The sequence below is a fragment of the Xanthomonas sp. WHRI 8393 genome, assembly GCF_040203315.1.
GTDB classification, from domain to species: Bacteria; Pseudomonadota; Gammaproteobacteria; order Xanthomonadales; family Xanthomonadaceae; genus Xanthomonas; species Xanthomonas arboricola.
This window is the reverse complement of record NZ_JBEGGL010000001.1, coordinates 1,212,096-1,308,802: the sequence shown is the minus strand read 5'-3', so window position 1 is coordinate 1,308,802 and position 96,707 is coordinate 1,212,096. Positions and strand designations below refer to the sequence as shown.

At 64.4% G+C, this 96,707-nt stretch carries 90 protein-coding genes, 6 tRNA genes and 2 pseudogenes; 22 read left to right on the top strand and 76 right to left on the bottom strand.

The genetic code is table 11. The features are described 5' to 3' along the window. Positions 1–41: 41 nt before the first annotated feature. The 7 genes from ABQ137_RS05690 to ABQ137_RS05660 form a co-directional block, all read right to left on the bottom strand. A tRNA-Val gene (locus ABQ137_RS05690) sits at positions 42–116 on the bottom strand. 11 nt (positions 117–127) lie between these two features. After that, entirely contained in the window at positions 128–400 is a 273-nt protein-coding gene (gene hbs, locus ABQ137_RS05685) for a non-specific DNA-binding protein Hbs (protein WP_024938423.1), read from the bottom strand. A gap of 214 nt (positions 401–614) precedes the next feature. Next, positions 615–3,086: an endopeptidase La gene (gene lon, locus ABQ137_RS05680; protein ID WP_016904733.1), complete on the bottom strand. Its 2,472-nt coding sequence runs from the start codon at positions 3,084–3,086 to the stop codon at positions 615–617. Positions 3,087–3,231: 145 nt separating this feature from the next. Continuing rightward, entirely contained in the window at positions 3,232–4,518 is a 1,287-nt protein-coding gene (clpX, locus tag ABQ137_RS05675) for an ATP-dependent Clp protease ATP-binding subunit ClpX (RefSeq protein WP_003483788.1), read from the bottom strand. Between the two features lie 125 nt (positions 4,519–4,643). Continuing rightward, positions 4,644–5,270 carry an ATP-dependent Clp endopeptidase proteolytic subunit ClpP gene (gene clpP / locus ABQ137_RS05670; RefSeq protein WP_002806026.1) on the bottom strand — a complete coding sequence of 209 codons (627 nt, stop codon included), beginning with the start codon at positions 5,268–5,270 and terminating at the stop codon, positions 4,644–4,646. A 98-nt stretch (positions 5,271–5,368) separates the two neighbouring features. After that, complete coding sequence (tig, locus tag ABQ137_RS05665; RefSeq protein ID WP_024938422.1) at positions 5,369–6,661, bottom strand: trigger factor; 1,293 nt, start codon at positions 6,659–6,661, stop codon at positions 5,369–5,371. A gap of 201 nt (positions 6,662–6,862) precedes the next feature. Then, positions 6,863–6,947, bottom strand: a tRNA-Leu gene (locus ABQ137_RS05660). 266 nt (positions 6,948–7,213) lie between these two features. Here ABQ137_RS05660 and ABQ137_RS05655 point away from each other — a divergent pair. Beyond that, entirely contained in the window at positions 7,214–8,509 is a 1,296-nt protein-coding gene (locus ABQ137_RS05655; RefSeq protein WP_054590825.1) for a sensor histidine kinase, read from the top strand. A 127-nt stretch (positions 8,510–8,636) separates the two neighbouring features. Here the strand turns inward: ABQ137_RS05655 and ABQ137_RS05650 are convergent, their stop codons facing one another. The 5 genes from ABQ137_RS05650 to ABQ137_RS05630 all read right to left on the bottom strand — a co-directional run bounded on the left by ABQ137_RS05650 (position 8,637) and on the right by ABQ137_RS05630 (position 9,760). Then, on the bottom strand, positions 8,637–9,095 hold the full coding sequence (locus tag ABQ137_RS05650; protein ID WP_260301005.1) for a hypothetical protein: 459 nt from the start codon (positions 9,093–9,095) through the stop codon (positions 8,637–8,639). A gap of 201 nt (positions 9,096–9,296) precedes the next feature. After that, a tRNA-Lys gene (locus ABQ137_RS05645) sits at positions 9,297–9,372 on the bottom strand. An 84-nt stretch (positions 9,373–9,456) separates the two neighbouring features. After that, positions 9,457–9,533: transfer RNA gene (locus tag ABQ137_RS05640), tRNA-His, on the bottom strand. 31 nt (positions 9,534–9,564) lie between these two features. Beyond that, positions 9,565–9,641, bottom strand: a tRNA-Arg gene (locus tag ABQ137_RS05635). A gap of 42 nt (positions 9,642–9,683) precedes the next feature. Continuing rightward, positions 9,684–9,760 (bottom strand) — tRNA-Pro (locus ABQ137_RS05630). A gap of 152 nt (positions 9,761–9,912) precedes the next feature. Between ABQ137_RS05630 and ABQ137_RS05625 the strand changes: the two genes are divergently transcribed. Further along, on the top strand, positions 9,913–10,674 hold the full coding sequence (locus ABQ137_RS05625) for a Bax inhibitor-1/YccA family protein (RefSeq protein WP_349781445.1): 762 nt from the start codon (positions 9,913–9,915) through the stop codon (positions 10,672–10,674). A 112-nt stretch (positions 10,675–10,786) separates the two neighbouring features. Here ABQ137_RS05625 and ABQ137_RS05620 read toward each other — a convergent pair whose 3' ends face one another. From ABQ137_RS05620 to grxC, 3 genes are all read right to left on the bottom strand, one after another. Beyond that, a complete protein-coding gene (locus tag ABQ137_RS05620; RefSeq protein WP_005998180.1) occupies positions 10,787–11,794 on the bottom strand; it encodes an isocitrate dehydrogenase in 1,008 nt (335 codons plus the stop codon). 348 nt (positions 11,795–12,142) lie between these two features. Then, positions 12,143–12,538, bottom strand: coding sequence for a carboxymuconolactone decarboxylase family protein (locus tag ABQ137_RS05615; protein ID WP_046345833.1), 396 nt, complete (start codon positions 12,536–12,538; stop codon positions 12,143–12,145). Next, positions 12,535–12,843, bottom strand: a complete 309-nt coding sequence (grxC, locus tag ABQ137_RS05610) for a glutaredoxin 3 (RefSeq protein ID WP_016902239.1) — start codon at positions 12,841–12,843, stop codon at positions 12,535–12,537. Before grxC ends, ABQ137_RS05615 begins: the two co-directional genes overlap by 4 nt. A gap of 148 nt (positions 12,844–12,991) precedes the next feature. Here grxC and ABQ137_RS05605 point away from each other — a divergent pair, with 148 nt between their 5' ends. The 8 genes from ABQ137_RS05605 to lpxH all read left to right on the top strand — a co-directional run bounded on the left by ABQ137_RS05605 (position 12,992) and on the right by lpxH (position 23,492). Next, positions 12,992–14,638 (top strand): M48 family metalloprotease, encoded by a 1,647-nt coding sequence (locus ABQ137_RS05605; RefSeq protein ID WP_054590957.1) that lies wholly within the window; start codon positions 12,992–12,994, stop codon positions 14,636–14,638. A gap of 173 nt (positions 14,639–14,811) precedes the next feature. Continuing rightward, positions 14,812–15,501, top strand: a complete 690-nt coding sequence (gene phoB, locus ABQ137_RS05600) for a phosphate regulon transcriptional regulator PhoB (protein ID WP_002806631.1) — start codon at positions 14,812–14,814, stop codon at positions 15,499–15,501. A gap of 77 nt (positions 15,502–15,578) precedes the next feature. After that, positions 15,579–16,907, top strand: coding sequence for a phosphate regulon sensor histidine kinase PhoR (gene phoR, locus ABQ137_RS05595; protein ID WP_039523856.1), 1,329 nt, complete (start codon positions 15,579–15,581; stop codon positions 16,905–16,907). 122 nt (positions 16,908–17,029) lie between these two features. After that, the gene (ppk1, locus tag ABQ137_RS05590) at positions 17,030–19,132 is read left to right on the top strand and encodes a polyphosphate kinase 1 (RefSeq protein WP_349781442.1); all 2,103 of its coding nucleotides are present in this window, start codon (positions 17,030–17,032) and stop codon (positions 19,130–19,132) included. Between the two features lie 63 nt (positions 19,133–19,195). Then, positions 19,196–20,716: an exopolyphosphatase gene (gene ppx, locus ABQ137_RS05585; protein WP_024938415.1), complete on the top strand. Its 1,521-nt coding sequence runs from the start codon at positions 19,196–19,198 to the stop codon at positions 20,714–20,716. A gap of 216 nt (positions 20,717–20,932) precedes the next feature. Beyond that, entirely contained in the window at positions 20,933–22,069 is a 1,137-nt protein-coding gene (locus ABQ137_RS05580; RefSeq protein ID WP_349781440.1) for a glycosyltransferase family 4 protein, read from the top strand. Further along, on the top strand, positions 22,050–22,592 hold the full coding sequence (locus tag ABQ137_RS05575) for a phosphatase PAP2 family protein (RefSeq protein WP_024938413.1): 543 nt from the start codon (positions 22,050–22,052) through the stop codon (positions 22,590–22,592). The genes ABQ137_RS05580 and ABQ137_RS05575 overlap by 20 nt, the downstream gene beginning before the upstream one ends. A 156-nt stretch (positions 22,593–22,748) precedes the next feature. Beyond that, entirely contained in the window at positions 22,749–23,492 is a 744-nt protein-coding gene (gene lpxH, locus ABQ137_RS05570; protein WP_016902232.1) for a UDP-2,3-diacylglucosamine diphosphatase, read from the top strand. A gap of 252 nt (positions 23,493–23,744) precedes the next feature. Here the strand turns inward: lpxH and ABQ137_RS05565 are convergent, their stop codons facing one another. The 11 genes and pseudogenes from ABQ137_RS05565 to ABQ137_RS05515 all read right to left on the bottom strand — a co-directional run bounded on the left by ABQ137_RS05565 (position 23,745) and on the right by ABQ137_RS05515 (position 35,734). After that, the gene (locus tag ABQ137_RS05565; RefSeq protein ID WP_349781438.1) at positions 23,745–24,164 is read right to left on the bottom strand and encodes a hypothetical protein; all 420 of its coding nucleotides are present in this window, start codon (positions 24,162–24,164) and stop codon (positions 23,745–23,747) included. A 135-nt stretch (positions 24,165–24,299) separates the two neighbouring features. Further along, the gene (locus ABQ137_RS05560; RefSeq protein WP_349781436.1) at positions 24,300–25,553 is read right to left on the bottom strand and encodes a zinc-dependent metalloprotease; all 1,254 of its coding nucleotides are present in this window, start codon (positions 25,551–25,553) and stop codon (positions 24,300–24,302) included. A gap of 458 nt (positions 25,554–26,011) precedes the next feature. Beyond that, positions 26,012–26,815 (bottom strand): ferritin-like domain-containing protein, encoded by an 804-nt coding sequence (locus ABQ137_RS05555; protein WP_503021189.1) that lies wholly within the window; start codon positions 26,813–26,815, stop codon positions 26,012–26,014. A 265-nt stretch (positions 26,816–27,080) separates the two neighbouring features. Next, on the bottom strand, positions 27,081–28,547 hold the full coding sequence (purF, locus tag ABQ137_RS05550) for an amidophosphoribosyltransferase (protein ID WP_016902228.1): 1,467 nt from the start codon (positions 28,545–28,547) through the stop codon (positions 27,081–27,083). A 30-nt stretch (positions 28,548–28,577) separates the two neighbouring features. Further along, the gene (locus ABQ137_RS05545) at positions 28,578–29,324 is read right to left on the bottom strand and encodes a CvpA family protein (protein ID WP_016902227.1); all 747 of its coding nucleotides are present in this window, start codon (positions 29,322–29,324) and stop codon (positions 28,578–28,580) included. A 224-nt stretch (positions 29,325–29,548) separates the two neighbouring features. After that, positions 29,549–30,610, bottom strand: coding sequence for an SPOR domain-containing protein (locus ABQ137_RS05540; protein WP_349781433.1), 1,062 nt, complete (start codon positions 30,608–30,610; stop codon positions 29,549–29,551). Between the two features lie 59 nt (positions 30,611–30,669). Then, entirely contained in the window at positions 30,670–31,962 is a 1,293-nt protein-coding gene (folC, locus tag ABQ137_RS05535) for a bifunctional tetrahydrofolate synthase/dihydrofolate synthase (RefSeq protein WP_184516331.1), read from the bottom strand. Between the two features lie 150 nt (positions 31,963–32,112). Further along, positions 32,113–32,613 (bottom strand): hypothetical protein, encoded by a 501-nt coding sequence (locus ABQ137_RS05530; protein WP_104553638.1) that lies wholly within the window; start codon positions 32,611–32,613, stop codon positions 32,113–32,115. Between the two features lie 98 nt (positions 32,614–32,711). Beyond that, a complete protein-coding gene (locus ABQ137_RS05525; protein WP_016902223.1) occupies positions 32,712–33,356 on the bottom strand; it encodes a histidine phosphatase family protein in 645 nt (214 codons plus the stop codon). A gap of 98 nt (positions 33,357–33,454) precedes the next feature. Continuing rightward, positions 33,455–33,649 (bottom strand): annotated as a pseudogene (locus ABQ137_RS05520) (S46 family peptidase); the annotation flags it as partial. Between the two features lie 3 nt (positions 33,650–33,652). Next, positions 33,653–35,734: a phosphocholine-specific phospholipase C gene (locus ABQ137_RS05515; protein ID WP_184516327.1), complete on the bottom strand. Its 2,082-nt coding sequence runs from the start codon at positions 35,732–35,734 to the stop codon at positions 33,653–33,655. Between the two features lie 194 nt (positions 35,735–35,928). Between ABQ137_RS05515 and ABQ137_RS05510 the strand changes: the two genes are divergently transcribed. Next, a complete protein-coding gene (locus ABQ137_RS05510; RefSeq protein WP_184516324.1) occupies positions 35,929–38,274 on the top strand; it encodes a TonB-dependent receptor in 2,346 nt (781 codons plus the stop codon). 357 nt (positions 38,275–38,631) lie between these two features. Continuing rightward, positions 38,632–39,666 carry an L-threonine 3-dehydrogenase gene (gene tdh / locus ABQ137_RS05505; protein ID WP_172641694.1) on the top strand — a complete coding sequence of 345 codons (1,035 nt, stop codon included), beginning with the start codon at positions 38,632–38,634 and terminating at the stop codon, positions 39,664–39,666. 653 nt (positions 39,667–40,319) lie between these two features. On the opposite strand, the gene ABQ137_RS05500 is transcribed toward tdh, so the two are convergent. The 5 genes from ABQ137_RS05500 to ABQ137_RS05480 all read right to left on the bottom strand — a co-directional run bounded on the left by ABQ137_RS05500 (position 40,320) and on the right by ABQ137_RS05480 (position 45,264). Further along, positions 40,320–41,036 (bottom strand): TorF family putative porin, encoded by a 717-nt coding sequence (locus ABQ137_RS05500; protein ID WP_024938543.1) that lies wholly within the window; start codon positions 41,034–41,036, stop codon positions 40,320–40,322. 274 nt (positions 41,037–41,310) lie between these two features. Further along, positions 41,311–42,342 (bottom strand): sulfate/molybdate ABC transporter ATP-binding protein, encoded by a 1,032-nt coding sequence (locus ABQ137_RS05495; protein WP_016902217.1) that lies wholly within the window; start codon positions 42,340–42,342, stop codon positions 41,311–41,313. Between the two features lie 7 nt (positions 42,343–42,349). Next, positions 42,350–43,303 (bottom strand): sulfate ABC transporter permease subunit CysW, encoded by a 954-nt coding sequence (gene cysW, locus ABQ137_RS05490; RefSeq protein ID WP_024938545.1) that lies wholly within the window; start codon positions 43,301–43,303, stop codon positions 42,350–42,352. Beyond that, a complete protein-coding gene (gene cysT / locus ABQ137_RS05485; RefSeq protein WP_039513378.1) occupies positions 43,300–44,160 on the bottom strand; it encodes a sulfate ABC transporter permease subunit CysT in 861 nt (286 codons plus the stop codon). Before cysT ends, cysW begins: the two co-directional genes overlap by 4 nt. A gap of 3 nt (positions 44,161–44,163) precedes the next feature. Continuing rightward, positions 44,164–45,264, bottom strand: coding sequence for a sulfate ABC transporter substrate-binding protein (locus tag ABQ137_RS05480; protein WP_184551501.1), 1,101 nt, complete (start codon positions 45,262–45,264; stop codon positions 44,164–44,166). Positions 45,265–45,353: 89 nt separating this feature from the next. On the opposite strand from ABQ137_RS05480, the gene kbl reads away from it, so the two are divergent. Next, a complete protein-coding gene (gene kbl, locus ABQ137_RS05475; RefSeq protein ID WP_024938548.1) occupies positions 45,354–46,562 on the top strand; it encodes a glycine C-acetyltransferase in 1,209 nt (402 codons plus the stop codon). Then, the gene (locus ABQ137_RS05470) at positions 46,562–46,951 is read left to right on the top strand and encodes an HNH endonuclease (RefSeq protein ID WP_349781428.1); all 390 of its coding nucleotides are present in this window, start codon (positions 46,562–46,564) and stop codon (positions 46,949–46,951) included. The genes kbl and ABQ137_RS05470 overlap by 1 nt, the downstream gene beginning before the upstream one ends. On the opposite strand, the gene ABQ137_RS05465 is transcribed toward ABQ137_RS05470, so the two are convergent. The 3 genes from ABQ137_RS05465 to ABQ137_RS05455 all read right to left on the bottom strand — a co-directional run bounded on the left by ABQ137_RS05465 (position 46,905) and on the right by ABQ137_RS05455 (position 49,580). Further along, positions 46,905–47,756 (bottom strand): pseudouridine synthase, encoded by an 852-nt coding sequence (locus tag ABQ137_RS05465; protein ID WP_349781426.1) that lies wholly within the window; start codon positions 47,754–47,756, stop codon positions 46,905–46,907. The two genes, ABQ137_RS05470 and ABQ137_RS05465, sit on opposite strands and share 47 nt — an antisense overlap. Before the next feature lie 19 nt (positions 47,757–47,775). Next, positions 47,776–48,291: a hypothetical protein gene (locus ABQ137_RS05460; RefSeq protein WP_349781424.1), complete on the bottom strand. Its 516-nt coding sequence runs from the start codon at positions 48,289–48,291 to the stop codon at positions 47,776–47,778. Positions 48,292–48,482: 191 nt separating this feature from the next. Next, complete coding sequence (locus ABQ137_RS05455; protein WP_024938552.1) at positions 48,483–49,580, bottom strand: OmpA family protein; 1,098 nt, start codon at positions 49,578–49,580, stop codon at positions 48,483–48,485. Between the two features lie 416 nt (positions 49,581–49,996). On the opposite strand from ABQ137_RS05455, the gene ABQ137_RS05450 reads away from it, so the two are divergent. The 5 genes and pseudogenes from ABQ137_RS05450 (at position 49,997) to ABQ137_RS05430 (ending at position 56,580) form a co-directional block, all read left to right on the top strand. Beyond that, a complete protein-coding gene (locus tag ABQ137_RS05450) occupies positions 49,997–51,019 on the top strand; it encodes a zinc-binding alcohol dehydrogenase family protein (protein WP_349781422.1) in 1,023 nt (340 codons plus the stop codon). A gap of 545 nt (positions 51,020–51,564) precedes the next feature. Beyond that, positions 51,565–53,604 carry an oxidoreductase gene (locus ABQ137_RS05445; RefSeq protein WP_349781420.1) on the top strand — a complete coding sequence of 680 codons (2,040 nt, stop codon included), beginning with the start codon at positions 51,565–51,567 and terminating at the stop codon, positions 53,602–53,604. Positions 53,605–53,929: 325 nt separating this feature from the next. After that, positions 53,930–54,396: pseudogene (locus ABQ137_RS05440) on the top strand (MFS transporter); the annotation flags it as partial. 1,044 nt (positions 54,397–55,440) lie between these two features. Further along, on the top strand, positions 55,441–55,902 hold the full coding sequence (locus ABQ137_RS05435) for a cell wall hydrolase (protein WP_016905076.1): 462 nt from the start codon (positions 55,441–55,443) through the stop codon (positions 55,900–55,902). A gap of 63 nt (positions 55,903–55,965) precedes the next feature. Next, entirely contained in the window at positions 55,966–56,580 is a 615-nt protein-coding gene (locus ABQ137_RS05430) for a glutathione S-transferase family protein (RefSeq protein ID WP_349781417.1), read from the top strand. Positions 56,581–56,660: 80 nt separating this feature from the next. Here ABQ137_RS05430 and ABQ137_RS05425 read toward each other — a convergent pair whose 3' ends face one another. Beyond that, positions 56,661–57,647 (bottom strand): malate dehydrogenase, encoded by a 987-nt coding sequence (locus ABQ137_RS05425; protein WP_024938556.1) that lies wholly within the window; start codon positions 57,645–57,647, stop codon positions 56,661–56,663. A 117-nt stretch (positions 57,648–57,764) separates the two neighbouring features. Then, the gene (locus ABQ137_RS05420; protein ID WP_016904578.1) at positions 57,765–58,259 is read right to left on the bottom strand and encodes a peptidylprolyl isomerase; all 495 of its coding nucleotides are present in this window, start codon (positions 58,257–58,259) and stop codon (positions 57,765–57,767) included. A gap of 218 nt (positions 58,260–58,477) precedes the next feature. Between ABQ137_RS05420 and typA the strand changes: the two genes are divergently transcribed. The 3 genes from typA (at position 58,478) to ABQ137_RS05405 (ending at position 62,507) form a co-directional block, all read left to right on the top strand. Beyond that, the gene (gene typA / locus ABQ137_RS05415; protein WP_016904579.1) at positions 58,478–60,307 is read left to right on the top strand and encodes a translational GTPase TypA; all 1,830 of its coding nucleotides are present in this window, start codon (positions 58,478–58,480) and stop codon (positions 60,305–60,307) included. A gap of 70 nt (positions 60,308–60,377) precedes the next feature. Beyond that, entirely contained in the window at positions 60,378–60,797 is a 420-nt protein-coding gene (locus ABQ137_RS05410) for a DUF2127 domain-containing protein (RefSeq protein ID WP_184380449.1), read from the top strand. A 105-nt stretch (positions 60,798–60,902) separates the two neighbouring features. Continuing rightward, positions 60,903–62,507 carry an amidase gene (locus ABQ137_RS05405; protein ID WP_349781534.1) on the top strand — a complete coding sequence of 535 codons (1,605 nt, stop codon included), beginning with the start codon at positions 60,903–60,905 and terminating at the stop codon, positions 62,505–62,507. Here ABQ137_RS05405 and ABQ137_RS05400 read toward each other — a convergent pair. The 40 genes from ABQ137_RS05400 to rplK all read right to left on the bottom strand — a co-directional run bounded on the left by ABQ137_RS05400 (position 62,497) and on the right by rplK (position 96,646). Then, positions 62,497–63,624: a mechanosensitive ion channel family protein gene (locus ABQ137_RS05400; protein ID WP_349781415.1), complete on the bottom strand. Its 1,128-nt coding sequence runs from the start codon at positions 63,622–63,624 to the stop codon at positions 62,497–62,499. The genes ABQ137_RS05405 and ABQ137_RS05400 overlap by 11 nt on opposite strands. 84 nt (positions 63,625–63,708) lie before the next feature. Beyond that, positions 63,709–65,100 (bottom strand): class II 3-deoxy-7-phosphoheptulonate synthase, encoded by a 1,392-nt coding sequence (locus tag ABQ137_RS05395; protein WP_046345812.1) that lies wholly within the window; start codon positions 65,098–65,100, stop codon positions 63,709–63,711. A 48-nt stretch (positions 65,101–65,148) separates the two neighbouring features. Further along, positions 65,149–65,667 carry a disulfide bond formation protein B gene (locus ABQ137_RS05390; RefSeq protein WP_024938561.1) on the bottom strand — a complete coding sequence of 173 codons (519 nt, stop codon included), beginning with the start codon at positions 65,665–65,667 and terminating at the stop codon, positions 65,149–65,151. Between the two features lie 323 nt (positions 65,668–65,990). Further along, positions 65,991–66,374: a 50S ribosomal protein L17 gene (gene rplQ / locus ABQ137_RS05385; RefSeq protein ID WP_003486665.1), complete on the bottom strand. Its 384-nt coding sequence runs from the start codon at positions 66,372–66,374 to the stop codon at positions 65,991–65,993. A gap of 180 nt (positions 66,375–66,554) precedes the next feature. Next, complete coding sequence (locus tag ABQ137_RS05380; RefSeq protein WP_002811635.1) at positions 66,555–67,553, bottom strand: DNA-directed RNA polymerase subunit alpha; 999 nt, start codon at positions 67,551–67,553, stop codon at positions 66,555–66,557. 53 nt (positions 67,554–67,606) lie between these two features. Further along, complete coding sequence (gene rpsD, locus ABQ137_RS05375) at positions 67,607–68,233, bottom strand: 30S ribosomal protein S4 (protein WP_024938562.1); 627 nt, start codon at positions 68,231–68,233, stop codon at positions 67,607–67,609. Positions 68,234–68,248: 15 nt separating this feature from the next. Next, entirely contained in the window at positions 68,249–68,641 is a 393-nt protein-coding gene (rpsK, locus tag ABQ137_RS05370) for a 30S ribosomal protein S11 (RefSeq protein ID WP_003486671.1), read from the bottom strand. Between the two features lie 10 nt (positions 68,642–68,651). Beyond that, positions 68,652–69,008, bottom strand: a complete 357-nt coding sequence (gene rpsM, locus ABQ137_RS05365) for a 30S ribosomal protein S13 (RefSeq protein ID WP_003486672.1) — start codon at positions 69,006–69,008, stop codon at positions 68,652–68,654. 332 nt (positions 69,009–69,340) lie between these two features. Beyond that, on the bottom strand, positions 69,341–70,708 hold the full coding sequence (gene secY / locus ABQ137_RS05360) for a preprotein translocase subunit SecY (RefSeq protein ID WP_016900648.1): 1,368 nt from the start codon (positions 70,706–70,708) through the stop codon (positions 69,341–69,343). 7 nt (positions 70,709–70,715) lie between these two features. Beyond that, positions 70,716–71,159 carry a 50S ribosomal protein L15 gene (gene rplO, locus ABQ137_RS05355; RefSeq protein ID WP_016900650.1) on the bottom strand — a complete coding sequence of 148 codons (444 nt, stop codon included), beginning with the start codon at positions 71,157–71,159 and terminating at the stop codon, positions 70,716–70,718. Positions 71,160–71,163: 4 nt separating this feature from the next. Further along, complete coding sequence (gene rpmD / locus ABQ137_RS05350) at positions 71,164–71,355, bottom strand: 50S ribosomal protein L30 (RefSeq protein WP_024938563.1); 192 nt, start codon at positions 71,353–71,355, stop codon at positions 71,164–71,166. Beyond that, positions 71,348–71,890 (bottom strand): 30S ribosomal protein S5, encoded by a 543-nt coding sequence (gene rpsE / locus ABQ137_RS05345; protein WP_003486682.1) that lies wholly within the window; start codon positions 71,888–71,890, stop codon positions 71,348–71,350. The genes rpmD and rpsE overlap by 8 nt, the downstream gene beginning before the upstream one ends. 159 nt (positions 71,891–72,049) lie before the next feature. Beyond that, positions 72,050–72,409 (bottom strand): 50S ribosomal protein L18, encoded by a 360-nt coding sequence (rplR, locus tag ABQ137_RS05340; RefSeq protein WP_016900655.1) that lies wholly within the window; start codon positions 72,407–72,409, stop codon positions 72,050–72,052. Between the two features lie 88 nt (positions 72,410–72,497). Further along, a complete protein-coding gene (gene rplF, locus ABQ137_RS05335) occupies positions 72,498–73,025 on the bottom strand; it encodes a 50S ribosomal protein L6 (RefSeq protein WP_024938564.1) in 528 nt (175 codons plus the stop codon). A 15-nt stretch (positions 73,026–73,040) separates the two neighbouring features. Further along, on the bottom strand, positions 73,041–73,439 hold the full coding sequence (gene rpsH / locus ABQ137_RS05330; protein ID WP_010371096.1) for a 30S ribosomal protein S8: 399 nt from the start codon (positions 73,437–73,439) through the stop codon (positions 73,041–73,043). A 205-nt stretch (positions 73,440–73,644) separates the two neighbouring features. Then, positions 73,645–73,950 carry a 30S ribosomal protein S14 gene (rpsN, locus tag ABQ137_RS05325; protein ID WP_005917137.1) on the bottom strand — a complete coding sequence of 102 codons (306 nt, stop codon included), beginning with the start codon at positions 73,948–73,950 and terminating at the stop codon, positions 73,645–73,647. Between the two features lie 18 nt (positions 73,951–73,968). Further along, positions 73,969–74,511, bottom strand: a complete 543-nt coding sequence (rplE, locus tag ABQ137_RS05320) for a 50S ribosomal protein L5 (protein ID WP_010371090.1) — start codon at positions 74,509–74,511, stop codon at positions 73,969–73,971. Positions 74,512–74,522: 11 nt separating this feature from the next. Further along, the gene (gene rplX / locus ABQ137_RS05315) at positions 74,523–74,840 is read right to left on the bottom strand and encodes a 50S ribosomal protein L24 (RefSeq protein WP_104539840.1); all 318 of its coding nucleotides are present in this window, start codon (positions 74,838–74,840) and stop codon (positions 74,523–74,525) included. 15 nt (positions 74,841–74,855) lie between these two features. Beyond that, complete coding sequence (rplN, locus tag ABQ137_RS05310; RefSeq protein ID WP_003486699.1) at positions 74,856–75,224, bottom strand: 50S ribosomal protein L14; 369 nt, start codon at positions 75,222–75,224, stop codon at positions 74,856–74,858. A gap of 14 nt (positions 75,225–75,238) precedes the next feature. Continuing rightward, positions 75,239–75,508 carry a 30S ribosomal protein S17 gene (rpsQ, locus tag ABQ137_RS05305; protein WP_016900663.1) on the bottom strand — a complete coding sequence of 90 codons (270 nt, stop codon included), beginning with the start codon at positions 75,506–75,508 and terminating at the stop codon, positions 75,239–75,241. 11 nt (positions 75,509–75,519) lie between these two features. Next, on the bottom strand, positions 75,520–75,705 hold the full coding sequence (gene rpmC, locus ABQ137_RS05300; protein ID WP_006450638.1) for a 50S ribosomal protein L29: 186 nt from the start codon (positions 75,703–75,705) through the stop codon (positions 75,520–75,522). Further along, positions 75,705–76,118, bottom strand: coding sequence for a 50S ribosomal protein L16 (rplP, locus tag ABQ137_RS05295; RefSeq protein WP_011036127.1), 414 nt, complete (start codon positions 76,116–76,118; stop codon positions 75,705–75,707). The genes rpmC and rplP overlap by 1 nt, the downstream gene beginning before the upstream one ends. A gap of 5 nt (positions 76,119–76,123) precedes the next feature. Beyond that, positions 76,124–76,858: a 30S ribosomal protein S3 gene (gene rpsC / locus ABQ137_RS05290; RefSeq protein WP_024938565.1), complete on the bottom strand. Its 735-nt coding sequence runs from the start codon at positions 76,856–76,858 to the stop codon at positions 76,124–76,126. 17 nt (positions 76,859–76,875) lie between these two features. Next, positions 76,876–77,211 carry a 50S ribosomal protein L22 gene (rplV, locus tag ABQ137_RS05285; RefSeq protein WP_002811686.1) on the bottom strand — a complete coding sequence of 112 codons (336 nt, stop codon included), beginning with the start codon at positions 77,209–77,211 and terminating at the stop codon, positions 76,876–76,878. A gap of 12 nt (positions 77,212–77,223) precedes the next feature. Then, on the bottom strand, positions 77,224–77,493 hold the full coding sequence (rpsS, locus tag ABQ137_RS05280) for a 30S ribosomal protein S19 (protein WP_005993369.1): 270 nt from the start codon (positions 77,491–77,493) through the stop codon (positions 77,224–77,226). Between the two features lie 6 nt (positions 77,494–77,499). Next, positions 77,500–78,327, bottom strand: coding sequence for a 50S ribosomal protein L2 (gene rplB, locus ABQ137_RS05275; RefSeq protein WP_003486715.1), 828 nt, complete (start codon positions 78,325–78,327; stop codon positions 77,500–77,502). Between the two features lie 10 nt (positions 78,328–78,337). Further along, the gene (gene rplW, locus ABQ137_RS05270; RefSeq protein ID WP_002811694.1) at positions 78,338–78,637 is read right to left on the bottom strand and encodes a 50S ribosomal protein L23; all 300 of its coding nucleotides are present in this window, start codon (positions 78,635–78,637) and stop codon (positions 78,338–78,340) included. Next, on the bottom strand, positions 78,634–79,239 hold the full coding sequence (gene rplD / locus ABQ137_RS05265) for a 50S ribosomal protein L4 (protein ID WP_024938567.1): 606 nt from the start codon (positions 79,237–79,239) through the stop codon (positions 78,634–78,636). Before rplD ends, rplW begins: the two co-directional genes overlap by 4 nt. A gap of 12 nt (positions 79,240–79,251) precedes the next feature. Beyond that, a complete protein-coding gene (gene rplC / locus ABQ137_RS05260; protein ID WP_005993363.1) occupies positions 79,252–79,902 on the bottom strand; it encodes a 50S ribosomal protein L3 in 651 nt (216 codons plus the stop codon). A gap of 11 nt (positions 79,903–79,913) precedes the next feature. After that, positions 79,914–80,225: a 30S ribosomal protein S10 gene (rpsJ, locus tag ABQ137_RS05255; RefSeq protein ID WP_003486723.1), complete on the bottom strand. Its 312-nt coding sequence runs from the start codon at positions 80,223–80,225 to the stop codon at positions 79,914–79,916. 456 nt (positions 80,226–80,681) lie between these two features. Continuing rightward, the gene (gene tuf / locus ABQ137_RS05250; protein ID WP_003486726.1) at positions 80,682–81,872 is read right to left on the bottom strand and encodes an elongation factor Tu; all 1,191 of its coding nucleotides are present in this window, start codon (positions 81,870–81,872) and stop codon (positions 80,682–80,684) included. 48 nt (positions 81,873–81,920) lie between these two features. Next, a complete protein-coding gene (fusA, locus tag ABQ137_RS05245; RefSeq protein WP_024938568.1) occupies positions 81,921–84,038 on the bottom strand; it encodes an elongation factor G in 2,118 nt (705 codons plus the stop codon). Positions 84,039–84,175: 137 nt separating this feature from the next. After that, positions 84,176–84,643 (bottom strand): 30S ribosomal protein S7, encoded by a 468-nt coding sequence (gene rpsG, locus ABQ137_RS05240; protein ID WP_005993356.1) that lies wholly within the window; start codon positions 84,641–84,643, stop codon positions 84,176–84,178. A 12-nt stretch (positions 84,644–84,655) separates the two neighbouring features. After that, a complete protein-coding gene (gene rpsL / locus ABQ137_RS05235; protein WP_002811712.1) occupies positions 84,656–85,030 on the bottom strand; it encodes a 30S ribosomal protein S12 in 375 nt (124 codons plus the stop codon). A gap of 221 nt (positions 85,031–85,251) precedes the next feature. Continuing rightward, positions 85,252–89,466: a DNA-directed RNA polymerase subunit beta' gene (gene rpoC, locus ABQ137_RS05230; protein ID WP_024938569.1), complete on the bottom strand. Its 4,215-nt coding sequence runs from the start codon at positions 89,464–89,466 to the stop codon at positions 85,252–85,254. 100 nt (positions 89,467–89,566) lie between these two features. Beyond that, the gene (rpoB, locus tag ABQ137_RS05225; protein WP_184516311.1) at positions 89,567–93,718 is read right to left on the bottom strand and encodes a DNA-directed RNA polymerase subunit beta; all 4,152 of its coding nucleotides are present in this window, start codon (positions 93,716–93,718) and stop codon (positions 89,567–89,569) included. 294 nt (positions 93,719–94,012) lie between these two features. Continuing rightward, the gene (gene rplL / locus ABQ137_RS05220; RefSeq protein ID WP_008574194.1) at positions 94,013–94,378 is read right to left on the bottom strand and encodes a 50S ribosomal protein L7/L12; all 366 of its coding nucleotides are present in this window, start codon (positions 94,376–94,378) and stop codon (positions 94,013–94,015) included. 54 nt (positions 94,379–94,432) lie between these two features. Further along, entirely contained in the window at positions 94,433–94,966 is a 534-nt protein-coding gene (gene rplJ / locus ABQ137_RS05215) for a 50S ribosomal protein L10 (protein WP_016900680.1), read from the bottom strand. Between the two features lie 549 nt (positions 94,967–95,515). After that, positions 95,516–96,214: a 50S ribosomal protein L1 gene (gene rplA / locus ABQ137_RS05210; RefSeq protein WP_016900681.1), complete on the bottom strand. Its 699-nt coding sequence runs from the start codon at positions 96,212–96,214 to the stop codon at positions 95,516–95,518. Between the two features lie 3 nt (positions 96,215–96,217). Next, positions 96,218–96,646: a 50S ribosomal protein L11 gene (rplK, locus tag ABQ137_RS05205; RefSeq protein WP_046345810.1), complete on the bottom strand. Its 429-nt coding sequence runs from the start codon at positions 96,644–96,646 to the stop codon at positions 96,218–96,220. Positions 96,647–96,707: the final 61 nt, after the last annotated feature.

Sequence of the window (96,707 nt, the reverse complement as noted above, 5' to 3'; positions counted from 1 at the left end):
GAACGACCGCTCCGCGCTTGAAACATTTGCCTGGTGCTTAATGGTGGGTGCTGAGGGTTTCGAACCCCCGACCCTCTCCGTGTAAGGGAGACGCTCTACCGCTGAGCTAAGCACCCTAGCGAGTCGATTAGTTTACTGCATCCTTCAGGGCTTTGCCAGCCTTGAATGCAGGATTCTTCGAAGCAGCGATCTTGATGCTGTCGCCGGTCTTCGGATTGCGGCCGGTACGCTCAGCGCGCGCGCGGACCTGGAAGGTGCCGAAGCCGACGAGGGTGACGGCATCGCCCTTCTTCAGCGCCTTGGTGATTTCGCTCACAACCGCGTCAACAGCACGGCCGGCCTCAGCCTTGGAGATGTCAGCGGCAGCGGCAACGCCATCGATCAATTCGGTTTTATTCATTCTTGAAACTCCCTTTGCGGCAGATGCCGCGGAATCGACAATCGGCGCTCTTGCCGTTAGCGAAGAACCCGACACAAGTGGTATCGCATGACGCATCACAATTTGCCGCGCCCACGAGTCGTGCATTTATACCAGCGCCCCCAACCGCACGCAAGCCAAAACCCAATAACGACGCGGGTTTTGGCTTGTTTTGCCTGGGTTTAGACAAGCGGTTTTAGTGCTTGACGCGGGTACCGGGAGTAGTACGCGATTTGCCGCGGACCGCAACCCGCGAAGCCGTCTTGCGGGCCTTTTCCTTGCCCGCCTTCTTCGGTGCCAACGGACGTTCCAACGCGAGATCCAGCACTTCGTCGATCCACTTGACCGGCACGATCTTCAGATCGCGCGTGACGTTGGCCGGGATGTCAGCAAGATCCTTGCGGTTCTCGTCGGGGATCAGCACGGTGCGGATGCCACCGCGCAACGCTGCCAACAACTTTTCTTTCAGGCCGCCGATCGCCGACACGCGACCACGCAAGGTGATCTCGCCGGTCATCGCCACATCGGCGCGGATCGGCACCTTGGTCAACACCGACACCAGCGAGGTCACCATCGCGATACCGGCGCTCGGGCCATCCTTCGGTGTCGCGCCATCGGGCACATGCACGTGCACGTCCTGCTTCTGCAGGAAATCCACGTCGATGCCGAGTCGCTCGGCGCGCGAACGCACCACCGACAAGGCGGCCGATGCCGATTCCTTCATGACGTTGCCGAGCTGACCGGTCAGGATCAGGTTGCCCTTGCCCGGCACCAGCGTGGACTCGACCTGCAGCAGCTCGCCGCCGACTTCGGTCCAGGCCAAGCCGGTGACCAGGCCGATTTCGTTCTCTTCTTCGGCACGGCCGAAATCGAAGCGACGCACGCCCAGATACTTGTCGAGGTTCTTCGCGTTGACCGTGACCAGGGCCTTGGGCTTGCCCTTCTTGGCGACCACCTTCTTGGCATCCGGCTGCGGGCCGGCAAGCGCGATTTCCTTGACCACCTTGCGGCAGATCTTGGCGACTTCGCGCTCGAGGTTACGCACGCCCGATTCGCGCGTGTAGTAACGCACGATGTCCTGGATCGCATCGCTGCCGATCTCGATCTCTTCCGGCTTCAGGCCGTTGGCCTTGATCTGCTTGGGCACCAGGTAACGCATGGCGATGTTGAGCTTCTCATCCTCGGTGTAGCCGGGGATGCGGATGACTTCCATGCGGTCCAGCAACGGACCGGGAATGTTGAGCGAGTTGGAGGTAGCGACGAACATCACCTCCGACAGGTCCAGGTCCACTTCCAGGTAGTGGTCGTTGAAGGAGTTGTTCTGCTCCGGATCGAGCACCTCCAGCAGCGCCGAGGACGGGTCGCCACGGAAGTCCATCGACATCTTGTCGATCTCGTCCAACAGGAACAGCGGATTCTTGCTGCCGACCTTGTTGAGGTTCTGCACCAGGCGGCCGGGCATCGAACCGACATAGGTCCGGCGATGGCCACGGATCTCGGCCTCGTCGCGGATACCGCCCAGGCTCATGCGCACGAACTTGCGGTTGGTCGCCTTGGCGATCGACTGCCCGAGCGAGGTCTTGCCCACGCCCGGCGGCCCGACCAGGCACAGGATCGGGCCCTTCATCTGCTTCACGCGCGACTGCACCGCCAGATACTCGAGGATGCGTTCCTTGACCTTGTCCAGGCCGTAGTGATCGGCGTCCAGGGTGTCCTCTGCGACCTTCAGGTCCTTGCGGACCTTGGTGCGCTTCTTCCACGGCACGCCCAGCAGCCAGTCCAGATAGTTGCGCACCACGGCCGCTTCGGCCGACATCGGCGACATCTGCTTGAGCTTGTTGAGCTCGGCCTTGGCCTTGGTCTCGACCGGCTTGGGCATGCCCGCCTCGGCGATCTTGCGCGCCAGTTCCTCCAGCTCGCCCGGCGCATCATCCAGATCGCCCAGCTCCTTCTGGATCGCCTTCATCTGCTCGTTGAGGTAGTACTCGCGCTGGCTCTTTTCCATCTGCGACTTGACGCGGCCGCGGATGCGCTTTTCCAGCTGCTGCACATCGATCTCGCCGTCCACCAGCCCGACCAGCAGCTCCAGCCGCTCGCCGATCTCGGTGATTTCCAGCAGGCGCTGCTTGTCGGCCAGGCGCACGCCAATGTGCGCGGCGATGGTGTCGGCCAGACGGCCCGGCTCGTCGATGCCGGCCAGGGTCTGCAGCAGCTCCGGCGGCAGCTTGCGGTTGGTCTTGACGTACTGCTCGAACAGCGACATCAGCGAACGCGCGATGGCCTCCACTTCGCGCGGCTCGCGCGCGTCGCTGGCTTCGATCTCGATGCCCTGGCCCTGCAGTGCGCCATCCAGCTCGACGACCTTGTCGACGGTGACCCGCGACAGACCTTCGACCAGCACCTTGATGGTGCCGTCGGGCAACTTGAGCAGCTGCAGCACCTGCGCGAGCGTGCCGACGGTATAGAGGTCGCTGGCGGTCGGGTCGTCGGTTTCGGCCGACTTCTGCGCAACCAGCAGGATGCGCTTGTCCGCCTCCATGGCTTTTTCCAGCGCGCGCATCGACTTGTCACGGCCGACGAACAGTGGAATCACCATGTGCGGAAACACCACCACGTCGCGCAGCGGCAACACCGGCAGATCGAGAACTTCTGGTTGGGACTGGGCCATGGGGCGCTCCGCAGGAATGGGGGTTTTGGGGCGTAAAAAAAGCCGATGGCCCCGTTATGGGGCCATCGGCCAGGTGTTGCAAGTAGCGTTCGGAAACCCTTTATCCGCGAGCGAGGCCGGGGCCCGGCGCGACGGCATCCAGGCCTCAGTCGCCGGACGCGGCCTTGGCCGGCGCCGGTTGCGCCTGGTAGATCAGATACGGCTCGGATTTGTGCTCGATCACCGACTCGTCCACTACCACCTTGCTGACATTTTCCTGCGAGGGCAGCTCGTACATCGTGTCCAGCAGCACCGATTCGACGATGGTGCGCAGACCACGCGCGCCGGTCTTGCGCTTGAGCGCCTTCTTGGCGATCGCCGACAGCGCATCGGGGCGGAACTCCAGCTCCACGCCTTCCATGTCGAACAGCTTCTTGAACTGCTTGGTGATGGCGTTCTTGGGCTCGGTCAGGATCTTGATCAGCGCCGGCTCGTCCAGTTCCTCGAGCGTGGCGACCACCGGCAGGCGGCCGACGAACTCGGGGATCAGGCCAAACTTGATCAGATCTTCCGGCTCGACCTCGGCCAGGATCTTGCCGACTTCCTGCTTGCGCTCACTGCTCTTGACCTTGGCACCGAAGCCGATGCCGCCAGCGTCGTTGGAACGCTGCTGGATCACCTTGTCCAGCCCGGCGAACGCGCCGCCGCAGATGAACAGGATGTTCTTGGTGTCGACCTGCAGGAATTCCTGCTGCGGATGCTTGCGACCGCCCTGCGGCGGCACCGAAGCCACCGTGCCTTCGATCAGCTTCAGCAGCGCCTGCTGAACGCCTTCGCCGGACACGTCGCGGGTAATCGACGGGTTCTCGCTCTTGCGCGAGATCTTGTCGATTTCGTCGATATAGACGATGCCCTGCTGGGCCTTCTCGACGTCGTAATCGCACTTCTGCAGCAGCTTCTGGATGATGTTTTCCACGTCCTCGCCGACATAGCCGGCTTCGGTCAGCGTGGTGGCATCGGCGATCGTGAACGGCACATTGAGCAGGCGCGCCAGCGTTTCGGCCAGCAGCGTCTTGCCCGAGCCGGTCGGGCCGACCAGCAGGATGTTGGATTTCGCCAGCTCGACGTCATCGTTCTTGCTGCGGCTCTCGATACGCTTGTAGTGGTTGTACACCGCCACGGCGAGCGTGCGCTTGGCGCGCAACTGCCCGATCACGTATTGATCCAGCACCTCGAGAATCTCGCGCGGCTTGGGCAGACTGGAGCGTGCCGACTGCGCCTTCTCTTCGAGTTCCTCGCGGATGATGTCGTTGCACAGCTCAACGCACTCATCGCAGATGAATACGCTGGGACCGGCAATCAGCTTGCGGACTTCATGCTGACTCTTACCGCAGAACGAGCAGTAGAGAATCTTGTTGCTGTCGCCGGAACGACCTTGGCGGTCTTCGCTCATGCTTCTGTTACCCAGTTACCCCACCCGATGCACGGGGGTTCGATTTCGAGAATAGCACAGGGTCGGGAGGACATCCGCCCAGCCCGACCCTGCCGGTTTTTCCTGCAATTTCAGCAATCTGGCGATCAAGACGGCTGGATCGACTCTTCCGGACGGCGTTCCAGCACCTGGTCGACCAGGCCATAGGCCTGCGCATCGACCGCACTCTTGAAGTTGTCGCGCTCGGTGTCGCGCGCGATCGTCTCCAGGGATTGACCAGTGTGCTTGGCCAGGATCTCGTTCAGACGCGAACGCAGGGTCAGGATCTCGCGCGCATGGATGTCGATATCGGTGGCCTGGCCCTGGAAGCCACCCAGCGGCTGGTGGATCATCACGCGCGAGTTCGGCAGCGCATAGCGCTTGCCGGCCGCGCCCGATGCCAGCAACAGCGCGCCCATCGAGGCAGCCTGGCCGACGCAGATGGTGCTCACGTCCGGCTTGATGTACTGCATGGTGTCGTAGATCGCCATGCCGGCGGTGACCACGCCGCCCGGCGAATTGATGTAGATGCTGATGTCCTTTTCCGGGTTGTCCGCTTCCAGGAACAGCAGCTGGGCCACGATCACGTTGGCCATGTGGTCGTCGATCGGACCGACCAGGAAGATCAGACGCTCCTTCAGCAGACGCGAGTAGATGTCATACGCACGCTCGCCGCGGCTGGTCTGTTCGACCACCATCGGCACCAGGTTCAGGGCTTTGGTCACAATGCTCATCAGTCTTCCTGTAGTGGCAGCGGCTTGCGCCGATGCCCGGGTTTGACATCCGCATCCCAGCCATCGGGATGCGGGTTGGTGTCACGCGGTCGCTTACCTTAGACCCGAATGGCGTCCTGGAACGACAGCGACTGCTCGGTGTGCTGGGCGCGCTCGGCGATCCAGTCGATCACCTGCTCTTCCATGACACGGCTCTGCAGTCCACTCATCAATTGGGGGTCGTTGCGGTACATCTCAATGACCTGCTCCGGCTCTTCGTAGGTCGAGGCGATCAGACGCAGCGTTTCGCTGACGCGCTTGGATTCCAGGCGCAGCTCGTTGCGACGTGCCACCTCGCCCACCAGCAGACCGACCAGCACGCGCTTGGCAGCCGCGTCCATGAAACCCTGGTGGGCATCGGCCGGGATCTCGCCCGGGTTGCGGCCGCTGCGACGGACCTGCTCGACCTGCTGCGCCAGCATCGAACGGGCTTCGTTCTCGACCAGACGCGGCGGCATTTCCACGTGCGCATAGGCGGCGATCAGCTGCTCGCCCACTTCGCGACGCAGGCGGTTCATCAGCGCGCCCTTGAGCTCGCGCTCCAGGTTGGTGCGGATGTCGGCGCGGAACTGCTCGGCATCGCCACTCTTCACGCCGAAGCTCTTGATGAATTCCTTGTCCACCACCGGCAGCACCGGCTCGGAGACCTCGACCGCCTTGACGTGCACCTGCACGGTCTTGCCGGCCAGCTGCGGCACGCGCCACTCGGCCGGGAAGTCGATGGTCAGGGTCTTGTCCTCGCCCTTGGCCAGGCCTTCCAGGCCCTTTTCGATCTGGTCGAACATCACGCCCGAGCCCAGCACGCTGCTGCCGGTCTCCACGCCTTCGGCGGGCAGACGCTCGTCGCCGGCCTGCGACCAGGTCTCCAGTGCCACCAGGTCACCGACCTGCGCGCCGCGCTCGACCGGGTTCCAGGTGCGGCGCTGCAAACGCAGGTTCTCGATCATCTGATCGATGTCGGCATCGGTCACTTCGGCGGTATGACGCACCACCGACAGCTTGGCCACGTCGATATCGCCGAAATCCGGCACCACTTCGAAGGTGGCGACGAAGTCGAAATCGCTCTCGCCCTGGTCGATACGCGGGTTGCCGGCCAGACGCAGCGAATGCTCGCGCACTGCCGAATCGAAGGTCTCACGCAGCAGGCCTTCCATCGCCTCGGCACGCACCTGCTGACCGAAGCGCTGCTCGATGACCTTGGTGGGTACCTTGCCCGGGCGGAAACCCTTGATGCGCGTGGTCCGCGCAAGTTCGCGCAGGCGGCCACCGACATGCGTCTCCAGGCGCTCCTGCGGCAGGGTGAAGGTCAGGCGGCGTTCCAGATTGCCGGTGGATTCGATCGATGCTTGCATGTTGACTCCTGCCACCGACTGCACAAGCGTCGGCACGAGATGGAAGATGCGGGTTGACGGATGGCGAGAAAGCCGCCGAGCCTTGTAGTTTCGCCGATAACGGCGGCCGCTGCCAGCGGAATACGCGTCACTGCGCCGCGCAATGGAAAGCCCCCAGGCCTGCGGCGGGAAGCGGCCGGAACACGCACGGCCGCACTGCATTGGTGCGAAAGGGGGGACTCGAACCCCCACGCCTTGCGGCGTCAGAACCTAAATCTGGTGCGTCTACCAATTCCGCCACTTTCGCGATGCTGCCAGCCCGGCCATTGTTGCAGGGATGCCGGGAAAGAAAAAGCATCGCGAGGGCGATGCGGCTGGTAGAAACAGGAGCCGGCTTGCGTGCCTGCCGCCCGCACGGGCAGCACGATGCAAGGCGGCCCTGAATCCGACACACTAAAGGTAAATGCATTCATCATGCCACCCGGCCTAGCGGCGTACCTTCCGCCCCGCTAGCGCTGGGTAAAGCCTAGGTTCGCTAAAATTCCGTTAACACCAGTAGAGGCAGTCATCGCGATGAGAGATCGGTATCGGCAGATCGTGGCCCTGTCCCGCGACTGCATCAAGGAGATCGACCTCGATGGGCGGATTACGGCCATCAACGTCAATGGCCTGACCGAGCTTGGCGCCAGTCATCAGGATCAACTGATCGCGCGGAAGTGGCGCGACCTGTGGCCAGCGGAGGCAGCCGGGCTGGTGGATGCGGCCATCGCCGGCTCCCGTGCCGGTTCGATCCAGGAATTCGAGGCCGCCGGCGTGAACTTCGCCGGCGTGCGCCAGATCTGGCAGGTCGTCACCAGCCCGCTGTTCGATGCGCTTGGCAAGGTCGAAGCAATCCTGGCGGTGAGCAGGAACATTTCCGACCGCCGCGCGCTGGAGACCGCGTTTCGCACACTGGATTCGACCCTGGCCGCAGAGCGCGCGTTTTCCAGCGGCGTGCTGCGCCTGGCGCGCGCGCGCGAACATTCGCTGTCGAGCGAACTGCACAGCCTGCGCGACCTGCAAGAGCGCATCGAAGGCGACCTGGACATTGCGCGCGCCGCACAGAGCGCTGCCGAAAAGATTTCCGAGCAGGCGCAAAAGGGCGAAGCGGTAGGACAACTGCTGGCCGGCGTGGTGCACGATTTGAACAACGTGCTGCAGGCGGCAACCTCGGCCATCGAACTGGTGGTACAGCGCGCCAGGATCGATGCGCACGATGCCAAGCTGTTGAGCGTGGCCGACGCGGCGCTTCAACATGGCTCGGTCATGGCACAGCGCCTGGTCGGGTTTTCGCGGCAATATCCGTACAGCCCGGAATCGGTGGACCTGGCGGCCTTGACCGAACAGCTCGGCCCCCTGCTCGAACAGGTGGTCGGCGCGGATCTGCAATTGCAGCTGCGCACCACCGAAGGTGGATGCTGCGCAATGGTCGATCGCCATACGGTGGAACGCGCCATCTTGAACCTGGTGATCAACTCCCGCGATGCCTGCCAGGGCGGCGGCGTCATTCGCGTGGAGACCGGCGACGCCGTGGTCGCTGAAGAACAGGCCAGCCTGGCCAGGCCGGCCGGGCGCTACGTCACCATCGCCGTGGCCGACAACGGGCATGGCATGGATGCGCACGTGCAGGCGCACCTGTTCGAAGCGTATTTCACCACCAAGGATGCCGACAAAGGCGCGGGCCTGGGGCTGGCGCAGGTGTACAGCTCGGTCCGTCAGGCAGGTGGCTTTGTCGAAGTGACATCGGCGCCCGGCCAGGGTGCATGCTTTACGCTGGCGTTCCCACGCATGCAGCAGAGCGCGGCGCCCGCGCCCGCCGCAGCGCCGTAAGCGGCCACGGCTGCAGTTGCCCATCGCCGATCCGGCGTAGCGCATCGCTTCGGGGCCGTCAGCGCTGTCCAGTGCAGCAAAGAACCTCTTCCTGCGCGTGCCGATGGACGTTGCCTGGCGGCCCCCGTCACCTCGCGCGAGGCGACACTGCCAGGCGCGACCACATCAGCCAGACAAGCACGGCGCAGGCGCCACCTGCCGCCAGACCACACTGCAGCAGCGTCAGCATGACCGTGCGGTCGGACATCATCGACCAGCCGCCGATGATCGCCAGCAGCAGCACGATCACCCCGGTCGAGAGCAGACCGCTCAACGCACCGATGCCAACGTGGACCAGCAGGTTGGGCCGGCGCCCACGGTACCGCCAGGCACAGATGCGCGCACACAGCCATCCCGCCGCAGCGCAGGCAGTCACCGGCAACACCAGGCCGTAGGACCAGGCAACGATCAACAACGCGGTCTGCAGATCGAAACGGGTCAACAGCACCAGGCCCAGCAGCCCGCCGAGCGGAGGACCGACGATCGCGAAGACGCCAACCTGGCCCAGGATCGAATGCCGCAATGCTCCGGACACAGCAGGCCTCATGTGCGCTCGCTCGACCGGGCAGCGACGACCGGTGGCGATTGCGCACCTGACACAAGCCAGACATCGTGCCCGGCCGAGATCGGCACTGCGTTGCCGCGGCCGCCGACCGAGACGACAGCGAAGCTGCAGCCGATTCCTTGCGTCATCTTTTCCTCAGCACAAAAAGAAAAGCACCTAGGCAGATGCCTAAGTGCTTTTGTTTGGTGGGCCGTCAAGGATTCGAACCTTGGACCTATTGATTAAGAGTCAACTGCTCTACCAACTGAGCTAACGGCCCTGAAACTGGTCGCACATTGTATGCGCGTTTTTGCGTCGTTGCAACACCCCGCGATGCATCGGGTCCAACTTTTCCTGCAATCAGTGGGGTGGCTGAGGGGACTCGAACCCCCGACATCTGGAATCACAATCCAGTACTCTAACCAGCTGAGCTACAGCCACCACTGAAACCTACTTCCTACCGCACCGCCGATGGCGCGCCCGACAGGACTCGAACCTGTAACCGCCGGCTTAGAAGGCCGGTGCTCTATCCGGTTGAGCTACGGGCGCCCGGACCGAACTTCGCATTCCCACGCCGTCAAGAGCTCGGAATGGTCGGGGTAGAGGGATTCGAACCCCCGACATCCTGCTCCCAAAGCAGGCGCGCTACCAGACTGCGCTATACCCCGGCGGGACCTTTCAATCCCGAAGGCTGGAAAGGTCGGCTATTTTGGGAATGATTGGGCTTGCTGTCAATCACTCTGTGTAAATCGGACGATCCGGTATCCTCGCGGCATCGCTCGCCAAGTCGGCAGGCATCTACATTTCATGGAGAACACGCATGCGTAGCGGCAATCCCGCCCTTCGGGAATCCACCTTCCTCGACCTCGGTTCCGGCTCGGTAGTCACCCGCGGTGGTCAGGCGATGACGCTCAACGGCACCGTCAACAAGACCGGCCTGCTGTTGCTGATGGCAGTGGTCACCGCCGCCTTCGCCTGGTCGCAGTCGATCGGGGCCGATGGCGCTCCGTTGCCTGCCGCGCGGCTGTACATGATCGCCGGCGCGATCGGCGGGCTGGTGTTCGCGCTGGCGACCAGCTTCAAGCCGACCTGGGCGCCGGTCACCGCGCCGTTGTACGCACTGGTGGAAGGCTTCTTCCTGGGCGCGATCTCGGCAGTCTACGAGGCGCGTTTCAACGGCATCGTGTTCCAGGCGGTCCTGCTGACCTTCGGCACCATGTTCGCGCTGCTGTTTGCCTATCGCAGCGGCATGATCAAGGCCACCGAGAACTTCAAGCTGGGCGTGGTGGCAGCCACCGGCGGCATTGCGCTGGTGTATCTGGCGACCATCGTGCTGGGCCTGTTCGGCGTGCGCATCCCTTTCATCCACGACTCGGGCCTGATCGGCATCGGCTTCAGCCTGTTCGTGGTGGTGGTGGCTGCACTGAACCTGGTGCTGGACTTCGACTTCATCGAAAGCGGTGTCGAACAGGGCGCTCCCAAGCACATGGAGTGGTATGGCGCGTTCGGCCTGATGGTGACGCTGGTGTGGCTGTACATCGAGTTCCTGCGCTTGCTGTCGAAGCTGCAGTCGCGGAATTGAGCGGGGAATCGAGCGTCGGGATTGGGGATTCGTAAGAGCGACTCCCCAAACCCCTGGACTCAACGCAAAAAAGGGCGCCTGGGCGCCCTTTTTTTTGCTGTCGCCGTGTCGCTCAGAGGCGGCTGGCGATGGCCTTGGCGAAGCCCATGGTGTTGCCGGTGCCGCCCAGGTCGGGGGTCAGCGAATCCTTGGCTTCCAGGGTGGCCACGATCGCTTCGCGCAGGCGCTCGGCGTTCTGCGGCTGACCGATGTGGTCCAGCATCTGCGCAGCACCCAGCAGCAGCGCGCATGGGTTGGCCTTGCCCTGCCCTGCGATGTCCGGCGCCGAGCCATGCACGGCCTCGAAGATCGCCGCGTCCACACCGATGTTGGCGCCCGGGGCCAGGCCCAGGCCGCCGACCAGACCGGCGCACAGGTCGGAGATGATGTCGCCGAACAGGTTGGTGGTCACGATGATGTCGAACTGCTCAGGACGCATCACCAGCTGCATGCAGGTGTTGTCGACGATCATTTCCTGGAATTCGATTTCCGGGTACTGCGTGGCCACATCGCGTGCCACCTTCAGGAACAGGCCCGAGGTCGACTTGATGATGTTGGCCTTGTGCACCGCGGTGACCTTCTTGCGGCCGGTGGCGCGCGCCAGGTCGAAGGCGTAGCGCACGATGCGCTCGGAGCCCTTGCGGGTGACGCGGGCGCCGGAGAACGCGGTCTCGCCGTCCTCGGACACGGTCTGGCCTTCGCTCAGGTAGGCGCCTTCGGTGTTCTCACGCACCGTGATCAGGTCCACGCCATCGGCGAAACGCGACTTGGTGTTGGGGAACGACTTGGCCGGACGCACGTTGGCGTACAGGTCGAACTTGCGACGCATGGCGACGTTGATCGAGCTGAAGCCCTCGCCGACCGGGGTGGTCAGCGGGCTTTTCAAGGCCACCTTGTTCTTGGTGATCGAGGCCAGGGTGGACTCGGGCAGCAGATCGCCGTGCTTTTCCAGCGCGACCAGGCCAGCGTCGGCGTACTCGTAGGTCAGGCCAGCCTGCAGCGCGTCGAGCACGAACAGCGTGGCATCCATGATCTCCGGGCCGATACCGTCGCCGCGGATGACCGTGATTGTCTGCGTCATAACGTTGGGTTTCCGAACTTGAAGGGGGGAGCGCCAGCCGCAATACCCGGCAGAGCGGCGCAAGGAGGTTTCACAGGCAATTATGCCCGATGCCGGTGAAGGCGCCCAAACCGACCTTGGTCTAAGAGCCCCCGGATGCGCACGGCAGCCATTCGGTGCAGCGAACGGCCGCGCGTACCACCGCCTGCAGGCACAACTTCGGTGCAGCTGCCTGAAAGCACCTGCCGTCCCAGCCAGCGGCCGGTGCCCAAATCGGACCACCCCAACGCAAAGCCGCCAACAACAGGCGGCACGCGCCCTCGCCCGCCGTTACGAATCCCGAATTACCACTCCCCACTCCCGCCCCACTCACCCGTGCGCGTGCTGCTCCGGTGCCGGGGCGCCGCCGTCGAGCTGGTCGAGGAAGTCCACCGCGCGGCGCAGATGCGGGATGACGATGGAGCCGCCGACCACCAGGCCAACCGAGAAGGTTTCGAAGAATTCCTCACGGGTCACGCCGGCCTCCTTGCACTGGGCGACGTGGTAGCTGATGCAGTCGTCGCAGCGCAGCACCATCGAGGCGACCAGGCCGAGCAGTTCCTTGGTCTTCACGTCCAGCGCGCCCGCCTGGTAGGTCTGGGTGTCCAGCGCGAAGAACCGGCGCACCACCTGGTTAGGCTCGGCCAGGATGCGCTGGTTCATGCGCTGGCGGAATTCGGTGAACTCGCGCAGCCGGTCGTCGCTGCCGCTGCCGGTCTCGCTCATGCCTGGCCGCCTGTGTTGCCGGCCAGCAAGGGCTCGAGCTTGCCGGCCCGGTGCATCGCCATCATGTCGTCGTAGCCGCCCACATGGACGTCGCCGACGAAGATCTGCGGCACGCTGGTGCGCTTGGCCAGCGCAACCATCTTGTTGCGCTCGGCCGGGTCCAGATCGATGCGCACCTCGGTCCAGGTCCGGCCCTTGCTCTTGAGGAAGTTCTTGGCCGCCACGCAGTACGGGCAGATCGCGGAGGAATACAGGGTGATCTGCGGGCCGCTGGCCGCATCCTGGACGTTGGTATCTTGGCTCACGGGAAACTCCGTGGTTGGTCTGAGGTCTGACAATGGTACCGGGCGACTGGAATTTCCATGTCGTCACCGCAACACTGTGGATTAACCGATGATTCACGCCATCGCGCCGTGCTGCCCGCATGCTCCGCGCACCACCTGGGAGTTCCACTTGCGCCTGCTACCGCTCGCCACCGCCCTCACGCTGGCCGTTGCCATCGGGGTGGCACCCGCGCAGGAAAACCGCCTGCCCGACATCGGCTCCTCTGCCGGCGAGCTGCTGACCCCGGCGCGCCAGGCCGAGTACGGCAAGATGATGCTGGCCGAGTTGCGCAACTACGACTACGTGCTGGACGACCCGCTGATCACCGACTGGCTGCAGACCATGGGCACCCGGCTCGGCGCCAACAGCGACCAGCCGCAGCAGCCGTTTACGTTTTTCATGCTGCGCGACCGCCAGATCAATGCCTTCGCCACGTTGGGCGGCTATATCGCGGTCAATGCCGGGCTGGTATTGACCGCCGAGCGCGAGGACGAGGTGGCCGCGGTGCTGTCGCACGAAATCGCCCACGTCACCCAGCAGCATGTGCTGCGCGGGGTGGAACGGGCGCAGCGCGACCAGATCCCGATCCTGCTCGGCATGCTGGCAGCGGTGGTCGCCGCGCAACAGGCCGGCGGCAATTCCAAGGGCGATGCCACCATGGCCGGCATCACCAGTGCGATGGGGCTGATGCAGCAGCGCCAGATCGACTACACCCGCTCCAACGAATCCGAGGCCGACCGGCTGGGCATCCGCACGCTGGTGCGCAGCGGCTACGACGTGGATGCGATGGCCGGCTTCTTCGAGCGCATGTCGGTGGCGATGCGCGCCAACGAAGGCGGCTACAGCGCGCCGGACTTTCTGCAGACCCACCCGGTCACGGTCACCCGCATCAGCGAGGCCAAGGCGCGCGCCGAGCAGATGAAGAAGAACACCGTGGTGCTGACCACCTCGGTGCCGGGCGGCACGCGCCAGGAACGGGTGGACCCGGCCGACCCGTCGCTGTCCGAACCGTTGAGCCGCAACGGCAATGCGCTGCTGCCGTATGCGCTGCGGCTGCCGGTGGATGCGCTGAGCCGCAGCGGCGACCAGCAGAACTTCGACTGGGCCAAGGAACGCCTGCGCGTGCTCAGTGCCACCACGCCGGATGCGGCCATCCGCGAATACGAGACCCTACGCCGCAGTGCCAAGCACGGCTTGACCGATGCGCAGCGCTACGGGCTGGCGCTGGCACGCCTGCGCAACAGCGGCGGCCGGCCCAGTGAACCGGTGGCCGAACTGACCAGCCTGCTGGAAACGCACCCGGACAACCTGTGGCTGACGCTGGGGCTGAGCGAGGCGCAGGCGCGGGTGGGCCAGCGCGAGGTGGCCAATGCGCGTTTCGACGCGCTGCTCAAGCAACTGCCGAACAACCGCGCGGTGGCGCTGACCTATGCCGGCGCGCTCAACGAGCAGGCCAGCAAGGAGTCCGGCCAGCGCGCGCGCCAGGTGCTGGAGCCGCTCCTGCATCGCAGCAGCGAAGATCCCCTGTTGCAACAGACCTACGCGCGCGCCTGCGAGCTGTCCGGCGACCATCTGCGCGCCAGCGAGGCCTATGCCGAAGCTGCGTACTTGAACGGACGCCCGGAACAGGCGCTGATCCAGCTGGAAGCGCTGAAGAAGAAAGATCTCGACTATGTGACACGGGCGCGGGTGGATGCACGCATCGCAGCGATCACGCCGACCGTGCTGGAGCTGCGCCGGCAAGGCATCCGCGACCCGGATCTGTCGACGCGCTAGCGCATGTGACGGTTGGCGCAATGGTCATTCAGGCGTGTGTCGACGGGTTCAACACCGCGCCTGCCAGCGGCACAGGCCGCTTTGGCCGCGGCGGCTGTCGTCAGGCATGTCACATTAGAGTCACAAAACCGTAGTCTACTGGCGATCAACCAAAGCCAGACGGTAAGCCCCGCGTGCAAAAACGCATTCTGATCGTCGACGACGAACCCGCGATCCGCGACATGGTGGCGTTCGCGCTGCGCAAAGGCGAGTTCGAACCCATCCATGCCGGCGATGCCCGCGAGGCGCAGACCGCCATCGCCGACCGCGTGCCGGACCTGATCCTGCTGGACTGGATGTTGCCAGGCACCAGCGGGCTGGATCTGGCACGGCGCTGGCGCAAGGAACAGCTGACCCGTGAGATTCCGATCATCATGCTGACCGCACGCGGCGAAGAGAACGACCGCGTCGGTGGCCTGGAAGCCGGGGTCGACGATTACGTGGTCAAGCCGTTCTCGGCGCGCGAGTTGCTGGCGCGCATCCGCGCGGTGATGCGCCGCACCCGCGAGGACGACGAGGACGGCAGCGTGGCCGTGGGCCGCCTGCGTATCGATGGCGCCGCGCACCGGGTGTTCGCCGGCGATGCGCCGGTGCCGATCGGCCCGACCGAATACCGCCTGCTGCACTTTTTCATGACACACCCCGAGCGCGTGTATACCCGCACCCAGCTGCTGGATCATGTCTGGGGCGGCAGCGTGTATGTGGAAGAGCGCACCATCGACGTGCACATCCGCCGCCTGCGCAAGACGCTGGAACCGTTCGGCCTGGAAAACATGGTGCAGACCGTGCGTGGCTCGGGCTACCGTTTCTCTTCGGCAACCTAGTGCTTGCCGCACAGCCGGTCGGCCCTGCCGCTGGGCTGGCTCGCACGCCCACCTGACGCTCCGTGGTAACGCCTTCCATGCCTCAACATATCCGTTCCGCCTGGCTCAAGACGCTCGGCACTCTCGCGCTGTTGCTGGGCGCTGCCGTGCTGGTCGGCGTGCTGATCGAGCATGTGTGGATGGCGTTGACGCTGACCGCGCTGGGGGTGCTGGCCTGGCATTACTGGCGGCTGCGCCAGGTGCTGCAGCGCCTGACCGCGCGCCAGCGTGCCGAGCCCGCCGCCGGGATCGGCGCCTGGAACGAGCTGGATCGCCTGCTCTATCGCAGCCAGGCCGAAATGCGCGCGCGCAAGCGTCGCCTGATCGAGATGCTGCGCACCTACCGCGCCGCCGCGCAGGCGCTGCCGGATGCGGTGGTGGTGGTGGATCGCAACAGCCAGCGCGTGCAGTGGTTCAACCGGGCCGCGGGCGGACTGCTGGGGCTGCATCATCCGGGCGACATGGGCGTGTCGGTGGTGGAGCGGTTGCAGCCGTTGCCGCTGGCGCACTGGCTGGCCGCCGGCCGCAACGCCGAGCCCATGCTCGACGCCGCCTCGCCGGTGGATCCGGATCTGCGCCTGAATCTGCGCCTGATCCCCTACTCGGACGATTACTGGCTGCTGGTGGCGCGCGATGTCAGCAAGCTGCTGCGGCTGGAGCAGGTGCGCCGCGACTTCGTGGCCAACGTCTCGCACGAGCTGCGTACGCCATTGACGGTGGTGCACGGCTATCTGGACATGCTCGACCCGGAAGACTTTCCCGATTCGGGCCCGATGCTGGCCGAGATGCGCAAGCAGTCGCAGCGCATGGCGCAGCTGGTCGAAGACCTGCTGACGCTGTCGCGGCTGGAATCGCAGGAAGAACTCGGCGAGGAACACGTGGCGATGGCGCCGATGCTGTCGACGCTGCGGCGCGAGGCCGAAGCGCACAGCCAGGGCCGCCACACCGTGGAAGTGTTCGACGAGGCCGGCGTGGACCTGCTCGGCTCCAACAAGGAGCTGCATAGCGCCTTCTCCAACCTGGTCACCAATGCGGTGCGCTACACGCCCGGCGGCGGCACGGTGACGATCCGCTTCGTGCGCGAAGGCGATGGCGCGGCCCTGGCGGTGCGCGACACCGGCTACGGCATTCCCGCCTCGCATCTGCCGCGCATCACCGAGCGCTTCTATCGCGTCTCCAGCAGCCGCTCGCGCGAGAGCGGCGGCACCGGGCTGGGGCTGTCGATCGTCAAGCACATCCTGGGACTGCACCAGGCGCGTCTGGAAATCGAAAGCGAAGTCGGACGCGGGAGCGAATTCTCATGCCATTTTGTCGCTGCGCGCGTCGTGCAGCGCGATCAGTCCCTGCCACTGTCACGTTCGGCGTGATATGTAAGAGGTGCGCGCCGCACCGCGGTGCGATGCACGCGCGCATGACGCGCTACATCGCCTGCGCTGCCTCTGGCGCGCTGCCACGCCGCACACCATCTCCGTCTTGATGACCGATTCCAATGGGCCACGCCAAAGAACTGCACGACGTCACACCTTCCGAGGACATCGCCACCGATCCGTTGCGCGATCCGGCGCTGTACATCAACCGGGAACTGTCGCAGCTGGACTTCAATTTCCGGGTGCTGGCACAGGCGTTGGACGAGCAGGTGCCATTGCTGGAACGGCTGCGGTTCCTGTGCATTTCCTGCACCAACCTGGATGAATTCTTCGAGATCCGCGCCGCCACCGTGCGGCATGCGCAGGAGTTCGGCCTGCCGCCGGCACCGGATGGCCTGAGCCCGACCGCCATCCTCAACGCGGTGCACGACCGCGCCGCCAAGCTGGTCGAACAGCAGTACCACGCGTGGAATGAAGTGCTGCGCCCGGCGATGGAAGATGCCGGCGTGGCCGTGCTCAGCCGCACGGCCTGGACCTCGCGTCAGAAGCGCTGGCTGCGGGCGTACTTCCGCAACGAGATCATGCCGGTGCTGTCGCCGCTGGGGCTGGACCCGGCGCATCCGTTTCCGAAGATCCTCAACAAGACCTTGAACATCGTGGTGGTGCTGGAGGGCCAGGACGCATTCGGGCGCGCCGGTCATCTGGCCATCGTGCGTGCGCCGCGCTCGTTGCCGCGCATCATCCAGCTGCCGGCGAGCCTGTCGCCGGAGGGCGCGCAGAGCTTCGTGTTCCTGTCCTCGGTGCTGTCCGAGTTCGTCGACGAGCTGTTCCCCGGCATGCAGGTCAAGGGCTCGTATCAGTTCCGCGTCACCCGCAACTCCGAGCTGGTGGTGGACGAGGAAGAAGTCGAGAACCTGGCGCTGGCCTTGCGCGACGAGCTGGTCACCCGTGGCTATCGCCCGGCGGTGCGCCTGGAGATCGCGCACGACTGCCCGGCGCCGATCATGCGCACCCTGCTGCAGAACTTCGGCCTGAACGAAAACGCGGTGTACCGCATCGTCGGGCCGGTCAACCTGAGCCGCGTCACCCAGGTCTACGATCTGGTGCAGCGCCCCGAACTGAAGTATCCGTTGTTCAATCCGCGCACCCTGCGCGACAACGACGGCATCTTCGAGATCGTCAGCAAGGGCGATGTGCTGCTGCATCACCCCTTCGATGCGTTCACCGCGGTGCTGGACGTGATCCGCCAGGCTGCGGTCGACCCGAACGTGCTGGCGATCAAGCAGACGCTGTACCGCACCGGCAAGGACTCGCTGATCGTCGATGCGCTGATCCAGGCCGCGCGCAACGGCAAGGACGTCACCGTGGTGGTGGAGCTGCGCGCGCGCTTCGACGAAGAGGCCAACCTGGGCCTGGCCGACAAGCTGCAGGAAGCCGGCGTGCAGGTGGTGTACGGCGTGGTCGGCTTCAAGACGCACGCCAAGATGCTGCTGATCGTGCGCCGCGAGGGACGCAAGCTCAAACGCTATGTGCATCTGGGCACCGGCAATTACCACAGCGGCACCGCGCGCCTGTACACCGACATCAGCCTGATCACCGCGGATGTGGAAATCGGCAACGATGTGCACATGCTGTTCCAGCAGTTGTCCGGGCTGGCCCCGCGCATGAAGCTGGAGCAGTTGCTGCAGTCGCCCTTCACCCTGCACGCCGGCGTGTTGAAGCGGATCGAGCGCGAAACGCGGCTGGCCCGCAACGGCCGCCCGGGCCGCATCATCGCCAAAATGAATGCCCTCAACGAGCCGCAGGTCGTGCGTGCGCTGTATACCGCCTCGCAAGCCGGTGTGCAGATCGACCTGATCGTGCGCGGCGCCTGCACGCTGCGCCCGGGCGTTCCTGGCGTGTCCGACAATATCCGCGTGCGCTCAATCGTGGGGCGTTTTCTGGAACATAGCCGCGTGTACTGGTTCGGCAACGATGGCGCGGCAGAGTTGTATTGCGCCAGCGCCGATTGGCTGGAGCGCAACCTGCTGCGGCGCGTGGAGACCTGCTTCCCGATCCTGGACCCGGATCTGGCCAAGCGCGTCTACCGCGAAGTGCTGCAGAACTACCTGGACGACAACGTCAACGCCTGGGAGCTGGATGCCGACGGCGTCTATCACAAACGCCTACCAGGCCCTGGCGAGCCGGCCCATTCGGCGCAGATGACCTTGCTCGAGCGGATCTGAAAGCGGCGCGGGCGTGGCCCCTCACGGGGCCAACGGCCCATCAGCTACCATGCGCCCATGCCAATGCCCTCCCCCACGATCCCGCCCCTGCGCGATGGCGATTTCCTCGCCGCCATCGACTTAGGATCCAACAGCTTCCACATGGTCATTGCGCGCTACCTGATGGGTCAGCTGCGCGTGGTCGATCGCCTGCGCGAAACCGTGCGCATGGCCGACGGCCTGGATGGCAAGGGTGGCCTCTCCAACGAAGCGCGCCAGCGCGCGCTCGAATGCCTGGCGCGCTTCGGCCAGCGCATCCGGGAAGTGCCGTCGTTGCGCGTGCGCGCGCTGGCCACCAACACGGTGCGTCAGCTGCGCTCGCCGCAGGCGTTCCTGATGCCGGCCGAAACCGCGCTCGGGCATGCGATCGAAGTCGTCAGCGGACGCGAGGAAGCGCGCCTGATCTATCTCGGGGTTGCGCATGCGCAACCGCCCAAGCCCGATCAACGCCGGCTGGTGATCGACATCGGCGGCGGCTCGACCGAGTTCATCATCGGCCGCGGATTCCAGACCCTGGAACGCGAATCGCTGCAGGCCGGCTGCATCGCCAGCACGCGCCGCTTCTTTCCCGGCGGCAAGCTGTCGAAGAAGAAATGGAAGGATGCGCTGACCGAGATCGGCACCGAATTCCAGCAGTTCGCCAATCAGTACAAGGCGCTGGGCTGGCACGAGGCGATCGGCTCGTCCGGCACGCACAAGGCCATCGGCGAGATCTGTGCGGCGATGAAGCTCACCAAGGGCGCAATCACCGCCGAGGCGCTGCCGGCGCTGCGCGATGAACTGCTCAAGGCCAAGCGCATCGAGGATATCCAGTTGCCCGGCCTGGCCGCCGAGCGGCGGCCAATCATCGCCGGCGGCATCCTGGTGCTGGAAGCGGCGTTCCAGGCCCTGGGGCTGGAGAAGCTGATGGTCAGCAAGGCGGCGATGCGCGAAGGCATCCTCTACGACATGCTCGGCCGCGGCGGCGAGAACGACCCGCGCGACAGCTCGGTGGCTTCGCTGGTGCAGCGCTACGGCATCGACGAAGTGCAGGCGCAGCGCGTGGAAGCCACTGCCTGCCGGCTGTTCGACCAGGTCTGCGAATCCTGGCAGCTGGATGGCGACGACGCGCAGGTGTTGCGCCGCGCTGCGCGCCTGCACGAGCTGGGCCTGATCATCGCGCACAGCCAGTATCACGTGCACGGCAGCTACATCCTGGAGCACTCGGACATCGCCGGTTTCTCGCGGCAGGAGCAGCAGGTGCTGGCATCGCTGGTGCGCACGCACCGGCGCAACGTGCCCAAGACCGCGTTCGATGCGCTGCCGGACCGCCTGCTGCTGCCCACCCGACGCAAGGCCGCGCTGCTGCGGCTGGCGGTGCTGCTCCATCGCGCCCACGAATCGGACCCGATTCCGACCCTGGAACTCACCGCCGATGACACCCGCCTGTCGTTGATCCTGTCGCAAAGCTGGATCGACTCGCGCCCGCTGCTGCGCGCCGACCTGATCGGCGAAGTCGAGAGCATGGCCGGGCTGGGGATCGCGTTCAAACCGTTTGTGACCTGAGGCCTGCGGCCTCAGGCGGGATTTGGGATTTGGGATTCGGGATTCGTTGACCGCGGCACGTAATGTATTGCGTGTTCGCCCAGATGCGCAAAAGCCGCTTTTGCGAATCTCCAATCCCGAATTCCTAATCCCGTCGCACTTGTCACCGCCGCGACTTATCCGCGCAACATCCATGCCATCGCCCTCCCGGAAGCTAGCGAAAACCGGAGGACGGGCATGCGCTACGCGATCGTTACCGAAACCTATCCCCCCGAAGTCAACGGTGTTGCGCTGACCGTGCACGGGCTGGAAATCGGCCTGCGCGCACGCGGACACCAGGTGGACGTGGTGCGTCCACGGCAGAGCGGCGATACCGATGCGGCCACCGCCCTGCTGGTGCGCGGCGCGGCGCTGCCGCGCTACCCGGGACTGAAATTCGGATTGCCGGCAACCCAACGCCTCGTTCGTCATTGGCAAATCACGCAACCGGATGCGGTCTATGTGGCCACGGAAGGCCCCCTGGGCTGGTCGGCGATGCGTGCGGCACGCCGGCTCGGCATTCCGGTCGCCACCGGCTTCCATACCCGCTTTGACGAATACCTGCCCGACTACGGTGCCGCTTGGCTGCAGGGTACTGCGCTGCGCTGGATGCGCCGCTTCCACAATCAGGCCGAGGCCACCCTGGTGCCCACGCGCGAGCTGCAGCAGTTCCTGCGCGACGGCGGCTTCGAGCGCGTGCAGTTGCTGGCACGCGCGGTGGACAGCCAGCAGTTCGATCCGGCCCGGCGCGATCCGGCCTTGCGTGCCGAATGGGGCATCGAGGGCGAAGGCTTCGCCGCGATCTATGTCGGACGCATCGCCAACGAAAAGAATCTGCCGCTGGCGATTCGCGCCTTCCGCAAGCTGCAGCAGATCCGCCCGAAGGCGCGCTTCGTCTGGGTGGGCGATGGCCCGGCACGCGAAAAAATCGCGCACGAGAATCCGGACTTCATCTTCTGCGGCATCCAGCGCGGCGAGGCGCTGGCGCGCCACTTCGCCAGCGGCGATCTGTTCCTGTTCCCCAGCCGCAGCGAGACCTTCGGCAATGTGACCCTGGAGGCGATGGCCAGTGGTGTGGCCACCGTGGCCTTCGACTACGGCGCCGCACGCGAGTATCTGCGCAGCGGCCACAGCGGTGCGGCAGTGGAGAACGACGAGGCGTTCATCCAGGCGGCCGTCGCACTCACCGACGACGATGCGATGCGCCAGCGCCTGGGTGCGGCGGCCGCACAGGCGATGAAGAAACTGCATCCGGACAACGTGGTCTCCGACTTCGAGGCCTTGCTGATGGGCATCACTGCGGCACGGGGGCGTTATGTCGGCAACGCGGCTTGAACTTCTGCGCGGTCACGAAGCGCGCTGGTGCCGGCGCGCCAACCACTGGTGCCGGCGCCACCCGGTGCGGCGCGCATTCGCCACCATCAGCCGGCTCGGCGATGGGGTGTTCTGGTACAGCCTGATGGGCTTGCTGGTGCTGCTCGACGGCATGGACGGCGTGCGCGCATCTGCGCACATGGCCGCCACCGGCGTGCTCGCGCTGACCTTGTACAAATCACTCAAGCGCTGGACGCGTCGGCCACGCCCGTATGCGGCCGATGTGCGCATCCGCGCCTGGGTGGCGCCGCTGGACGAGTTCAGTTTTCCGTCCGGCCACACCTTGCACGCGGTGTCCTTCAGCATCGTGGCACTGGCCTACTACCCGTGGCTGGCGCCCCTGCTGGTGCCGTTTTCGGCCGGCGTGGCGCTGTCGCGCGTGGTGCTGGGCCTGCACTATCCCAGCGATGTCCTCGCTGCCACCGCGATCGGCGTGCTGCTGGCCAGCCTGTCGCTGTGGGGATTGCCGGTGTTGTTGGGGTAAGGAGCAAGCCCTGTCATCGCTGCGTTGGCCCGACCAGGCCAGCGATCCTCTCGTTGCCGCAGCCAGCCGTTCACCCGGCACTCGCTCCGCGATGCAACGCTCCCCCGATTCCCGATTCCCGATTCCCGTGCCGCGCTCCCGCCGTACAATGGCGCGATGACGACCCTGTTCATTTCCGACCTGCATCTGGATCCGGCCCGGCCGGCGATCACCGAGCTGTTTCTGGACTTCCTGCGCACGCAGGTGCCCGGTAGCGACGCGCTCTACATCCTTGGCGATCTGTTCGAAGCCTGGATCGGCGATGACACGCCATCGACCGCTGCCGATGCGGTGGCCGTGGCGCTGCATGCGGTGGCCGATAGCGGAGTGCCGGTGTTCTTCATGCCGGGCAACCGCGACTTCCTGGTTGGCGAGGCGTATGCGCAACGCGCGGGCTTCCGCATCCTGCCCGACCCCACCGTGGTCGATCTGTACGGGCATCCGACCTTGCTGATGCATGGCGATTTGCTGTGCACCGACGACACCGCCTACCAGGCGTTCCGTGCGCAAACGCGCGATCCGGTCTTTCAGGCGCAGTTCCTGGCGCAGCCGCTGGCCGCGCGGGTGGCCTTCGCGCAGCAGGCGCGCGCTGCCAGCCAGGCGCGTCATGCAGAACTCAAGCAGGGCGACCAATCGCGCTTCGAGACCGTCACCGATGTCACCCCGGCCGAGGTGGAGGCCACCTTCGTGCGGTATGGCCTGGACCGCCTGATCCATGGTCACACCCATCGCCCTGCAATCCACACCCTGCAGGCCGGCGGCCAGACCTGCACGCGCATCGTGCTGGGCGACTGGTACGAACAAGGCTCGGTATTGCATGTGGATGCCGACGGCGTGTCGCTGGAGCAGTTGCCGCTTTAACGTGGCTGTCAGCAGCTAGCGAGCGGCCAGCTCGGCGCAGGCCGCTCGCCCGGACCCCGTTTGCAAGCGACAGACCGCGATGGGCACGTGCCGCTCCGTCTGCAGGTGAGCGCCGTGGTTTCGAGATCATGCCTGCGCGCCCTCGGTGTGCTGTTCACCCGTGCTGGAATGCAGCTTGACGCGTTGTCGGCACGCCTGATCGCGCCAGCCTGCTGATACGCAACCGCACGGTCCCTGCAGTCTCCAGAAGCCTCACTGCATGCTGCGCGCATGTTCGGCGTAGTCGACAAAGTCGGCGTTGACTATGTCGTACCAGAGCACCGTACCATCGGCCTGCACGCGGAACCGATCGCGCACCGGGTTGGTCTGCGGATCGCCCGGGCACTCGTTGCCATGCCGCTCGCGCACTGCGAAGTCGAACGCATCCGCTGCGGGCTCAGCGTCGTCTTCGTCGACGATGCTGATGCAGTTGTCCGCATAGAAATGGTCGTTCTGCAGGCGGGTTTCCAGCACATCCAGCGCGCGGGCGCGGGCATCGTTGGCGGTCGTGGCTGCCGGCGCGGACACCGCCGGTTTGGGTGGCGCAGGGGCCGGGTCGGCAGGTTGCTGTTTGCAGCCGGCAACTGCCAGCGCGACCAGGCACAGCGCCGCATAACGCAGGGACTTGGACATGGGTGCTCCGCTCCGCAGGACACGCCGGCAGCTGCCGGCAGTGCCTCTAGTCTGCGCGATCGCTGCGCCTGCGTGTAGCGGCAAAGGCCCGGCACCTGCGTGCCGGGCCCGACGACGGAACGATCGGCTTGGTCCTCAGCGGAAGCCGGCGATGGTGGCCTTGGTGTTGACCAGCACGCGCTGGTTGTCGGCGGTGCTGGCGTTGCCCATGGGCACGCCGTTGTAGCTGATGTTGGGGTTGGACCAGTAGTTCAGGCGCGGGCAGCTGCTGCTGCAGTCGTAGGCCATGATGGTGCGCCAGCTGTTGCCGTAGCGATAACCGTGCCCGTACGCATATGGCGAGGTGCTCGGGTCGTTGGTGGCGTCGTGCCGGGCGCTCTGCAGATGGCCGATTTCATGCGCGAAGCTGTAATAGCCGGTGGCGCAATCCCAGTACACCGAGGCAAACGCGGTCGCCGCGGTGGAGCCGATGCCCGATGCCAGGCCGCAGTAACTGCTGTTGTTCAACACGATCACGCCCACATCGGCGGTATAGGTGTTGCGGCTGGTGTGGATGCTGTCCATGTAACCGTCGTTGGTTACGCGGAAGCGCTGCAGGTCGGTAGTGAAATTGCCGGTTTCGCTGTAGCTGGTGGTCTCGTAACGCGCCAGCTGCAAGGTGATGCCGACATTGCTGTTGATGTAGCCCTGGTTGGCCTCGGCCACTGCCAGTTGCACCAGCGACTGCATGTTGCCGCCGTAGGCGGTCACCGCCTGATTGGTGGCCACTACCAGCACGCGGATGGTCGCCGGGCTGCCCGACGATGCGGCGGCCGCAGTGAAGCGCCCGTCGCTGGGCATGTCGATCTTCGGCAGCAGGCTGTATTCGGCCGGGTGTTCCTGCGGCAGGCGGCTTTCTTCCACCTGCACCAGCACGTGGCGGCCATCGGCGAGCGGCCGCAGCCGATACAGCTTGCCGGCGTAGCGGATGGTGCCGGTGACGGTATCGCCGCTGCGTACCAGGATGGCCGAGTTCAGCGGATCCACACCCGACAGCGTGCGGGCACGGGTGCCGGCGCCCGTGCCGAGATTGCCGTACCACACGCTATCGCCGCCTTCCAACGCATCGACCTTGGCCTGGGTGGCGGTGATGGTCTGGCCGTCCAGCTGCAATTCCAGCAGCTTTTCCGAAGCGGTGACGGCACCTGCATCAAGCTGGACCACCTGCGCGTTGGCGGTGGACGGTGCGCTGAGCAGGCGCTGCAACGAGGGTTCGGCAGTGGCGGTGGCGCTCGCGCTGCGGCTCAGCGCAGGGCCGGATTGATACAGCGGCTTGCCGGCAGCGGCGGCCGAACCGGCCAGACACATGGCGATCAGACCCGCCGTGGTGCACATCGACTTCGACTTCATCGTCTCTCTCTCCTTAGACATGGAAGTAACGGATGTGAAACACCGGGCCCCTGCCCCCGGGACGCCATTAAGGCGCGTCGGTCCGTGCCGATTGCAAGTTGTTACAAAAGAAAATTACGGTTTTGTGATGTCTGCCGTTGAATGGATGCGATTCCGGCAGCTGTGCGGGAGGACCCAGCGCACAGTCCGGTGATCGAACGCGCGTTGCCGCGCAGATGGCCTGTCGCGTTTGGCGTTAGCTAGGCGTGGGGCACGATGTCATGACGAAGGGATGCGATGCGCATTGCCCCAGTGCGCTGCGATCGTTCTGCCGCGCAATGCGCTCGGTACTTCATGAGCGAGGCTGCAAGGCGCCTCACCCAGCGTGGCGTCGGTGCGAGCCAACTCGATATCTGCTCCGCAAATGGCGATCGACAGATCGCGCACTGCAGCCCGCCCACACATTCACCACCGGCGGCTCAGCCGGCCTGCTCCACCAGATCGGCCAGTTCATCCTCATCGAAGCCGGCAAGCAGCCGCGCCTGCAGATTGAACGGCCCATGCAGGTAACCGCCGGCGTACTCGTGCAGCAGCGCCTTGAAGCGCGCGCGCGGCTCGATGCCGGCCTGCGCGCAATACCAGCGGTACCAGCGCGAGCCGGCCGCCACATGCGCCACCTCTTCGCGCAGGATGGTGTCCAGCACCTCGGCAGTGGCGGTATCGCCGAGCGAGCGCAGCTTGACGATCATCGCCGGTGTCACATCCAGCCCGCGCGCTTCCAGCACGCGCGGCACCAGCGCCATGCGTGCCAGGCCGTCATGTGCGGTTTTCTCGCACATTTCCCACAGGCCGTTGTGCGCGGCGAAGTCGCCGTAGTCGTGGTCGTGCGCATGCAATCGCGCGCGCAGCAGCATGAAGTGGCGCGATTCGTCGTCGGCCACGCCAACCCAGTCGGCATAGAACGCCGCCGGCAACCCACGGAAGCGATACACCGCATCCCAGGCCAGGTCGATGGCGTTGAGCTCGATATGCGCGATGGCGTGGATAAAGGCGGCGCGGCCTTCCGGGTTGCCCAGCCCGCGCCGCGGCACCTCGCGCGGATGCACCAGCACCGGCCTTGCAGGTCGGCCAGGCATGCGGATCGGCTCCGGATGCGCCGCCTGCGGCGGTGGCAACGGCAACGCACCGGCGCGGAACGCGGCCGCATGTCGCTGCGTCAACGCGACCTTCTCCAGCGGATCGGCCGCTTGCAGGCAGGCATGTGCGGCTTGCAGAAGATCCATCGTGTCCATCACTCCGTCGTTGCGGTAGCCGCCAGATCGACAACTGGCGCTTCGATCTGCAGCGGCGATCGAGATCCCTACGCAGCCGTCGCAGGTGCGATCTGCGTACAACCAGCGGCTGGCGCCACTATCGAACCAGCGCAGCGCACCCGCCTGTCGATCGGCAGCAATCAAATCGCGCGATCGCCACGCAGGTACTCCTGCGTGGCACTGCGGCTCTAGGCCACGTCTGGGTAGCGCCGAGCTGCAGCGCTACCGCACTGCCTCACGCGCGGCGACGCTTCTTGGCATCGTCCGAGCGCAATTGCTGGATGCGTTCGAAATAGCCCGGTTCGATGCCGGTGATGTACTCGCCGTTGAAGCACGAGGAATCGAACTGCTGGATGTCCGGGTTGCCTTCGCGCACGGCCACTTCCAGGTCTTCCAGATCCTGGTAGATCAGCCAGTCGCAGCCCAAAAATTCCTGGATTTCCAGCTCGCTGCGGCCATGCGCGATGAGTTCTTCGGCCGCCGGCATGTCGATGCCGTAGATATTGGGGTAACGCACCGGCGGCGCGGCCGAGGCCAGATACACCTTGCGCGCACCGGCATCGCGCGCCATCTGCACGATCTGCCGGCTGGTGGTGCCGCGCACGATCGAATCGTCGACCAGCAGCACCACGCGGTTGCGGAACTCCAGGTGGATCGGATTGAGCTTGCGCCGCACCGATTTCTGCCGCTCGCCCTGCCCCGGCATGATGAAGGTCCGGCCCACGTAGCGATTCTTGACGAAGCCCTCGCGGTACTTCACCCCGAGCACGTTGGACATCTCCAGCGCCACATCGCGCGAGGTGTCCGGGATCGGGATGATGGTGTCGATATCGTGGTCCGGGCGCAGCCGCAGGATCTTCTCGCCCAGCTTCAGGCCCATGCGCATGCGCGCCTTGTGCACCGAGATGTTGTCGATCATCGAGTCGGGACGCGCGAAGTACACGTACTCGAAGATGCACGGCGCGTTGACGGTTGGCGCAGCGCAGACTTCCGAAAACAGCTCGCCGCGCGCGGTGATCACCATCGCCTCGCCGGGGCGCACGTCGCGCACGCGCTGGTAGCCGAGGATGTCCAGCGCGGCCGATTCGGAGGAAACGATGTATTCGGTGCCTTCGGCATGCTCGCGCTTGCCCAGCACCAGCGGACGGATGCCATGCGGGTCGCGGAAGGCCACCAGGCCCAGGCCCAGCACCACGCTGACCACCGCATAGCCGCCCTTGCAACGGCGATGCACGCCGGCCACCGCGCGGATCGCCGCTTCCGGGGTCAGCATGCGCTGCGCGTCCAGCTCGTAGGCGAACACGTTCAGCAGCACTTCGCTGTCCGAATCGGTGTTGATGTTGCGGCGGTCGGCTTCGAACACCTGCTGGCGCAAGGCCTCGGTGTTGATCAGGTTGCCGTTGTGCGCCAGCGCGATGCCGTAGGGCGAGTTGACGTAGAACGGCTGCGCCTCGTCCATGCCTTCCGAGCCTGCGGTCGGGTAGCGGCAATGCGCGATGCCGACCCGGCCTTCCAGCACCGCCATCTTCTTTTCGTCGAAGACGTCGCGTACCAGCCCGTTGGCCTTTTGCACACGCAGGCGCGTGCCGTCTGCGGTGGCGATGCCTGCGGCGTCCTGCCCACGATGCTGCAGGACGGTCAGGCCGTCATAGAGCTGCCCGGCGACGTTCTGGTTGCCGACAATACCGACGATGCCACACATGGTGCGCGTTCTCCGCTACGGCTTGCGCCGTTACTGTGAAGGGGGCCGTGCCTGGCCTTGGGACTCAACCCGAGCCGGGTCGCTTTCTCCGCCGCGAACCTGCGCCGGATCGATATTGGCCGGCATCGCCTGCGCCGGATCGCGTCCGTCGCTGGCGGCTTTGCCGGGTTGCCCGAGCGCACGCGTGATGGTGTCGCTCAGACCGGACCCGGACAGCGCCTTGCCCAGGTCCGTATTATCGCCTGCCGAAGGCAACTTCCCCAACTCCGTTGGCAAGTTGCCGAGTTCCATTGATGGCATGTCCATCGACGGCATCCGCCAGGCCGGCAGTTGCGCCCGCATCCAGCTCGCGCCCGGCGACAGCATCGGCATCAGCATCGACTGGCGCCAGGACGGCTCGCGCGGCAGCGGCGTGAAGCTCATCAGCAGCACCAGCACGCTGGCCAGAAAACCGCCGCGCACCAGGCCCAGGCCGAACCCGAGCATGCGGTCCATCCCGCCCAGGCGCACCGCATCCACGCCGGCACGGATCACCATACCGATCACCGCCACGGTGATCAGCACGCCGACGAACACCATCGCGTAGCCGCCGAACGATTCGGTGGCCGACGGATGCTTGCCGTCGGCGATCCAGCGCGCGGCCGGGCCGCCGAACTGGAACGTCGCCCAGCCGGCCAGCAACCACGACAGCGTGCCGACCACGATGGCGACAAATCCGCGCAGCAGGCCCAACAGGGCCGACACCAGGATGATGACGCCCAGCACCATGTCGATCATTGCCCACTTCTCCGCGCGGCGCGTGCGCCGCTGGTCCAACCTGGCTCGGTGTTCATTGCGCTCCCCTCCATGGGTGTGAGGCGATCAGGAAATCCGCTCGCCGCTGGCGATACCACGCAAGCGGCGATCGGGCGGGCTGCGGACGAGCCGCACTGCGCGTAGCGAACCAACCGTCATGCCGATCTCCGGCATGTACCGCGCCCGCCGGTTGGCGGCGCAGTCGTTTACGGATGCGGACGCACCATGCCGGAAATGCCGACCTTGGCCGCCACCTGCGCACGCAACTGTTCGGCATCGCCACGGTTGGCCACCGGGCCGACCCGCACGCGGTTGAGCGCGCCCTTGTCGGTCCGCACCTGTTCGACGAAGGCACTGAAACCGGCGGCGCGCACGCGGTCGCGCAAGGCGTCGGCGTCTTCGGCGCGCCCGAAGGCGCCCAGCTGCACCGCAAAGCCGACCGAACTGGCCGCAGGGGCTGCCGGCGCGGCGGGCGCCGCGACGACCGGCTTGGTCGGCTCGGGCTTGGCCGGCTCCGTTTTCGCCACCTCCGGCTTGGCCGGAGCGGGCTTGGGCGCGGCGGCCACCGGCTTGGCCGGCTCTGGCGGCAGGCTTTCGGTCTTGGTCGGTGCGGCGGTGCTGGCGGCGGCCACGCTGCTGCTGGGTTTTGCGGCCGGGGTCGGGGCCGGTGCCGGCGTCGGTGTGCTGGCTGCAGGCGCTGGCGCGGCGGCGTTGGCATCCAGCGTCACCACCTGGGCGTTGACGTCGCTGCGCACCTTTACCGCCTGCAGGCGCGCCGATTCGGCCTGCGCCTGGTCGACATACGGCCCCACGCGCACGCGCCAGGCCGGGCGGCCGTTGATCTGGGTCCTTTCGCTGAAGCCGGGCAGCTGCGCCTGCTTGAGCCGCGCCAGCACCGCGTCGGCGTCGGCGCTGGTGGCGTAGGCGCCGAAGTTGACCGCGTAGTTGCCGGCCGCCACCTCAGGCGCCGACGGCGCGCTGGACGGGTTGGCCAGATCGGCCGCGTCCGGGTTGTCCTGCACCGCAGCCGGCGCCGAGGCGGCGCCGCGCATGCCCAGCGCGCCACCGGCCGGCGCATCGCCCGGGGTGACCAGCGGCAATTCGCGGGTTTCGAACTCGCCATTGGCCGGTGCGGCAGGCGCCTCCAGCGGCACATCGGCCACGCCGCTCGACGGCGCAGGGCCCTTGACCAGCATCGGCAGGAAGATCACGGCAAGCGCCACCAGAACGATGGCGCCAATCAGTCGCTGTTTCAGAGCAGTATCCACGTAGAGAGACGAGAGGCGGCGTGGCGGGGTGCCGCGGCGATTATAAGGCCGCAGCCGGGCTACCGACCCGGGTGGACTGAACGAAGTGCGCTTAGGGCGTCGGCAACGGTATGAAACGAGCCGAACACCAGCACCCGATCGCCCGGTGAGGCCTGCGCCAGCACCGCGCGCAGTGCGCCCGCCACATCGCCATGGCAGGCCGCCTGCGCTGCGGCACTGCCCTGCAGACGGGCCTGCAAGGCCTGCGCCGACTGCCCCCGCGCACCGTCCAGCCCGGCCAGGGCCCAATGGTCGACCTGCGCGCCCACCGCCTCCACCACGCCCAGCACATCCTTGTCCGCCAATGCGGCGTAGATCGCATGGGTACTGCCGGTGTGCGCCTGCGCGCCCAGCGCATCGGCCAGCGCGCGCGCGGCCTGCGGGTTGTGGCCGACATCCAGCAGCACCTGCACGCCATCGATGTCGCTGCGCTGCAGGCGCCCGGCCACCCGTGCATTGGCAATGCCCTGCGCCCAGGCGGCATCGGGCAGTTCCACCGGCAAGGCCTGCAACACGGCGATCGCCGCGGCGGCGTTGGCCAGTTGCACCGGCGCCTGCAAGGCCGGCATCGGCAGCTCCAGGGTCACCGCAACATCGCGCCAGCGCCACTGCGGCGCGTCCGGGTGCTGCGCCTCGATCGGCTCGAAGAAATAGTCGCTGCCGGCGCGGATCGCATTGGCGCCCAACTGGTAGGCCCGCCGCAACACGCTCGACGGCGGGTCGATTTCGCCCAGCACCACCGGCTTCCAGGCGCGGATGATGCCGGCCTTCTCGGTGCCGATCGCCTCGCGGTCTTCGCCCAGCCAATCGGTGTGGTCGATATCCACGGTGGTGATCACCGCCACATCCGAATCAATGATGTTGACCGCGTCCAGGCGCCCGCCCAGGCCGATTTCCAGCACCGCCAGGTCCAGCCCGGAGCGCTGCAGCAGCCACAGCGCCGCCAGCGTGCCGTATTCGAAATACGTCAGTGCGGTCTGGCCACGTGCCGCTTCGACGGCGGCAAAGGCGTCCACCAGTTGCGCGTCGCCGGCCTCGTTGCCGTCGATGCGCACGCGCTCGTTGTAGCGCAGCAGATGCGGCGAGGTGTAGCTGCCCACCTTCCAGCCGGCGGCCTGCGCGATCGCCTCGATAAAGGCCACGGTGGAGCCTTTGCCATTGGTGCCGCCTACGACAATGACATGCCTGGCTGGCGCTTCAATCTGCAACCGCGCAGCGACCTCGCGCACGCGCTCCAGGCCCATGGCGATGTTCTGCGGATGCTGCTGCTCGATGTAGGCGAGCCAGTCGGAGAGGGAGTCGGTTGCGTTCACGGTCAGGGCTGCGCGAGAAGAAGCGCATTATCGCCGTTTGCCGGCGCGCAGCGCATATCACCAGGCACGCCGGCAGATCGCGCACCGTCGCATGGGCCGACAGGGTGCGCGCGCCTCAGCCAGCAACTGGAGGAGCGCTGTCGCCCGCAGTCAGGGGACATCGGAAATGGACGCAATGCGCATGCCCAACACGGAGCGTTGACCGCGCAACAGCACCGAAACGCGCTGCTCGGGATGACGCCGATATTGCGCTTCGTCGATGCACAGATGGCCCGGAAAACGATGCGCGAGCGGCCCGCCACTCAACCGGTATTTGCACGCTCGCGCGCCGGGCATGGCGGCGGTCTGCATGACATGCGTCTCTTCGAAATCGACACCGGCGATGCGGGTGTAGACCCAGGGCCCACCTCTGGCCAGCACCAGCCAGCACAGCAATCCCAAGAGCGGCGGCGCCAGGCAGAGCGCCATCACGGTGTTGAACAGCTGCTTGCCAACGACCGCCTTCCACCCGCCGATGCGATAGGCCGGCGCGACGATCGATACCGTCAGACCGCTTCCCAGCAGCAACATCGGCGCTATCCAGGCCCGACCGGACAGGAAAGGCGCAGGAATGAAGTCGGAGAACGCCCCCAGCGCCAGCAGGCCGGACACGCTGCCAAAAACAGCGTAGCGAAGCGCCCTGGGCCACCTGGCAATTGTGCCGATATCACAGGCCACGGTCTCATCCAGCGTCCGTGCCGGGCGTTGTCTTACAGCGCCCGATGCTTGGCTTCACCGAAAAACGGCGTGTGGTGCGCGCAGTCGTTGAGCCGCACCACTTCCAGGTGATCCACGTCCTCGCCTTCGAGCAGGTTGAGCGTGGTCGGTGCCTGGCGGAAGGTCCACAGCCGGGACAGCGGCAGGCCCAGGATCTTGCACAGGATCACGCGGTTGACCGCATCGTGCGCGACCACCAGCAAGGTATCGGCCGCGCCCAGGCCTTCGGCCGCGCGCGCCAGGCCGCGCCAGCTGCGGTCCAGCACCTGCCGCAGGGACTCGCCGCCGGGCATCAGCACGGTATCGGGCTCGTCGCGCCAGGCGCGCAGACGTGCCGGATCCTTGTCGTTGATCTCGCTGGCCAGCAGGCCTTCCCATTCGCCGTGGGCGATTTCCTGCAGGTCCGCATCGGTCTGCAGCAGGCTTTCGCGGTTGCTGCCCAGCGCCAGCCTGGCGGTGGCCTGCGCACGCGACAGCGGCGATGCCACCGCGCGGGTGATCTCCAACGATTGCAGACGCGCGCCGAGGGCAGCGGCCTGGCCTTCGCCGACCGGCGACAGCGGGATATCGATCTGGCCCTGGTAACGGCCTTCGGCGTTCCACGGCGTCTCGCCGTGACGGGCAAGCAGGATGCGCATGCGCGAGGGATTCCTTGGGGGAAGGGGCCGGCTCGCCGCAGCGAAACGGGAGCGCATGATAACCCCTCCCGCTGCGGTGCCGGCCGCCCGCGTCGGCACACGCCGAATTCCGGCAACAGCTGCGATGCCGGGCGACTCCGGCATGACCCAGCGCAAATACCGGCTATCCACGGCGACCGTGCGGGTCATCGCCGGATCGAAGATCCCGTTGTAGCCCACCGACGCTGGGTTGCCGTCGAGGCCAGAACAACCCGCCTGCCCTGCGCGTCCATCACCGGTGCGCCCCCGGCGCCGGCTCAGGCGCGCCCGAATGCCGGATCGCTGCGGCTGGGCCTGCCGGTCTCCAGATGCCCGGCCAGGCGGCGGCGGAATGCCGCGCCCGGTTGTTCCAGCACCACGTCGTACCAGTGATCGCTGGCAGCAAGCGCCAGACGCACGGTCTGGCGCTGACCTGCAGCCAGGTGCAGCGAGCGCGCGGTCGGGTCTGCGTAGTCCAGCGCGCGCAGTTGCAGCGTGCACGGCTGCTGCCCGGCATTGCCGATGTCCAGCACCAGCGCCTCGCCGTCCTGCCGCGCCTCCAACCATGGCGCAGCCGATTGCGTCCCGGCCGCAGCGAGGTCGCCGGCGAATTCGCGCAAGAAGCCATTGGGTCCATGCACGCTCAGCGCATAGGCATCGTTGTGCGCAGCGCCGACCGGCACATCGTCGAGGCGGGTGCCGGGCAACACGGTGTAGTACCACGGGCCCCCACTCGCAGCGCTGGTGTAGACGTTGAACGCGGCTGCCGCAGCGCCGCTGTTGACGAACTGCAGCTGCACGCCGCCGTCGCCCTGCTCGCGCGCATGCACCTGCAAGGCATACGGCAACGCGCGCGCCGGACGTTGTCCCGGCTCCTGCCGCGGCATGCTGGCCTGGGCCGGCGGCACCGGTAGCGGCTTGTTGCGCACCGCGGCGGTGCGCGCGCGGTAGTCGTCGACCGACGGCAATGCGCTCAGTGCCGAATCGTCCGGCTTGCGGAAATCGAACACGCTGGTCAGATCGCCACTGACCGCGCGACGCCACGGGCTGATGTTGGGTTCGGCCACACCGAAGCGGCGTTCCAGCAAGCGCAGCACCGAGGTGTGATCGAACACCTGCGAATTGACCCAGCCGCCACGCGTCCAGGGCGAGATCACCAGCATCGGCACGCGGATGCCCAGCCCCATCGGCACACCTTCGTAGACCTCCCCGCGCGTATCGACATTGCTGCGCCCCATGCGCGCATCCAGTGCCGGCAGCGCTGCGGGAACGTGATCGAAGAAGCCATCGTTCTCGTCGTAGTTGATGATCAGCGCGGTCTTCGCCCACACCTGCGGATTGGCGGTGAGCGCATCGATCAGGCGCGCCACCAGCGATTCGCCATAGGCCGGCGGCGCTTCCGGATGCTCGCAGTACGCGGTGGGCGGCACGATCCAGGACACCTGCGGCAAGCGATCGGCCTGCACGTCGGCGGCGATTGCGGCGATCAGATGATCAGCCTGCGTGGTGGCGGCATTGTCTGCAGTGGACCCGGGCACGCAGGCACGTGCGCGTCGATAGCGTTCGTCGCCGGGGTGCAGATCGCGGTAGTGCGAAAAATACGCCAGCGAGTTGCAGCCGAAGTTGTCGTACTCCTGGTACACGCGCCAGTCCACGCCTGCGGCCTGCAGGCGCTGCGCATAGGTGGTCCAGTCCATCGCCGCATAACCGGGCTTGTCGCGCGCCATGTCGGCAGTCCAGTTTCCGTCGTCGGCATTGGTCACCGCCTGCGCGCCGAGATTGCCCACGCTCGGGCCGCTGGTGCCGGTGAACAGGTACATGCGATTGGGATTGGTCGGCCCATGCAACGAACAGAAATAGCCATCGCAAATGGTGAACGCATCGGCCAGTGCGTGGTAGTACGGGATGTCGTGACGCTGGAAATATCCCATCGTCAATTCGCCCTTGTACGGCACCCAGGCGTCGTACTCGGCCCAGCGCGCCGGGTCCTGGCCGTGACCGGCTTTCCACGAATGATCCAGGCTCTTGATCAACGGCGCACAGGAGTCTTGCGAATCGAAGGCGAACGGCAGCAGGCGACGACCATCGGCGGCCGGCTGGCTCCATACCGGGTGACCGTCGCGCAGCTGCAACGGGCGCGGATCGCCGAAGCCGCGCACGCCGCGCAGCGCACCGAAGTAATGATCGAAGGAGCGGTTTTCCTGCATCAGGATCACCACGTGTTCGATGTCGCGCAGCGTGCCGGTGCGCGAGTTGGCCGGCAGCGCGAGTGCGCGGCCGATCGAGGACGGCATGACGCCGGCGGCGGTCAGCGCGGCGACGCGCTTGAGGAAATCGCGGCGCGAGGGGGAGGACGTCATGGCTACGGAACCTGCAGGAAATACGTGTACGTCGCCGCGCAGTGCGGCCGGGTACGACACGTATAGCGGTCAAGCACGACAGTTTTGCGACAGCCACCGTCATCAATGTTTCATACGTCGTTGACACCCTGCGTCGCGAAACGCCGGTCCTGCACCGCGCGTTGCCCTCAGCCGTGCTCGAACAGGATTCCCCCATGACTTCCGCTCGCCGTTTTCATGTCACTCCGCTGGCGCTTGCCCTGGCCGCGCTGCTCCCCGCCATCGCCTCTGCTGCCACACCGGCGGCCGATCCGATTGCCGGTGCAGATGCGCCGGTAGCCGATGCCCCGGCCAGCGTTGCCGATGCCGCCACCAACGCCACCCAGCTGGATGCGATCAACGTGGTGTCGCAAGGCAGCACCCGCCAGGTCCAGCGCATCAGCCGGCAGGACATCGAGCAGCTGACCCCGGGCAGCAGCGCCTTCAAGGCAGTGGAAAAACTGCCGGGCGTGCAGTTCCAGTCGGCCGATCCGTTCGGCACCTACGAGTGGTCCTCGCAGGTCACCCTGCACGGCTTCGATCAGAGCCGGCTGGGTTACACGCTCGATGGCATTCCGCTCGGCAACATGAGCTACGGCGTCACCAACGGCCTGCACATCACCCGCGCCATCATTTCGGAAAACCTCGGCTCGGTGGAAATCGCGCAAGGCGCCGGTGCGCTGGGCACTGCGTCCAACACCAACCTTGGCGGCACCATGCAGTTCTACTCCGCCGACCCGCAGAGCACGCCGGGCCTGCGCCTGGTGCAAACGGTCGGCAGCGATGCCACGCGCCGCACCTTCGTGCGCGGCGACACCGGCGACCGCAACGGCTTGTCGGCGTACCTGTCCTATGCCAATGCCAGCACCGACAAGTGGAAAGGCTTCGGCGACCAGCAGTCCGAGCAGGCCAACCTCAAGACCGTCTACCAGTGGGGCGACGGCAACCGTCTGAGCCTGTTCGTGGACACCTCGCGGCGCAAGGAATACGACTACATGGACCTGTCGTTGACCAGCCAGCGCGCACTGGGCTGGGACTACGACTACCTGCAGCCGGATTGGGCCACCGCCGTGCAGATGGCGCGTGCGTATCAGAACACCGGGGCCACCAGCGGCGTGGCCAACGGCTATCCGCAATCGCTGGCCGGGCTGCCGGACGATTACAGCTGGCTCGATGCCAGCTACTACGCCGGCGGCGGCCTGCGCCGCGACAACCTGGCCGGGCTGTCGGGCACGTTCGTGTTCGGCGGCGCCACCCTGGATGCCACCGGCTACTACCACGGCAATCGTGGCGAAGGTCAGTGGGTGACGCCGTATGTACGCACCTCTGCGCAGGTGCCGCTGTCAATGCGCACCACCGACTACGGGCTGGATCGTTTCGGCGGCACCAGCGCCTTGAAATGGGCGTGGGGCAACCACGATCTGGAAGTGGGCCTGTGGGCGGAAAACGCACGCACCACGCAGCAGCGCAACTACTTCGCGCTCGGCAATGAAGGCTATACCTCGCTGTACAACGTGTATGAAGCGCAGACCCCATTCCGTCGCGATTTCCTGCAGCGCTACACCACCCAGACCCGCATGCTGTACCTGCAGGACACCGTGCGCCTGCTCGACGATCGGCTGACCCTCAACTACGGCGCGAAGGCGCTCAGCACCACCACACGCGCGCAATCGCTGGTGCCGACCACCGCACTGGCACAGGGCCGCATCCGCGCCGAAGACAACTTCCTGCCGCAGGTCGGCGTGAACTACAAGCTGGACGAGCGCCAGGACCTGTACGCCTCCTACAGCAAGAACATCGCCGCGTTCGGCTTCACTCCGTTCGGCACCTCGCAGGCGGCGTTCGACCGCAGCCGTTCCACGCTGGAACCGGAGGAATCACAGACCGTGCAGGTGGGTTACCGCGTGCAGGATGCGCAGTTCCAGCTGTCGGCCGATGCCTACTTCACCAAGTTCTCCAACCGCTTGTTGACCACCTCGCCGTGTACCGCCGTGCAGACCTGCGCGGCGATCCTGAGCAACGTCGGCGCCGTGCATAGCGCGGGTGCCGATCTGGCCTTGATGTGGCGCCCGGTGGAGGGCCTGAGCTGGTTGAACTCGCTGTCGTGGAACCGCTCGCGCTACCAGGACGATTACCTCAACAACGGCGTGGTCGCCACCTCCGGCAAGGACGTGGTCGGTATCCCCGCGTTGATGTTCTCCTCCAGCGCCAGCTACCAGCTCGGCAACCTGCGCCTGGATCTGGACGGCAAGTACGTCGACAAGCGCTACATCACCTTCCTCAACGATTCGCAGGTGCCCTCGTACTGGCTGTTCAATGCCGGCGCGCGCTACGACTTTGGTCGCGTGGGCGGGGTGGCCGATGTGGCGTTGGCGCTCAACATCACCAACCTCACCGACAAGCGCTATTTCGCCAGCACCGGCACCAACGGCTATGTCGCCTCCGATCCGGATGGCTACAACCAGACCATGGTGGTCGGCGCACCGCGGCAGTACTTCATGAGTCTGGATGTGAAGTTCTGAGTCTTCTCGCCCTTCCCCTCGGGCGAGAAGACACGGCTTGCGCACCCAGGCGCGCGTGCTTTGGAGCGTCCCGCCGCGGGTGCGGGCAGGGGCGCGGAGCTGGAGCGTTGAGGGTGAGGGTGACGCCGATCATTCACCCTGGCGACGCGCCTGCCATCGCAGGCGGCGACAGATCTCTGAGGCGCCCCTTAATCCGGCGCTGCGCGCCACCTTCTCCCGAGGGGAAACGGACGGCACCGGCCCTACCCCGCCATGAACCGGGTCAGCCGACATCACTCACTTCCCGCACCGCCGCATGGCCCCGACCTCGCGCCGCATATAATCGCCGTCTTACTTTCACTCAGCAGGTCCCGCCAGATGGCGCAGACGATGAAGGCGCTGGTCAAGCGCGAAGCAAACAAGGGCATCTGGCTGGAACAGGTCGCCGTTCCCAGCCCCGGCCCCAACGAGGTGCTGATCAAGCTGGAAAAGACCGCGATCTGCGGCACCGACCTGCATATCTACCTGTGGGACGAGTGGAGCCAGCGCACCATCAAGCCCGGCCTGACCATCGGCCATGAGTTCGTCGGCCGCGTGGCCGAGCTCGGTTCGGCGGTGACCGGCTACCAGGTCGGCCAACGCGTGTCGGCCGAAGGCCACATCGTCTGCGGGCATTGCCGCAACTGCCGTGGCGGCCGCCCGCACCTGTGCCCCAACACGGTCGGCATCGGCGTCAACGTCAACGGCGCCTTCGCCGAGTACATGGTGATGCCGGCCAGCAACCTGTGGCCGATCCCCGACCAGATTCCCTCGGAGCTGGCCGCGTTCTTCGACCCTTACGGCAACGCCGCGCACTGCGCGCTGGAATTCGACGTGATCGGCGAGGACGTGCTGATCACCGGCGCCGGACCGATCGGCATCATTGCCGCCGGCATCTGCAAGCACATCGGTGCGCGCAACGTGGTGGTCACCGACGTCAACGACTTCCGCCTCAAGCTGGCGGCCGACATGGGCGCCACGCGCGTGGTCAACGTGTCCAAGACCTCGCTCAAGGAGGTCATGGCCGACCTGCACATGGAAGGCTTCGACGTGGGCCTGGAAATGAGCGGCAACCCGCGCGCCTTCAACGACATGCTCGACTGCATGTACCACGGCGGCAAGATCGCCATGCTCGGCATCATGCCGCGCGGCGCCGGTTGCGACTGGGACAAGATCATCTTCAAGGGCCTCACCGTGCAGGGCATCTACGGCCGCAAGATGTACGAGACCTGGTACAAGATGACGCAACTGGTGTTGTCGGGTTTCCCGCTGCACAAGGTACTGACCCACCAATTGCCGATCGACGATTTCCAGAAGGGCTTCGACCTGATGGAAGAAGGCAAGGCCGGCAAGGTCGTGTTGAGCTGGAACTGATCGGCCAATACGCTTCAACGCAAAAGGCGCCGCAAGGCGCCTTTTGCATGTCCATCTTCAGAGCACTGGCAACGCAGCAGGCAAAACTCACTGGTTGAGGGCGCGGCGCCCTTGCCGCTCGCGGGAAACGCGGTGAATCCATCCCTGCAGGCGCCTTGGCGGCATCCATCCATGCCGCCAAGGGTTCCGCAACCGGCAAGGACACCGCACCAGAGAAATAGTCTGTGACCGCATAAGAAAACGCTTCGCCCAACCTACATTGGATATTGAGCCTGCATACCATTGTCGAACAGCGCGCATCAAGCACTGCTCCTACCGTGCACACCGACCATCTCGACTAGTCCTTGCCCGCTCACCATCGCGGGACCTTACGCGGCATGGATGCCGCGTAAGAGCCTACATGGACGTCCTTGCGGCGTGTCCCGCGACGGTGGGTGGGCAAGGGCCCTGCAGCCAGGCAGCAGATCAGCCGCTCCGCAAGTGATCTATCCGCACGATGCATCACTCAAAGACAAAACCAACGAGACTTGAGCCTCGGTGTCCTTCAAATGTAGACACTGAAGAACCCGGGCATCAACTCTTGTTACCGCCTCACCACTACCACTGCACGGCCGAGTCGTTAGAGCCGCTGTTCAAGCGATTGCCATCACGCATCACGGCCAGGTGACCGTGGCAGTCGCGACCAGATGGTTCTGCGAATTCTGCCGACCGAAGCCGAATTCCGCCGCCTCGCTGGTGTCGTAATAGCCAACGCTCAGGCCCAGCGGACCGAAGGCCTTGCCGACATTCACGCCGAAGTCGTTGTAGTCGTGATCCACCTGGCTCAGCGACGAGGTATAGACACTGTGCCCCGCATGCGCGCCGAAGGTGAAGTCGTAGGGCAGCGACCAGTTGGCATCCAGCGCGTAGTAATAGCCATCGGTCTTGGTGCCGTAAAGATCGTTGGTGTAGGCAACGGTGAGGCTATAGGTTTTCAGGAACGTGGTCTTGGTGATCAACTCGGCGTAATTGGACGCGCCTGCTCCCAGATACTGGTAGCGATTGACCATCACATCGAAATTGAAATTGGTGCCCAGATCGGTGTTGTAGCCGACAAAGCCATCCACTTCCCAATCCGGATCGCCGGCACCGTAGTCGACGTTGGACGTCCAGGTGCCGATGTACAGGCCGAACGGCGTCTTGTAGGTGAGTCCGGCCTGGAAGGCGGGCTCTTCATTGGTCTGCGAAATACCGCGGAACAGATAGTCGCTGGTCACCGCAAAGGTGCCGCTGAAGGGAGAAGCGGGGGCTTGTTCGTCCTGCGCCTGTGCCAACGGCACCACACCGAGCAGCAGCAACGACAGACAACACGCGAGCGAGGACGGCTTCATGGACATCTCCTGGAACGATGGGCGGTCGGATTGCGCAAGGCGGGACTGCCATGACTTCTTAGTCCAACCGTCATTGCAGCGCAACATACACGTCGCGCTCGCTTGACCCAGCGCACACGCTCAAGCGCAGATGACGCCGGTTAGCGTTCTGTCTCATCGACCGCCGGCGCGGAATCTTGATGGGCCGGGAGTGGAGATTGGGGATTCGGGATTGGCAGGGATTCGCTTCGCTTCTGCGAATCCCCCAATCCCCAATCCCGAATCCCGGCTTAGATCAGACCGGAAACACGCCGTAATGCCGCGCGGCCAGCCGCAACTGCTGCCCGGGCTGAAAGCTGCCCGCCGATGCCGGCAGCTCCACCTCCACCTCATTGCCTGCTGGCTCCAGCGTTGCACGCAGGCGCAGACGCGCCCCGCTACGCTGCGACCAGGCCACCGTGGCCGGCCAGCCAGCGTCGTCCGGCACCAGATCTTCCGGCCGCACGTAAACCTCGACCGGGCCGGCCGCCAGCGCAGCATTGGCTGCCGGCAAGGCATGCCCGGCAACCTGGATCTGGCCTTGCGCCAGCACGCCGGGAATACGGTTCACCGCCCCCACGAACGAATACACGAACGGCGAAGCCGGCTTGTCGTAGATCATCGCCGGCGTGTCGAGCTGCTCGATGCGGCCACGGTTGAGGATCGCCACCCGGTCGGCCAGCTCCAGCGCTTCTTCCTGGTCATGGGTGACGAACACCGTGGTCAGGCCGGTCCGCTCGTGCAGTTCGCGCAGCCAGCGGCGCAGATCGCGGCGCACCTGCGCATCCAGCGCACCAAACGGCTCGTCCAGCAGCAGTACGCGCGGCTCGATCGCCAACGCACGCGCCAAGGCCACACGCTGCCGCTGGCCACCGGACAGCTGGGTGGGATAGCGCTGCTCCAGGCCCTGCAACTGCACCAGCGCCAGCAGCTCCTCCACCCGTGCGCGGATACGCGCTTCGGCCCAGCGCTCGTTGCCGCGTCGCACCCGCAGGCCGAACGCGATGTTCTCGAACACGTCCATATGCTTGAACAGCGCGTAGTGCTGGAACACGAAGCCGACCCGGCGCGACTGCACGCTCATGCGGGTGGCGTCTTCGTCGCCAAACAGCACCTGCCCGCCATCGGCATGCTCCAGCCCGGCCATGATCCGCAGCAGGGTGGTCTTGCCCGAACCGGACGGCCCCAGCAAGGCCAGCAACTCGCCCTGACGCACGTCCAGGGTAATGTCGTCCAGCGCGGTGAACGTATCGAACTGCTTGCGCAGGCGGTGGATGCGGATGCCCATGTTCACCTCAATGTCGGTGGTTGGCGGCGAGCGAATCGCCGTGCCGCCATTCCAGGTACGTCTTCAGCGCCAGCGTCAGCAGCGCGGTCAGTGCCAGCAACGAGGCACACGCAAACGCGGCGCTATAGGCGTATTCGTTGTAGAGAATTTCCACATGCAGGGGCAGTGTATTGGTGCGCCCGCGGATATGCCCGGACACCACCGACACCGCACCGAACTCGCCCATCGCACGCGCTGCGCACAGCAACACGCCGTACAGCAGGCCCCAGCGGATGTTCGGCAGGGTCACCCGCCAGAACATCTGCCAGCCGTTCGCGCCCAGGCTCAAGGCGGCCAGTTCTTCATCGCTGCCCTGCTGCTCCATCAACGGCATCAGCTCGCGCGCGATGAAAGGAAAGGTGACGAAGGTCGTCGCCAGCACGATGCCGGGCAACGCAAACACGATGCGCGGCAACTGGATCAGCAACTCGCCAAAAAACGGCAACTGCAGTCGCCAGCCTTCGTCGATCAACGGCCACGCCCAGCCGCTGCGGCCGAAGATCAGCACGAAGATCAGGCCCGCCACCACCGGCGACACCGAGAACGGCAGGTCGATCAGGCTGATCAGCAAGCGCTTGCCGGGGAATTGGTGCTTGCTGACCGCCCACGCCGCCGCCACGCCAAACACCAGGTTCAGCGGCAGCACGATGGCAGTGACGATCAGGGTCAGCTTGATCGCCGACAATGCATCCGGGTCGACGATCGCGCGCAGAAAGGTTTCCCAGCCGCCGCGCAGCGCCTCGGCAAACACCAGCACCAGCGGCAGCAGCAGGAACGCCAGCAGGAACAGCAGCGCCCCCGCAATCATCAACCACTGCACCCAACGCGGCTCGTTGGTGGCCGAGTCGGTGATGCGGCGGGCCTGTTCGGTCATCTGGCGGGTGTGCAACATGGCAGGCAGCGGCGAAACAGCATCGTTCATGCAGTCCTCCGTTGATAGCGCAGCAGGCGTGCCTGCAGCGTATTGACCACCAGCAGGATCACGAACGACAGCAGCAGCATCGCCGCGGCAATCGCGGTGGCGCCGGCATAGTCGAATTCCTCCAGCCGGATGGTGATCAGCAGCGGCGCGATCTCGGTCGAATTGGGCAGGTTGCCGGCGATGAAGATCACCGAGCCGTACTCACCCACACCACGCGCGAAGGCCAGCGCAAACCCGGTCAGGACTGCCGGCCAGAGCCCAGGCAGCACCACTCGCCACACTGTCTGCCAGCGCGATGCGCCCAGCGTGGCCGCGGCCGCTTCCAGCTCGCGCTCGCTCTCGGCCAGCACCGGCTGCACCACCCGTACCACGAACGGCAACCCGACGAACACCAGCGCCAGCACGATGCCCAACTGCGTGTAGGCCACCTTGATGCCGATCGCCTCCAGCCAGCGCCCGACCCAGCCGTTGCCGCCGTACAACGCGGTCAGCGCGATGCCGGCCACCGCGGTCGGCAATGCGAACGGCAGGTCGATCACCGCATCGAAGAAACGTTTGCCGGGGAAGCTGTAGCGCACGAACACCCAGGCCACCCAGGTGCCCATCACCGCATTGAAGGCGCCGGCCGCGAACGCGGTGCCGAAGCTCACCCGCAACGCCGACAGCACGCGCGGCTCGCTCCACACCCGCCACAGCCCATCCCAGCCCAGCCCGCTGGTCTTGATGAAGATGCCCAGCAGCGGGATCAGCACGATCAGTCCCAGCCAGGTCAGCGTGATTCCAAGACTCAAGCCCAGCCCCGGCATCACGCGTCGGCGCGGTGACGGCGCTGGGTGGGGTGCAACCGACATCGGCATCGCCTACTTTTTTGCCTGGATCTGATCGAACACGCCACCGTCGGCGAAGTGTTCCTGCTGCGCCTTGTCCCACGATCCGAACGCGTCCTGGATGGTCACCAGCTTGATGTCCGGGAACCGTGCCAGGTCGGCAGGGTCGGCAAATTCCGGATGGCGCGGCCGATAGAAATGCTTGGCCGCCAACTTCTGACCTTCCGGCGCATACAGGTAACGCAGATAGGCCTCGGCCACCTCGCGGGTGCCGTGCTTGTCGACATTCTTGTCGACCAGCGCCACCGACGGCTCGGCCAGGATCGACAGCTTGGGCACCACGATCTCGAACTTGTCCTTGCCCAGCTCTTCGCGCGCCAGCAGCGCCTCGTTTTCCCAGGCCAGCAGCACATCCCCGATGCCACGCTGCACGAACGTGGTGGTGGCGCCGCGCGCACCGGTATCGAGCACCGGCACGTTGCGGAACAGCGCCTGCATGTAGCGCAAGATGCGCTCGCGGTCGCCCTTGAAGATATGGTCGGCGTAGGCCCAGGCGGCCAGGTAATTCCAGCGCGCGCCACCGGAGGTCTTGGGGTTGGGCGTCACCACCGCCACGCCGGAGCGCAGCAGGTCCGGCCAATCGTGGATGTTCTTCGGGTTGCCCTTGCGCACCAGGAATACGATGGTCGAGGTGTACGGCGCGCTGTTGTCGGGCAGGCGCTCTTCCCAGTCGCTGTCGATCAGCTTGGCCTTCTCGGCGATCGCATCGACGTCGTAGGCCAGCGCCAAAGTGACCACATCGGCTTCGATGCCGTCGATCACCGCACGTGCCTGTTTGCCGGAGCCGCCATGCGAGGTCTCCACCGTGACGGTGTCCTGCGGATGCTGCTGCTTCCAGTTCGCGGCGAAGGCGCTGTTGTAGTCGCGATAGAACTCGCGGGTGGGGTCGTAACTGACATTGAGCAGGCCGATATCGCGCGCGCCTGCCGGGCCGGCCAGGACCAGCAGGCTGCACAACACGGTCGATACAAGACGGAAGCGGGGGTGGGTCACAGCAATCTCCAAACCGTTGGGGCGCAGCTGAACAGCAAGCATGCCATGCTGCGCAGCGGCACGCAGGCGGTGAAATGACATCAAGGCCGCACCTTATGTCGATTTTGCATGACGTAGTGGTATGCCACCGTGATCGTTAAAATCATGCGTCTCTTGCCACTGCGACCGCCATGACCAACGCTCCCGCTGCGCTGACTGCCCATTACGCCGCCGAACTGGAAACCATCCAGTCCCAGGGCCTGTTCAAGTCCGAGCGCATCATCACCGGCCCGCAGTCGGCGCGGATCACCCTGGCCGATGGCCGCAGCGTGCTCAACTTCTGCGCCAACAACTATCTGGGCCTGGCCGACCACCCGGACATCATCCAGGCCGCCAAGGACGCGCTGGATACGCACGGCTTCGGCATGGCCTCGGTGCGCTTCATCTGTGGCACCCAGGACCTGCACAAGCAGCTCGAGCGCACCATCGCCGATTTCTTCGGCACCGAGGACACCATCCTCTACGCGGCCTGTTTCGATGCCAACGGCGGCCTGTTCGAACCGCTGCTCGGCGAAGCGGACGCGATCATTTCCGATGCGCTCAACCACGCCTCCATCATCGACGGCGTGCGCCTGTGCAAGGCCAAGCGCTTCCGCTACGCCAACTGCGACATGGCCGATCTGGAAGCGCAGCTGCAGGCCGCCGATGCGGCCGGCTGCAAGACCAAGCTGATCACCAGCGACGGCGTGTTCTCGATGGACGGCTTCATCGCCCCGCTGGACGAGATCACCGCCCTCGCCCGCAAATACAACGCGCTGGTGCATATCGACGAATGCCATGCCACCGGCTTTCTCGGCGCCAGCGGCCGCGGCTCGGCCGAGGTCAAGGGCGTGCTGGACCGGATCGACATCATCACCGGCACGCTGGGCAAGGCGATGGGCGGTGCCCTGGGCGGCTTCACCACCGCCAAGCGCGAAGTCATCGAACTGCTGCGCCAGCGCTCGCGCCCCTACCTGTTTTCCAACTCGCTGCCGCCGCATGTGGTGGCCGCCGGCATCAAGGCCTTCCAGATGCTGGAAGCCGCCGGCGAGCTGCGCACGCAACTGGTCGACAACACCCGCTACTTCCGCGAGCGCATGACCGCTGCCGGCTTCGACCTCAAGCCCGGCGTGCACCCGATCAGCCCGGTAATGCTCTACGACGCGCCGCTGGCGCAAAAATTCGCCGAGCGGCTGCTGGAAGAAGGCATCTACGCGATCGGCTTCTTCTTCCCGGTGGTGCCCAAGGGCCAGGCGCGTATCCGCACCCAGATCAGCGCCGCGCACACCCGCGAGCAGCTGGATCAGGCGATCGACGCGTTCATCAAGATCGGCCGCGAACTGGACGTCATCCAGCACTGATGCGCTCGGTGCTGCGCCAACGGCTGCTGCTCGCGGCGCAGACCGATACCCAGGCGCAGCTGTTGGATAGCAACTGGGAAACCCGCTGCCTGCATTGCCGTCGGCGCCTGCAACTGCGCGCCGATGGCGAACCGCTCGGGCACACCACGCTGGAACACGTGGTCCCGCAGGCCTGGTTCGGCCGTCGCGCGGCGGCGGCCCTGTGTGCGCTGGTCGGCAACGATGCCAATGCAGCGCGCAATCTCGCCCTGGCCTGTGCCGGCTGCAATCACGCCAAGGGCCGACGCCACGATGCCAACGGTGCCGGCGACGCCCGCGCCGTCGAGGTGGTGAGCGCCTTGCTCAGCGCGCGTCTGGCGCGCTGGCGGGAGCCGCCGTCAGCGCACTGACTTCCGCTGGGCTGAGCATCCGCCACGCACCCTTGCCCAGCTCGCCCATCGCCAGCGAGCCGATCGCCACCCGCACCAACCGCAGCACGCCGATCTCCACCGCAGCCAACAAGCGGCGGATCTGCCGATTGCGGCCTTCGTCCAGCACGATCTCCAGCCACGCATTGCGCTCGCCTTCGCGCAGCACGCCGACCCGCTTGGCGCGCAGCAGTACGCCCTCGCCGTCCGGATCGGGATCGACCACACCGGCCTGCAGCTGCGCCAGTTGCGCAGCGCTCGGGCGGCAATCGATCTGCACGTGATAGGTCTTGTCCGGCCCGGTCATCGGGTCGGTCACCGTGGCGGCCCATTGCGGATCGTTGCTGAAGAGCAGCAGGCCTTCGCTGGCCTTGTCCAGGCGCCCGACCGGGGCGATCCACGGCAAGCCGGCACCATCAAAGCAGCGATACACCGTGTCCCTGCCCTGCTCGTCGCGCGCGGTGGTGACCACGCCACGCGGCTTGTTGAGCATCAGATAGCAACGCGCCGGGCCGGCCAATGGCTGTGCGTCGACACGGATGGTGGAGTGCTGATCGGCGCGGATCGGATATTCGGGATCGCGTATTACGCGCGCGGCCACGCTGACCCGCCCATCGGCGATCCAGCGCGCCGCTTCGGTACGCGAACACACGCCCAGTTTGGACAGCACGCGCGCCAGCCCGTGGCGTGGCGCGCTGGTCGCCGCGGTCGTACCGGAGGCGCGCGACGCGCCCGCCGAACCACGCGTGCGCTGCCGGGACGTCGCCGGCGCAGGCCGCCGGGTCATGCCGTCCCGACCGCGTTGCTTACTTGCTTTCGACCGACTTGGCGTCGGCCGCAGGCGTTGCGGTTGCGGCAGCAGCCGGAGCCGGCGCAGCCACCGGGCGTGCCTTGACCACGCGCACACCGCGCGCCTTCATCCAGGCATCGAATTCTTCGGCGGTCATGCGCTTGCCGTTCTGGCTCATGTCAAAGCGCCACGGCGTGTTGTCGAACGCGGTGGTGGCCTTGTAGGCGGCCGGATCGTTCGGATTGACGGTGCCGCCAGGCGGAATGACCTTGGCCAGATCCTGGCAGCCTTCCACGCGCAGACGCAGCAGCACGCGGTCCACCGACTGCTCGGTGGTGTAAGGCTGTGCCAGCACGCCGGTGGGCATGCCCAGCTGCACGCTACGGGTGTAGAACTCGGCGGCCGCCGGCGCAATGACGGTGGCGGGCAACGGCAGCGGCTGGGACACCGTGCTGCCGGCGCAGTTCGGAGCGGCGTAGGCGGCGGGAATCAAGGCGAGACAGAGCAATCCAGCCGTAGCGGTACGCAGCATCGGGTTCTTCCAATTATGAGTGTGGTGTTGACGCGGCGAGTGTAGGCAGCGATGAACGCCGTTTCAACCGGAAACGTGCCTGGATGGCAACGCAGACAGGATTCGCACCGTCCAGGCGCAGGTTTTGCGGTCCCCACAAAGACAAAACCCGGCGCAAGGCCGGGTTTTGTATGCAACAGCTAGCGGTCCAATTAGTTCTGGACGTTCAGCTCGGTACGACGGTTCTTCGCACGGCCTTCCGGATTGTCGGAACCATCCGGGTTGGTGTTCGGAGCAATCGGACGGCTCTCGCCGTAGCCGATCGGACCAACCAGACGCGACGCATCGACGCCGTTCTTGGTCAGGTAGTCGTACACGGTGGTCGCACGACGCTCGGACAGCTTCTGGTTGTACTCGTCGGTACCCTTCGAGTCGGTGTGACCAGCAACCTCAACCTTCAGGTCGGGGTAACGCTTCAGGATCTCGGTCGCTTCGCTCAGGATCGAGACGGCGTCCGGACGCAGGGTCGACTTGTTGAAGTCGAAGTTCACGCCCTTCAGATCGATCGACACAGGCACCGGGCAACCGTCCGGACCGATGGTCTGGCCAGGCTGCGAAGCCGGGCACTTGTCGTCGCAGTTGTTGACGCCGTCACCGTCGTCATCCAGGTCTGCGCAGCTCGGAGCAACCGGAGCCGGAGCCGGCGGCGGAGCGGTCGACGGAGCCGGTCCCAACGGGATCACGACGCCGACCGAAGCCAGCACGTCGCCGAACCAGTCTTCCTGCGGAGCAGCAACGCTCTGGTCGTTGAAGTCAGCGCGGTAGGCCAACTCGGCACGCACGGCGACGCGCTTGTCGAAGGTGGTCTGCAGACCGACACCAGCCTTGGCGGCAAAGTTGCCGTCCTTCTGCTGGCCCGGCGAAACCGGGTTCGGGGTCGCGTCGAATTCTTCTTCCGAACGCTGGTAGCCCAGACCGAACAGCAGGTAGGGGTTCCAGCCGCGGCCTTCCTGGATGAAGTGGCGACGCAGGTCGAACGAGATGCCGTACTGGCTCCAGTTCTGATCCTGGTTGGCATCGAAGTTCGGGTTCTGATAGTTCAGCTCGCCGTCGATCGACCAGTTCGGGCTGACGAACTTGCCCAGACCCAGGGTGACGAACGGGGCATCATTGGTCAGACGATCGCTGTCCTGGAAGTTGAAGCCAGCGCTACCGGTCAGGTACCAACGGTCATCGAACTCCTGCGCGGAAGCAGCCTGGGCAACCGCCAGACCGCCGAGCAACGCGGCAGTGAGAATTTTCTTGTTCATGTGTATACAGCTCCTTCTTTGGGAGATAAAACCGATAGAGGCGTTGTTCTTGGTAAAGATGCTCGTCACATCCAGAGCCATCGGGGCGCAGATTAAGCCGGCTTCAGTGAAGATCGCGTTAACGGTCATATAACATGTGAAAGCAATCACCAGGGCCGGCGATCCCTTTCAATACTACGTATACAGTTTCATGAAGGGAAGGACCGCGCACTCAGTTTGCACATCTGACCTGCATGAACCGCAGCCCAATTTAGCCAGTTGAATACGCTGGCGGATCTACCGCGCCGGCGGGCTGCACAGTGATGCGAAAACCACATTGGTGAACGCCAGGCCCCGTCCGAGCTGAATTGTGGGGTCAGTGGTTGCGGCGCGACAGCTTCACAACGCACCCTGAACTCCCCACATGGAGCGCCCCGATGAAAGCTGTCGTCATCACCCGTCATCTTCCGATCGACGATCCCGCCGCACTGCTTGACATGGAACTTCCGGCCCCGTCGGGCCCTTCGGGGTATGACTTATTGGTTCGCGTCGAGGCGATCTCGGTCAATCCGGTCGACACCAAGGTGCGTGCACCCAAGCCACAGACGCTGGATGCGCCGAAGATCCTGGGCTACGACGCGGCTGGCGTCGTCGAAGCGGTAGGCCCCGACGTCACCGCGTTCGCGGTCGGCGACGAGGTGTATTACGCGGGCGATATCGGCCGCCCGGGCAGCAACGCGCAATACCAATTGGTCGATGCGCGCATCGCCGGCTGCAAGCCCACCTCACTCAGCTTTGCCCAGGCCGCGGCCCTGCCGCTGACCACGTTGACCGCCTGGGAGCTGCTGTTCCAGCGCATGCCGTTCTCTTTCGACGGCGCGCGCAATCGCGGCAAGCACGTGCTGATCATCGGCGGTGCGGGCGGCGTGGGCTCGATCGCCATCCAGCTGGCGCGGCATGCCGGCTTCAGCGTGATCGCCACCGCCTCGCGACCGGAAACCATCGAATGGGTGCGGCAGATGGGCGCCCAGCATGTGATCGACCATCACCAGCCGCTGCAGCCGCAGTTGCAGGCCTTGGGAATGCAGAGCGTGGACGCCGCACTCAACCTGGCCGACACCGACCGCTACTGGGAGCAACTGGGCGAGATCCTGGCACCGCAGGGGCATGTGGGCTTGATCGTGGAGCCGCGCGGCCCGCTGTCGATCGGCGATCCCTACAAAGCCAAATGCATCGGCATCCACTGGGAGCTGATGTTCACCCGTGCCCGCTACGCAACCGAGGATATGGTCGAGCAACACCGCATCCTCAACCGTGCCGCCAGCTTGATCGATGCGGGCGAGCTGCGCACCACCCATACTGAAACGCTGTCGCCGATCAATGCGCAGCAATTGCGCGAGGCGCACCGACGGCTGGAAAGCGGCAGCACGATCGGCAAGCTGGTACTGGCGGGTTGGTGAGGTGATCGCCGTTACCGCTTGAGTCCGGCTGCCGCATCGGGCACGGGCCGTTGGCTCGCAGAGGAAGAAGGCAGCACGGCCCCAGCGCGCGCACGTGACCCAGCGGCAAGGCGGGAGGGGCACCCTGATCGTGCGGTCCGCCTCGCTGCTGGGGCGCAGGCCCGATCGCAGAGGCGTTTCCTGTAATGCGAGGCGATCTGTTCCGCGGCAGCGGCGCGGGCGGGGCGGCCCCGCTCGACAGAGACTCGCCCCCGCGACCCGCGCAGCGCTGGAGCGCGGCCGCCCAGCTGACAGCACTGATCAAGAAGTCGGCAAGTGCGGCTCGAGCCTCAGCCAGCCAGCGGGCCAGCAGGGACGTCTTCTTCGCGCCATTGGTTGCGCTTGGCAGACATGGGCACCTCCACTGAGATACGGCCCGATGTGCAGGCCAACCGTACCGCCCTCCCCCCCGAAACTCCCGATTGCGCCGTATGAGCGGGTCAAGACTTGCCGCCAGGCCCGTTTGCCTGCATCGTGCGCACTCCGTACGCCAGCGTATCCACACCATGTCGCCCGCCACCGGCCCATCCGTCTCGTCCTACCCGCACCTGTTCGCACCGCTCGATCTGGGCTTCACGCAACTGCGTAACCGCGTCCTGATGGGCTCGATGCACACCGGTCTGGAAGACCGGGCGCGCGATTTCCCCAAACTGGCCGCGTATTTCGCCGAGCGCGCTGCCGGCGGGGTCGGCTTGATCGTCACCGGCGGCTTTTCGCCGAACGTGGTGGGCTGGCTCAAGCCGTTCGGCGGCAAGCTGTCGTGGCCGTGGGAGGTGCGCCCGCATCGTCAGGTCACCCGGGCGGTGCATGCGCACGGCGCGAAGATCTGCCTGCAGCTGCTGCATGCCGGGCGCTATGCCTACCACCCCCTGTCGGTGGCACCATCCAGGCTCAAGGCGCCGATCAACCCGTTCACCCCACGCGCGCTATCGGCACGTGCGGTGGATCGTCAGATCGCCGCTTACGCGCGTGCGGCGCGACTGGCGCGCGACGCCGGCTACGACGGCGTGGAGGTAATGGGATCGGAAGGCTATCTGATCAACGAATTCACCGCCGCGCGCACCAACCAACGCAGCGATGCCTGGGGTGGCGATGCGACCAAGCGCATGCGCTTTGCGGTGGAGATCGTGCGACGCATCCGCGAGGCGTGCGGGCCGGACTTCATCATCATCTACCGGCTGTCGCTGGTGGACCTGGTCGAAGGCGGCAACCAGTGGCAGGACATCCTGACGCAGGCGCAGGCGATCGAAGCGGCCGGCGCGACCATCATCAATTCCGGTATCGGCTGGCACGAGGCACGCATCCCGACCATCGCCACGTCGGTACCGCGCGCCGCATTTGCCGGTGTGACCGCCAAGCTCAAGCCGCACCTGCGTATTCCGGTGGTGGCGACCAACCGCATCAACATGCCCGAAGTGGCCGAGCGCATCCTGGCCGACGGCGCCGCCGACATGGTGTCGCTGGCGCGCCCGCTGCTGGCCGACCCGCAGTGGGCCAACAAGGCACGCACCGGCCAGTCGCACGCCATCAATACCTGCATCGCCTGCAATCAGGCCTGCCTGGATCATGTGTTCGACAACAAGCTGGCGAGCTGCCTGGTCAACCCGCGCGCAGCGCACGAAACCGAACTGATCTACCCACCGACCCCCAACCCCAGGCGCATTGCGGTGGTCGGTGCCGGCCCGGCCGGTCTGGCTTGCGCGACGGTGGCCGCCGAGCGAGGTCATCGCGTCACCTTGTTCGATGCGGGCGATGCAATTGGTGGGCAATTCAATGTCGCCAGGCGCATCCCGGGCAAGGAAGAATTCAACGAGACGCTGCGCTACTTCGGCCACCGCATCGACGCGACCGGGGTGCAGCTGCGCCTGAATACCCATGTAGAAGCGGCAGACCTGAAAGACTTCGACGAGATCGTGCTGGCCACCGGCATCGAGCCGCGCAAGGTGGATTTCCCCGGCGCCGATCACCCGATGGTCGTGAGCTATCTCGACGTGGTGCTGGGCCGCCATGTCGCTGCCGACAAGGTCGCGATCATCGGGGCCGGCGGGATTGGCTTCGATGTCGGCGAATTTCTCGTGCACACGGGGCCATCGCCGTCGCTGGACCCTGCACGCTGGATGGCCGAATGGGGCGTGGACCCCAGCTTCGAAACGGCTGGGGCATTGGCCAGGCCGCAACCCGAGCGCCCGGCCCGCCAGGTCTGGCTGCTGCAGCGCAGCCCCGGCAGACCCGGCGCGCGCCTGGGCAAGACCACCGGCTGGATCCACCGCGCCACACTCAAGGCCAAGGGCGTCAAGATGCTGGGCGGCGTGGAATATCTGGGCGTGAACGACGCCGGGCTGCGGATCCGCGTGGACGGCGCCGAACAAGTACTCGATGTCGGCACGGTGGTGGTCTGCGCCGGGCAGGAGCCGCGCCGCGACCTGCTGGCCGCGCTGCAGGCCAACGGGCAGCAACCGCATCTGATCGGCGGTGCGGATGTCGCCGCCGAACTGGACGCCAAGCGTGCGATCGATCAGGCCTGCCGACTGGCGGCGAAGTTGTAACACGCGTTGCCGCAATGCGCTGAACGTCACAGCAGCCTGAGCGCGATACCCGCTCCAACCTCTTTGCGAGCGTCATGGAGCGGGGCTGGCGCGACGTCAACGCCGGTGGCGGCGGTGATGAAGCGATGACCGGTTCACCCATGAGATGCCGGCGCCGGAATCCATATGCGCCGGATCGATGCAGGCGCTAACGCTGCCATCGACCTGGCGCCCAACCCCGTGAGCGCCGCTGATCGGTGCAGCGCAGTCCATTCTTTTTCCTGTCGCAGCTCGGCGATAAACCGGGCATGCCCACGACGCCGACTACATCGCTGCATCGCATCCACTTCCCGCCGATGTCCGCCTGATCAGCGTATTGCTGCTCAGCCTGCCCTTCCGCGCCGCTTATGCAGTCGGCGACGTCGCACAGAACACCTTGCTGGGATTGGGCCACTGGTCCTGGCGTGGCACGCGCGGCGTCAGTGCGCTGCGTCCGATCGGCAGCGGGCTGGCCGCGCTCTTGGTCAGCGCCGCGATCAGCCTGGTTCTGAAGGCGGCACGCCTGCCGCCGCGTCGACTGCGTTGATGGTGGTCGCTTTGGTCAGCAGTATTGCCGTGCTGTCGGCATGGTGGTTACGCAACGCATTGCAGCCTTACGCGCATACGGCTGCCACGACTGCATCGCCACTAGCTGCGCTGAAGTGGCGGCGCGATCAGTTGCTGCCCTTGGCGGTCATCGCAGCACTGGCCCTGGCATTGCTGACGCTCACCAAATTGGCACCGTATCCGGCGCAGTTGCGTACCGGCTCGTCTGCTCGTCTGCATGTCTGCTCGTCTGCATGTCTGCATGTCTGCATGTCTGCATGTCTGCATGTCTGCATGTCTGCATGTCTGCATGAGATTGTTTCGCACCATGTTGAACTTGATGCGTGTGATTCAACACGCCTGATGCGTTCGAACATGTGCACTGCAAATAGCAACAGCGTTAGCAAGCGCGCGCTGCGATTGCCGCATGGCCAACGCCGCTGTGCCACCGATACCGTCGAAGGAATCGTGATCGATGATTTTGACGATCTCGGCTGCACATCGTCGTGCAGCCACTACAAGCCATCTAAAATTCCGCTGACGCATTTGTGCACGATGGATATGCAAACTTGACGCACGACTTGGTGCTGCGATGCGAGCGCCAATACCGTCGTGGCGCTTGGTGTTCACTCGCCACCATCAACGCGCATCGAGCACCTCGGACGCCTCCTCTAGTGATTACAACACCGCGTTCTACGATGCACATGCGAGCGCTCGATGCATGATCTGGACAACATCAAGCACCATGCACTGAAAGCTCCTTTATGCGCCCCGCGTTCGCATCTCGATGCATCCCCGCTGCAGTAGAAAGCGGCGATACGCAAGCACATCCCTCAGTGACGATGACGTGTAGCGCAGACTGCAGATCGCATTGCATGCGTAGCCTAAGTGTAACGCGTTGCACGTCTCGAGCCATTGCGCAGGTGCAACAGCGCACGCGCACCGTATCGAGATCCGTTGCGGCATCCGCTGTCGCCAGCGCGATGCGACGCACACGACGGATGCGTCGCGCTGGTGTCATCGAACCAAGCCGCAGACGCAGCAAGCAATCACACCCGTCAACCCTGCCTATTCAGCCGCGATTCTGTGATCGACGCCTACCTTGCGCCAACTTTTTGACCCGCCGCATTTGGCGGGCACCTCCGGTAGATCTTCTTTCGCCGGAGACCGGGCGACCCGTGGCAGGTCGCCTCCCCATGACGCCAAGCCCTCTGTACTGGTGCATCCACCTTGGATGCTCTGCGGATCGGCCCATACGGAGCAAGGAGTTATATGAAACTGGTTTGGATACTTTGGCTGTCGCAGTTGTTGCCGCAGCCGGCTGCAGATTCGTTGTGCTTGAGCACTACCGTGTACCTGGAAGCGCGTGATCAGACCTTGCGCGGCCAGCAAGCCGTCGCCGAAGTTGCGTTGCGTCGGCTGGACAGCGGCTTGTGGGGCGACTCGATGTGTCAGGTGGTCACTGCACGCAAGCAGTTCGCGCCCACCATCGTGGCTCCGGGAACGCAGCTGAAAAACGACGATGCCTGGAACAAGGCGCTGGATGTGGCACTGGCTGCAGAGCGCAACTGGGCGCTGCCGGTGGGGCAACGCAAGGAAATCGTGCCGGGCGCCAGTCACTTTGCCGCAAGCGCGATCGCAAGCCCGAGCTGGCGTAATGCCTACCAGGTGGCCACCATCGGCGACCACACGTTCTATCGCGTACAGAAGCTGCGCCCGCGCACCGCATCCTGAGGCTGCCCACGCACTCACGCGTTGCCGCTAAGCTTGCGTCTTCGTTCTTGTGCGGAAATTCTCATGAAGCTGTACACCAAGCCGGGCGCATGTTCGCTGGCAGATCACATCGTGCTGCGCTGGTCGGGGCTGCCCTTTGATCTGCAGGTGGTTGACGCCGCCACGATGAAGTCCCCCGAATATCTGCGCCTCAACCCGGCCGGTGCTGTGCCGCTGTTGGTCGTCGACGACTGGGCACTGACCCAGAACGCCGCCATCCTCAACTACATCGCCGACATCGCGCCGCTCACCGGTCTGTCCGGCGATGGCACCGCGCGCAGCCGTGCGGAGATCAATCGCTGGATCGCCTTCGCCAATGCGGATGTGCATCCGGCCTTCAAGCCGATCTTCGGCAGCACCGCCTATCTGCAGGACGACGCGCTGATCGCGCGCAGCCATGACGACGCACGCAGCAAGCTGCGCACCTTGTACGAACGTGTCGACGCGCATCTGCAGGGACGCAACTGGCTGGCAGGCGACACCCATACCGGCGCCGATGCGTACCTGTTCGTGACGCTGCGATGGGCGCAGAAGGTGGGCGTGGATCTCAGTGGCCTGAGCGCGGTAGATGCATTCATGCAGCGCATGCTGGACGATGCCGATGTGCAGGCCGCATTGCAGGCCGAAGGCCTGGCCTGAGCCGGGAGCATCGCACAAGCGCCACATAAAAAACGCCGGGCATTGCCCGGCGTTTTCGTTACAACAGCAAGGCGAGAAACTCAGCCCAGCAGATGCGACACGCCGCTGCGCTCTTCTTCCAGCTCGGCCAGGGTCTTGTCGATGTACTTCTGGCTGAAGTCGTCGATCGGCAGATCCTTGACCAGGGTGTACTCGCCGTTGGCGGTGGTCACCGGGAAGCCGAAGATCACGCCTTCCGGGATGCCGTAGGAGCCGTCGGACGGCACGCCCATCGTCACCCACTTGCCGTTGCTGCCCAGCACCCAGTCGCGCACGTGATCGATGGCGGCATTGGCGGCCGACGCAGCCGAGGACAGGCCGCGCGCTTCGATGATCGCCGCGCCGCGCTTGCCCACGGTCGGGATGAAGGTGGACGCGTTCCATTCCTGGTCGTTGATCGCATCGCCGATGGACGCGCCATCGGCGGTGGCGAACCGGTAGTCCGGGTACATGGTCGGGCTATGGTTGCCCCAGACCACCAGCTTCTCGATGCCGCCCACCGGCTTGCCGAGCTTCTGCGACAGCTGGCTGAGCGCACGGTTGTGGTCCAGACGCAGCATGGCGGTGAAATTCTTCGGGTTCAGATCCGGCGCCGACTTCATCGCGATGTAGGCATTGGTGTTGGCCGGGTTGCCGACCACCAGCACCTTCACGTCACGCTTGGCGACCTTGTTCAACGCCGCGCCCTGCGCGGTGAAGATCTTGGCGTTTTCCAGCAGCAGGTCCTTGCGCTCCATGCCCGGGCCACGCGGACGCGCACCGACCAGCAGGGCGACGTCGATGTCCTTGAACGCCACTTCGGCGTCGTCGGTGCCGACCACGCCGGCCAGCAGCGGGAATGCGCAGTCTTCCAGCTCCATGATCACGCCCTTGAGCGCGGCCTGGGCCTTTTCATTGGACAGTTCCAGCAATTGCAGGATCACCGGCTGATCCTTGCCCAGCATTTCGCCGGAGGCGATGCGGAACAGCAGGGCATAGCCGATCTGGCCGGCAGCGCCGGTCACGGCAACACGAACAGGTGCTTTCATGGGGAGTTTCCTCTGCTAAAAAACATGGGTGGAGGTGCACGCTGGCGTGGCGCAGGGCCTGGCGGCGCGCAGTGACAGACGAACGGCCGCACAGGGCGGCCGTTCGGGGGAAAGACATCAGGCGGCGAGGATCTTGTTCCACTCCGCGACACGGTCGGCCTTGGCGGCCAGCACGGCGTCGGTATCGCCTTCGATCGTCACCTTGTTGATCACATCGCCCTGGGCGACGGCATCGACCACGTCCAGGCCCTGGGTGACCTTGCCGAACACGGTGTGCTTGCCGTCCAGCCACGGGGTGGCGGTGTGGGTGATGAAGAACTGGCTGCCGTTGGTGTTGGGGCCGGCATTGGCCATGGACAGCACGCCGCGCTCGTGGCCGACGCCGTTGTTGGCTTCATCCTCGAAACGGTAGCCCGGGCCGCCGCGGCCGGAGCCTTCCGGGCAGCCGCCCTGGATCATGAAGTCGGCGATGACGCGGTGGAAGCTCAGGCCATCGTAGAAGCCGCGCTGGACCAGGTTGACGAAGTTGGCAACGGTCAGCGGGGCCTTGTCGGCGAACAGCTCGACCACGATCGGGCCGCGGGTGGTGTCGAAATGGGCAATCAGGGACATGGAAATCCTTGCAGGTTTCAGGGTGTATGACAGCCCATTAGAATACACCCGGGCGTGCAGGCGGCCGTGCAGGTTGGACCATCGTCGGGGGTGTCCAGGCTAGCTGAATGGGCGTTTTGGACCGCTCGGCGGCCGAACGCAACGGTGCGGCAACGAAACCGCTATAATGTCGGGCTTACCTCATCTCAAGACTGGCGCCAGACAGGGGCCCTTTCCGCATGTCTATCGAAAAACTCCGCAATATCGCCATCGTCGCGCACGTTGACCATGGCAAGACCACCCTCGTCGACTGCCTGCTGAAGCAGTCCGGCACCCTGTCCGAACGCACCGTGCTGGCTGAGCGCGTGATGGACAGCAACGATCAGGAAAAGGAGCGTGGCATCACGATCCTGGCCAAGAACACGGCCATCACCTGGAACGGCAACCGCATCAACATCGTCGACACCCCGGGACACGCCGACTTCGGTGGCGAAGTCGAGCGCGTGCTGTCTATGGTGGACTCGGTGCTGATCCTGGTCGATGCGATGGACGGCCCGATGCCGCAGACCCGCTTCGTGACCCAGAAGGCGTTCGCGATGGGCTTCAAGCCGATCGTGGTGGTCAACAAGATCGACCGTCCCGGCGCACGCCCGGACTGGGTCATCGACCAGGTGTTCGACCTGTTCGACAAGCTTGGCGCAACCGACGAGCAGCTGGACTTCCCGATCGTCTACACCTCCGCCCTGAACGGCTACGCCAGCCTGGATTCGAGCGTGCGCGATGGCGACATGACCCCGCTGTACGAAGCGATCATGCAGCACGTGTCGGCACCGGACGTGGATCCGGACGGCCCGTTCCAGATGCGCATCAGCCAGCTGGACTACAACAACTTCGTCGGCGTGATCGGCATCGGCCGCATCCAGCGCGGCGTGCTGAAGAAGAACATGCCGGTCAGCGTGATCGACCGCGAAGGCAAGAAGCGCCAGGGCAAGGTGCTGCAGGTGCTGGGCTTCCTCGGCCTGGAGCGCATCGAGCAGGACACCGCCGAGGCCGGCGACATCGTCGCCATCTCCGGCGTGGCCGAGCTGACCATTTCCGACACCGTGTGTGCGCTCGACGCCCCGGAAGCGCTGCCCGCGCTGACCGTGGACGAGCCCACCATCTCGATGACCTTCCAGGTCAACAACTCGCCGTTCGCCGGCAACAAGGACCTGTCCGGCGGCAAGTTCCTGACCAGCCGCCAGCTGCGCGACCGTCTGGACCGCGAGAAGGTGCACAACGTGGCACTGAAGGTCGAGGAAGGCTCCGACGCCGACAAGTTCCTGGTTTCCGGCCGTGGCGAACTGCACCTGTCGGTGCTGATCGAGAACATGCGTCGTGAAGGCTACGAGCTGGCCGTGTCGCGCCCGGAGGTCATCATCAAGGAAATCGACGGCAAGCAGATGGAGCCGATCGAACAGCTGGTGGTGGACATCGAAGAACAGCACCAGGGCGGCGTGATGGAAAAGCTGGGCACCCGCAAGGGCCAGCTGAAGAACATGGAGCCGGACGGCAAGGGCCGCGTGCGCCTGGATTACATGATCCCGGCGCGTGGCCTGATCGGTTTCCAGAACGAGTTCCGCACCCTGACCCAGGGCTCGGGCCTGCTGTTCCACGTGTTTGACCATTACGGTCCGAAGGAACAGGGCGCGATCGCCAAGCGCCAGAACGGCGTGATGATTGCCAACGCAGCGGGCGCCACCCCGGCCTATGCACTGGGGCCGTTGGAAGAGCGTGGCCGTCTGTTCGCTGCCGAAGGCGACAACGTGTATGAAGGTCAACTGGTCGGTATCCACTCCAAGGACAACGACCTGACCGTCAACGCGATCAAGACCAAGCCGCTGACCAACATGCGCGCTTCGGGCAAGGACGATGCGATCAAGCTGACCCCGGCGATCAAGTACACGCTGGAGCAGGCACTGGACTTCATCGAGGACGACGAGCTGGTGGAAGTCACCCCGAAGGAAATCCGCCTGCGCAAGAAGTTCCTCACCGAAAGCGACCGCAAGCGCGCTGGCCGTTCCGGCTAAACACGGGACGTCCATCTTCGTGAGCAACACGCCCTACAGCCCGGATCCGCGTGCGCATCCGGGGCTGCATGTGATCGCCTTGCTAGAGGCGGTCAAGGGGACGCTTGCGCTGTTGGCGGCGACGGGCCTGGAAATTCTGGGCCCGCTCCCGCTGCAGAACGCGGTCAGCACGCTGATCCGCCGCTTCAACCTGGATCCCGACCACGGCGCACTGCCGTCGTTGCTCAAGACCATCAGTCCCGACGCCGTCCATCTGGCCGCTGCCGCAATGCTGGCCTATGGCCTGTTGCATGTGGTGGAAGCCTGGGGTCTGTGGCGTGCCAAGGCCTGGGCGTCGCTGCTGGGCTGCCTGTCGGCGGCCATCTACCTGCCGTTCGATATCTACGCCATCGTCCGCCATCCCGGCTGGACCGCCTGGGGCGTACTGGCGATCAATCTGATCGTGGTCGGCGTGCTGGCACGCGATCTGATCAAACGCCGGCGCCACTGAGGCCCCCTGCCCGTCTGCGGGCATGTCATACACATTGTCACCCCGCCGCAGCGCCGTTAGCCTGCGAACAATCCCCGGGGAACACCGCCAATGCGATCCACCACCTTGTCCTTCGCGCTGCTGCTTGCGCTGTGCGGCTGTGCGCATACCGAAAGCCTGACCCCGGCCGGTGCCAACGCAGCCACTGCCAGGCAAGACGATCTGATCGACGCCGACATCGTCGGCCTGCAGGCACGCATGGCGTCCGGCACGACCAGCAGCCTGGATCTGACCCGCGCGTACCTGCAGCGTATCGCCACCATCGATCGCGCCGGGCCCACTCTCAATTCGGTGATCGAACTCAACCCGCAGGCCGAAGCCGACGCACGTGCATTGGACGCCGAACGCCACGCTGGCCATGTGCGCGGGCCTCTGCATGGCATTCCGGTACTGCTCAAGGACAACATCGACGCGCTGCCGATGGTCAACAGCGCCGGCTCGCTGGCATTGGCCGATTTCAGGCCCGGCCGCGATGCGTTTCTGGTGCAGCGCCTGCGCGCCGCTGGCGCGGTGATCCTGGGCAAGACCAACCTGAGCGAGTGGGCCAACTTCCGCTCCACCAAGTCCAGCTCCGGCTGGAGCGCACGCGGCGGGCTGACCCGCAATCCGTACGCGCTGGATCGCAATCCCTGCGGCTCCAGTGCCGGCACCGGCGCGGCGATCGCCGCCAGCCTGGCCACGGTCGGCATCGGCACCGAAACCGACGGCAGCATCACCTGCCCGGCCTCGGTGAACGGCCTGGTCGGGCTCAAACCGACCGTGGGCCTGGTCAGCCGCGACGGCATCATTCCGATCTCGGCCTCCCAGGACACCGCCGGCCCGATGACGCGCAGCGTCGCCGATGCGGCGGCGGTGCTGCAGGCGATTGCCGCACCCGACCCGCAGGATCCGGCGGCGCGCACTGCACCGACGTCCACACCGGACTATCTGGCGCATCTCAGGCCCGATGGCCTGCGCGGCGCCCGCCTGGGCCTGCTGCGCAATCCCTTGCGCGAAGATCCGGCGATTGCCGCCACGCTGCAACGCGCGGTGCAGACCCTGCGCGCCGCTGGCGCCACCGTGATCGAAACCAGCCTGGCGACCGAGGGCCAGTGGGACGCCGCCGAGCAAACGGTCTTGTTGGTCGAATTCAAGGCCGGCCTGAACGCGTATCTGCGCAGCCACGCCGCGCCGGTGTCGAGCCTGGAGCAGGTGATCGCCTTCAATCGCAGCCACGCGCAGCGCGAGATGCCCTACTTCGGGCAGGAGCTGTTCGAGCAGGCGCAGGCCGCGGCCGGACTGGACGATGCCGCGTATCTCACGGCCCGCGCCACTGCCAAACGGCTGGCCGGGCCGGACGGCATCGACGCCGCGCTGCAGGCCAATCGCCTGGACGCGCTGATCGTGCCGACCACCGGCGCTGCCTGGGTCACCGACCTGGTCAAGGGCGATACCTTTCCCGGAGCCGGCTACGGTGCGGCCGCGGTGGCCGGTTATCCCAGCCTGAGCGTGCCGATGGGACAGACCCAGGGCCTGCCGCTGGGCCTATTGTTCATGGGCAGTGCCTGGAGCGAGCCGCGCCTGATCGAACTGGCCTACGCCTACGAACAACGCAGCAAGGCGCATGTTGCGCCCCGCTATGCGCCGACTGCGCCCAGCGCACCGGCGGCCGCGCCTGCAGCTATACCGTAGTCGCAGGCTCACCGTCTTCGGCACCGGGCGAGCGCACGCTCTCCTGGGCGATGGGCGCGGCGGCGCGCAGGGGTGGCTTTTCCTGCGCGGCGATTTCGGCGCGAATCCTGGGCAGTGCGTACGGGTGCTCGCGGGTCAGGAAGTCGATCATGCGCTCGCGGCTGATGCAGCGCAGATCGAACGCATCGCCGGAATTGCGCGCGCTCACCAGCAGGCGTACCTGGATCGTGCTCTCGCTGGTTTCGGTTACCTGGGTCACGCACACGCGTCCATCCCACAGCGGCTCGCTCTTGCAGATGCGCTCCAGCTCGGCGCGCACCGCCGCGATCGGGGTGCGGTAATCCAGCCACAGGAATGCGGTACCGAGCAGGTCGGCGCTGCTGCGCGTCCAGTTCTGGAACGGGTGCTCGATCCACCAGGTCAACGGCACCACCATCCGCCGCTCGTCCCAGATCCGCACCACCACATACGAGCTGCCGATCTCCTCGATGCGGCCCCATTCGCCTTCCACGATCACCACATCGTCCAGCCGGATCGGCTGGGTCAGGGCGATCTGCAGACCGGCGATCAGGTTGCCGAACACCGGCTTGGCCGCGATGCCAGCCACCAGGCCGATGATGCCGGCCGAGGCCAGCAGCGTCTTGCCGATCTGGCGCACCTGCTCGAAACCAAGCAACACCACCGAGATGCCGAGCAGGATCACCGCGCCCATCACCACCCGGCTCAGCACGCGTGTCTGGGTCTGGATACGCCGTGCGGTGAGGTTGTCGGACACCTCGATCGGGTTGCTGCGCAGGATCGCCATCTCGCCGGCGGCGACCGCGCGCACCAACAGCCAGGTCACGCAGCCAACGATGCCGACGTGCAGCAGATGCTGTATCGCCGCCAGCCCTTTGCCGGACAGCGGCGTCGCTTCGGTGGCCACGCCCAGAAACAGCAGCGGCAGGATGAAGGCAGCCGGCAGCGTGACCACGCGAATGATGCGTGCACGGCGATAGTCGCGGCCCTGCATGCGGCGAAACAGCCACAGCATCAGCGACCAGGTGACGATGCCCGCCAGCAGCGCGGCACCAAGCGGGATTGCGTATTCGCGGATGACGTTCCAATCGGCAGTCAAACCGTTCCTCCTGTGGGGGAAAGAGGGATGGCTGCAGCATCATGCCGCACGCGGCATGAGCATCACGTCATGCGTACGGTGACATCACGCGCCCAGCGGCTGCGACGCCACCTGCTGTTGCTTGCGCACGATCGCCATTGCGATTTCCAGCGACTGCTCGTAGTTCAGCCGCGGATCCACGCTGGAGCGGTAGGCGCGTTCCAGATCGCGCTCGGTCAGCTCGCGCGCGCCACCGGTGCATTCGGTGACGTCTTCGCCGGTCAGTTCCAGATGCACCCCGCCCAGGCGCGTCCCGGCGGCCGCATGCAGATCGAAGGACAACTCGACCTCGCTGCGGATATTGTCGAAACGCCGTGTTTTATAGCCATTTCCGGTGCTTTCGGTATTGCCGTGCATCGCATCGCACACCCACAACACCCGACGCCCATCGCGCTTGACCGCCTCCAGCAGCGGCGGCAACTTCTCGGCGATCTGCGCCGCACCCATGCGATGGATGAAGCTCAGGCGGCCGGGTTCGTCTTCGGGATTGAGCACGTCGATCAGACGCAATAGCTGATCCGGCTGCACCGATGGCCCCACCTTGATCGCGATCGGGTTACGCACGCCACGCAGGTATTCCACATGCGCGCCATCCAGCGCAGCAGTACGCATGCCGATCCACGGGTAATGCGTGCTCAGGTTGAACCAGCCCCACTGGCGCGGCACCTGCCGGGTCAGGCCTTCCTCGTACGGCAGCAACAGCGCCTCGTGCGAGGTGTAGAAGTCGATGCGATTGAGGTTGTAGACCTCCGCGCCGGACAGGGTCTCCATGAAGCGCACCGCATCGCCGATCGATGCCACCATCTTCTGGTAGTCCGCCGCCAGCGGCGAATACCCCACCCAGTCCAGATTCCAGTATTCGGGATGGTGCAGGTCGGCAAAGCCGCCGTCGATCAGAGCGCGCACGAAATTCATCGTCATCGCCGAGCGCGAATGCGCGGTGATCATGCGCTGCGGATCCGGCACGCGCGCCGCTTCGGTGAAGGCTGGCGCGTTGATCACATCGCCGCGGTAGCTCGGCAAGGTCACCCCGTCGCGGGTTTCGGTATCGGCCGAGCGTGGCTTGGCGTACTGCCCGGCAAAGCGCCCTACCCGCACCACCGGCAGGTGCAGGCCATGCACCAGCACCAGGCTCATTTGCAGCAGCACCTTCAGGCGATTGGAGATCGTGCCCGATTCGCAATCGCTGAAGTTCTCGGCGCAATCGCCGCCCTGCAGCAGGAAGCGCTTGCCTTCCTGCGCCTCCGCCAGCTGGCGCTTGAGCGCAAAGATTTCCCAGGAGGTCACCAGCGGCGGCAGCTGCCGCAACTCGCCCAGCGTGTGTTCCAACGCAACGGCGTCCGGGTAGACCGGCATCTGCAACGCCGGACGCTGCCGCCAGCTCTGCGGCGACCACTGCTCTGCCTGGTTGACGGACGAATGAGGGGAAGCGGACATCGTGAACTCCAGAAATCTCGGGCGCCGGCCAGCGCCGGAACGAAACGATCAGAACAGTTTGCGCGGACCACGCTGCCTGAAGCCGGCGTACAGCGCCCACAGCGCCAGGCCCACGAACCACAGCATGCTCCACATCGGCATGCTCAGGCCCAGAAAGCGCCAATCGATATTGCCGCAGTCGCCGGTGCCGGTCAGCACGGTGCGGAACACTTCGAACGGCCCCATCGTCTCGCTCAGGAAGCTCAACGGCGGCCCGCACGAGGACATCATGTCCTTGGGCCGGATCTGCACCCAGACATGCCGCGCCGCGATGCCCATGCCGACGCCGGCAGCGATGAAGCTGAGCACGCCATAGAGCTTGCGCGTGCCCGCTGCGCGCGGCCCATGCAACGCGCCCAGCAGAAACAACAGCGCCAGCGCCGCAAACGCGATCCGCTGGAAGATGCATAGCGGGCATGGCTCCAGCCCAAGATGCAGCTGTACGTAGATCGCATAGGCAAGCAATCCTGCGCAGGCAAGAAAGCCCAGCAAGAACTGCGCCCGGAAACCCCAACGAAATGGATTCATCGCTACCGCTTGCCTAGGATCGAATGCCCGATTATCAGCCATCGCTGCCGCGGTGACCACGGATGCCTGCATCGGGCAGGTCGCCTGGCAGCAGGCCCGGTGCAGCCATGCATGTCGCCAGTCATGTGTCGGTCTGCAGACCTCGACACCGCCCGGAGACGGCCGCCTTTGCGGCGGCGAGCTTGATCCTGGTTGAGCCATGCACATCGCTGCGCTGTTGCCGAAACACCCATACCAAGACCGACCGCCATGGTCCGGCACAGGCAATAAAAAAGCCCGGCGCTAGCCGGGCTTTTCGAGAATCTTTGCGAAGGGCGAACCGATTACTCGGCCACTTCCTCGGCGACGACCGGACGGTCGACCAGCTCGACATACGCCATCGGCGCATTGTCACCGGCACGGAAGCCGGCCTTCAGGATGCGCAGGTAGCCGCCGGGACGGGTCGCGTAACGCGGGCCCAGTTCGACGAACAGCTTGCCCACCGCTTCCTTGTCGCGCAGGCGAGCGAACGCCAGACGACGATTGGCAACGCCATCGACCTTGCCGATGGTGATCAGCGGCTCGGCGACGCGACGCAGTTCCTTGGCCTTCGGCAAGGTGGTCTTGATCAGCTCGTGCTTGAACAGCGACGCGGCCATATTGCGGAACATGGCTTCGCGGTGCGCGCTGGTGCGGTTGAATTTACGACCGGATTTCTGGTGACGCATGAGTGTGATTTCCTAAGGAATGTTGAGACTGCTTGAGAGACGCTGTCGCCATCCTGGCGCTGTTGAATGGACTGCGGTTGGTCCGAGCCGGCCGTCCTTTGACCGGATGTCACCGCGGGCTTTGGCCCGTCGATGTAAAAAAACAGCATGGGCGCCCGAAGACGCCCATGCGGTGATGCATTAACCAAGCATGCCGTGCTGGGCGACACCGGCCGGCGGCCAGTTCTCCAGCTTCATGCCCAGTGCAAGGCCGCGCTGTGCCAGCACTTCCTTGATTTCGGTCAGCGACTTCTTGCCGAGGTTCGGGGTCTTGAGCAGCTCCACTTCGGTCTTCTGGATCAGATCACCGATGTAGTAGATGCTCTCGGCCTTCAGGCAGTTGGCCGAACGCACGGTCAGCTCGAGGTCGTCGATCGGGCGCAGCAGCACCGGATCCACGCCGCTGGCAGCCGGCTTGGCCGCACCGCGATCGCGGTGGGTGAAATCGCCGAACACCGATAGCTGATCGCTGAGGATGTCGGCGGCGGTGCGCACGGCTTCCTCGGCATCGATCGTGCCGTTGGTTTCGATATCGATCACCAGCTTGTCGAGGTCGGTGCGCTGTTCAACGCGCGCAGCTTCCACGGCATAGGCAACGCGACGCACCGGCGAGAACGACGCATCCAGCATCAGACGACCGATGGTGCGGGTCTCTTCGTCCGGACGACGACGCGCGGCAGCCGGCTGATAGCCGAAACCACGCTCGATCTTCAGGCGCATGTTCAGCGCCGTGTCCTTGGTCAGGTGGCAGATCACGTGGTCGCCGTTGATGATCTCGACGTTGTGATCGGTCCTGATGTCGGCCGCAGTGACCGTGCCCGGACCCTGCTTGGACAACGACAGCGTCGCGCTGTCGCCACTATGCATACGAATCGCCACGTCTTTCAGGTTGAGCAGGACGTCAAGCACGTCTTCCTGCAGCCCTTCGACCGTGGTGTATTCGTGCAGCACGCCGTCGATCTCGACCTCGGTGATCGCAAAACCCGGGATCGACGACAACAGCACACGACGCAGGGCATTGCCCAGCGTGTGCCCGTAACCGCGCTCCAAGGGCTCGATCACGACCTTTGCGCGATTGTCGGTAAGACGTTCGATCTGCGGACCACGGGGGCGCAGAACCTGGTTGGCGGTAACCGTCATGTTGCGGGGTCTCCTGCGAACCTCCGGCGGTGCCGGAGGCTCTCCAATGTGAATTACTTCGAATACAACTCGACGATCAGCGCTTCGTTGATATCCGAAGGCAGGTCAGCGCGATCCGGAACGGCCTTGAACACGCCGCTGAACTTCTTCGAATCGACTTCGACCCACGACGGCGTCATGTCGTGCTGCTCAGCCACGGTCAGGGCTTCCTGCACGCGAAGCTGCTTCTGTGCCTTTTCCGACAGCGTGATCGCATCGCCAGCCTTGATCTGGTACGAAGCCAGATTCACCGACTTGCCATTGACCAGCACGCCACGGTGCGACACCAGCTGGCGCGCGGCCGGACGGGTGACGGCAAAGCCCATGCGGTAGCAGACGTTGTCCAGACGGGTTTCCAGCAACTGCAGCAGGTTCTCGCCGGTGTTGCCCTTCTTGGTCGAGGCCTTCTTGTAGTAGTTGCGGAACTGACGCTCCAGCAAACCGTAGATGCGCTTGACCTTCTGCTTTTCGCGCAGCTGGGTGGCATAGTCGGAGAGCTTGCCTTTGCGAGCCGCGCCGTGTTGGCCGGGCTTCTGCTCAAGCTTGCACTTGGAGTCCAGCGCGCGCGCCGGGCTCTTGAGGGAAAGATCGACGCCTTCGCGCCGGGCGAGCTTACAGGTAGGACCGATATAACGAGCCATTTCTTATCGCTCCCTTTAGACGCGACGCTTCTTCGGCGGACGGCACCCGTTGTGCGGGATTGGCGTCACGTCGATGATGTTGGTGATCTTGTAGCCCACGTTGTTCAACGAACGCACGGCCGACTCACGGCCCGGACCCGGACCCTTGATACGCACTTCCAGCGACTTCACGCCGTAGTCGAGCGCAGCGCGGCCAGCCTTTTCGGCGGCAACCTGAGCAGCGAACGGGGTCGACTTGCGCGAACCACGGAAACCGGCGCCGCCGGACGTGGCCCACGACAGTGCATTGCCCTGGCGATCGGTGATGGTGACGATGGTGTTGTTGAACGAAGCGTGGACGTGAGCGACGCCGTCAGTGATGACGCGCTTGATCTTCTTCTTCGTTTTCTTTTCTGCTGGCTTTGCCATGATCTATCCCTTACTTCCTGATCGCCTTGCGCGGACCCTTGCGGGTGCGGGCGTTGGTACGGGTGCGCTGACCACGCAGCGGGAGACCACGGCGATGACGCAGACCGCGATAGCAGCCCAGGTCCATCAGTCGCTTGATCGCGATACCGATTTCGCGGCGCAGGTCGCCTTCGACGACATACTTGCCGACCTCGGCGCGCAGGCGCTCGATTTCGGGTTCGGACAGATCACGAATCTTCGTGGTCGAGGTAACGCCTGCGGATTCGCAGAGCTTCTTCGAACGGGTACGGCCGATGCCGTAGATGCTTTGCAACCCGACCCAGACGTGCTTCTGGGCTGGCAGGTTGACGCCTGCAATACGCGCCATGACGCGATTCTCCAACTGAGTGATGGCCCGACAGCGCCCAGGCGCCATCCGGCAGGATGGATCAAAAGTGAACTCGGAATTGTAGCAAGGCCTCGGATTGCTTTGAAGCCCGTGGAACCAAAAGTTCCATGGACCCGGCGTGGGGAGTGTGCCCTCGCTCCGGCGCCGGACGATGTTGATCCAGAAAATTTCTCCGAATCGCCTGTACTACTCCCGCACAGGACCACCTCGTCACACCCGCGCGCGAGACGTCGCGCGAGCCGCCCTTCTGATCGGAAGATCGTGGCCCGGGAACCAGGCCGTCTTCACGCAATGAAGATCTAGTGTACCACTTAACTGCGCGCCAGACCGCCGCGCGAGCCACCCTTGAGGTTGGCCTTCTTCAGCAGGCTCTCATACTGATGCGACATCAGATGGGCCTGGATCTGCGCGATGAAGTCCATCACCACCACCACGGCGATCAGCAACGACGTACCACCGAAGTGGAACGAGGTGCCCAGCTGGGTGCGCATGATTTCCGGCAGCAGGCAGACGATCACCAGGTACAACGAACCCGCTGCGGTCAGGCGCGTCAGCACGCCGTCCACATAGTCAGCCGTCGCCTTGCCCGGACGGATACCAGGAATCAGTGCGCCCGACTTCTTGAGGTTGTCAGCGGTTTCCTGCGAGTTGAACACCAGCGCGGTATAGAAGAACGCGAAACCGATGATCAGTGCGGCGAACACCAGCATGTGCACCGGCTCGCCGGGCCCGAGCGCATTGGCGATCTTCTGCAGCCACGAACCCACACCGCTGCCAGACGCCGCCTGACCCGACCACATGGACAGCGTGGCCGGGAAGGCCAGGATGCTGGAGGCGAAGATCGGCGGAATCACGCCTGCCATGTTGAGCTTCAACGGCAGGAACGAGGTCTGGTTCATGTACGCATTGCGGCCTCCCTGGCGGCGTGCGTAATTGACTGTGATACGCCGCTGCCCGCGCTCGACGAACACCACGAACAGCGTGAACGCCAGAATGGTGATGACGATCAGCAGCAGCGAGATGAAGCTCAGATTGCCTTCGCGGAAGGCCTCGACGGTCTGGATCGCCGCCGACGGAAGGCCTGCAACGATGCCGGCAAAGATGATCAGCGACACGCCGTTACCGATGCCACGCTCGGTGACCTGCTCGCCCACCCACATCAGGAAGATGGTGCCGGCGGTCAGTGCAATCACTGCGGTGAGCACGAAACCCATGCCCGGCGCGTACACCACCGGAGCGCCACCAGGCGCGGTCTGGTTCTGCAGTGCCAGCGCGATACTGCCGCCCTGCACCACCGCCAGCAGCACCGCACCGATGCGCGAATACTGGGTGATCTTGCGTCGGCCGGATTCGCCTTCCTTCTGCATCGCCTTGAGGGCGGGAAAGATGTGCGTGGCCAACTGGATCACGATCGATGCCGAGATATACGGCATCACGTTCAACGCAAAAATACTGAAACGGTGCAGGGCGCCGCCCGAGAACATGTTGAACATGTCCACGATGCCGCCGCCCTGCGCCTGCATCAACGAAAGCATGGCATCGGGATTCACGCCCGGCACCGGCACATAGCAGCCGATGCGATAGACGATCAATGCCCCGAGGACGAACAGTAGCCGCTGGCGAAGTTCCGTGAACTTGCCGAGCCCGCCACCGAGGTTACCAATGCCAGCCTGCGCCATCTGCCGATTACTCCTCTACGCTGCCGCCGGCAGCTTCGATTGCTGCCTTGGCGCCCGCACTTGCGGCGACACCCTTCAGCACGAACTTCTTGCTCAGCTCGCCCTTCAGCACGATCTTCGCCTTCTTGGCGCGGCTCGGGACCAGATTGGCCGCACGCAGCGCTGCAAAGTCGATCTCACCGGCTTCCAGCTTGTCCAGCTGGTAGGACAACACTTCGGCACTGTCACGCGCCATCTTGGAACGGAAGCCGATCTTCGGCAGACGGCGCTGCATCGGCGTCTGGCCGCCTTCGAAGCCGGCCTTGATCTTGCCGCCGCCCTTGCGAGCGAACGAACCCTTGTGGCCGCGGCCGCAGGTCTTGCCGAGGCCGGAGCCGATGCCACGACCGACGCGGGTGCGCTCGGTACGGGCGCCGTCGGCGGGCTTGAGGTCATTGAGATGCAAAGTCATGGGATTAGTCCTCAACCTTGACGAGGTAGTGAACGGTATTGATCAGACCGCGAACCTGCGGGCTGTCCTTCAGTTCACGCACATCGTTGAGCTTATTCAGGCCCAACGCACGCACCGACAGGCGGTGACGCGACTGGGTTCCACGCAGGCCACGCACCAGGCGCACCTTCACGGTCTTGTTGGTGTCCTTAGCCATGGTTGAGCTCCTCCACCTTCTTGCCGCGCTTGGCCGCAACACGGGCCGGCGACTGCACTTCCGACAGACCCTTCAGGGTTGCACGGACCAGGTTGATCGGATTACGCGAACCAACCGCCTTGGCCAGCACGTTCTTGACGCCGACCGCTTCCAGCACGGCGCGCATGGCACCGCCGGCGATGACGCCCGTACCTTCCGACGCCGGCTGCATGTAGACGCGTGCTGCGCCATGGCCGGACTTGACGGCATGCCACAAGGTACCGTTGTTCAGATCGACAGTCGCCAGGTTCTTGCGCGCCTGCTCCATCGACTTCTGGATGGCGACCGGCACTTCGCGCGCCTTGCCATAACCGAAACCGACCTTGCCCAGACCATCGCCGACCACGGTCAACGCGGTGAAGGTGAACTGGCGACCGCCCTTGACCGTCTTGCTGACGCGATTGACCGCGACCAGCTTTTCGATCATGCCATCGTCGACTTTCTCTTCGCGGTTACGGTCGCGATCACGACCCCGCGGTGCACGTTCTTCTGCCATCTTGATTCCTTGATTGATTGGGTATGTACGGCTCGAAGCCGCTTATGGTTGTGAAGTCACGCTGTGTTCCCGGCACCGTTGCAAAAGAACGGGACGGTCCGGCATCTCCCCTGCCGGCGGTAACGCGGATGTGGCCGATGGCCACATCCGCAGCAGTGCTTAGAACTGCAGGCCGCCTTCGCGAGCTGCGTCGGCCAGCGCCTTGATACGGCCATGGTAGCGATAGCCCGAGCGGTCGAATGCGACCTTCTCGATGCCCGCAGCCTTGGCGCGCTCGGCGATCAGCTTGCCGACCTTGACGGCCGCATCGCTGTTCTTGCCGTTCTTCAGGCCTTCCTTGACATCGGCCTGCAGGGTGTTCGCCGCAGCGATCACCTTGGAGCCGTCGGCGGTGAAGACCTGCGCATACAGATGCTGGCCGGTGCGCAGCACCGACAGGCGAGCGACGCCCAGTTCACGGATGTGCGAACGGGTGGACTTGGCGCGACGCAGACGGGCGATGTTCTTGTTGATGCTCATGATATTTATCCTACGGAAGCTGAAGGGAAAGCGTGCTCCTATCAAAAGTCCGCACAGGGATGTGCGGGCTCTTGCGAGGGACTCGCCATTAAGCCTTCTTGGCTTCCTTGCGAATGATGACTTCACCGGCGTACTTCACACCCTTGCCCTTGTAGGGCTCCGGCGGACGGAAACCGCGAATCTTGGCGGCAACTTCGCCGACGCGCTGCTTGTCGGCGCCCTGGACCACGATTTCGGTCTGGGTCGGGGTCGACAGCGTGATGCCTTCCGGCGCCACGAACACCAGCGGGTGCGAGAAGCCGAGCGCCAGGCTCAGGTCCTTGCCCTGCATGGCGGCACGGTAACCGACACCCACCAGCTCGAGCTTGCGCTCGAAGCCTTCGGACACGCCCTTGACCATATTGGCAAGGATGGCGCGCACGGTGCCGGTGATGGCGATCTGCGACGGCTCGTTGGCCGACAGCGTGGCAACGTCGCCGTCAACGGCGATTTCGACGCCAACCGGCTTCGGCAGGGTCAGGGTGCCCTTCGGGCCCTTGACGCTGACCAGCTCGGGCTGGACCTTGAGTTCAACACCCTTCGGAAGGGAGACAGGCTTCTTGGCTACACGGGACATGATCGATTCCTTCCCTTAGGCCACGAAGCACAGGACTTCACCACCAACGCCGGCTTCGCGAGCCTGCGCATCGGTCATGATGCCCTTCGACGTGGAAATGATGGCGATACCCAGGCCACCCAGGACCTTGGGCAGCTCGGTCTTGCCGCGGTACTGGCGCAGACCCGAGCGCGAGAAACGCTTCAGGGTCTCGATGACCGGACGGCCTTCGAAATACTTCAGCACGATTTCCAGCTCCGACTTGTTGTTCTCGGTCGCTGTCACGCGCAGGTCGGTGATGTAACCCTCGTCCTTCAGGACCTGGGCGATCGCGACCTTGATCTTGGACGACGGCAATTTCACCGTCTGCTTACCAACCGCGGCCGCATTCTTGATGCGTACCAGCAGGTCGGCGATGGGATCAGTCATGCTCATATGAGTACCTTTGAGTGCACCGATATCCGCTTTCGCGAAAATCTTGTGTTTTCCTGGGGATGGGCCAGGACCCTTTACGCCATGCCAGGCCCGTGCGGGCTAGACAGAAGCGGAAGTATACGACAAAAGAGCCCGACTTGCGTCGGACTCCCATGTTGAACAGAATCATCCTGCTCAAGCCGGCCGCGAGCGACCGGCAATGCTGTTACCAGCTTGCCTTGCGCAGGCCCGGAACGTCGCCGTTCATGGTGGCCTTGCGCAGCATGTTGCGACCCAGACCGAACTTGCGGTAGACACCGCGCGGACGACCGGACAACTCGCAACGGTTGCGGTGGCGGCTCGGCGACGAATCGCGCGGCAGCTTCTGCAACTTGGTCGACGCATCGATCTTCTCTTCGTAGGACGCATCCTGGCTGGAGAGGATCTTCTTCAGCGCATCACGCTTGCCGGCGAATTTCTTCGCCAGCTTTGCACGCTTGATGTCGCGGTGGATCATGGAGGTCTTTGCCATTTCGGATGTCCTCGACGGTCAGTTACGGAACGGGAACTTGAACGCTGCCAGCAGCGCCTTCGCTTCCGCATCCGTCTTGGCGGTGGTGGTGATGGCGATATCCATACCGCGGATCGCGTCGACGGCGTCGAAGTCGATTTCCGGGAAGATGATCTGTTCCTTCACACCCATGTTGAAGTTGCCACGACCGTCAAAGGAGCGACCGGAAACACCACGGAAGTCGCGCACGCGCGGCAGCGAGATGTTGATCAGACGATCCAGAAACTCGTACATCTTGGCGCGACGCAACGTGGTCTTGCAGCCGATCGGCCAACCGTCACGAATCTTGAACGATGCGACCGAAACGCGCGACTTGGTGACCACCGGCTTCTGACCGGAGATCTTGGACATGTCGGCGACCGCATTTTCCAGAATCTTCTTGTTGGTAGCCGCCTCGCCCACGCCCATGTTGAGCGTGACCTTGACCAGCTTCGGCACTTCCATCGGATTGGTGTAGCCGAATTCCTTCATCAGGGCCGGCACCACGTTTTCCTTGTAAAACTTTTCGAGACGAGTGTTCATGATCGCATTCCTCAGGCGTCGAGCGCCTCACCGCTGGAGCGGAACACACGCAATTTGCGTCCATCCTCCAGCACCTTGAAGCCAACGCGCTCGCCCTTGCCCGTTGCCGGGTTGACGACATTGACGTTGGAGATATGGATCGACGCTTCACGCTCGACCACGCCGCCGGCGACACCCGCCTGCGGGTTCGGCTTGGTGTGGCGCTTGATGACGTTGGCATTGGAGACGATCACGCGATCGCCATCCACACGCACAACTTCACCCTGCTTACCCTTGTCCTTGCCGGTGTTGATGACGACCTGGTCGCCCTTCTTGATACGGTTAGCCATGTATATGTCCTCCGCTCACAGCACTTCGGGAGCGAGCGAGACGATCTTCATGAACTTCTCGGAACGCAGCTCGCGCGTCACCGGCCCGAAGATGCGGGTCCCGATCGGCTCCTGCTTATTGTTCAACAGCACAGCGGCGTTGCCATCGAAGCGGATCAGCGAACCGTCGGGACGGCGCACACCCTTGCGGGTACGCACCACGACGGCGTCGTAGACTTCGCCCTTCTTGACCTTACCGCGCGGAATGGCGTCCTTGACGGTCACCTTGATGATGTCGCCAATGTGTGCGTAGCGGCGCTTGGAGCCGCCCAGCACCTTAATGCACATCACTTCCTTGGCACCCGAATTGTCGGCGACATCGAGGTAGCTCTGCATCTGGATCATGATTCAGATCTCCCTTATTCGGCCGAACGGGTGACGATTTCGACCACCCGCCAGTTCTTGGTCTTGGACATTGGAGCAATCTCGGTCACACGCACGACATCGCCTTCGTTGCAGGCATTGTCGGCGTCGTGTGCGTGGAGCTTGGACGAGCGCTTGATGTACTTACCGTACAACGGGTGCTTGACCTGGCGCTCCACCAACACGGTGACCGTCTTGTCCATCTTGTTGCTGACGACACGGCCTTCGACCGTGCGCAGCGCTTGCTTTTCGTTGTTGTCGCTCATCGCGGCCGTCCTTACTTGGTGCTGCCGAGCAGGTACTTGACGCGAGCAATCTCGCGGCGCACCCGGCGGGTATCGTGGGTCTTCGGCAGCTGGCCGGTGACCTGCTGCATACGGAGCGAGAACTGCTCCTTACGCAGATCGGTCAGGTGGGCCTTCAGTTCGTCAGCCGACTTCTCGCGGAGTTGTTTGATATCCATCAGCGCACCGTCCGGGTCACGAAAGTGGTGGTCACCGACAATTTCGCGGCGGCAAGGCGGAACGCCTCACGTGCGATATCTTCGGGAATACCCTCGATTTCATAGATCATGCGGCCCGGCTGAATCTGCGCGACCCAGTACTCCACGTTGCCCTTACCGGAGCCCATGCGGACTTCGATCGGCTTCTTGGTGATCGGCTTGTCGGGGAACACACGAATCCACATCTTGCCGCCCTTCTTGACGTGGCGGCTGATCGTACGACGTGCTGCTTCAATCTGACGCGCGGTCAGCTGACCGTGCGCGGTTGCCTTGAGGCCGTACTCGCCGAAGCTGACGGCGTTTCCGCTCCATGCCAGGCCGTCGTTACGGCCCTTGTGCATCTTGCGATATTTGGTTCGCTTGGGTTGCAACATTGCCGTTACCTCGCTTCACGAGCCGGGCGCGAAGGACGGTCACCACGGTCGCCGCGATCATTACGATCGTTGCGCGGGCTGTCGTCCTGCTTCTCCTGGCCAACCTGGGAGAAGTCGAAGACCTCACCCTTATAGATCCAGACCTTGATGCCGATGATGCCGTACGTCGTGGACGCCTCGGCAAAACCGTAATCGATGTCGGCACGTAGCGTGTGCAGCGGCACGCGGCCTTCGCGGTACCACTCCGAACGGGCGATTTCTGCACCGTTGAGGCGGCCAGCCACATTGACCTTGATGCCCAGGGCACCCAAGCGCATCGCGTTGCCGACCGAGCGCTTCATTGCGCGGCGGAACATGATGCGACGCTCAAGCTGCTGCGCGATCGACTCGGCGACCAGCTGCGCATCCAGCTCCGGCTTGCGCACTTCGGTGACGTTGATGTGGGCAGGAACACCCATCATCGCGCTCACTTCCTTACGCAGCTTTTCGATGTCCTCGCCACGCTTGCCGATCACCACGCCCGGACGGGCGGTGTGGATCGTCACGCGGGCGGTTTTGGCAGGGCGCTCGATCAAGATCTTGCTGATACCTGCCTGCGCGAGCTTCTTGCGCAGCATTTCACGCACTTTCAGGTCGGCTGCCAGGTAGGCGGCGAAGTCGGCCTTGCTTGCGTACCACTTGGAATTCCAGTCCTTGGCGATGCCAAGGCGAATTCCAGTCGGATGAACTTTATGACCCATGGTCTTTTCCTTTCCGCTTACTTGGCGGCGCCGACAATCACAGTGATGTGACTGGTGCGCTTGAGGATGCGGGTACCGCGGCCTTTCGCCCGCGCCATGAAACGCTTCAGGGAGGGACCTTCATCAACCATGATGGTCTTGACCTTCAGCTCGTCGACATCCGCGCCCTGATTGTTCTCGGCATTGGCAATAGCCGACTCCACAACCTTCTTGATCAGGTGCGCAGCCTTCTTGTCCGAGAACTTCAGCAGATTGACCGCACGTTCGGCGGACAGTCCACGCACCTGGTCAGCGACCAGGCGGGCCTTCTGCGGGGAGATGCGCGCGGTGCGCAGGATTGCTTTCGCTTCCATCGTCATCTCTCCTTACCTGCTCGACTTCTTGTCGCCACCGTGACCCTTGAAGGTCCGGGTGACGGCAAATTCGCCGAGCTTGTGGCCGACCATATTCTCGTTGACGAGCACCGGAATGTGGTTCTTGCCGTTATGCACGGCGATGGTGATGCCTACCATTTCCGGCAGGATCATCGAACGGCGCGACCAGGTCTTGATCGGCTTCTTGCTACCCGCAGCGGACTCCACCTTCTTTGCAAGGTGGTGATCGACGAACGGGCCCTTCTTAAGTGAACGTGCCATGGTCGATTAGCCCCTACGATCGCGGACGATGAATTGCTGGGTGCGCTTGTTCTTGCGCGTCTTGTAACCCTTGGTCGGAACACCCCACGGGGTGACCGGATGCGGATTACCCTGGCCAGCCTTGGCCTCACCACCACCGTGCGGGTGATCGACCGGGTTCATGGCCGCACCGCGAACGGTCGGACGAACACCGCGCCAGCGCTTGGCGCCAGCCTTGCCCAGCTTCTCGAGGTTGTGCTCGTCGTTGCCGACTTCGCCGATGGTGGCGCGGCACTCGACCGGCACCTTGCGCATTTCGCCCGAGCGCAGACGCAGCGTGGCATAGATGCCTTCGCGAGCGACCAGCTGGACGGCTGCACCGGCAGCACGTGCGATCTGAGCGCCCTTACCCGGCTTCAGCTCGATACCGTGGACCGTCGTACCGACCGGGATGTTGCGCAGCGGCAGCGTGTTGCCGGTCTTGATCGGTGCGTTGGCACCGGCAATGACCTGATCGCCAGCCTTCAGGCCCTTGGGGGCGATGATGTAGCGACGCTCGCCGTCGACGTAGCACAGCAGGGCGATATGAGCGGTACGGTTCGGATCGTATTCGATCCGCTCCACACGCGCCGGAATGCCTTCCTTGTTGCGCTTGAAGTCGATGATGCGGTAGTGCTGCTTGTGGCCACCACCGACGTGACGCACGGTGATGCGGCCATGGTGGTTACGACCACCGGACTTGCTCTGCGAGTCGAGCAGCGCCGCGTGCGGTGCGCCCTTGTGCAGATCGGGAGTAACCACGCGCACGGCGGAACGACGGCCGGGAGAGGTGGGTTTGAACTTCATCAATGGCATGGGATGGACCTCAGGCCTTGGCCGTTACGTCGATGGACTGACCATCAACCAGGCGGACGTACGCCTTGCGCCAATTGCCACGGCTGCCAGCACGGTTACGGAAGGACTTGCTCTTGCCCTTGACGTTGACCACGTTGACTGCTTTGACCTTGACGTCGAACAGCTGCTCAACCGCGGCCTTTACATCGGCCTTGGTGGCTTCGTTCGAAACTTCGAAGACATACTGGTTGGAGATTTCCTGCAGGCGCGCGGTCTTTTCGGAGACTCGCGGAGCACGCAGCACGCTGAAGATTTTTTCGTTGCTGCTCATGCCAGCCACTCCTCGACCTTCTTGACCGCATCGGCGGTGATCACGACCGTATCGGCCCCGACCAGAGCGACCGGATCCAGACCCTGCACATCACGCACCTGCACATACGGCAGATTGCGGGCGGACAGATACAGGTGCTCGGACGCTTCCTCGGTGACGATCAGCGGGCGCTTGCCCACGTCCAGTCCCTTCAGCTTCTCGATCAGACCCTGGGTCTTGGTGGTTTCGACGTCGAACGCATCGACGATCATCAGGCGACCCTGGCGGTTAAGCTCAGAGAAGATCGCGCAGATGGCCGCACGGTACATCTTGCGGTTGACTTTCTGTTCGAAGCTGCGCGGCTTGGCCGCGAAGGTCACGCCGCCGCCGATGAAGATCGGAGCCGTCAGCGCGCCATGACGCGCACCGCCGCCCTTCTGCTTCTTCGACTTCTTGGTCGTGCCCGCAACTTCCGAACGCGTCTTCTGAGCCTTGGTACCAGCGCGGCCGGCATTGCGATAAGCGACGACGACCTGGTGAACCAGATCTTCGCTGAATTCGCGACCGAACACGGCATCGGAGACCGAGACCTTGTTATTGCTACCCGTGATAACGAGTTCCATCGTCATCTCTCCTTATGCCTTGCTCGCCGGACGGACGATCACGTCGCCACCAGCTGCGCCAGGCACGGCGCCGCGGATAGCAATCAGACCACGCTCGACGTCGACCTTGACCACTTCCAGGTTCTGCGTGCTTTGCTGCACGGCGCCCATGTGGCCCGACATCTTCTTACCCGGGAAAACGCGACCCGGGGTCTGGCGCTGACCCAACGAACCCGGCGCGCGATGCGACAGCGAGTTACCGTGAGTTGCATCGCCCATACGGAAGTTGTAGCGCTTGATGGTGCCCTGGAAACCCTTACCCTTGGTGACGCCCTGGACGTCGACCTTCTGGCCGACCTCGAAAATGTCCGCCTTGATTTCGCCGCCGACGGCGAAATCGCCGAGCTGCGCATCTTCAACGCGGAATTCCCACAAGCCGCGACCCGCTTCCACCTTCGCCTTGGCGAAGTGACCAGCGGCCGGCTTGTTGACCAGTGCGGCGCGACGCGCGCCAACGGTAATCTGCACTGCGCTGTAACCGTCGGTTTCAACGGTCTTGATCTGCGCGATGCGGTTCGGAGTTGCTTCGATCAGCGTAACCGGCACCGAGCGGCCGTCTTCAGTGAAGACGCGGCTCATGCCAGCCTTGCGGCCCACGAAGCCCAACGAATATTTCTTCGTCATGGTCGTAGTCCTCAGGTCAACTTGATCTGTACGTCGACGCCAGCCGCGAGTTCGAGCTTCATCAGCGCGTCCACGGTCTTGTCGTTCGGGTCGACGATATCGAGCACACGCTTGTGCGTGCGGGTTTCGTACTGGTCACGCGCATCCTTGTCGGCATGCGGGGATACGAGGATGGTGTAACGTTCGATCTTGGTCGGCAACGGGATCGGGCCACGCACTTGCGCGCCGGTCCGCTTAGCCGTTTCGACGATCTCGCTGGCCGAACGGTCGATCAAACGATGATCGAACGCCTTCAACCGAATCCGGATCTTTTGTTCCGACATGACGGAAGCTTCCTTCGTTAAAAGAGCGACGGGCAAGGCCTCTGGGATACCTGCCCCGATATTCCTGACGTAGATGAAATCGCCGCGCATCCTGCTGGCGAGGGCATTTCCTCCGCCCAAAAACTGAGGCAGACCGGTAAACCGGCCTGCCCAGACGGAAAAGTATAGTGCGCAACAAGAGCACGGTCAACAACATGTGAGTTGTTGAGTGCTCCATGCAACGCGACCTTCCCGGTCTGGCGAACACGAGCGGCATCCTGCCGTTCTTTTCGCTGTAACTCAGCGCCCTACCCAGGGACACCGAGCCGCGCATTATAGCGGCGTGATTGTGGTCGCGCAAGCACCCTGCCCTATAAGGACGTCTGCGAGCCCCGGCCCCGGACCAAAAAAAGGGCCGGCTTGCGCCGACCCTCCTTCTTGCAGATCCAGTGACTAAAGCCGCTGGATTGCAGGCACTTACTTGATGATCTTGGCAACCACACCGGCGCCGACGGTACGACCGCCTTCACGGATGGCGAAGCGCAGACCTTCGTCCATCGCGACCGGGTTGATCAGGGTCACGACCATCTTCACGTTGTCGCCCGGCATCACCATCTCCACGCCTTCCGGCAGCTGGCAGGCGCCAGTGATGTCGGTGGTGCGGAAGTAGAATTGCGGACGATAGCCCTTGAAGAACGGGGTATGACGGCCACCCTCGTCCTTGGACAGCACGTAGACTTCGGCTTCGAACTCGGTATGCGGCTTGATCGAACCCGGCTTGCACAGCACCTGGCCGCGCTCGACGTCGTCACGCTTGGTGCCGCGCAGCAGCAGACCGGCGTTGTCGCCTGCCTGGCCCTGGTCCAGCAGCTTGCGGAACATTTCCACACCGGTGACGGTGGTCTTCTGGGTGTCGCGGATGCCGACGATTTCGATTTCGTCGCCGACCTTGATGATGCCGCGCTCGATACGACCGGTCACCACGGTGCCGCGTCCGGAGATCGAGAACACGTCTTCGACCGGCATCAGGAACGGACGGTCGACGTCGCGGGTCGGCTCCGGAATGAACGAATCCAGCGCCTCGACCAGCTTCAGGATCGCCGGCACGCCGATGTCGCTCTGGTCGCCGTCCAGCGCCAGACGCGCCGAACCGTGGATGATCGGGGTGTCATCGCCCGGGAAGTCGTACTTGCTGAGCAGCTCGCGCACTTCCATCTCGACCAGCTCGAGCAGCTCGGCGTCGTCGACCATGTCGGCCTTGTTCAGGAACACCACGATGTGCGGCACGCCGACCTGACGCGAGAGCAGGATGTGCTCGCGGGTCTGCGGCATCGGGCCGTCAGCAGCCGAACACACCAGGATCGCGCCATCCATCTGCGCCGCACCGGTGATCATGTTCTTGACGTAGTCGGCGTGGCCGGGGCAATCGACGTGCGCGTAGTGACGGGTCGGGGACTCGTATTCGACGTGGGCGGTCGAAATCGTGATGCCGCGCGCCTTCTCTTCCGGCGCCGCGTCGATCGCGTCATACGCCTTGAACTCGCCACCGAAACGCTCAGCACCGATCTTGGTCAGCGCGGCTGTCAACGTGGTCTTGCCATGGTCAACGTGACCGATGGTGCCGACGTTCACGTGCGGCTTGGTGCGCTCAAATTTAGCTTTTGCCATGACTAACTACCTCTAATTGAAAAATTTGTGAGAAGCGGCTGAGCGAACTCAGCCCTTCTTGGTGACGGCGTCGGCGATGTTGGCCGGTGCCTCTTCGTAGTGGTCGAATTCCATCGAGAACGTCGCGCGACCCTGGCTCATCGAGCGCAGCGAGGTCGCATAGCCGAACATTTCACCGAGCGGAATCATCGCGTTGATGATCTTGCCCGACGGGCTGTCGTCCTGACCCTGCAACACGCCACGACGGCGGCTCACGTCGCCCATCACGTCACCCAGGTAATCCTCCGGGCTGACGATTTCGACCTTCATGATCGGCTCCAGCAACACCGGGCTGGCTTTCGCAAAGCCCTGCTTGAACGCCATCGACGCGGCCAGCTTGAACGCCATTTCCGAAGAGTCGACGTCGTGGTACGAGCCGAACACCAGCTTGACCTTCACGCCCACCACCGGGAAGCCAGCGATCGGACCACTGGTGATCGTCTCGCGCAGACCCTTTTCGACCGAGGGGATGAATTCCTTCGGAATGATGCCGCCGGTGATGTCGTTGATGAAGAGGAAATCGTCCTTGACGTTGTCGCTCTTGCGATCGTCCTCGGTCATCGGCGACAGCTCGATCACCACGTGACCGTACTGACCCTTACCACCGGACTGCTTGGCATGCTTGTAGTCGGACTTGACGTCGGACTTGCGGATGGTTTCGCGGTAGGCCACCTGCGGCTTGCCGACGTTGGCCTCGACATTGAACTCGCGACGCATACGGTCGACGATGATGTCCAGGTGCAACTCGCCCATGCCCGAGATGATGGTCTGGCCGGATTCCTCGTCGGTCTTGACGCGGAACGAGGGATCTTCCTGCGCCAGACGGCCCAGGGCCATACCCATCTTTTCCTGGTCCGACTTGGTCTTGGGCTCCACCGCCATCGAGATCACCGGCTCCGGGAACACCATGCGCTCCAGGGTGATGACCTTGTCCTGCGCACACAGCGTGTCGCCGGTGGTGACGTCCTTCAGACCCACGGCAGCGGCGATGTCACCAGCGCGCACTTCCTTGATCTCTTCGCGATTGTTGGAGTGCATCTGCAGGATGCGGCCCACGCGCTCTTTCTTCGACTTGACCGGGTTGTAGACCTGGTCGCCGGAGTTCAACGTGCCCGAGTAGACACGGAAGAACGTCAGCGAGCCCACGAACGGGTCGGTCATGATCTTGAACGCCAACGCCGAGAACGGCGCGGTATCGGTGGCCGGACGGGTGTCTTCCTTCTCGTCCTCATCGATACCCTGGACCGGCGGACGGTCGGCCGGCGACGGCAACAGGTGCACGACGCCGTCCAGCATGGCCTGCACGCCCTTGTTCTTGAACGCCGAGCCGCAGAACACCGGCACGATCTCGACCTTCAGGGTGCGCTCGCGCAGACCCACCAGGATCTCTTCTTCGCTCAGGTCGCCTTCGTTGAGGTACTTGTCCATCAGGTCTTCGCTGGCTTCTGCAGCCGCCTCGACCATGAACGAACGCGCCTCGGTCGCGATCTCGACCAGATCGGCCGGGATGTCACGGTATTCGAAGGTGGTGCCCTGCGATGCGGTATCCCAATGGATCGCCTTCATCTTGAGCAGGTCGACCACGCCCTCGAAGCCGTCTTCGGCGCCGATCGGCACCTGCATCGGCACGGCGTAGGCACCCAGACGGGCCTTCAGCTGCTCGACGACCTTGTCAAAGTTGGCACCGGTACGGTCCATCTTGTTGACGAAGGCCATGCGCGGCACGGAGTACTTGTTGGCCTGGCGCCAGACGGTCTCGGACTGCGGCTGCACGCCACCGACGGCGCACAGCACGAACACCGCACCGTCGAGCACGCGCAAGGAGCGCTCCACTTCGATGGTGAAGTCGACGTGCCCGGGGGTGTCGATGATGTTGAAGCGGTGCTGCGGCATGGACTTGTCCATGCCCGACCAGAACGCGGTGGTCGCAGCGGAGGTGATGGTGATACCACGCTCCTGCTCCTGCTCCATCCAGTCCATCACTGCAGCGCCGTCATGGACTTCGCCGATCTTGTGACTGACACCGGTGTAGAACAGGATGCGCTCGGAAGTGGTGGTCTTGCCGGCATCGATGTGGGCCATGATGCCGAAGTTGCGGTAACGCTCGATAGGGGTGGTGCGGGCCACGGGGAGCCTCTCAATTTCTTGGATTTCGGATGGCCGAACGCCGCCTTTCGGCGGCCTTCGGATTGGATGCGACGCGTAACGCGTCGCAAACAGCACTCAGATGGTGCTGAAGGGCCCCGTTACCAAGGCCCACGAGGTCACCAGCGGTAATGTGCGAACGCCTTGTTCGCCTCCGCCATACGGTGCGTCTCTTCGCGCTTCTTGATCGCGCCGCCGCGGCTTTCCGAGGCGTCCAACAGTTCTGCAGCCAGCTTGCGCGGCATGGTGTTCTCACCACGCTTGCGCGCGGAGTCGATCAACCAGCGCATTGCCAGCGCCATGCGACGGGAGGAGCGCACTTCGACGGGCACCTGATAGGTAGCACCACCGACGCGACGCGATTTAACTTCGACAGCCGGGGCCACGTTGTCCAGTGCTTTCTGCACCAGCTCGACGGCATTCGGATTCTTTTCGCCAATGACGTCCATCGCGCCATAGACAATTTTCTCAGCAACCGACTTCTTGCCACTTTGCATCACCATATTGATGAAGCGGGCAATGGTTTCGCTGCCATGCTTTGGATCAGGCAGGACGGTGCGCTGCGGAGTAGAACCTTTACGGGACATTGGAGTGTTTCCTTAGCTCTTCGGGCGCTTGGCGCCGTACTTGGAACGACCTTGACGGCGCTTTGCGACGCCGGCGGCGTCCAGCGAACCACGGACGGTGTGATAACGCACACCGGGAAGATCCTTGACGCGGCCACCACGAATCAGGACCACGGAGTGCTCCTGCAGGTTGTGGCCTTCACCACCGATGTAGCTGATGACCTCTTCCTGGTTCGTCAGGCGCACTTTGGCAACCTTACGCAGGGCCGAGTTCGGCTTCTTCGGGGTAGTGGTATAGACGCGTGTGCAGACGCCACGGCGCTGCGGACACTTGTCCAGTGCCGGGGAGGCACTCTTGTAGGTGGTCGCTTGCCGAGGCTTGCGGACCAGCTGATTGATCGTCGTCATCAGTTGATTCTTCTGATTGAGAGGCCGAGACGGCCTTGCACGAAAACAAAGGCAGGCCGAAAAACGGCCCGCCGAGACAGGGAAGTATAGCTGGCAGGACGAAACTCCGTCAACTTCACGGAATTCTAACCCTGCTGGCCCATCCAAGGCCGGAAAACGGAGGGCCTCCTGCCCTCCTTTTCGCTTGGCTTACGGCGGTCTTGCGACCGCCGTCGGAGCGCTTACTCCTCGTCCGCGCCAGCGTCGGCCACGGCTGCGACCGGTTCGGCCACCGCCGGCTTGCCCGACAGCGTTTCCATTTCCGAGTCGGTCAGACCCGACGACTTGCGACGTCCGGCGTGATACGCCAGGCCGGTACCGGCCGGGATCAGACGACCCACGATCACGTTTTCCTTCAGACCGCGCAGGTTGTCGCGGGTGCCGCGCACAGCAGCCTCGGTCAACACGCGGGTGGTCTCCTGGAACGAGGCCGCCGAGATGAACGACTCGGTGGCCAGCGAGGCCTTGGTGATACCCAGCAGCACCGGATCGTACTTGGCCGGCAGTTCGTTGCGCTTGACCAGGCGTGCATTTTCCTCGATGACGCGCTGGCGCTCGACCTGCTCGCCGTTGAGGAACTTGCTGGTGCCCTGGTCGACGATCTCGACCTTGCGCAGCATCTGGCGCGTGATCACCTCGATGTGCTTGTCGTTGATCTTCACACCCTGCAGGCGGTACACGTCCTGGATTTCCTTGACCAAGTACGCAGCCAGCGGCTCGACACCCAGCAGACGCAGGATGTCCTGCGGGCTCGGCTCGCCGTCCACCACGGTCTCGCCCTTGGTCACATGCTCGCCTTCGAACACGATGATCTGGCGGTACTTCGGGATCAGCTCTTCGTGTTCCGACCCGTCGGTGTCCTTGATGATCAGGCGCTGCTTGCCCTTGGTGTCCTTACCGAAGCTGATGATGCCCGAGCGCTCGGCCAGGATCGCAGGATCCTTCGGCTTGCGTGCTTCGAACAGGTCGGCAACGCGCGGCAGACCACCGGTGATGTCGCGGGTCTTGGACGCTTCCTGCGGGATCTTGGCAACCACGTCGCCCACGCCGACGGCGGCGCCGTCCTGCAGGTTGACAATGGAGCGCGGCGGCAACAGGTACTGGGCCGGCAGATCCGTATTCGGGATCGTCAGGTCGTTGCCCTTGCCATCGACGATGCGCACGATCGGGCGCAGTTCCTTGGCATGTGCACCGCGACGCTTCGGGTCGGTGATTTCGCGCGAGGCCAGACCGGTCAGTTCGTCGGTCTTCTCGATGACAGTGACGCCGTCGACGAAGTCGATGAAGCGGATGAAGCCGGCCACTTCCGACACGATCGGGTGGTTATGCGGATCCCAGTTCGCCACGCTCTGTCCGGCCTTGACCGCATCACCGTCTTTGGCGGTGATGGTGGCGCCGTACGGCAGCTTGTAACGCTCGCGCTCGCGGCCGTGGCCGTCGAGCACGGACAGTTCGCCCGAACGCGAGACAGCGACCAACGCGCCGCTGGCGTGCGCCACCGACTTGAGGTTGTTGAACTTCACCGAACCAGTGGTCTTGACGGTGATGTTGTCCACTGCCGCCGCACGCGATGCCGCACCACCGATGTGGAACGTACGCATGGTCAGCTGGGTACCCGGCTCGCCGATCGACTGGGCGGCGATGACGCCGACCGCTTCACCGATGTTGACCTGGTGACCGCGTGCAAGATCGCGACCGTAGCAACGTGCGCACACGCCGAATGAGGACTCGCAGCTGATGGTCGAACGCACCTTCACCGACTGCACGCTGGCGTCTTCCAGCTTGGCAACCCAGGCTTCGTCCAGCAGCGTGTTGCGGGTGACGATCGGCTCTTCGTCGTTGCCCGGCAGGTAGACGTCCTCGGCCACCACACGGCCCAGCACGCGCTCCCTCAACGGCTCCACCACGTCGCCGCCTTCCACGATCGGGGTCATGATCAACCCTTCGGTGGTGCCGCAATCGACTTCGGTGATCACCACGTCCTGCGCCACGTCGACCAGACGACGGGTCAGGTAACCCGAGTTCGCGGTCTTGAGCGCGGTATCGGCCAGACCCTTACGGGCACCGTGGGTGGAGTTGAAGTACTCCTGCACGTTCAGGCCTTCGCGGAAGTTCGCCTTGATCGGCGTCTCGATGATCGAGCCATCCGGACGCGCCATCAGGCCGCGCATGCCGGCCAGCTGACGGATCTGCGCCTGGCTACCACGCGCGCCGGAGTCGGCCATGATGTACAGCGAGTTCATCGACTTCTGGTCGATGGTCTCGCCCTTGGCGTTTTCGACCTTCTCGGTACCAATGGTGTCCATCATCGCCTTGGCGATGCGCTCGCTGGTACGCGACCAGATGTCCACGACCTTGTTGTAGCGCTCGCCGGCGGTGACCAGACCGGACTGGTACTGCTCCTGGATTTCCAGCACTTCGGCTTCGGCCTCGGTGAGGATGCCCTTCTTCTCGTCCGGGATCAGCATGTCGTCGATGCCGATCGACACGCCTGCGCGGGTTGCGTAGGCATAGCCGGTGTACATCAGCTTGTCGGCGAACACGACGGTGTCCTTCAAGCCCAGCAAACGGTAGCTGGAGTTGATCAGACGCGAGATGTTCTTCTTGGTCATCTCGGTGTTGGCCAGCTGGAACGGCAGGCCTTCGGGCAGGATTTCGCTCAGCAGCGCACGGCCGACCGTGGTGTCCACGATCGAGGTGCCGCTGCTGCGCTTGCCGTCGGCTTCCACGTCCACCTGGGTGATGCGGACCTTGACCTTGGCGTGCAGTTCCACCACGCGGTTGTCGTAGGCGCGCTTCACTTCGCTGGTGTTGGCGAACACCATGCCTTCGCCCTTCTTGTTCTCCAGGGCGCGGCTCATGTAGTACAGGCCCAACACCACGTCCTGCGACGGCACGATGATCGGCTCGCCGTTGGCCGGCGACAGGATGTTGTTGGTGGACATCATCAGCGCACGCGCTTCCAGCTGGGCTTCCAGCGAGAGCGGCACGTGGACGGCCATCTGGTCACCGTCGAAGTCGGCGTTGAATGCAGTACACACCAGCGGATGCAGCTGGATGGCCTTGCCTTCGATCAACACCGGTTCGAACGCCTGGATGCCCAGACGGTGCAGGGTCGGCGCACGGTTCAGCAGCACCGGATGCTCGCGGATCACCTCTTCCAGGATGTCCCAGACTTCGGCTTCTTCGCGCTCGACCAGCTTCTTGGCCGCCTTGATGGTGGTGGCCAGGCCGCGACGCTGCAGCTTGGCGAACACGAACGGCTTGAACAGTTCCAGCGCCATCTTCTTCGGCAGGCCGCACTGGTGCAGCTTGAGGTACGGACCGACGGTGATGACCGAACGGCCGGAGTAGTCCACGCGCTTGCCGAGCAGGTTCTGACGGAACCGGCCCTGCTTGCCCTTGATCATGTCGGCCAGCGACTTCAGCGGACGCTTGTTGGTGCCGGTGATGGCACGGCCGCGACGGCCGTTGTCCAGCAGCGCATCGACCGATTCCTGCAGCATGCGCTTCTCGTTGCGCACGATGATGTCCGGCGCATTGAGCTCGAGCAGACGACGCAGACGGTTGTTGCGGTTGATCACGCGGCGGTACAGATCGTTCAGATCCGAGGTCGCGAAGCGGCCACCATCCAGCGGCACCAGCGGACGCAGATCCGGCGGCAGCACCGGCAGCACGGTCATGACCATCCACTCCGGACGGTTGCCCGATTCCAGGAAGGCTTCGATCAGCTTGATGCGCTTGGTGAGGCGCTTGAGCTTGGTTTCCGAACCGGTGCTGGCGATTTCCTCGCGCAGGCGGGTCATTTCCGACTGCAGGTCGATCGTGCGCAGCAGCTCGTACACGGCCTCGGCGCCCATGGCGGCGTCGAAGTCGTCGTTGTACTCCTGGCGTGCGGTCAGGTACTGCTCTTCGGTCAGCAGCTGGCGGCGCTCGAGCGGGGTCAGGCCCGGCTCGGTGACCACGTAGGCTTCGAAGTACAGCACGCGCTCGATGTCACGCAGGGTCATGTCCAGCATCAAGCCGATGCGCGAGGGCAGCGACTTGAGGAACCAGATGTGCGCGACCGGCGAGGCCAGGTCGATGTGACCCATGCGCTCGCGACGCACCTTGGCCAGGGTGACTTCGGTGCCGCACTTTTCGCAGACCACACCGCGGTGCTTCATGCGCTTGTACTTGCCGCACAGGCACTCGTAGTCCTTGATCGGTCCGAAGATGGCGGCGCAGAACAGGCCGTCACGCTCGGGCTTGAAGGTACGGTAGTTGATGGTTTCGGGCTTCTTCACTTCGCCGTAGGACCACGAACGGATCAGGTCAGGCGATGCCAGCGCGATCTTGATCGCGTCGAAATCCAGCGTCTGGCGCTGTTGATTGAAGAGGTTGAGCAGGTCTTTCATTTGATATCTCCGGGTCGGAGGAATTTCGTAGCTGAGATGAAACCGAGGGCCTTACGTTCCGGATCCCGGCGCCGCGTCGCGGCGCCAGGATCCAGCTCGATCACTCTTCCAGTTCCATGTTGATCGCCAGCGAGCGGATTTCCTTCACCAACACGTTGAAGGATTCCGGCATGCCCGCGACCATCTCGTGCTCACCATCGACGATGTTCTTGTACATCTGGTTGCGGCCCTGCACGTCGTCGGACTTCACCGTCAGCATTTCCTGCAGGGTGTAGGCCGCGCCGTAGGCTTCCAGCGCCCAGACTTCCATCTCACCGAAGCGCTGACCACCGAACTGCGCCTTGCCGCCCAGCGGCTGCTGGGTGACGAGCGAGTACGGACCGGTCGAGCGTGCATGCATCTTGTCGTCGACCAGGTGGTTCAACTTCAGGTAGTGCATGTAGCCGACCGTGGTCTTGCGATCGAACGCTTCGCCGGTACGACCGTCGTACAACTGGGTCTGACCGCTCTGCGGCAGTTCGGCCAGTTCCAGCATGCGCTTGATCTCCGCTTCGCTGGCACCGTCGAACACCGGGGTGGCCATCGGCACGCCATCGACCAGGTTCTTGCCCAGGTTGAGCAACTCCTCATCGCTGAACTGCGACAGGTCCACGCGCTGTGCATTGATCGCGCTGTCGTGGTTGTAGATGTCGTCCAGGAACTTGCGCAGTTCGCTGACCGCCGCCTGGGCTTCCAGCATGCGCTGGATCTTGCGACCCAGGCCCTTGGCGGCCCAGCCCAGATGCACTTCCAGAATCTGGCCGATGTTCATACGCGACGGCACGCCGAGCGGGTTCAGCACGATGTCGACCGGCTCGCCGGTGGCCATGTACGGCATGTCCTCGACCGGCACGACGTTGGAGACCACACCCTTGTTGCCGTGGCGGCCTGCCATCTTGTCGCCCGGCTGGATGCGGCGCTTCACTGCCAGGAACACCTTGACCATCTTCAGCACGCCCGGTGCGAGGTCGTCGCCCTGGGTGATCTTGCCGCGCTTGTCGGCAAAGCGTGCCTCGAATTCCTTTTCGTGCGCCTGGATCTGCTTCTGCGCACGCTCGATGGCATCGGCAGCGTCTTCGTCCTTCATGCGCAGCTGGAACCAGTCGGACTTCTTCAGCCCGTCCAGATACGCGTCGGTGACGTTGTCGCCCTTCTTCAGGTTCGGACCACCGTTAGCAACCTTGCCCACGATCTGCGAGCGCAGACGTGCGTAGATGGCCGCTTCCAGGATGCGGAACTGGTCGTCGAAGTCCTTCTTGACGCGCTTGATTTCGGACTCTTCGATCTGACGCGCACGCTTGTCCTTCTCGATGCCGTCGCGGGTGAAGACCTGCACGTCGATGACGGTGCCGTCCATGCCCGGGGGCACGCGCAGCGAGCTGTCCTTCACGTCGGACGCCTTCTCACCGAAGATCGCACGCAGCAGCTTTTCTTCCGGAGTCAGCTGGCTCTCGCCCTTCGGCGTGACCTTGCCGACCATGATGTCGCCGGCGCGCACTTCCGCACCGATGTACACCACGCCGCTCTCGTCCAGACGGTTCAGGGCCTGCTCGGACACGTTCGGGATGTCGGCAGAAATTTCCTCCGGCCCCAGCTTGGTGTCGCGCGCAACGCAGGTCAGTTCTTCGATGTGGATCGTGGTGTAACGATCCTCTTCCACCACGCGCTCGGAGAGCAGGATGGAGTCTTCGAAGTTGTAGCCGTTCCACGGCATGAACGCGATCAGCATGTTCTGACCCAGCGCCAGCTCACCGATGTCGGTGGACGGGCCGTCGGCCAGCACGTCGCCGCGTGCGATCACGTCACCCACGTTCACCAGCGGACGCTGGTTGATGCAGGTGTTCTGGTTGGAGCGGGTGTACTTGATCAGGTTGTAGATATCCACGCCGGCATCGGTGCCGCCGCCGATTTCTGCCTCGTTGACCTTGACCACGATGCGGGCCGCGTCGATCTGCTCGATCACGCCACCACGCAAGGCATTGACGGTCACACCCGAGTCGCGCGCGACCGCACGCTCGATACCGGTACCGACCAACGGCTTCTGCGAACGCAGCGTCGGCACGGCCTGGCGCTGCATGTTGGCGCCCATCAGTGCGCGGTTGGCGTCGTCGTGCTCCAGGAACGGCACCAGCGCCGCGGCGACCGACACGGTCTGCATCGGCGAGACGTCCATGAAGTGCACTTCGGCCGGCGGCTTGAGCAGCGACTCGCCCTGGAACCGGCACGGCACGAACTGCTCGGTGAGCATGTTCTTGGCGTCGGTCAGCGCGTTCGCCTGGGCGATCACGTACTCGTTTTCCTCGATCGCCGACAGGTACTCGACGTCGTCGGAGACCTTGCCGTCCAGCACCTTGCGGTACGGCGTCTCGAGGAAGCCGTACTGGTTGGTGCGTGCGAACACGGCCAGCGAGTTAATCAGGCCGATGTTCGGGCCTTCCGGGGTTTCGATGGTGCAGACGCGGCCGTAATGGGTCGGATGCACGTCGCGCACTTCGAAGCCGGCGCGCTCGCGGGTCAGACCGCCCGGGCCCAGTGCGGAGACGCGACGCTTGTGCGTGACTTCCGACAGCGGGTTGTTCTGATCCATGAACTGCGACAGCTGCGAGGAACCGAAGAATTCCTTGATCGCCGCAGCCACCGGCTTGGCGTTGATCAGTTCCTGCGGGGTCAGGCCCTCGGACTCGGCCATCGACAGGCGCTCCTTGACCGCGCGCTCGACGCGGACCAGGCCCACGCGGAACACGTTCTCGGCCATTTCGCCGACCGAACGCACGCGACGGTTGCCCAGGTGATCGATGTCATCGACCACGCCGCGACCGTTGCGGATCTCGGTGAGCACCTTGATCACTTCCAGGATGTCGGAGGTGTCGGTGTGCTCGGAGACCAGGCGCTTGGATTCTTCGTCATTGCGCTCGGCAAAGTACTTCTTGTCGTACAGCACCGACTCGCCCAGCACGTCCTTGCGGCCGACGCGACGGTTGAACTTCATGCGGCCGACCGTGGACAGGTCGTAGCGCTCGAAGGTGAAGAACAGGTTGTGGAACAGGTTCTGTGCGGCTTCCTTGGTCGGCGGCTCGCCCGGACGCATCATGCGATAGATCTCGACCAGCGCTTCGAGCTGGGTCTTGGTCGGATCGATCCGCAGGGTGTTGGACAGGTACGGACCGCGGTCCAGATCGTTTACCCACAGGGTGCCGACCGCATCGACGCCGGCCTTGCGGAACGCTGCCAGCTGGTCTTCGGTGATCTCGTCGTTGGCATTGGCCAGCAGTTCGCCGGTGGAGCCATCGACCACGTCGTGCGACAGGATGCGGGTGAGCAGATAGTCGTCCGGCACGGCCAGCGCGGCAACGCCGGCGGCTTCGAGCTGCTTGACGTGACGGGCGGTGATGCGCTTGCCCGCTTCCACGATGACCTTGTCGCCATCGGCCAGGTCGAAGTTCAGCGTTTCGCCACGCAGACGCTCCGGCACCAGCTCCAGCTGCACGCCTTCGTCCGGATTGATGTGGAACGTATTGATCTCGAAGAACTCGGCCAGCATCTCTTCGTTGCTGTAGCCGAGCGCGCGCAGCAGGATCGACACCGGCAGCTTGCGGCGACGGTCGATACGGGTGAACAGCGCGTCCTTCGGGTCGAACTCGAAGTCCAGCCAGGAACCGCGGTACGGAATGATGCGGGCGCTGTACAGCAGCTTGCCCGAGCTGTGGGTCTTGCCACGGTCGTGGTCGAAGAACACACCCGGCGAGCGGTGCAGCTGCGAGACGATGACGCGCTCGGTGCCGTTGACGATGAAGGTACCGTTGTCGGTCATCAGCGGGATTTCGCCCAGATAGACCTCCTGCTCCTTCACGTACTTGATGGCCTTGGTCGACGACTCGCGGTCGTAGATCACCAGGCGCACGGTCACGCGCAGCGGCGCGCCATAGCTCATGCCACGCTGACGGCATTCACGCTCGTCAAACACCGGCTGACCCAACTTATAGCCCACGTATTCCAGCGCGGCATTGCCGCTGTAGCTGGAAATCGGGAACACCGACTTCAATGCCGCGTGCAGACCGAGGTCCTTACGCTTGTTCGGCTCCACGTCTTCCTGCAGGAATTCGCGGTAGGAATCGACCTGGATGGCAAGCAGGAACGGCACTTCGAGAATCGAGCGCTGCTTGCCGAAGTCCTTGCGGATACGCTTTTTTTCGGTGAACGAATAAGACGTCATGAGTCTTCACCCTAGGCTGCGGGGGCCGCGTCGCGGCGGCCCTGAAATAACAAAATTGTCAGTTGGAAGTCGCTGGTATTGCCGGCACCAGCACGCCTTCTCCCGCTACTTCCAACTACCAACTCGGTGAAGCGGGGATTGGGAATCGCGTGATTGGGGATGCGCGAAGATTGCCTTCGAATCCCGAATTCCGCCTCTCAAATCCCGGCTTTCCATCAACGGCCAAAGGCCGGGAGCTTTACGCTCCCAGCCTTCAGTGCATCACCGTGAAACGCTGGCGATGCAAGGGACTGCTTACTTGATTTCGACAGTCGCGCCAGCTTCGGTCAGTTCCTTCTTGATTTTCTCGGCTTCGTCCTTCGACGCGCCTTCCTTCAGCATGCCACCGGCTTCGGTCAGATCCTTGGCTTCCTTCAGACCCAGGCCGGTCACGGCGCGGACGGCCTTGATGACGCCGACCTTGTTGGCGCCGCAGTTGGTCAGCACCACGTTGAACTCGGTCTGCTCTTCGACCACGGCAGCCGGGCCAGCTGCAGCAGCAGCGACCGGAGCGGCGGCGGAGACGCCGAACTTTTCTTCGATGGCCTTGACCAGCTCCATCACTTCCATCAGGGACTTCTCGGCGATGGCGTCGACGATCTGTTCGTTGGTAAGGGACATTGTGATTACCTTTAAATGATTTTCTGGATTGGGGTTCTAGCGAACGCTAGGACATCAAGCTTCGGCAGTCTCGGCGACCGGCGCGGCGGCTTCGTCGCCACCACCCTGCTTGTCGCCCACGGCCTTGACGGCACGGGCAAACATGGCAGCCGGTTCGGACAGCACGCGGGCCAGCATGGCCAGGGCCTGATCGCGGGTCGGCAGCGAAGCCAACACGTCGACATGGCCAGCCGGGAACAGTTCCCCGCCGATGGACACGACCTTGGCCTGCAACTTGTCGTTGCCCTTGGCGAATTCCTTGATCAGGCGACCGGCAGCGCCGGGCTCCTCCATCGAAAACGCATACAGCAAAGGACCGACCAGCTTGTCAGCGACGACAGCGAAATCAGTACCTTCAACGGCGCGCGCAGCCAGGGTGTTCTTGACAACTTTCAAGAACACGCCGGTTTCGCGGGCCTGCTTGCGCATCGCGGTCATCTGGGAGACCGTGATGCCAGCGTATTCGGCGGCGATCAAGGAGTGAGCCTTGGCGGCGATGTCTGCCAGCTCGGCGACTACTTCTTGCTTCTGAGACAGATTGAGAGCCATTGCACTCCTCCGTTAAAGCCGGGATTCGGGATTAGCGATTCGGGATTCGCCAGAGCTGATGAAGCCGCTTCTGCCAATCCCCAATGCCGAATCTCCAATCCCCGCTTCAAACTACTCCGCTCGCGGCTCCTGCCGGTTGCGGTCCAGGGCAGCCTCCTTCCTGGAAGCCGGGAACATCGACCGATGTTCCTTTGGTGGCCGTTCTAGACCTGGAGTGGGCTCGATCCGGGATGTCCCAGACGCGCGTAAACCAGAAAGCTCCAGAAGGGCGACACCATCTACGCCGGCCGGCTCTTGCGAACCTGATTAAGCGATCCCGCTGCATCGACGGCGACTCCTTGCCAAAGCGAGCATCCATGCCCGTCGTCGATCTGCGCTGACCGCGCCTGCGGTCTTTGACGGCTACCGCCGGACATGCCGGCGATCGCCTTCAAAATGTCCGTTACCCCAAAGGAGGGAACGGACTCCCAGCACACGGTGACCCGGGCCGGAAAAACGATGCTGTACTACACAGACGGGTCAGGCCCATGACAGGCCCGACCCCTCAACTCACTTCAGCGCAAGGCTGGACTGGTCGACCGTCACGCCAGGGCCCATCGTCGAGCTGACCGACACCTTCTGCAGGTAGGTCCCCTTCGAGGTAGCCGGCTTGGCCTTGATCAGGTCCAGCAACAGCGCCTGCAGGTTCGACTTCAGCGCTTCGTCATCGAAGCTGGCCTTGCCGATGGTGCAGTGGATGATGCCGGCCTTGTCGGTGCGGTAACGCACCTGACCCGACTTGGCATTCTTGACCGCTTCGCCCGGATTGGCCGACACGGTGCCGACCTTCGGGTTGGGCATCAGGCCGCGCGGGCCCAGCAGGGTGCCGAGCTTACCGACGACGCGCATCGCGTCCGGGGTGGCGATGACCACGTCGTAGCTCAGATCGCCGGCCTGCATCTTCTCGGCCAGGTCGTCCATGCCCACCGCCTCGGCACCAGCGGCCAGCGCTTCGTCAGCCTTGGCACCGGCCGGCGCGAACACCGCAACGCGCACGCTCTTGCCGGTACCGGCCGGCAGCACGGTCGAACCGCGCACCTGCTGGTCGGACTTCTTGGCGTCAACGCCCAGGCGCACGGCAACGTCGATCGACTCGACGAACTTGGCCTTGGTCACGGTCTTCAGGATCTTGATTGCGTCTTCGAAGGCATAGGTCTTGCCCGGAACGACAGCGGCCGCAATGGCCTTAACGCGCTTGCTCTGTGCCATGTCTTAGCCCTCCACCGTCAAACCCATGCTGCGGGCAGAACCCGCAATCGTGCGTACTGCCGCTTCCAGCTCGGCTGCCGTCAGATCGGCTTCCTTGACCTTGGCGATCTCTTCCAGCTGCTTGCGCGTCACCTTGCCCACCTTGTCGGTGTTGGGGCGCTTGGAGCCGGAGCTCACGCCTGCAGCCTTCTTGAGCAGCACGCTGGCCGGGGTGCTCTTGGTGATGAAGGTGAAGGTACGGTCGGAGTACGCGGTGATGACCACCGGCGTCGGCAGACCCGGCTCCAGCTTGGACGTCGCTGCGTTGAACGCCTTGCAGAATTCCATGATGTTCAGACCGCGCTGACCCAGGGCAGGGCCGACCGGCGGCGCAGGATTGGCCTGGCCGGCCTTGACCTGCAACTTGATGTAAGCAGTTATCTTCTTTGCCATTTCAATACTCTCCGGGTGCTAGCGCCTTGACTGCAGGCTCCCCATCGGACCGGGAAATCAC

What these genes read in the sequence shown, in the direction of transcription:
- hbs (WP_024938423.1), bottom strand. Translation starts at nt 400, where the DNA reads ATGAATAAAACCGAATTGATCGATGGCGTTGCCGCTGCCGCTGACATC.
- lon (WP_016904733.1), bottom strand. Translation starts at nt 3,086, where the DNA reads ATGGCCCAGTCCCAACCAGAAGTTCTCGATCTGCCGGTGTTGCCGCTG.
- clpX (WP_003483788.1), bottom strand. Translation starts at nt 4,518, where the DNA reads ATGAGCGAAGACCGCCAAGGTCGTTCCGGCGACAGCAACAAGATTCTC.
- clpP (WP_002806026.1), bottom strand. Translation starts at nt 5,270, where the DNA reads ATGAGCATTGTGACCAAAGCCCTGAACCTGGTGCCGATGGTGGTCGAA.
- tig (WP_024938422.1), bottom strand. Translation starts at nt 6,661, where the DNA reads ATGCAAGCATCGATCGAATCCACCGGCAATCTGGAACGCCGCCTGACC.
- ABQ137_RS05655 (WP_054590825.1), top strand. Translation starts at nt 7,214, where the DNA reads ATGAGAGATCGGTATCGGCAGATCGTGGCCCTGTCCCGCGACTGCATC.
- ABQ137_RS05650 (WP_260301005.1), bottom strand. Translation starts at nt 9,095, where the DNA reads ATGAGGCCTGCTGTGTCCGGAGCATTGCGGCATTCGATCCTGGGCCAG.
- ABQ137_RS05625 (WP_349781445.1), top strand. Translation starts at nt 9,913, where the DNA reads ATGCGTAGCGGCAATCCCGCCCTTCGGGAATCCACCTTCCTCGACCTC.
- ABQ137_RS05620 (WP_005998180.1), bottom strand. Translation starts at nt 11,794, where the DNA reads ATGACGCAGACAATCACGGTCATCCGCGGCGACGGTATCGGCCCGGAG.
- ABQ137_RS05615 (WP_046345833.1), bottom strand. Translation starts at nt 12,538, where the DNA reads ATGAGCGAGACCGGCAGCGGCAGCGACGACCGGCTGCGCGAGTTCACC.
- phoR (WP_039523856.1), top strand. Translation starts at nt 15,579, where the DNA reads ATGCCTCAACATATCCGTTCCGCCTGGCTCAAGACGCTCGGCACTCTC.
- ppk1 (WP_349781442.1), top strand. Translation starts at nt 17,030, where the DNA reads ATGGGCCACGCCAAAGAACTGCACGACGTCACACCTTCCGAGGACATC.
- ppx (WP_024938415.1), top strand. Translation starts at nt 19,196, where the DNA reads ATGCCCTCCCCCACGATCCCGCCCCTGCGCGATGGCGATTTCCTCGCC.
- ABQ137_RS05580 (WP_349781440.1), top strand. Translation starts at nt 20,933, where the DNA reads ATGCGCTACGCGATCGTTACCGAAACCTATCCCCCCGAAGTCAACGGT.
- ABQ137_RS05575 (WP_024938413.1), top strand. Translation starts at nt 22,050, where the DNA reads ATGTCGGCAACGCGGCTTGAACTTCTGCGCGGTCACGAAGCGCGCTGG.
- lpxH (WP_016902232.1), top strand. Translation starts at nt 22,749, where the DNA reads ATGACGACCCTGTTCATTTCCGACCTGCATCTGGATCCGGCCCGGCCG.
- ABQ137_RS05565 (WP_349781438.1), bottom strand. Translation starts at nt 24,164, where the DNA reads ATGTCCAAGTCCCTGCGTTATGCGGCGCTGTGCCTGGTCGCGCTGGCA.
- ABQ137_RS05560 (WP_349781436.1), bottom strand. Translation starts at nt 25,553, where the DNA reads ATGAAGTCGAAGTCGATGTGCACCACGGCGGGTCTGATCGCCATGTGT.
- ABQ137_RS05555 (WP_503021189.1), bottom strand. Translation starts at nt 26,815, where the DNA reads ATGGATCTTCTGCAAGCCGCACATGCCTGCCTGCAAGCGGCCGATCCG.
- purF (WP_016902228.1), bottom strand. Translation starts at nt 28,547, where the DNA reads ATGTGTGGCATCGTCGGTATTGTCGGCAACCAGAACGTCGCCGGGCAG.
- ABQ137_RS05545 (WP_016902227.1), bottom strand. Translation starts at nt 29,324, where the DNA reads ATGATCGACATGGTGCTGGGCGTCATCATCCTGGTGTCGGCCCTGTTG.
- ABQ137_RS05525 (WP_016902223.1), bottom strand. Translation starts at nt 33,356, where the DNA reads ATGCGCATCCTGCTTGCCCGTCACGGCGAGACGCCGTGGAACGCCGAA.
- ABQ137_RS05515 (WP_184516327.1), bottom strand. Translation starts at nt 35,734, where the DNA reads ATGACGTCCTCCCCCTCGCGCCGCGATTTCCTCAAGCGCGTCGCCGCG.
- ABQ137_RS05510 (WP_184516324.1), top strand. Translation starts at nt 35,929, where the DNA reads ATGACTTCCGCTCGCCGTTTTCATGTCACTCCGCTGGCGCTTGCCCTG.
- tdh (WP_172641694.1), top strand. Translation starts at nt 38,632, where the DNA reads ATGGCGCAGACGATGAAGGCGCTGGTCAAGCGCGAAGCAAACAAGGGC.
- ABQ137_RS05500 (WP_024938543.1), bottom strand. Translation starts at nt 41,036, where the DNA reads ATGAAGCCGTCCTCGCTCGCGTGTTGTCTGTCGTTGCTGCTGCTCGGT.
- ABQ137_RS05495 (WP_016902217.1), bottom strand. Translation starts at nt 42,342, where the DNA reads ATGGGCATCCGCATCCACCGCCTGCGCAAGCAGTTCGATACGTTCACC.
- cysW (WP_024938545.1), bottom strand. Translation starts at nt 43,303, where the DNA reads ATGAACGATGCTGTTTCGCCGCTGCCTGCCATGTTGCACACCCGCCAG.
- cysT (WP_039513378.1), bottom strand. Translation starts at nt 44,160, where the DNA reads ATGCCGATGTCGGTTGCACCCCACCCAGCGCCGTCACCGCGCCGACGC.
- ABQ137_RS05480 (WP_184551501.1), bottom strand. Translation starts at nt 45,264, where the DNA reads ATGTCATTTCACCGCCTGCGTGCCGCTGCGCAGCATGGCATGCTTGCT.
- kbl (WP_024938548.1), top strand. Translation starts at nt 45,354, where the DNA reads ATGACCAACGCTCCCGCTGCGCTGACTGCCCATTACGCCGCCGAACTG.
- ABQ137_RS05470 (WP_349781428.1), top strand. Translation starts at nt 46,562, where the DNA reads ATGCGCTCGGTGCTGCGCCAACGGCTGCTGCTCGCGGCGCAGACCGAT.
- ABQ137_RS05465 (WP_349781426.1), bottom strand. Translation starts at nt 47,756, where the DNA reads ATGACCCGGCGGCCTGCGCCGGCGACGTCCCGGCAGCGCACGCGTGGT.
- ABQ137_RS05460 (WP_349781424.1), bottom strand. Translation starts at nt 48,291, where the DNA reads ATGCTGCGTACCGCTACGGCTGGATTGCTCTGTCTCGCCTTGATTCCC.
- ABQ137_RS05455 (WP_024938552.1), bottom strand. Translation starts at nt 49,580, where the DNA reads ATGAACAAGAAAATTCTCACTGCCGCGTTGCTCGGCGGTCTGGCGGTT.
- ABQ137_RS05450 (WP_349781422.1), top strand. Translation starts at nt 49,997, where the DNA reads ATGAAAGCTGTCGTCATCACCCGTCATCTTCCGATCGACGATCCCGCC.
- ABQ137_RS05445 (WP_349781420.1), top strand. Translation starts at nt 51,565, where the DNA reads ATGTCGCCCGCCACCGGCCCATCCGTCTCGTCCTACCCGCACCTGTTC.
- ABQ137_RS05435 (WP_016905076.1), top strand. Translation starts at nt 55,441, where the DNA reads ATGAAACTGGTTTGGATACTTTGGCTGTCGCAGTTGTTGCCGCAGCCG.
- ABQ137_RS05430 (WP_349781417.1), top strand. Translation starts at nt 55,966, where the DNA reads ATGAAGCTGTACACCAAGCCGGGCGCATGTTCGCTGGCAGATCACATC.
- ABQ137_RS05425 (WP_024938556.1), bottom strand. Translation starts at nt 57,647, where the DNA reads ATGAAAGCACCTGTTCGTGTTGCCGTGACCGGCGCTGCCGGCCAGATC.
- ABQ137_RS05420 (WP_016904578.1), bottom strand. Translation starts at nt 58,259, where the DNA reads ATGTCCCTGATTGCCCATTTCGACACCACCCGCGGCCCGATCGTGGTC.
- typA (WP_016904579.1), top strand. Translation starts at nt 58,478, where the DNA reads ATGTCTATCGAAAAACTCCGCAATATCGCCATCGTCGCGCACGTTGAC.
- ABQ137_RS05395 (WP_046345812.1), bottom strand. Translation starts at nt 65,100, where the DNA reads ATGTCCGCTTCCCCTCATTCGTCCGTCAACCAGGCAGAGCAGTGGTCG.
- ABQ137_RS05390 (WP_024938561.1), bottom strand. Translation starts at nt 65,667, where the DNA reads ATGAATCCATTTCGTTGGGGTTTCCGGGCGCAGTTCTTGCTGGGCTTT.
- rplQ (WP_003486665.1), bottom strand. Translation starts at nt 66,374, where the DNA reads ATGCGTCACCAGAAATCCGGTCGTAAATTCAACCGCACCAGCGCGCAC.
- ABQ137_RS05380 (WP_002811635.1), bottom strand. Translation starts at nt 67,553, where the DNA reads ATGACGGTTACCGCCAACCAGGTTCTGCGCCCCCGTGGTCCGCAGATC.
- rpsD (WP_024938562.1), bottom strand. Translation starts at nt 68,233, where the DNA reads ATGGCTCGTTATATCGGTCCTACCTGTAAGCTCGCCCGGCGCGAAGGC.
- rpsK (WP_003486671.1), bottom strand. Translation starts at nt 68,641, where the DNA reads ATGGCAAAGCCAGCAGAAAAGAAAACGAAGAAGAAGATCAAGCGCGTC.
- rpsM (WP_003486672.1), bottom strand. Translation starts at nt 69,008, where the DNA reads ATGGCGCGTATTGCAGGCGTCAACCTGCCAGCCCAGAAGCACGTCTGG.
- secY (WP_016900648.1), bottom strand. Translation starts at nt 70,708, where the DNA reads ATGGCGCAGGCTGGCATTGGTAACCTCGGTGGCGGGCTCGGCAAGTTC.
- rplO (WP_016900650.1), bottom strand. Translation starts at nt 71,159, where the DNA reads ATGACTTTGCATCTCAATGACCTCAAGCCCGCCGACGGCGCCCGTACC.
- rpmD (WP_024938563.1), bottom strand. Translation starts at nt 71,355, where the DNA reads ATGGCTAAGGACACCAACAAGACCGTGAAGGTGCGCCTGGTGCGTGGC.
- rpsE (WP_003486682.1), bottom strand. Translation starts at nt 71,890, where the DNA reads ATGGCAGAAGAACGTGCACCGCGGGGTCGTGATCGCGACCGTAACCGC.
- rplR (WP_016900655.1), bottom strand. Translation starts at nt 72,409, where the DNA reads ATGAGCATCAACAAGAACATCGCCCGTCTGCGTCGCGCCAAGTCCACC.
- rplF (WP_024938564.1), bottom strand. Translation starts at nt 73,025, where the DNA reads ATGTCCCGTGTAGCCAAGAAGCCTGTCTCCCTTCCGAAGGGTGTTGAA.
- rpsH (WP_010371096.1), bottom strand. Translation starts at nt 73,439, where the DNA reads ATGAGCATGACTGATCCCATCGCCGACCTGCTGGTACGCATCAAGAAT.
- rpsN (WP_005917137.1), bottom strand. Translation starts at nt 73,950, where the DNA reads ATGGCAAAGACCTCCATGATCCACCGCGACATCAAGCGTGCAAAGCTG.
- rplE (WP_010371090.1), bottom strand. Translation starts at nt 74,511, where the DNA reads ATGAACACTCGTCTCGAAAAGTTTTACAAGGAAAACGTGGTGCCGGCC.
- rplX (WP_104539840.1), bottom strand. Translation starts at nt 74,840, where the DNA reads ATGGCTAACCGTATCAAGAAGGGCGACCAGGTCGTCATCAACACCGGC.
- rplN (WP_003486699.1), bottom strand. Translation starts at nt 75,224, where the DNA reads ATGATCCAGATGCAGAGCTACCTCGATGTCGCCGACAATTCGGGTGCC.
- rpsQ (WP_016900663.1), bottom strand. Translation starts at nt 75,508, where the DNA reads ATGAGCGACAACAACGAAAAGCAAGCGCTGCGCACGGTCGAAGGCCGT.
- rpmC (WP_006450638.1), bottom strand. Translation starts at nt 75,705, where the DNA reads ATGGATATCAAACAACTCCGCGAGAAGTCGGCTGACGAACTGAAGGCC.
- rplP (WP_011036127.1), bottom strand. Translation starts at nt 76,118, where the DNA reads ATGTTGCAACCCAAGCGAACCAAATATCGCAAGATGCACAAGGGCCGT.
- rpsC (WP_024938565.1), bottom strand. Translation starts at nt 76,858, where the DNA reads ATGGGTCATAAAGTTCATCCGACTGGAATTCGCCTTGGCATCGCCAAG.
- rplV (WP_002811686.1), bottom strand. Translation starts at nt 77,211, where the DNA reads ATGGAAGCGAAAGCAATCCTGCGCACCGCGCGCATCTCCCCGCAGAAG.
- rpsS (WP_005993369.1), bottom strand. Translation starts at nt 77,493, where the DNA reads ATGGCACGTTCACTTAAGAAGGGCCCGTTCGTCGATCACCACCTTGCA.
- rplB (WP_003486715.1), bottom strand. Translation starts at nt 78,327, where the DNA reads ATGCCATTGATGAAGTTCAAACCCACCTCTCCCGGCCGTCGTTCCGCC.
- rplW (WP_002811694.1), bottom strand. Translation starts at nt 78,637, where the DNA reads ATGAGCAGCAACGAAAAAATCTTCAGCGTGCTGCGTGCTCCGCGAGTC.
- rplD (WP_024938567.1), bottom strand. Translation starts at nt 79,239, where the DNA reads ATGGAACTCGTTATCACGGGTAGCAATAACAAGGTCTCGGTCTCCGAT.
- rplC (WP_005993363.1), bottom strand. Translation starts at nt 79,902, where the DNA reads ATGACGAAGAAATATTCGTTGGGCTTCGTGGGCCGCAAGGCTGGCATG.
- rpsJ (WP_003486723.1), bottom strand. Translation starts at nt 80,225, where the DNA reads ATGTCGGAACAAAAGATCCGGATTCGGTTGAAGGCGTTCGATCATCGT.
- tuf (WP_003486726.1), bottom strand. Translation starts at nt 81,872, where the DNA reads ATGGCAAAAGCTAAATTTGAGCGCACCAAGCCGCACGTGAACGTCGGC.
- rpsG (WP_005993356.1), bottom strand. Translation starts at nt 84,643, where the DNA reads ATGTCCCGTAAAGGTTCTACTCCGCAGCGCACCGTCCTGCCTGATCCA.
- rpsL (WP_002811712.1), bottom strand. Translation starts at nt 85,030, where the DNA reads ATGACGACGATCAATCAGCTGGTCCGCAAGCCTCGGCAAGCGACCACC.
- rpoC (WP_024938569.1), bottom strand. Translation starts at nt 89,466, where the DNA reads ATGAAAGACCTGCTCAACCTCTTCAATCAACAGCGCCAGACGCTGGAT.
- rpoB (WP_184516311.1), bottom strand. Translation starts at nt 93,718, where the DNA reads ATGACGTCTTATTCGTTCACCGAAAAAAAGCGTATCCGCAAGGACTTC.
- rplL (WP_008574194.1), bottom strand. Translation starts at nt 94,378, where the DNA reads ATGTCCCTTACCAACGAACAGATCGTCGACGCCATCGCCGAGAAGTCC.
- rplJ (WP_016900680.1), bottom strand. Translation starts at nt 94,966, where the DNA reads ATGGCTCTCAATCTGTCTCAGAAGCAAGAAGTAGTCGCCGAGCTGGCA.
- rplA (WP_016900681.1), bottom strand. Translation starts at nt 96,214, where the DNA reads ATGGCACAGAGCAAGCGCGTTAAGGCCATTGCGGCCGCTGTCGTTCCG.
- rplK (WP_046345810.1), bottom strand. Translation starts at nt 96,646, where the DNA reads ATGGCAAAGAAGATAACTGCTTACATCAAGTTGCAGGTCAAGGCCGGC.